This window comes from Rhizobium sp. Nf11,1, from assembly GCF_050587665.1.
Lineage (GTDB): Bacteria > Pseudomonadota > Alphaproteobacteria > Rhizobiales > Rhizobiaceae > Rhizobium.
Genome location: NZ_JBOBHU010000024.1, coordinates 1 through 89,646, shown reverse-complemented (window position 1 = coordinate 89,646; position 89,646 = coordinate 1). Strand labels below are relative to the sequence as shown.

Sequence of the window (89,646 nt, the reverse complement as noted above, 5' to 3'; positions counted from 1 at the left end):
CGGTTTGATGGCGGGCGCAGTCAAAGGGTAACCCATGGCTTTCCTGGAAATCTCCGGCCTCAGAAAGCGCTTCGGCGCCGTCGACATCCTCAAGGGGATCGATCTCGAACTCGAAAAGGGCGGCTTTCTCGTGCTGGTCGGCCCGTCCGGCTGCGGCAAGTCGACCCTGCTCAACACCATTGCCGGGCTGGAGACGATCACGTCGGGCGATATCCGCATCGACGGGCGCGCCGTCAACGGCCTGCATCCCTCCAAGCGCGACATCGCCATGGTGTTCCAGTCCTATGCGCTCTATCCGAACATGACGGTGGCGGGCAACATCGCCTTCGGCATGGAGATGCGCGGCGTGCCGCCGGAGGAGCGCAAGCAGGCGATCGACAAGGTCGCCAAGGTGCTGCAGATCGGCCATCTGCTCGACCGCAAGCCGAGCCAGCTGTCGGGTGGCCAGCGCCAGCGCGTCGCCATGGGCCGGGCGCTGGTGCGCGATCCCAAGCTCTTCCTGTTCGACGAGCCGCTCTCCAACCTCGACGCGAAACTGCGCGTCGACATGCGCATCGAGATCAAGCGGCTGCATCAGGCGACCGGCAAGACCATCGTCTATGTCACCCACGACCAGATCGAGGCGATGACGCTCGCCACCCGGATCGCCGTGATGAAGGACGGCATCGTCCAGCAGTTCGGCACGCCGGCGGAGATCTACAACAATCCCGCCAACATGTTCGTCGCCGACTTCATGGGCTCGCCGGCGATGAACCTGGTGAAGGCCTCGGTCGAGAACGGCGCCGGCGGCCTTGCCGTCTCGCTCGAGCGGCCGAACGCCGGCCCGCTCAGACTTCCCGTCACGACAACCGCCAACGGCCTTTCCTCCTATGCCGGCCGGCAGGTGATCTTCGGCATCCGCCCGGAGGCGCTGACCGATCCCGATGGCGCCGACCGCAATGCCCGCTCGCTCACCGAAGGCGACTGCCTGATCGAGGTTGTCGAACCGGCCGGCTCCGACACCTTCGCCGTCACCAAGCTCGGCGGCAAGGAAGTCGTCGCGCGCCTGCGCGCCGATGCCGGCATCGCGCCCGGCCAGCACACACGCCTCGCCTTCAATCTCGACAAGGCTGTCTTCTTCGATCCGGAAACGCAAGCGCGGATCGCGTGATGGCAAGGTGTTGACATGAGCGGTTCACCAGACATCGTCATCATCGGCTCGGGCGTCGGCGGCGCCACCGTCGCTGCCGGCCTGGCTGTATCAGGTGCGCAGATATTGGTCCTCGAAGCCGGCGATCATATTGCTGATCTTCCCGTCAATCGCGACCAGCGCGCCATCTTCCAGCGTGGCCATTTCCGGCCGAATGAGACGTGGTACGAAGCGAACGGCAGGGGCTTCAACCCCGGCAACTATTACAATGTCGGCGGCAACTCGAAATTCTACGGCGCCGTCCTCTCACGCTACCGCAAAGAGGATTTCGACGTCATCGAACATCGGGAAGGCGTGTCGCCGGCGTGGCCCTTTCCCTATGAAGAGCTGGAGCCCTGGTATTCGAAGGCGGAGCTGATGTATCAGGTTCGCGGCAGTCTTGGCGAAGATCCGACCGAACCGCATCACTCGGTTGCCTACGAATTCCCGCCCGTGCCCGATGAGGCGCCGGTCGCCGACGTCAGGGCACGCCTCAAGGCGAAAGGCCTGCATCCGTTTTCGCTGCCGCTCGGCCTGGATCTCGATGCCTGGCTCTCCAAGGCACGCACGCCCTGGGATGCGCATCCGAATTCGCAGGACGGCAAGATGGATGCCGAGACCGCAGCGCTCGCGGTGGCGCTGAAACACGACAACGTGCGCCTCGAGACCAATGCACGGGTGATACGGCTCGAGACGGGGGCGGGGAGCCGGATCGACCGGATCACCTATGTCAAGGACGGACAGACGCTGACCGTCTCGCCCAGGATCGTCATTCTTTCCGCCGGTGCGGTCCAGTCATCCGTGCTTTTGCTCCGTTCGAAGAACGACCGCTTCCCGAAGGGGCTCGCCAACTCTTCCGATCAGGTGGGCCGCAACTTCATGAACCACAACGCCTCGGCCGTGATAGCGCTCTCGCCGCGCTTCAGGAACACCGCCGTCTACCAGAAGACCTTCGCCTTCAACGACTTCTATCTCTCGGACGGGGAGGACGGACCGCCGCTCGGAAATGTGCAGTTGCTGGGCCGTATTTCCGAAAAGGTCCTCAAAGGCTCTCTGCCGCAGGCGCCGGAATGGCTTCTGCGTTTCATGACGGACCATGCCATCGACTTCTATGCGATGAGCGAGGACGTTCCGAATCCCGAAAGCCGCGTGATGGTCGACGGTGATCGGATCATTCTTAAATGGCAGAGGACCAACTGGGACGCGCATCTTGCGCTTGTCGCCAAGCTGAAGGCGATCCTGCGGTCGATCGGTTTTCCGATCGTGCTATCCAGACCCTTCGACAAACGCACGCCGTCCCATCAGTGCGGAACGATCCGCATCGGAAACGACCCGGCAACAGCACCACTGGATCCATACTGCCGGTCCTACGATCACGGCAATCTTTTCGTCGTCGACGCCGGTTTTCTCCCCACATCGGCTGCGGTCAATCCCGCGCTCACCGTCGCCAGTCAAGCGCTCAGAGTTGCCCATCACATCGCATCGACGGATTTGCAGACACAGGCAGATCCATTAATGCGCGCCGGCTTCAAATAGGACAGTAAAATGGGATTCGATTATATCATCACCGGTGCCGGTCCTGCGGGCTGCGTTCTTGCAAGCCGCCTCAGCGAAGATCCCGATGTCAAGGTACTGCTTCTGGAGGCGGGCGGAGGCGACTGGAATCCCCTTTTCCACATGCCCGCCGGTTTCGCCAAGATGACCAAGGGCGTCGCTAGTTGGGGATGGGAAACCGTTCCCCAAAAGCACATGAAGGACAGAGTGCTTCGCTATACCCAGGCAAAGATCATCGGCGGCGGCTCGTCGATCAATGCGCAGCTCTACACCCGCGGAAACGCGGCCGATTATGATCTCTGGGCCAGTGAAGACGGCTGCGAGGGCTGGGACTACCGTTCGATCCTGCCCTATTTCAAACGTGCTGAGGACAATCAACGTTTCGCAGACGACTACCACGCCTACGGCGGTCCGCTGGGTGTCTCCATGCCGGCTGCACCGTTGCCGATCTGCGACGCCTATATTCGCGCGGGTCAGGAGCTCGGCATACCCTATAATCACGACTTCAACGGCCGCCAGCAGGCCGGCGTCGGATTCTATCAGCTCACCCAGCGCAACCGCCGCCGGTCATCGGCATCGTTTGCCTATCTCTCGCCAATCAAAAACCGAAAGAATCTGATGATCCGGACGGGCGCGCGCGTCGTGCGCATCATCCTGGAGGCGGGCCGCGCCGTCGGCGTCGAAATCGCGACCGGACACGGTCTGGAGGTCGTGCGGGCTGAACGCGAAGTCCTCGTCTCGTCAGGCGCGATCGGATCGCCGAAGCTCCTGTTGCAGTCCGGGATAGGGCCGGCCGACCATTTGACCTCGGTCGGCGTCAGGCCCCTCCACGATCTGCCCGGCGTCGGCGGCAATCTTCAGGACCATCTCGATCTCTTCGTTATCGCCGAATGCACCGGCGATCACACCTATGACGGCGTCGCGAAGCTCCACCGGACACTGTGGGCCGGAATTCAATATGTTCTCTTCCGCACCGGTCCGGTCGCCTCGTCGCTCTTCGAGACTGGCGGCTTCTGGTATGCCGATCCCGACGCACGGTCTCCCGATATCCAGTTCCACCTCGGCCTCGGTTCTGGCATTGAAGCAGGCGTCGAGCGGCTCAAGAACGCCGGGGTCACGCTCAACTCGGCCTATCTGCATCCGCGCTCGCGAGGGACGGTGCGTCTCTCATCCGCCGATCCCGCTGCGGCTCCCTTGATCGATCCCAACTACTGGTCCGATTCTCACGACAGGAGGATGTCGCTGGAGGGGCTCAAGATCGCCCGCGAAATCATGCAGCAGGCGGCGCTGAAACCCTATGTTATGGCCGAAAGGCTTCCCGGGCCGAAGGTCGTGACCGACGAGCAGCTTTTCGACTATGGCTGCGCCAATGCCAAGACCGACCATCATCCGGTGGGCACCTGCAAGATGGGAACCGGGTCCGACGCGGTTGTCGGGCTCGATCTCAAGGTCCACGGCCTGGAAGGCCTCAGGGTCTGCGATTCCTCAGTCATGCCGCGCGTGCCGTCATGCAACACCAACGCGCCGACGATCATGGTCGGCGAAAAAGGATCGGACCTCATTCGGGGCCTGCCTGCGCTGCCGTCGGCGATCTTCGCCCATGAGCGCAATGATACGAGGCCGCGGGCCCGCGCCGAGATCCGCTAAGGAGTAACGACAATGTCTGAAGTGAAAGTTGCAGTGCTTGGCGCCTCGGGCTGGATGGGAAAGGTCCACACGATGGCCTATCAGACCTTTCAGCATTTCTTCGGCGTGTCGGACGGAACGGCGCGGATCGTGGCGCTTGTCGACAGCAACCCTGACGTAGCGCACGATATCGGCAACAGGGCGCCGGGGGCCAGGATCTACCAGGATTGGAAGCTGGCGGTCACCGATCCCGAAGTCGATCTGATCGATATCTGTCTGCCCGACCATCTTCACTATCCGGTGGCCAAGGCCGCGCTGCTGGCCGGCAAACATGTCTATTGCGAGAAGCCGCTGGCAAACACCGCCGATGAAGCGCGGGAGCTGGCCGAGATCGCTAAAGAGAAGGGGGTCATTACACGTGTCGGACACGCGTTTCCCCGAAACCCCGTTCATGATTTGGCGAAAGAGATTATCGAATCCGGTGAAATCGGCGAGATAAAGCTGTTTCGCGGCTGCCAGCATGTCGACATGTATGGGGATCCCACAGCGCCCTACATGTGGCGTGCCGATGGCAAGCTCGCGCCGACCGGGATCGTCGGCGACACCGGTTCGCACATCTTCAGTTTCATGGATTTCCTCGTTGGCCGCGTCAGCTCCCTGATCGCCGACAATCTCATCGTCACCACGCGCCGGCCGATCGTCGAGGGGCTTGCCTATGGGGAGCAGGTGAAACTGTCAGGCAACGAGGCCTGGGCCGATATCACCAATCCCGACGCGACGAACCTGCTGTGCCGGTTCGAAAACGGCGCCGCCGGCATCGTCGACTTCAGCCGCGTTGCCACCGGCCGCAAATTCATGCAGACCTATGAAATCTACGGAACGAAGGGCAGCATCGCCTATACCTATGACGAGATTAACCGGCTGCGTTTTTACTCCAACGACGACAGCACGGGACGCCGGGGATTTCGCGAGATCGACGTCGGTCCTGAGAACCCCACCTTCAGGGCCTTCCTTCCGCTGCCGAATTTCGGCATTGGCTATAATGAAAGCAAGATCATCGAGGTGGCGGAGGTGATCCGATCGATTGTCGCAAACAAACCGATGTGGCCGACATTCGATACCGGCCACCATATCTGCCAGATCGTCGACGCATGCATGGAGTCCTCCCGGCAGAGACGCTGGGTGCATATCCCGCTCAATTGATTGTGGCGAGCCGATGACAATAGACGTTCCGCAGGAAATTCTTGACGCACTGACCGACGTCGATATGCCGCGGCTTCCGCCGGAGGCTCCTGCTTCCGGAGTAGCCCGCCTCGCAGGCATCGACGTGCCGATCCACCGAGCCAGTTGCGTCGTCGTCGGATCCGGCGCTGCGGGTTTGCGTGCGGCGGTGGAAATGAAGCGGCGCGGCGTCGATGTCGTCATCATCAGTCAAAGTGCATGGGGCGGAACCTCGGCCTGCTCAGGCTCCGATAAGCAAACCCTTCACACCGCAAACACGGCCGATCAGGGCGATAATTACAGGGCGATGGCCCGCGCCATCGGCAGCGGCGGCGCCATGGACGAAGACACGGCCTATGTCGAGGCGGTGGGATCATCGCGGATGATGGCGTCGCTGCAGTTCTTGGGATTGCCGCTGCCCCAGGATCCGCTTGGCGGAACGCTGAGATATCAGACCGACCATGACGAGGTCGGCCGCGCCACCAGCTGCGGCCCGCGCACGTCGCGGCTAATGGTCAAGGTGCTGGCGGAGGAGGCGATCCGGCTCGGCGTGCCGTTCTACAACCAGACCACCGCGGTCAAAATCCTCACCGAGGGCTCGGGGGCTGATCGTCATGTCGCCGGCATGCTCGTCATGCGCGCCGGCGACCGTAGGCAGGAGAACCCGCTCGGCATCGCCTTGTTCGTGAGTGACGTGATTGTGCTCGCCGCCGGCGGCCCGGGCGAACTCTATCGCGACAGCGTTTATCCCAACGGCTGCTTCGGCTCCCTTGGATTGGCGCTGGAGGCAGGCGTCGAGCTCGTCAATTTGACCGAAAGCCAGTTCGGCATCGGGACGCGCAGGGAGGGCTTCCCGTGGAATCTGTCCGGCACGTACGTCCAGGCAATCCCACATATCTATTCGGTCGATGGCGAAGGCGCCGAACACCATTTCCTGGCGGAATATTATCGAAGCACCCGGGAGTTGGCGTCAAACATCTTCCGCAAGGGCTATCAATGGCCGTTCCACGCCACCCGGATGCTGGATTTCGGCTCGAGCCTGGTCGATCTCGCCATTTACCGTGAGACCGCAGCGGGTCGGCGCGTCTTTATGGACTTCAACCGCAATCCTCTGCCCGTCCCCGGCGACCTGCCATTCAGCCTGGAAAGGCTGGACGAGGATGTTCGGCTCTATCTCGGCAAGGCTGGCGCCGATCAGGAAATGCCGATCGATCGATTGAAGCATATGAACCCGCTCGCGATCGAACTCTATCGCCGCTACAAGATCGATATTGCCGAAGAGCCGCTGGAGTTCGCGGTCAACAACCAGCACATGAACGGCGGCATCATGGTCGATAGCTGGGGCCGCACCAATCTGGGTGGCTGCTACGCGGTCGGGGAGGCGGCGGGCACACATGGGGTAACAAGGCCCGGTGGAGCGGCGCTGAATGCCGGGCAGGTCTTCGGCACCCGGGTGGCCGAACACATCGGCGCCGGCGGCGGGGCGAAGCGGGCTGCCGCGGGACGTGTACCGGAGGCGGCGGAGGCGGGCATCGCCAATCTTCTTTCCGCGCTGCGGACCGAAAGCCCGCTCACCGTCAAAGCGGTCCGCTCGGCGGTGCAGGCACGCATGAGCGAGAAGGCGGGCATCATCTGCGATCAAAGGAGCGTCCACCAGGCCTTGGTCGAAGCGCGGAAGCTGAACGCCGAAATCCGCGCCAACGGCGTCGCCTACGGCCGCGCGGCCGAAGCGGTCCGAGGCGTGCAATGGCGGCACATGGCGCTCGCCTCGGAAGCGGTGCTGAGTGCGCTGGACTTCTTCATCGGCAAGGGCGGCGGCAGTCGGGGAGCACGCGCGATCTGCGATGCACAAGGCGAATTCCTTCCGCTGGCGAGCGTCGGTCCACTGGAGCACTATCGCTTTCGCAAGGAAAGCGAAGCGCATCGCAAGGAGCAGATCATCGTCCGGCTCGAAGGCGATGAGATCAGGCTTTCAACCCGTCCCAACCGCGAACTGGATGAAAGCGCCAGATCCTTTTTCGAGCGGGACTGGCCCGCCTGGCTGACGGGCCGCATCTACGACCTTGGCGCTGGCGTATGAGGCGACGCTGTAACCATATCAATCGGGATTTGCGACCGGCGGAGGAACCCGGATGCGCTCCGTATCGTCAGAGCCTTCTGTGACGGCTTCTTCGCTTTTGCGCACATGCCTCGGCGGATCTTTTCCTTCGACCGGTTTCGGCGACAACTGGTCGTCGGCCTGGATTTCGTCGGTATTGAGATAGTTCTTGCTTTCGCCCATGACGATCATTTCCGATTGGAGAATTGCGGGGCAGGAATGCGACCCTTCTGATCGGCGCGGCCTGTCTCAGGGTCGGAGCCGGGGACGCCGTCGCCCGCCTCGCGGCTGTTGCCCATGCTAACGGGAGGCTTGCGCTGGTCGTCGACATCTGCCTCGGGCAGCTCGTCGTCCTGAGTATCCTCATTCAACGACTTCGGCGGAAGCTTGGCGGAATCGGGAATGGATTTCGTGCGCATCGGACAATCTCCTTTGCAGGCAAACTCCGGCAGCCATCGCAGGTTCCCTGATATTCTGCGATCGCTTACACGGCTTCAGCTGCGGGAACATCGAGCTCTATCATGACGGGTGCGTGGTCGCTCGTATGCTCCCAGCCCCGCGGCTTGCGCCGGACGGTCGCCGATCGAAGCCACGGCGCCACCGTCGGGCTGAGCAGAAAGTGGTCGATCCGAAGCCCGGCGTCGCGCTCGAAACTGTTCCGCCAATATTTCCAGAAGGTGTAGATGCGCTCGTCCGGATGCAGATGCCTGATGGCATCCGTCCAGCCCTGGGAGACGAGCTGGGCATAGGCTTTGCGGACTTCGGGCCTGAATAGCGCATCGTCTCGCCAGCGCTCCGGCTTGTAGACGTCGATCTCCGTCGGCATGACGTTGAAATCGCCGGCAAGGATGGAAGGCACCTCGATTTCGAGCAGTTCGGCGGCATAGGCGTGCAGGCGACGGAACCAGCGAAGTTTGTATTCGAACTTGGCACTGGGAAAGGGATTGCCGTTCGGCAGATACAGGCATCCGATCAGCATGCCCTCGATGACGGCTTCGATATATCGGCTGTGGGTATCGTCAGGATCGCCCGGAAGACCGCGCCGGGTCAGTATCGGTATCTTGTCCTTTGCCAGTATGGCGACGCCGTTCCAGGATCGCTGCCCGTGCCAGACTGCGCCGTAGCCGGCCCGTTCGACCTCCTTTCGCGGAAAATTGGCGTCGTCGGTTTTCAGTTCCTGAAGGCAGGCGATATCGGGGGCATCCTCCTTCAGCCAGCGGAGCAGGTTGTTCAGTCGCCCGTTGATGCCGTTGACATTGTAGGTTGCAATTTTCATGGGCTCACGCCGCGACGGTGGCCAGATCCAGAAGCTGGCCGCAATCTACTGGTTCACTGGTCGGGCGTCACGGGCATAATTTTTCGCGGCATCCTTCAGAAACGCTCCTGAGTTTCCTCCTCCGGTAGTCCACGCCCGCAGTCGGCCCAGTCAAGCCGGCTCTCAACGCCGTAATGACCTGCCGGGCGTATCCTGTCGGGGTGATCGAGCGAACCGACTGTCACGCGGATCAGTTCGTCGCCGTCATACTGAAGAAAGAGCGGCGTTCCGCATGCGCCGCAAAAGCCACGTGTCGCGATGGGTGAGGATCGGTATACGGCAGGGGAAGCCTTTGTCCAGGCGAGATCTTGAACCTTGGCCTGGACAAGAACCGCGAAAGGTCCTCCGGTCGCCTTCTTGCACATGTCGCAATGGCAGTATCCCGAATGCGGCTGATCGCCGCTGAATGCATATCGGCAGGATCCGCACAGGCAGCCGCCGGTCCATTGGCTCGCCATTGTGGTCCTCTCAGCGCGTTGCGCCGAAGACGAAGGCGATGCCGGCGACGATCGCTGCAGCCGTCAGCGGCTGCCGGCGGATCCGATCCTCAATGTCCTGGACAAAGCTCTTCGCTTCGGCCTTTGCCAGGCGGGCTGTTCCGGAAGCCAGCTCGGAGGCGGATTCGGCCACCCGGCCGGCTTCTTTCTGAAGCGCGCGCAACTCTTCGCGATTTGCATCGAATCTGTCCGAGGCGCGGGCTGTTTGTCCGGTAGAGCGCAAGGCTTGATCGACCAGCGGGTACTCTTGGTCAACCGCGGTCGGATCAGGCTCCCGCTTCACGCGCTCAGCCGCCTCTACATCGCTGCGGCCGGCGGGAATGGAGGTATGAGTGGCGGAAACAGGATCAGAAGCAGGAAACGTGTCTTCGATCGCTTTGTCGAGTTCGCCCTTTCGGGATTGTTTGCGCTGCTCTGCCTGCTCTTTTCGCAAGGACTGGACGGCGGGTGATTCATTCGGGTTCGGCATCGCGGTTTCCTCCGTTGCATTTTGATAATCAAAAGCGACCACGACGAAAGAAGTTCCAGAAAAATGCGGCCGCGCCTCATCCAACATCACGATGGCGGCAAAGTCGACAATATACGCGCAGAGGCAGTATTTTTGATGGCAGCGCTCGTATTTTTGGGGGCGCATCCACTGTTTGCCGGACCAAAGTCCTGCCTTTTCTTAGTACCTAGGTCCGGTTGCATTTAGTCCTCAGAAAGGCGAAAATTCCCAGGCGTCCAAGGAGCGTAGGAACGGCGAAGAACGGATGAACAAGGCAATGGCATTGACTGTCTCGAAACGAGGTTTTTTGAGATTGGGCGGCTGCGCTGCCGTCGCCTTCGTGGTTGCCGCATCACCCGTGACGATTAACCTCGACGGCTCCCTTCGCGTTCTGAGGGCGAAACACGCAGAGGCAAAAGACGGCAATAATGGGAACGGCAATGGGGGCGGCAACGGTGGCGGCAACGGCAACGGTGGAGGAGGCGGCAACGGGGGAGGCAATGGCAACGGGGGCGGAAACGGCAATAGTGGCTCCGGCAACAGCTCAGGTGGAAGCTCCAGCAGCAGCGCCGGATCCTCTTCCTCCTCGGCTTCGACGTCGACAGGATCGAAGGCCAGAGCGACCGAAGGTACCGATGGGTCGATCAACGTTCGCCACGCGAACGGCATCACCGAAAGCCTGCGCAGTGGCCGCTATATCATGAAGGACTCGAAGGGCAGGACGATCATAAGCCGGCAGGCGACGGCTAGCGACGCAAGCCGGCTGAGCCGCTTCCTTCGCTAAGGCGCGGAAAACGCCACCGCAGAGATGCCAGGTCGACCCGGTGCTATCGTCGTTCACGCCACTGCAGGGCCGCTTCGGTCCTGTTCGAGGCGCCGAGCTTGCTCAGGATCTGGGTCATATGGTGCTTTACGGTCTTTTCCTGCAGGTTGAGGCGCAGGCCGATATGCTTGTTGGACAGACCTTGGGCGACGAGATCCATCACCTCGCGCTCCCTTGGCGTCAGACTGTTCTTGTCGGAGTTTCCGTTGTGTAGCGAATTTTCCATCGCCTTCGCCGACATCGTCGGCGAGACATATCGCGATCCGCTGAGGACGGTTTTAATCGCTTCGGCGAGACCGCGGGAACCGACACCTTTGAGAACGTAGCCCATCGCGCCCTGCTGCAGGGCTCCGAGCAGCGTGTCCACCTCCTCGGATACCGTCAACATCAGCACTTTCGTCGTCGGGCTCAGCGCCAGGACGTCGCCGATCGCAGCCAATCCCCCGCCGGGCATCGAGACATCGAGGAGCATGATGTCGGGACGGTTGTTTGAAGCGATCATGGCAGCGTCTTCGCTGTTGGCCCCTTCGCCAATGACCACGAAGTCGCTCATCTCCGACAAGCTGCGCGTTACGCCCTCGCGAAAAAGCGGGTGGTCGTCCACGACGCCGACGGTGATTGGTGTCATCTCTACTCTCCAGCTTCCATAGGCTCGAAGGTCATGGTCACGGTCGTTCCGCCTTCACCCGTCTTAATATCGAAAGATCCCCCCAGGCTGTCGATGCGTTCGCGCAGCCCAACCAGGCCGAGGCTTGTCGGCCTCACCTCCGTCGGGTCGAACCCATCGCCACGATCACTGACCTCCACACAAACATGACCATTGTGCGACACGGCTTTCACGCTCTGCTGAACGCCGCCGCCGTGGCGATAGGCGTTGTTCAAGGCTTCCTGAACGAAGCGATAGATACAGATCTTTACGGCAGCAGCGAGCTCGGGTCCATCCTCGTCGATGTTCGTTTCGACAACGGTTTCGGTCTTGTGCCGATGCGCTTCGACGACCCGCAGCACGATATCGGTGATGGAGGACTTTTCGATCTGCGGGAGCACCAGTCCACTGCAGATATTGCGGATTTCCGTCATGGCCTCGGCGAGGCTCGAGCGTATCCACGCAAGTTCTTTTTCGCGCGCTTCGGGCTCGGTGGACGCATTGATCAATAAATCGCTGTCCAGTCGCAGTGAAGCATAGGCAATGTGCTGTGCCGGACCGTCGTGAAGATCGGCGCCAATGCTGCGCAGATATGTTTCGTTCAGCGCCGCTACACGCTGCGAAGCGCGCTGCAGCCGCCGCTGGAGCCCGCGATTTTCAGCCAGCAGCGAAGACAATTCCTGGACCCGTTCCTTGAGATCCCTGCGCTGCGCTTCTATCGTGCGGCTTCCGCGAAAAACCAGGGCGGAGAGAACGAGGAAAAAGACGCCAGTGAGAGCGGCGACCGCCCCCCAGCTCTGCAGCCTCGCGTGAGCCAGGCTGTCGCCAAGGCCTTCCGCCGTCTCGTAGAATTCGAGCACAGCGACCGCCTGGCCGGACCACGGCTGGAGAACCGGATTGTAGATTTCCATCAGCGGCTTGCCGAGCGCGCGCTCGGCGCCGCTTTCCGGGTCATCGGCAATCTCGTAGCGCGCCACGAGCGAGCCGGCGAATGCCTTCTGCAGCTTGGCGTTCAGGGGAAATTTCTGACCCACCAGATCCTTGTCGTTCGAATAGAGGATGGTGCCGTCGTTTCGCCACAGCCTGAATGAGACAAGGCGCCTGCCAAGCGCCCCCTGGCCGAGCGTTTCGTCGAGAGCCTGGGCACTGCCTTCGTCCAGCAGCGATTCCGTTTGCATGTCGGGAAGCAGCGGCGCCACCACACTGTCGACGTAAAGAGCCGTCGCCGCGCCGGAATTATGAATGACGGCTTCCTCGATCAGATGAGTGACAAGGATGCCCACCAGAAACATGGCGGCGATCGAGACCAAGCCACCCGCGATGAAAAATTGCGAGGCGAGTGAGCGGGCATTCCAGCGGCGCAGCCAATTCATTTTGATACCGGTAAGAGACTTTCCCGACTAAACCTACAGCGTCTTTAGAGTTTTTCCAGACTGTATCAGGGCAGATTCCTGGTATCGAAGACCTCAGCGCCTCTGATGCTCTCGGTCAGTTGGAGGCTATCGCCTGACATGGCTGCGCCGAAGACATAGAGAAGGCCGGCCAGAACGATGACGAGGGCGATGACGGACACGTTCCAGGCATCATTCGTATGAGATCTGTTCCTTTGGGGCATATGCGGATCTCCTTCCGTATCGCTCAAACGACGCGGTCAGGCGACCGTTCCGCGTCGGGGACTTCGGTCGAAGGGGCTTGGGACCAAGGTCCGTCCCCGTGGACAACAGCGGATTCAGCCATATCTCAATTTCGATAGAGTTGGGCTTGGAGACTTGTGGTGACAGTTTCTGCGAACATCGAAGGCGCCGCATTTGCCGCGTCTCCCCCTCCGTTCGGGGCAGGCGTCGCCGACCTTTACCAAGCCCTTCTCGTGCCGATTCTCTTTGAGCCCTATGCGTTGGAAATGGCAATCGCAGTTGAACGGTCGAAGCCGGTCAGCGTGCTCGAAGTCGCGGCGGGGACCGGCGCCTTGACACGCGCTCTGCGGGCGAAGCTTGATCCGGCCGCAGAGATCGTTGCCGCCGATCTCAGCCAGGCGATGATCGACGTCGGCGCACCATCTGTGACGATGTCGCGAACGCATTGGATGCACGCGGATGCGCAAGATCTGCCGTTCGCCCCTTTGATGTTCGATCTCGTCGTTTGCCAGTTCGGCGTCATGTTCTTTCCGGATAAGCCGAAGGCCCACGGCGAGGCGAAAAGAGTGTTGCGGAGCGGAGGCCATTTCCTGTTCTCGACGTGGGATTCGCTTGCTGCCAACGATTTCGCAAGATGTGTGGACGAATGCCTGACAAGCCTCTTCCCGTCGGATCCTCCCGATTTCCTCAGGCGCTTGCCATATTCTTACTTCGATCCCACCCCGATCAAGGCTGAAGTATCATCGGCGGGATTCGAGGCGGTTTCCTGCGAGCGGCTCGAACTGACCTCCATCGCGGCCACAGCACAGGATGTCGCGACCGCTTTCTGCCGGGGCACGCCGCTCAGCGGAGAAATCGAATCGCGGGCGCCGGAGCGCATGTCGGAAATCGTTGATGAGGTGGCCGAGCGGGTGGCGTCCCGCTATGGCGCCCGTCCTTGCGGCAGCATGAGTGCCCTGGTCGTCTCCGGCCGCGCTCCTTAACCTCTTCGGTGTCCTCTCGCGCGTGATTGTCCGTGCCGGGGCTCGTGCGGACAATCATTGTCCTGGCGCCTGGATTGAACCTACGGTCGCGGATTAGGGGATGAGGCGGTAGTTGAGGTAGGGAGAGGCATCGCGCCCATGACGTGCTGTTCGATCTCGACACAGGTTTCGTCATATTCCCGCACCAGCTTCAAATTGAACCGTCGCCTTCGAAGCCGATCACGCGCTTCGACCGCCATCTGATAGGCCTCGAAAAGCTCGAGCTGCCACGGGTCGCGCGCCTGCATGATCAGCGTCCGCATTTGCGGCAGACGCATGGCCAGGCGCCTGCGTCCTGCTTCCCGGCGGTTGGATCGTGTCATCTCCTCGGTCTCCTGCCCAAGCCCGCGATGCGATGGCGTGCGGCTCGAGAATAGCGCGGCTGACGAATAATAAAATCCAGACCAAGGGCCGGGATGCCTCAGACCGAGGTCCGGGGCGTGGAACGACCTCGTCGCGAGCAAGTTGGTTTGGCAGCGGCAAGCAGGCCGCATTGAAAGGAAGGAGGAAAAGATGCTCTTCAAGCTTATTGCAGGCGCGGCAACTGCCATGACCCTGATGTCAGGTGTCGCATTCGCCCAGTCCTCGACCGTCAATGGTGCGGCTGGTGGCGCAATCACCGGAGCTATCGTTGGTGGTCCGGCCGGTGCTGCTATCGGCGGCGTTGCCGGTGCAGTCGTCGGCACGGCGATCGATCCGCCGCCGCAAAAGGTCGTCACTTATGTCCGCGAGGCGCCGGCACCCTCGGCACGAGTGGTCGTGAAGGAAAAGGTGGTCGTCGGCCAGCCCCTGCCGGAAACGGTCGTCGTGACCCCAGTTCCGGACGATCCGAAATATGCCTACGCGGTGGTCAATGACGAGCGTGTCATTGTCGAACCCTCGTCCCGCAAGGTGATTCAGGTGATCAAGTGACCTGATCGTTCACGTGGCTCTGCCGCGTCTTCCAAATCATCTTCAGATCAGCCGCACGATGGACGGCAGCGTCATCGTGCGGCCGCCAGGGTCGAGGAGAGGGAACATGATTTATCCCGAAAAAAAATCTGCTGGTTTCGCCGTGCCGCTGATCGCCATCCTCTTGGCGATCGTCGGCATTCTCGCGGTGCTGGTCGCCACCGGCGGTCACAGCAGCGCCGCGGCGCGCGTCTGGGTTCCCCAGGCACAAGAGCAGGAGGCGGGCTGATGAATGGCATTGCGACGGTCGCCTTCGGCATCGTCAGCTCGGTTGGCGCCTGCATGGCAGCGGCATCCGTTGCCTCGCATGTTGTGGCGGATTCCGAACCGCGCGCGTTCACGGACCTTGCGGCCCCCGATCTGTGGACGACGAGTCCGGTGAAGGTCGATCCCCATCGGCAGCATTATGAACGAATTCCACCTGTCTATTCCAGCTATGTCACCGAGGCTCCGACGACCACGGTGCCAAGGGTGGCTTCGCAACCCGCTCGTCCGTGGACAGAACCTCAGAAACCGCGGCCAGAACTCGCTGCCGAGCACCTTGCCTGGTGCGCGCAGCGCTACCGCTCCTTCGATCCTGCGACCAACAGCTATCGATCCTATAGCGGCAGGACCCGCGAATGCTCTTCGCCGTTCCAGCAGGATATCGCCGAGAGCCATGAAGGCGGCAGCCCGAAAGTCAATGCCCAGGCAGCAGCCCGATGCGCCGCCCGCTATAGATCGTACCGACCGGAAGACAATACATATCAGCCATGGGAAGGACCGCGCCGCAGTTGCGACATGTCGGATCTGGTCGCGACGAGCAATTGACCGTTGACGGGCGAGCCGTACGAAACTGAACCGAACTGGCTAGCCGGACTAAAGTCCGTGTTGTAATCGCAGCGGTTGTGATATCCGGTTGTATTTGAGGGGCGGAGAGCGGGGATGGCAACGACGCTGATAGCAGAAATCCACCTGGCGCAGACAAGGCTTCCGTTCTTGAGCAGGGCGGAACGCGGAGCCCTTATCGTTCGTATTCTTCGCGAGTTGAAGATACTCCGTCGCGAAGTTCTCGGAAATGTGCCGGCCGATCGCTGCGTTTGGATCGATAAACTGATTGCGTCAGTTTCTTCGACAGTATCGGAAATCGTTACGATGCCGGACGCCGAGTTCAACCGTGTCTTGAACGAGTTCGAAAAGCTCATGGCAACGCTGCATAACATTTCGCACCCGCAGAAGCCGTCGAAGACGGTTCACTAGCGTCGTTAAGGCGACGTACGGCTGCGCCGGAAACCGATCCCGACGCGGGAGCGTTCTCCTTCTATGATCGAAACAAAATCGCCCGCTGACCAGGACGAGAGATCGCCCCGTGACGATGAGCCGAAGCCAGGTGCAGAGGTCTCCTTCCCTTACGACAGGATGACTGTCGAGCAGTTTCGAAACCGCTTCCCTCGCGCCCGCTGGAACGACGTGCGAAAGGCCTGGTTCGTTCCCGGCCGAACGGCGTCCCGTCGCATCGGCCGATGGCTTGCCGAGCTGGAGGCCGAAGCCGACGCGCATGCGGATGCGAAGGGACGCGATGCCTTCGCCTTCGATCCCATCGACAGTCCATATCTGGAACTTGGTAAGGCCGGCTTTCGAATCCGAACGCCCTATTCAAAAACCGTCGTCGACGAACTTCGCGAGGTGCCGTTCTCGCGATGGGACGGCGATCTTCGAATATGGCACGTGCCCTTTCGATCCTATGAGGAGCTGAGACGCAGATGGCCTGAGATCGAAGCGGCGGCTCGCAGAAACGAACCGGAGGAGAGGCGACGGCGCGCCGACGAGCGGAAGGGAACCGAACAGGAGATGCGCAGCAGGCTTCGCGCAGCGGAACGCAAGCGCCGCCGTTACCCGCTTCCGACCGACGACCTGCCGCCGACAGGACGCCCGGTGGCCACCTCGTATGGGATCGTCGTCTTCACAGAAATCACCGGCGAACTGGTCGATCCGGCTCTCGTCGCGGATTTCTACCCCGGGGTCACCGAGGATCATCTCTGGGGGTACTGGCGGGCCCCGACATTCGACGAACTTGTCCGTACCTGGCCTGCGAAAACGCCTCCCCGCCGGGATGCCGAATGGTGGCAGCCGACGATCGAAGAACTGAGGCCCGCCCGGCGCACCGCAAGAGCACGCGAAGCCAGGAAGCAAGCGAAGGCGCCGTGACCGGAGCCTGCCACCGGTCCTGCGGACTTGTAGCAGATGCTGTGTCGGAGGATGTCCGGCTGGTGTGGGAACAAATTCCCACGTCGGCCATTTGTTGTCCATGAAAACAGCCCTGCCGATGTCGCTGCTCGCTCTGGCCCTTTCCGTTGGCGGCGCCTCCGCGCGGGAGCTTCTCCCCGAAACGATCAACGCCGCTTCCATTGCCGACATCGGGAAAGGAAAGCTGCAACCCGCAGATCCGGACCCGGCGATCATCCGCCTACAGGTCCTGCTCGACCGCGCGGGCTCGTCTCCCGGCGTGGTCGACGGTCTCTCCGGCGAGAATGTCGACAAGGCGGTGGCCGGCTTCGAGGCGATGAACAAGCTTCCCGTGGACGGCAGGCCGGATCCGGATGTCGCCTCCCGGTTGGAAGACAATTCCCCCGTCGTTGAGAGCTATGTCGTCTCGCCGGAGGACGCCACGGGGCTGGTCGACAGGATTCCTGAGGATTACGGCGAGAAGGCAAAGATGCAGAGCCTCGGCTATACCAGCGTTGCGGAGAAGCTGTCCGAGCGCTTCCACATGGATCTCGATCTCTTGAATGCACTTAACCCTGGCTCGCATTTTGCGCCCGGCGACAAGGTGTGGGTCGTTAATCCCGGCCCTCCCAGGCAAGGCAAAGTCAAGAGCATCGAGGCTGACAAGAAGACAGGGCAGGTGCTGGCCTATGGCGAGGATGGGTCCCTACTTGCCGTCTATCCCGCGACGATCGGCAGCGAGGACAATCCGGCGCCTTCAGGAAAACACAAGGTCAAGGGCGTCTCGAGAATGCCGGTTTACCGATACGATCCGAAGCGAAATTTCAAGCAGGGAAAGAACAACAAGGTTCTGACGATCCCGAAGGGGCCGAACGGTCCCGTCGGCAGCGTTTGGATCGATCTGACCGAGCCGACCTATGGCATACACGGCACACCGGAGCCGAAGCTCATCGACAAGGTCGGCTCGCATGGCTGCGTGCGGCTGACGAATTGGGACGCCGAAGAGCTGGCCGGCATGGTCAAGCCGGGCGTCCTGGTCGAATTCGTCAATCGCAGTCCCGCCGCTCCGAAGTGAAGCGCTGGATCTGCGACTACCTACACGCTACCGCAGCGTCGAGTTCACGAAGCCTTGGCTTCGAAAGCCGGGGCGAAATCCCCAAGTGATTTCGCTTTGAGGATCGCGCCGCCGATATCCTGCTCCACGATCGCCTCGAGATCGGCAAAGCTGTCGATGACATAGTAGATCGGCTGAAGGATATCGATGCGGTAGGGCGTCCTGAGCACGCTCATCAAATCGAACGGTCGGAATTCGCACGACGTGCCTTCCGTTGCCGCCTTCGCTTCGCTCGGAGAGGAGACGATGCCGGCGCCGAAGCAGCGGCGGCCTTGCGGCGTGTTGATCAGGCCGAATTCGACGGTGAACCAGAAAATCCGGAACAGATGCCATGAATAGCCCTTGCCGAGGCGCATGGCGGTTTCGCCGAAATGCCGGACGAAATTGGCATAGCTCTGATTGGTCAGCAATGGGCAATGGCCGAACACCTCGTGGAACAGGTCCGGTTCCTCGATATAATCGATATGCTCGCGGCGGCGCAGGAAGGTCGCCAGCGGGAACTTGCCCTGCGAGAGAAGCTCATAGAAGCGCGAAGGCGGAATAAGTGCCGGCACGCCTTCGACGCCGAAACCTGTGGTCTCGTTCAGGCGTCTGTTCACATCGAGGAGCTGAGGAACTTTTTCCGGCTTGAGCCCCAGCAGTTTGACGCCGTCCAGATATTCCTGGCAAGCCTTGTCGGCCAAGAGCTTCATCTGACGCCGGTAGAGTTCGCCCCAGATCTGATCTTCTTCGGGGGTATAGTCATAAAGGCCGTCCGGGCCGGGCAGTTTGGCGGTGTAGCTGCTTTCCTTGGTCATCGGCTGATCCTCCCGGGAATGGCGATGTCTCTGTCATTATGCTCCGTGTTTGACGGATTTTCTTTTCTTTCATGCCGGGTATCGGCATAGTGGTGGGAGATATTTCCGAGTACGATGGCTACAATGAAAGAATCTGGGAATTTCCGCCGCAAGCTTCTGCAACTGATCCAGGCCGACGGCACTCTGTCGCTGGCGGATCTGGCGGAAAAAGTCGGCATGTCGCAGAGCTCGGCCTGGAGGAAGATCCAGGAACTGGAAGCCGACGGCGTCATCCGCAAGCGCGTGACGTTGCTCGATCCCGGCAAACTCGATCTCAAGCTCTGCGTGATTGCGCACGTCACGCTGGAGGATCACCATGAGGAGGCGGTGGCTTCTTTCGCTTCAGTGGTGCTGGAGCGGCCGGAGATCATGGAGTGCTACGCCTTGTCCGGCGCCTTCGACTACATGCTGAAGATAAGGGCGAGGGACGTCGAAAGCTACGAAGCCTTCATGACCCGCTATCTCATGCGCAACCCGCATGTGCGCACCGTCGTATCAAGCTTCGTCCTGCGCGAGCTGAAATTCTCCACCGAACTGCCGCTCTAACGTTTATCGCGCGCTGTCGCCATGCCGGCTGCCCGGCATCATCACTGGATAGCCTTCGAACGTCTTCAGCGTGTCGAGCACGATCGAGGTTTTCACGTGCTGCACGGATTCGTGCGGCAGCAGAACGTCGTTGACGAATTTCGACAGATCGGCGAGCCCACGGGTCGCCACCTTGAGGTGATAGTCCATCTCGCCGGTCAGCGCATAGGCTTCGAGAACTTCGGGCAGACCGTTGATCAATTGCGAAAATCGGCGGGCATTGTCTCGGTTGTGGGTGGCAAGCGTGACGGAAATGACCACCAGCATATCGAGCCCCAGCTTCTCCCGATCGAGGTGGGCACGGTAGCTGCGAATATAGCCCTCGGCTTCCAATCTGGTACGCCGGCGCGAGCATTGCGACGGTGAAAGCGCGATGCGCTCACCAAGCTCGTTGTTCGTGAGCCTTCCATCCTTTTGAAGTTCCAGAAGGAGGCGTAGATCCAATTTGTCTAGGGGCTCATCCATTGCGCAAAATCTCCAGAATGCTCACAGATCGTGCATAATCTTTTCCTATAGCACCAAGAATGCAAGAACTTTTCGCCAGTTTTGAGCCATAGTTTGCATAGATTGCAATCTCCTCTGGAGGAAAAGAAAATGGGTCCGTTCCCGCATGATGCGCCTCCGTCGGAAATCACCGCCGACAATCCGGCCGGCACCGACGGCTTCGAATTCGTCGAATTCGCCCACCCCGAGCCTGAGAAGCTCAGCGAGCTCTTCACACGCATGGGCTATATCGCGGTCGCCAAGCACAAGACGAAAAACATTACCGTCTGGCGCCAAGGCGACATAAATTATGTATTGAATGCCGAGCCCGGTAGCCATGCCGCCGGTTTTGTCGCAAAGCATGGTCCCTGCGCCCCGTCGATGGCCTGGCGCGTGGTCGATGCCAAGCACGCCTTCGATCACGCCGTGTCGAAGGGCGCCGTTCCCTATGAAGGAAATGACAAGGTGCTCGACGTTCCGGCGATTGTCGGCATCGGCGGTTCGCTGCTCTATTTCGTCGAGACCTATGGGACAAAGGGATCGGCTTACGAGGCCGAGTTCGATTGGCTTGGCGAGCCCAATCCAAATCCCCCAGGGATCGGCTTTTATTATCTCGACCATCTCACCCACAACGTCTTCCGCGGCAACATGGACAAGTGGTGGGATTTCTACCGAGATCTGTTCAATTTCAAGCAGATCCACTTCTTCGACATCGACGGGCGGATCACCGGCCTCGTCAGCCGCGCCATCACCTCGCCCTGCGGCAAGATCCGCATACCGTTGAATGAATCGAAGGACGACACCAGCCAGATCGAGGAATATCTGAAGAAGTACCGGGGCGAGGGCATCCAGCACATCGCCGTTGGGACGGAGGATATTTACGAAGCGACCGACCGGCTTGCCGATAACGGGCTGCGCTTCATGCCAGGCCCCCCAGAGACCTATTACGACATGTCCTATGAACGCGTGCATGGCCATGACGAACCGATCGACCGCATGAAGAAGCACGGCATCCTGATCGACGGCGAAGGTGTGGTGAACGGCGGCATGACGAAAATCCTGCTGCAGATCTTCTCCAAGACGGTAATCGGTCCGATCTTCTTCGAATTCATTCAGCGCAAGGGCGATGAGGGCTTCGGCGAGGGCAACTTCCGTGCGCTGTTCGAGTCGATCGAGGCAGATCAGATCAAGCGTGGTGTCATCGGCACGGCAGCGGAGTAAACTCTACGACGTAGTAGAGTTTTCGGGGAGGAGTTGAGCATGGACCAGACATCGATCCAGGCTTCCGACGCGGAAGCGGCGAAGGCAAACAGACTGAAATATATGCCGGGCTTCGGCAACGACTTCGAGACGGAGTCGCTGCCCGGCGCCTTGCCGCAGGGCCAGAACAGCCCGCAGAAATGCAACTACGGCCTTTATGCCGAGCAGCTTTCCGGCTCGCCCTTCACTGCGCCGCGCGGTACGAATGAACGGTCCTGGCTGTACCGCATTCGCCCGAGCGTGCGCCACACCCGCCGCTTCTCGAACTCGTCCTATCCGCTCTGGAAAACCGCACCCTGCCTGGACGAGCATTCGCTCCCGCTCGGTCAGCTCCGCTGGGATCCGCTGCCTGCTCCCACCGAAACGCTGAATTTTCTGCAAGGGGTGCGGACGATGACGACGGCGGGCGATGCCACGACCCAGGTCGGCATGTCGGCGCATGCCTATGTCTTCAACGAAGACATGGTCGATGATTACTTCTTCAACGCCGACGGCGAACTGCTGATCGTGCCGCAGCTCGGCGCCATCAGAGTATTCACCGAAATGGGCATCATGGATGTCGAGCCGCTGGAAATTTGCCTCATCCCTCGCGGCATGATGTTCAAAATTCTGAAGAGCGGCGAGCAGGCGGTCTGGCGCGGCTATATCTGCGAGAACTATGGCGCGAAATTCACTTTGCCGGACCGCGGGCCGATCGGCGCCAATTGCCTGGCCAACCCGCGCGACTTCAAGACGCCTGTCGCTGCTTTCGAGGACAAGGAAGAGCCCTGCCGCGTGCATGTGAAATGGTGCGGCAAATTCTATGTTACCGAAATCGGCCACTCGCCGCTGGATGTGGTTGCCTGGCACGGCAACTACGCGCCCTACAAATACGATCTGCGAACATTTTCGCCGGTAGGCGCCATCAGTTTCGATCATCCCGATCCGTCGATCTTCTCGGTGCTGACCGCGCCCACCGAAGATGCCTGCACCGCGAATGTCGATTTCGTGATCTTTCCGCCGCGCTGGCTGGTCGCCGAGCACACCTTCCGCCCGCCATGGTACCACCGCAACATCATGAGCGAGTTCATGGGTCTGATCCATGGGCAGTATGACGCCAAGGAGGAGGGCTTCGTGCCGGGCGGGATCAGCCTGCACAATATGATGCTTCCTCACGGCCCGGACGCGCTCGCCTTCGAAAAGGCATCGAATACCGAGCTCAAGCCGATGAAGCTCGATCACACCATGGCCTTCATGTTCGAGACCCGTTATCCGCAGCAGCTGACGAAATATGCAGCCGAGCTCGAAACGCTGCAGGACGATTACCTCGAATGCTGGGATGGCCTCGAGCGCAAGTTCGACGGAACTCCGGGTATCAAGTGAAAGGATCGGTCAAGATCGGCGAAGCTCCCTCCGGCACGGAATTGAGACATGAAACTTGCGACCTTGAAGGACTTCACCAGGGACGGCCGCCTCGTCGTCGTGTCCCGCGATCTGACCCGCTGTACGGAGGTCGGCCACATCGCCCGCACACTGCAGGCGGCGCTCGACGACTGGGAGCATGTTGCTCCGAGGCTTCGGTTGGTTGCCGAAGGCATCGAGGCGGGGGCTCAGCCGACCATCCGCTTTCACGAACATGACGCCGCATCGCCTTTACCGCGCGCCTATCAATGGGCCGACGGCTCGGCCTACGTCAACCATGTGGAACTGGTGCGCAAGGCGCGCGGCGCCGAGATGCCGGCTAGCTTCTGGACCGATCCGCTGATGTATCAAGGTGGCTCGGACGGTTTCCTCGCGCCGCGAGACCCGATCCTGGCAGCAGACGAGGACTATGGGATCGACATGGAGGGCGAGGTCGCCGTCATCACCGGCGACGTCGCCATGGGTGCGAGCGCGGAAGCTGCCAGTGGCGCAATTCGTCTGGTGATGCTCGTCAACGACGTGTCGTTGCGCGGCCTGATCCCGGACGAGCTGGCGAAAGGTTTCGGCTTCTTCCAGTCCAAGCCGGCCTCGGCATTTTCGCCAGTCGCGGTGACGCCGGACGAGCTTGGGGACGCCTGGGATAGCCGCAAGCTGCACCTGCCGCTGCTCGTAAGCTTGAACGGCAGACCATTCGGCAAGGCAAATGCCGGCATCGATATGACATTCGATTTCGGCCAGCTGATCGCCCATGCCGCCAAAACCCGCCACCTCGCGGCCGGAACGATTGTCGGCTCCGGCACGGTCTCCAACAAGCTCGACGGCGGCCCCGGCAAGCCGGTGGGCGAGGGAGGAGATGGCTATTCCTGCATTGCCGAATTGAGAATGATCGAGGCGATCGAAAGCGGATCGCCGAAGACCCCCTTCATGAGGTTCGGCGACCAGGTCCGCATCGAGATGAAGGATCATGCCGGCCATTCGATTTTCGGTGCGATCGAGCAGACGGTCGGAAAATACGAGGGAGCTGACCGGGAATGAACGAGATCATTCTCTACGACTACTGGCGGTCGTCGGCGAGTTATCGGGTGCGGATCGCGCTCAATCTTCTGGGCCTCGACTACCAGACTGTACCGATCAACTTGCTCGACGGTGCGCACAGCATGCCGGACTATCTCGCGCTCAACCCGCAGGGGCTGGTGCCGACATTGATGATCGATGGCAAAACGCTGACGCAGTCGCTGGCCATCATCGAGTATCTGGCCGAGCTCCGGCCGGAATGCGGATTGCTGCCATCGGATGGGCTCGACCGCCACAGAGTGCGCGCCTTCGCATATGCGGTTGCCATGGACATCCATCCGATCTGTAATCTGCATGTTGTCTCGCATCTTCTGACGCTGACCGACAAGGCCGAGGCTCGCGAGGAATGGATGAACCATTTCATCGGCGATGGACTTCGCAAGCTGGAGACTATGCTCGGCGAATCCGATGGCGCGTTCAGCTTTGGCGGTAGGCCGTCGATGGCCGACCTATGCCTTGTTCCTCAGGTCTACAATGCCCGCCGCTGGGGCGTTGATATGACGGATTTCAGACGCATCAGCGACATCGACGCCAGATGCGCCGAACTCCCCGCCTTCCAGGCAGCGCATCCGGACCGCGTAAAACCGTAGGAACTACGCGTCCCGCCAAAAAGAGAATATCGCCGCCTGGCCCAACCGCTTGCCCGTCTCATCGATGAGCTGCCAGACAGTGAAATTTTCGACCCAGAAACGGCGCCCTGATTTCGCGACCCTGAGGCCGCGGCCATTATCGACGAAACCACTGCGCGTGACGGCATCCAGCAGCCGCTGGCGTTCGGCGCGATCAGGCTGCTCGGCTGATAGTCGCGACGGCAGCATGATGAATTCGTCCCAATTATATTCGAAGCAGTTCTGCGCAGTCCGGTTTGCGTAGATGAAGCGCGGGTCGGGCAGTGTATTGTGCGCGAGGACCACGAAAGGTGCATGGCTGTAAAGCCAGTCCGGCCCTTGCCCATCCTCGATAAGAGCGCGGCCGACGATGCGTTTGTAGCTGCCGGTCAAAAGCGCGAAGAAATTGGGATCATTCCTCAGGTCGAGGGCGTGATTGTCGTAGGGGGAAGTCACGAACGGCCTCACTGGTCAAATGTGTCGGTGCAGCCGACATAGCCGATATCAATTGCACGCGTCTATGATGCCTCCAGAACAGCGAAGGGCCGGCATTTACCTTGTCTCATCACTTCTGATTGTGACGCTTGCCAGAAGATTGCCCTTGTGCATTGATCTGACCTGCTGGGGTAGCTGTCAACATTCTCTGCGAAGCTATTGTTCTTCGGACCGTAATTGGCGTCGGCTGGTCGCGAATGAGGCGGGGTAGAGCAGGTCTTCATCATCCGGCTATTCAGACCTGCGAAAGCTATGCTGCGAATGACGACAGGAGAAAATACAGGTGCTTGGGGACCGGGATAGAATGCGGAAATCCGTCTCGTTGATATCGATGCTGCTGGCGTTCGTCGCCCTAGCCGGGGAGGGGCATGCGGCCATTTCCTACGAACGTCTGGAGACCGCGCCGGGAGAGCGCGTCCTGACGATAAAAGGCGTGTTCGAGAGTTCCGACGATGCGATGACGCTTGTCGACGAATATACGCAGTACCAGCCGAGCTATGTTACCTTTGACTCGCCAGGCGGAAACGTGGTCGCCGCGATCAGGTTCGGCCGGGCCCTCCGCCTCCTGAATGCAAAAACGATACAGATCAGAGCCGCCGAGTGCGCGTCGGCTTGCGCCTTCTCCTTCGTCGGCGGCGTTGAAAGATTTGCCGAGCCGGGCTCTATCGGCGTGCATCGGGTTTCCCTGTCCGACGATGTTGCCATCGACAACAAATTGGCCGTTTCGACTGTTCAAGCACTGACCGGCGAGATCATCGGCTATCTCACTGACATGGGGGTAAGCCCCAACCTGCTGCAGCTCAGTCTGTCGATCGACAGCACCGATATACGGTATCTCACCGCTGCGGAAATGCGGGACTGGAATATCAACACGCCCGAGGATATGCCTTCGGCACAGGAAAGCGCGCCGCCCTCGCCAGGCGCCGCACCGCAGGAGAGCGCAACACCCGCCGACATGCCGTCAGAGCCGAGTGATTCCGAGGAGGCGGGCGCACCGGAACCCGGCGACCTGACCACGGAGGCGGTTGATTTCGCAAACCGATACAATGACGAATGGTCGAAAGACAGCGCATCGGCGTTGGCCTTCATGAAGGGCGTCTATGCCGACGAGGTCTCCTTCTTCGGAAACTCGGTCGACAAAGACGCCGTCCTGAAGGAAAAGGCAGCCTTCGCCCAACGCTGGCCGGAGCGCATCTACCGCGTCAAGCCGGGCTCGGTGACTGCCAGCTGTGCCGGAAAATGCGAAATGTCGGGAATTGTCGAATGGTTTGCCGGAAATAGGGACACGGGTAAGACGTCCTCCGGGATGGCCGAATTCTCTTACGTGTGGAACACGGCCTCTCTGCAGATCGAGTCCGAGACCGGAAAGGTGCTCGCCACGGACAAGGGGGCCAAGGCGCCGGATCGGTTGATCCATCAGTGGACAGGACTGGACGACATCTGCCGCACGAGTGTCGATCGCACTGGACCCGAAACGCTGCGGGCATGCAAACGGCGCGACGAACTCGGTCCGCTGCTCAATCGCGCCGACTGGTGTTATGGCGAAAAGGACGAAGCCGAAATAAACTGGGAGTGGCACAAATGCGATGCCAATTCCCGGAGGTACGCAGAGTAGATATTGCCGGTCCGCAGGCAATGACCGCAAAGTTCGGCAGCTTGCCTGAAGGAAGAGATCGGTGAAAACTCATCTTCCTGAGTGAGGCCGAGCATGTCGGAAGACGAGCATGCCGCATCGAATGCCGTCTCTTCGGGATCCGACGATCCCGAGAAGCCGGCGGAGCGTTATAAACTCGGCCTCTGCCTTTCGGGCGGTGGCTATCGGGCCATGCTTTTCCATGCGGGATCGCTTGCGAGGCTCAACGAGGCTGGCCTTCTGGCGAAGCTCGATATGATCTCGTCGGTCTCGGGGGGATCCATCGCCTCCGGCCTGCTCGCCTATATCTGGCCGCGGCTGGTGTTCAAGAACGAGGTCGCCGTCAATTTCAAGACGGAATACCTGGATCGCATTCTCGCCCTCAGTCAGGTGTTCGCGGATGGGCCGAGCTTCCTGAAGGGCGTGTTCAATCCCTTCTCAAGCGCGGCCGAGGAAGCCGCCAAACTATACGAGCGGCATCTGTTCGATGGACGATCGCCAAGCCTGCGCGATCTTCCGAGATTGCCCTGGTTCGTATTTTGCGCCAGCAATCTCAGCACCGGTTCGCTCTTCCGGATGTCGAACCGCTATATCGCGGATTACAGGATCGGGGTGTCGTTTCGTCCGGCATTGTCGCTCGCAGCCGCGGTTGCCGCTTCGGCGGCATTCCCTCCCGTGTTGTCACCGCTGCGATTGGACCTGTCGCGGTTTCCCTGGAAAAGGGAAAAACTCGACGACACGGTTGGCGAACCAGTCGCTCCGGGCAGGGCGATATTGAGCGACGGCGGCGTCTACGACAATCACGGCATCGAGCCCGCGCTGAAACGCTGCGACTGCCTGCTCGTCAGCGATGCCGGCGCGCCTTGGCGCTCCTCGACCCGCGGATACTGGAATTATCTCTCCCAGCTGAAGCGCGTTCTCGATACGACGGACAATCAGGTGCGGTCGTTAAGGCGGCGAGACCTGATCGCCGGCTTCAAGGCTGCAAAACGGGCCGATACGCTTGGCCTCGACGATGTCGCGAAATCGGCGCTGCGCGCAAGAACCCATGGCGTTTATTGGTCGATCGACAGCAAGGACGCCGACCTCAAACCCTACGCCTCTTACTCGAGGCCTCCGGCATCGGTCGTTCCGTCCGAGATCGGCACCTACCTCCATTTCCTCGGCGCTGATGAGACGGAGCACCTGACGAATTGGGGGCACTATGTCTGCGATGCGATGCTCAACCGGTTCTATCAACCGCTGCTGGCGCCATCGTCGGGGCCGCCATTGGCGGCCGGTACGGTGAAGCCGTCTTGGGCGGCGAGGGCGAGCAAGCGCCTGTTCGACATTCTGCCGTTTTGACGAGAGCCGGAGGTGCCGGTTATAGAGCGCGCGAAGGAGCACCAACTCCAAGCTAGAGATTGAAATCAACCTCAGATAGCTATGTTGCGTCGGAACACACTAAAACAATTTCGGGCGTATCGAATGTTGCGCAACGTCATTTCACGCTTCTCAATGCTTGGACTATCCATTCTGGTCATTCCCGCCGAACTTGCTCTGGCCGACGACAATACAAGCGTCCAGACGATCGCGCGCAGCGATCTGGCCATGGCCAAGGTCTCAAAAGGGAGGTGGACGGCTTCTTCGAGAAACTGCGTAATCCACCGCCGGGAACCGAAAATATAGCATCAAGTTGGGTTTTACGGATAAGGCCGAGGGCGTGGCGCTGTCCACCGATCAGAGGGCGCCAAATGTGGAATTCATGTGGGTCTATCAGATCAAGGCATCAGGTGACCATTTCACCGCTTTACCTGGCGATACACCGGAGTCGGAGATCTTCGACTGGATGTCGAGAACGGGAAAGTGAAGGGAAACTATACCGCTTGCCCGCTGCTGTTGGCCGGCCCGAAAGAACAGTTGGAACAATATCGCGAAATCTACGGCATTGTCTGTGATTGGCCGAAAGGTCGCTCCTGTGCTCCCATCAAACATGGTCGCGGGTGGTTGTCTCGGTCGTGGCGTAGGCGGGCCCGATGGTGGGGCAGCAGCGAGGCAGCGGAAAGCCGCAGGTCGGCAGGCTCACGCTTCTACCGCCGCCGTTCACCCCGACTAGGTAGTTCTGTGATTGCATTGCGAACCCGGGAGAGCAAACATTTATGACTTCAGGGCTGCCCAATGGAGAAGTACGGCCAGGGACCGGGGATTCCGGGCAGATCGAGCTGTCCACGTAGATCAAAGGAGAGATTTGCACCGACAACGAGATCGCGCACGGTTCGGGAGGCGATGATATCGCCTGGTCCGGCGCAGTCGGCAAATCCTGCGGCAAGCCGCAGCACCGGACCCGCATAGAGGCCGCCTTGCCGTTCGCATTCGCCGACGTGAATGGCTGCGCGAACATCCAAGCCGATGTGATGCAGGCGGCCGCGAAGATCGAATGCACAGGTGATCGCCTGGCTGGGCTGCCGGAACGCGGCGACAAGTCCGGATTCCCGCAGGTCGATCGCCTCGCCGTCGGCGGCGCGAAGCTGTCGAACGGCGTCGTCCCGCCAATCTTTCACCCGACCGGAGGACGCGCCTTGAACATCCAAGTGCAAGACCGTCAGCAAGGCGCTTTCAGTCGGGGCAGGCCGGGCGGAGACCAGGAACCGCTGGATTTCGTCCATCAGCCGGTCGGAATCGGCGCCCCAGATAATATGGTCATCGCCGGGCAGCTCGACATATATCGCGCCGGGAATGCGGCTTGCCAGATAACGCCCTTCTTCGGGCTTGACCCAGCGGTCGCCGGTTCGGTGGGTAATCAGGGTCGGAACTCGGATCACGGGAAGGATATCGCGCGCGTCGATCTCGACGCTCCAGCGCCACAAGGAGATCGCATCGGTGGGGGATGCCGAATTGCGCAGGTACCCCGCAAACCATTCACGTTCGACCATATTGTCGATGAGGCTCGGGGCCGCCCGGCTGAGGTCCGCCGGGCGACCCCATTCCCGCTCAATGGCAAGCAGTTCCTCTTCGAGCTCCTCTCGGGTACGCCCCCAGGGATAATCCGGTGACCAGAGACCCCTCGCATAGGCTCCATGTAGAATGAGGGCAGCCGTGCGTTCGGGATAGCTCGCGGCGAACAGCATGCACATGAGGCCGCCTTCCGAGCTGCCGAACAGGGCCGTCTTTTGTGATCCAACCGCATCCAGCACGGCGCGAACATCCTCCATGCGCTGATCGAGTGTTGGAAAGCCAGTGCCACGATCCGATAGGCCCGTGCCACGTTTGTCTATGCGGATAAGGCGACAGAAGGAACCGAGACGGTGCAGAACGCTCGACAATTTCGACGATTCCCAGGCATAGTCGAGGTTGGAAACCCAGCCTTGAACATAGACGAGGTCGAAGGGCCCGTCGCCCGTCACCTGGTAAGCGATGTTGACCCCGTCCGATTTCACATAGCGGGTTTGAGGACGGGCTTCGAACGACGCTCCTTCCTCTGGTGATCGCTCGGCAGGCGGCGCCATGCGGCGCGCCAGCAAATCTTGGTAGAGAGCCCGCGTTTCGGGCTCGGGCTGCACGCCGAGCTGCTTGCGCAACGTATCGGCGCAATTCCGGTATTGTGCGAGGGCGAGATTGAATCGTCCCATCGCTGCATGGGCGCGCATCAGCGTACGATGCACATCTTCGCGTAACGGCTCCAGAGCGAGCAACCGCGTTGCGGCGGATATGGCGGCGCCCGGTTCGTTCCTCCCGATGTGGCGAGTAATGAGCTTTTCCAGGGCGGCAGTGGCGATGATCCGTAGCCGTTCCCTTTCGGTGCGAAGCCAGTCTTCGAACGGTTCTTCAGCAAGGTTGAAACCTTCGAGGAGCTCCCCGGGATAGAGAGCGATCGCCTGTTCGAGGTCGTCGGTCTGGGAGCCGGCTGCCATGGCCTCAAACCGCCTGACGTCGAGATCGGTGTCGTCGAGATCGAGCGCCACCCGGTCGCCTTCGATCCGGATCCATGCCCGTCCGGTCGCCTTCAGCGCTCGCCGCAGGACGGACAAGGTTTGCCGTAGGTTCGCGCGGGCCTGCTCTTCTCCGGTCCCGCCCCACAGCAAGGCCGCCAGTTTTTCGCGTGATTGGGACTGTCCGGTCTGAAGCGCCAGATAGGCCATCAAGGCCCGAGCCTTCCGCGTAAACGCTGGCGACCCCGCGGCAAGGCCCGGGCAGTCGAACCCACCCAACAGGGAGAGGAAAGGGCGCTTCATCGAATCCGCCATAGCCATCGCTTTTACGAATCCATCACATCCGGCCACACATCTCTTTGACGAGGGAGGAGGATCGTTGCGGACGGCGCCGCACATCGAAGTTGGAGGGTAGTGCAATGAGCTTCATCCGTAAAGGCGAAGAGGGCATGCCAACGGCAGTCGAGGGGCGGGTTCGCTGGCGCGCGCGACTGCATGATCTATGGGTTGCCGCCATCAATCCGGATGTCCCGTGGCACCGGTTGAACGAACATCTCCTGCGCGATATCGGCAAGAGCGCTGCCGATGCCGAGCGCGAGGCCTACATCAGGAGTTTTGGCTCGCTCCGCCGTTTTCGCTTTCCGGATCGCGAATAGCCGGTCCAAGTCTAACCGAGCGTCTGTCGACAAATCGAACGAATGAATATCGGAAGCGCTCCTGGAGGTTGCCGATCTTGTCCGGACTCTGTGAGTCCTTGACAATGGCTGAGATCACCTGATTCCCTGGGACCTAGACGATCAGATCGCGATCGTACCCGAGCCGTCCGGGCTTTTGACCTGCTGCCGACTGCACCCAGCCGTCATGCGCCTGTCTCTCGCCGCTCTCATCTTTGTTGAGGCGCCCCGCAGGGGCTCGAAGGAGGGGCGCGGGTAGAATCGGGACCGTGCACCATGTCCATCAAATTCAAACCGGAAAGTGGCCCTTCATCCCAAGGATCTAGGGGTTACGAACCGCTCGAGATAACCGGTGCCCGCCGCAATCTCGTCCCATCCGTCGAGATGGAGGTCAATGACGGCGAGTCCCGCCGTCGGGAACTTCTCCCCCATGCGTCGCAAGGCATCGACGTCGCCGTCCGCCACGATAAGCGAGGCCGCATTCTCCATGCCGGGATTGTGGCCGACGATGAGCAGCGTGCGAATGCCAGGTTCGACGGCTCGGATCACATCGAGGATGCGCTCCCCCGACACCTCGTAGATATCCGCCGCTTCGCGTTCGGGGATCTTTTTCGAAAGGGCCCCGCGGACAAGCTTCCAGGTTTCCTGCGCCCGGCGGGCCGGCGAGACGAGGGCTAAATCGGGGATCAGCTTTTCGCGCCTCATATAGGTGCCGATAACGGGTGCTGCCTTGCGCCCGCGATCCGCCAATGGCCGTTCATAGTCGGACACACCGTCGGGCCAGGCGGATTTGGCGTGGCGCAGAAGGATGAGGCGGTGTTTCGGCAGCATGGTTTCGGCGTCGCTTCGTTTCGTGGTGACTCCCGGAGCATGAAGGCCGCCTGCGATACAGCTCGCAAAATAAACGGATGTCACTGGCAGGTCCAGTTGTCTCGTCTTACGTTTACGAACTTGAGCATCCCGCGGATAGGGCGTTTCGCTGCTCTTGCGATTGTTTCTCTATTTGTTCCTCAGAGGATTCTCCGGGCACTTGTTCGTGCCCGGACGGCCTCCTGTATCGGGTTGGCCATTTCTTCTGTCGGAAATGGCCAACGCTTTTGACCAGACTTGAAGTCTATTCCTTAAAACACTGAAGAACCGCAATCCTGCTCAGCTGCACCCGCTCGTCGCACCGCATGTGTCGCACTTTTCGCAGGTGCCGTTCCGCACCATCGTGAAGTTCTGGCACTCCGAGCACATGTTGCCCGTGTAACCCTGCATGATCGAGCGCTGGCGGCGTTCGGCTTCCACCTTCTTGGCTTCGGTCTTGGCCGTTGCCGCGTCTGCTTGCGCCTTGTCGGAGAAGAGGGCGGTTGCGTCGCTGGCGATTTCCTCGAGTACCTCTTCGGCGATCTCTTCCGCCAATTCCTTGGCGCGCTCCTCGTAATCGCGCTTGAAGGCGACGATTTCGGAGGTGGAGACGGCGACCGTCGGCTCCAGCTTGCGGGCAGCGCTGCCGGCAAAGGCGGTTACCGTGCCGGTGGAAGCGGCGCGGGCCGGGGCTGCGGTGGCCGCACCCTTGGGTTCGCCGGCCTGTCGTTCACCGCCAGTGCCGGAGACCAGGGTCGGCTTATAGCCGCGGGTCCAGCCGGTGGAGAGCAGGTTGGTCTTGCCTTCCTGGATACCCTTGCCGAGCGCGGTATTCGAGAAGTCGGACGTGTCGACATGTGCGAGGTCGTGGCGGCCGAGATAGGAGACGGCCAGTTCGCGGAAGACGTAGTCGAGGATCGAGGTGGCGTTCTTGATGGCATCGTTACCGATGACCATGCCGGCCGGCTCGAACTTGGTGAAGGTGAAGGCCTCCACATATTCCTCGAGCGGCACGCCATATTGCAGGCCGAGCGAGATGGCGATGGCGAAATTGTTCATCATCGCACGGAAGGCAGCCCCTTCCTTGTGCATGTCGATGAAGATCTCGCCGAGGCGGCCGTCGCCGAATTCGCCGGTTCTGAGATAGACCTTGTGTCCGCCCACGGTGGCCTTCTGGGTGTAGCCCTGGCGGCGGTTCGGCAGCTTCTCGCGTTCGCGCGAAACACGCTCGATCACCCGTTCGATGATCTTCTCGGTGACGGTAACGGCCTGGGCGGCGACCGGCGCCTGCAGCAGTTCTTCCAGCGCTTCCTCGTCGTTCTCGTCTTCGATCAGCGAGGCGTTGAGCGGCTGCGACAGCTTCGAGCCGTCACGGTAGAGGGCGTTCGCTTTGAGGCCGAGCTTCCAGGAGAGCATATAGGCGTTCTTGCAATCCTCGACGGTTGCCTCGTTCGGCATGTTGATCGTCTTGGAAATCGCGCCCGAGATGAAGGGCTGGGCAGCCGCCATCATGCGGATATGGCTTTCCACCGATAGGTAACGCTTGCCGATCTTGCCGCAGGGATTGGCGCAATCGAAGACCGGCAGATGCTCGGCCTTGAGGAAGGGCGCGCCTTCCAGCGTCATCGCACCGCAGACATGGATGTTGGCGGCTTCGATGTCCTTCTTCGAGAAGCCCATATGGTCGAGCAGGTTGAAGCTCATGTCAGCGAGCTGCTCGTCGGAAACCTTCAGCGTGTCCTTCAGGAAGTCGGCGCCGAGCGTCCACTGATTGAAGACGAACTTGATGTCGAAGGCGCTCTTCAGCGCGGCGTTGACGGCTTCCACCTTCTCGTCGGTGAAGCCCTTGGCCTTCAGCGTCGACGGGTTGATCGCCGGCGCCTGGTTCAAGTTGCCGTGGCCGACCGCATAGGCCTCGATCTCGGCGATCTGGCTTTCCGAATAGCCGAGTGTGCGCAGCGCTTCCGGCACGGCGCGGTTGATGATCTTGAAGTAGCCGCCGCCGGCGAGCTTCTTGAACTTGACGAGGGCAAAGTCAGGCTCGATGCCCGTCGTGTCGCAATCCATGACAAGGCCGATCGTGCCCGTGGGGGCGATGACCGAAACCTGGGCATTGCGGTAGCCGTGCTTTTCGCCGAGCTCGAGCGCCTTGTCCCAGGCCGATTTGGCATGGGCGGCGAGATCCTGGTCGGGGTTTTCCGAATGGATCAGCGCGACCGGATCGATCGACAGCGCCTCATAGCCGGAGGTTTCGCCGTAAGCGGCGCGGCGATGGTTGCGGATGACCCTGAGCATGCTCTCGCGGTTCGGCGCGAAATTCGGGAACGGGCCGAGCTCGCCGGCCATTTCAGCCGAGGTCGCATAGCAGACGCCGGTCATGATCGCCGTCAGCGAACCGGCGATGGCACGGGCCTCAGCGGAGTCGTAGGGGATGCCCGACGACATCAGCAGGCCGCCGATATTGGCGTAGCCGAGGCCGAGCGTGCGGTATTCGTAGGAGAGTTCGGCAATGCGCTTCGACGGGAACTGCGCCATCATCACCGAGATTTCGAGCACGACGGTCCACAGGCGAACGGCATGCTCGTAGTCGCCGATATTGATGCGCTTGGTGGCCTTGTCCTTGAACTGCAAGAGGTTCAGCGAAGCGAGGTTGCAGGCCGTGTCGTCGAGGAACATGTATTCCGAGCACGGGTTCGAGCCGCGGATCGGGCCGCCGGCCGGCGAGGTGTGCCAGTCGTTCATCGTCGTGTTGAAATGGATGCCCGGATCGGCCGAAGCCCAGGCGGCATAGGAAATCGTTTCCCAGAGGTCGCGCGCCTTCAGCGTCTTCATGACCTTGCCGTCCTTGCGGGCGGTCAGCTTCCATTCGCCGTCATTCTCGACAGCGCGCAGGAAGTCGTCCTTGATCGAGACGGAGTTGTTGGAGTTCTGGCCCGATACCGTCAGATAGGCTTCCGAATCCCAGTCCGTGTCGTAGGTCTTGAATTCGAGATCCTTGTAGCCCTGGCGGGCGAACTGGATGACGCGCTGGACGTAGTTCTCCGGAACCTGATCCTTCTTGGCGGCGCGGATCTCGCGCTTCAGGGCAGGGTTCTTGGCCGGGTCGAAGCAATCGCCGTTGTCGCCTTCGCAATTGAAGCAGGCCTTCATAATCGCCTTCAGGTGCCTGGCGACGATCTTGGAGCCGGTGACGAGAGCCGCAACCTTCTGCTCTTCCTTGACCTTCCAGTTGATGTATTCCTCGATATCGGGATGGTCGATGTCGACGACCACCATCTTGGCGGCGCGGCGGGTCGTGCCGCCCGATTTGATGGCGCCGGCGGCGCGGTCGCCGATCTTCAGGAAGCTCATCAGGCCGGAGGAGCGGCCGCCGCCGGAAAGCTTTTCGCCTTCGCCGCGCAGCATGGAGAAGTTGGAGCCGGTGCCGGAGCCGTATTTGAACAGGCGCGCTTCACGCACCCAGAGGTCCATGATGCCGCCTTCGTTGACGAGATCGTCCTCGACCGACTGGATGAAGCAGGCATGCGGCTGCGGGTGTTCGTAGGCGGACTTGGACTTGGTCAGCTTGCCGGTGAAGGGGTCGACATAGAAATGGCCCTGGCCGGGGCCGTCGATGCCATAGGCCCAGTGCAGGCCGGTGTTGAACCACTGCGGCGAGTTCGGAGCGACCCGCTGGGTGGCGAGCATATAGGCAAGCTCGTCCTTGAAGGCGGCAGCATCTTCTTCCGAAGAGAAATAGCCGCCCTTCCAGCCCCAATAGGTCCAGGTGCCGGCGAGGCGATCGAAGACCTGGCGCGCATCGATTTCGGAGCCGGTCTGCTCCTCCTTGGGCAGGGTCTTCAGCGCCGCATCATCGGGAACGGAGCGCCACAGGAAGGAAGGAACGTCATTCTCCTCGACCTTCTTCAGCCGAGTGGGGACGCCGGCCTTGCGGAAATACTTCTGCGCCAGAACGTCGGTCGCGACTTGGGAGAACTGCGCAGGCACGTCGATATTCTCGAGGCGGAAGACGATTGACCCATCCGGGTTCTTGATCTCGCTCGTCGCCTTACGGAATTCGATATCCGCATAGGCGCCTTGGCCGGCCTTCGTGAAACGACGTTCGATGCGCATAGTCTTGACCTCGCGTTGGCGCCCGTCCCCAGGGCGCAAATTTCCTATCCGGCGGCACATTGTCGTCGTGCAGCCAGTCTCGTTTCCGTATCGTGACAGGGGTGTCATCCGGAGATGTCCTTCCTGTATCTTGTGGTGATGGTGGCTGCAAACACTAAATATAGTATTAACAGCTTATTATCGCCAGCCCCGATGTCACTTTTTTTGGAGGCAGAAAACCGCGCAGAAATCCTCTTTGGCTTAGGCCGGTTCCGGCACAACAGCCTGATTCTGCGTCTTGTTTTTCAAAGGGAACCGGGCTCGTACCTCCGGTCCTGTCGCCGCCGCAACATCAGGAACAGTAAAGTTTGAAACCGCTGATTCCGTCAAGGGCTGGTTTTTAATTGAATGGTAACCACAACATCTTGTGGACGCGCCTGTGGAGATTGGGGAAAGCCGGGGAGCGCTGGAAATACAATGACTTGCGGGCGTTGCCGGCTAAGGAAAATGTCGCAGCGGCAAAAAAGTGTCCTGCGGCAAATCTTGTGATGGCATTTCCGGCGCAAATGCGCTTGCCGATTCGCTGAGGAAATCAGCGCTGTCTAAAGTGCGCCGAGGATGGCGGCGCAATGCGGGTTTGCGGCGATCAGCGCGCGCCAGCGCCCTTGGCGATCGGTTCCTGGTAGGTGAAGCCCATGTCCCAGGGGAAATAGATCCAGGTGTCCTGGCTGACCTCGGTGATGAAGGTGTCGACGGTCGGCACCCCCTTCGGCTTGGCGTAGACGCAGGCGAAATGCGCCTTCGGCAGCATGGTGCGAACCTGCGCCGCGGTTTTGCCGGTATCCGTCAGATCGTCGACGACCAGCACGCCTTCACCGCCGTTTTCGGCAAGCTCGGGCGCAATTCCCTTGAGCAGCACCATGTCGCCCTGATTCACATAGTCATGATAGGAGGCGATGCAGACTGTCTCGATCAGCCGGATGTTCAGTTCCCGGGAGATGATCGCGGCCGGCACCAGGCCGCCGCGGGTGATGCAGACGATCGCCTTGAAGGCTTGATCGAGGCCGGCAAGCCGCCAGGCAAGGGCGCGCGCATCGCGGTGGAATTGATCCCAGGAAACGGGAAAGGCTTTATCGGGAAGGGACATCGGGCTGCTCCGCGGCATGAATAGAGACGAAACGCCGTTGACCGGCGACCGGACGGCTTCAGCGGCAAAACGCAAATCGCGCAGCCGGAACTGCGCGAGATCGCGAGCTGCTGCGCGAGGCGTGGCCGGGGCTCGAAGCCTTCATCAGTCGCAGCAATTAGCGGGATTTGCCGGTAAAACGCAAGAGGAGCCGCTCATCGCGACAACAGGGTCAGCGCCGTCATTGATTGCAGCAGGCTCTTCGTCGTGCCGCCGAAGATCGCCTGCCAAAGCCGGGAATGGGTATAGGCGCCCATGACGAGAAGATCGATGCTGCTGTCCGACAGCCGGTTTTCGATGACATGCGAGGTATTCCTGTCGACGCTGTGGCCCGTCGCAAGCGTCGTCTTCACGCCATGGCGTGCAAGTGCGGCGGCGATCTCGGCGCCTGATGTGAGCGGCGACTGCAGAGCGGTATCGGCCGGGTCGACCGAAAAAATCTCAACTTCCTCGGCCGCTTTCAGGAAGGGCAGCGCATCGAAGGTCGCGCGCGCCGCCTCCTTCGAGCCGTTCCAGGCGATCAGCACGCGCTTGATCGGCTTCGGCTGGCGGATGACGTAAGGGATCATCAGCACCGGCCGGCCGGCTTCGAAGAGGAAGCCGTCGACATCGACATGGCTGTCGGAGGGGATGGCCGGGTCGGCCTGCGATGCGATCAGAAGATCGGCGCTGCGGGCGCTTTCGATCAGCGGTGCGGAACCGTAGCCGGTGGAGGTGGCAAAGCTGCGCCATTCCGATGAGGCGTCGGCGGCCTGCGCTTTGGCGCGAAAGATGCGCTCGACGGCGACCGTTTCACCATGCGCCATATCCTGCAGCGCCTGGACGGCGACGGGATCGGGAATTTCCATAGGGGCCACCAGCGGCACGGCCGATATGGTTTCGGCATGCAGGCCGATCACGTGAGCACCGCCTTCGGCGGCAATGGCAAAGGCAAAATCGGCAACGGCGGCGCTATTGTCTGCCGTATCGAGAATGGCGAGAATGGTTTTGTAAGACATATCAATTCTCCTTGCGCTGAAATGACCTCCGCGAGGGACGGAATGCACCAGACCGTTCTCCCGTTCCTTGACGGGGATCAAGTCCGGCCTCTCATGCCTCGGCGGAATGGTTTTCTGCGATCTCCTTGTTCCGGCGAATGGCGTCGATCATCGCGTGGACTTCGGCGCCGGCCGCATCGATTGCCGCCTGCGCGCGGCCGCGTACGACGATCTCGGTCGAGAATTTCTGGCCGATATAACGCGGGTAGGAACCGATGCTGGTATCCGGATGCGCTTTCTGGATCGCGGCAAGGGGCGTGCCGATATCACCTTCGCCATAAGGGCAGGCGATGGCGAGCGAGAGAACCGGCGTGCCGGTCCGAAGCGTCGGCAGCACATTGTCGACCATCGCCTGGAAGACCTGCGGCACGCCGGCCATGACATAGACATTGCCGATGATGAACCCCGGCGCCGTCGACACCGGATTGGGGATATGGGCGGCGCCCCGCGGCATGCGCGCCATGCGCTGACGCGCCTCGGTGAATTCCATCTCGCGGCGACGGTACATATCGGCCAGCAGGGTCATCGCCGCTTCGTCATATTCGCAGGGCAGGCCGAAAGCCTTGGCGATCGCATCGGCGGTGATGTCGTCATGCGTCGGCCCGATGCCGCCCGAGGTGAAGACGTAATCATAGCGAGCGCGAAGCGCATTCAGTGCCTCGACGATCGCCTGCTCGTCGTCGGCGACGATTCGCACTTCCTTGAGATCTATGCCTGACAGGGTGAGCAGATCGGCGAGGTGGCCGATATTCTTGTCCTTGGTGCGGCCGGAAAGGAGTTCGTCGCCGATGGCGAGCATGGCGGCGGTAACGACGGTGTCATGGCTCATAGGATGTTCCGTGATGTGAGGCTGGTCAATAGGTAGCGCCCTCAGGCTGCTTTGCAAACACGCGCGCGTAATGCCGAAAAGTATGGGCGATTTTCGGACGATACCATGCTCTTTAGAACGAGCCGATGCGTCACTTTCGCGCCAAATCAGAACCGCAAGCGAATTTTCGTCTATGCACGTTGAACACTGGGTTCTCCCGCGCAGGGCTGCCTTCGGCCCTAGGCGCTGGTAGAAATCCGCCGGTTACGAAATTCCCCGCTGTTTCAAGGAAAATGGAAGATGGCGAAAGTTCTCGTTCTTTATTACTCGGCCTATGGCCATATCGAAACCATGGCCTATGCCGTTGCTGAAGGCGCGAGGTCGGCTGGTGCCGACGTCACCGTCAAGCGCGTCCCGGAACTGGTACCGGAAGAGGTCGCCAAGGCCTCTCACTACAAGATCGACCAGGCTGCGCCGATCGCCACCGTCGATGAACTGACGGATTATGACGCAATCATCGTTGGCGCCGGCACCCGCTTCGGCACGGTCGCCTCGCAGATGCGCAATTTCTGGGACCAGACGGGCGGCCTTTGGTTCACCGGCAAGCTCGTCGGCAAAATCGGTTCGGTCTTCACCTCTTCGGCGACCCAGCATGGCGGCCAGGAATCGACCATCCTCGGCTTCATCCCCACCTTCCTGCACCAGGGCATGGTCGTCGCCGGTCTGCCTTACGCCTTCCAGGGCCAGATGGGCACTGAGGAAGTCAAGGGCGGCTCGCCTTACGGCGCCTCCACCATCACCAACGGCGACGGTTCGCGCCAGCCTTCCGAGGTCGAACTCGAAGGCGCGAAATACCAGGGCGCCCATGTCGCCCGGCTCGCTGCCAAGCTCGCTTGATCTCGATGCGTAAATGATGAAGGCGCGATGGGCGTGAGCCCGCCGCGCCTTTTCAGTTTCTCGGGCCAGACGAAACGAGCGGCGCCGACAGTCACTTTCGCGTTAAAATACCTGCCCATTCATTCCGTGGCGCTGCCGGCAGAGCCAATATTATTTTTACGCCCCACGGCTCTTCCCATCGCCCATGACGCAAGATATTGAAAACGCAGCAAGCGGGCGTGGCGAAACTGGTAGACGCAAGGGACTTAAAATCCCTCGGCCTTAGGCTATACGGGTTCGATCCCCGTCGCCCGCACCAGCCTACGCTCTGTGAGCTTCGGCTCGGCGAGCCGAAGAGAGCAGCCAAGCGAAGTTTGTCGCCGAAGGCGGACCGGTTCGATAATGCCCCGGTTAGCTGCAACAATCGTTATAATCCTGTTGGAATATGCCTGTATCTTGCGCGTAAGAGCGCGTTATTGCTTGACAATGACATTTTCGGTGCAAGGATTGCGCCGCGGCGGTAGAGTAAGTGTTGTCTTGTGGGAGTAAGACGATGGTTTACGATTGGAGCGGGACCAGGGTTCGGCGCGTCCGGATCTTCAGGACGAGCGTCGCATTTGTTCTTGCAACTGTTGTGGCTGCGATACCGCTGTTTTTCTGGGCAACGGATTTGCCGGGTTTCTGATCCGCAATAGTCAGCGTTCTGTGAAAGGCAGGCTGTTTGGAGCTCTGCTCTCGCGCCATCTGTTGATCACCCAGCCGGCAGCGAGGCCGAGGGCAGCGCCCATGGCCTTGATGCCTGCGTCATGCAGGCGCGGATGGCGGGTCGGCGCGAAATACTGCAGATATTCGATGGCGACCGCCCCAATGATCAGCAGCACGGCCACCAGTTTCCACTGCTTCGGATAGGCGAGCGCAAAGGCAAGGCCGAGCAGAACATAGGCGGTGCCGCGGTCCGCATCGACCGTCGTCACCGTATCCGGTCTCAGCCCGATCGGCGAAACCGTGACAAACAGGATGAGGGCGAGCAGCAGCCAGGCGAGCGGTCTTGCGAATTTGAAGATCATCATCGCTCCATATAAGTGGCAGGCCTTTCCATTGACAGTTAAAATCAGTTCATCTGCCGCCGATTTTACAATTGGCTTAAGAAAGGCTCTATGGGCTGAGCCGGCCGGTCAGTGAGCCTTTCCTTTAGCCGCCGGCCTGTGCCATAGCGGCGGTGACCAATCATGAGAATGGACCACGCCCGTGACGAGACTTGACGTCGAAAGCGCCGAAGAGGCAATGCGCAGCCTCTTTCCGGCAACGCCGCTGCAGCTCAATGACCATCTCTCGGCCCGCTACGGTGCCGATATTTGGCTGAAGCGCGAGGATCTGTCGCCGGTGCGCTCCTATAAGATCCGCGGCGCCTTCAATTTTTTCCGCAAGGCGATCGGGCAGGGGGCGGCCGGCAAGACCTTCGTCTGTGCCTCGGCCGGCAACCACGCCCAAGGCTTTGCCTATGTCTGCCGTCATTTCGGCGTGCCGGGCGTCGTCTTCATGCCGGTGACGACGCCGCAGCAGAAAATCGACAAGACCCGCATGTTCGGCGCTGAATTCATCACTATCCGGCTGTTCGGCGACTTTTTCGATCAGTGCTATCAGGCGGCGCGCGAGCATGTCGAGGCGGTCGGCGGCGTCATGGTGCCGCCCTTCGACCATGCCGATATCATCGAGGGGCAGGCGACGGTCGCTGCCGAGATCATGCAGCAGCTGCCCGAGGGAACCGTGCCCGATATGGTGGTTCTGCCCGTCGGCGGCGGTGGACTGGCCGCCGGCATCACCGGTTATCTCGATGGCATCGTGCCGAAATCGGCCTTCGTCTTCGCCGAACCGGCCGGTGCGCCAAGCCTCAGGCGCAGCATCGAGGCAGGCAAGGTGACGACGCTTGCCAAGGTCGACAATTTCGTTGACGGCGCAGCGGTCGCCCGCATCGGCGACCTGAATTTCGCCGCCCTTCGCGATTTTCCGGCAAGCCAAGTGCAGCTGATGCCGGAAAACGCCATCTGCGTCACCATCCAGGAGATGCTGAACGTCGAGGGCGTCGTGCTGGAGCCGGCGGGCGCCCTGTCGCTGACGGCAATCGCCGCGATGGACGCCCAACCGATCCGCGGCAAGACCATCGTCGCCGTCGTCTCCGGCGGCAATTTCGATTTCGAGCGCCTGCCTGACGTAAAGGAAAGAGCCATGCGTTACGCAGGGCTGAAGAAATACTTTATCCTCAGGCTGGCCCAACGTCCGGGAGCGCTCCGGGATTTCCTCAATCTGCTCGGCCCCGACGACGATATCGCCCGCTTCGAATATCTGAAAAAATCGGCGCGCAACTTCGGCTCCATCCTGATCGGCATCGAAACTAAGGCGCCTGAGAATTTTGCCCGGCTGGTTGCAAATTTCGAAGCTTCCGGCATGGGTTACGAGGATATCACCGAAAACGAGATCCTCGCTAACCTGATCATTTGACTTGGCGATCGTAAGGCCATCGTGCTAGACACGCGCCATGGCTTCATTCATTTCAAATCTCTTTTCGATGTTCTCCGGCGGGGCCAAACCGGCGTCGCAGGCGGCCGGGCCGTCCAGCGAGCCGCAGCTTTATGGCGATTGCACGATCTATGCGGAGCCGCGCAAGGAAGGCGGCCAGTATCGTCTGGCCGGCCGCATCGAAAAAAAGGTCGGCGACGAGGTGCTGGTGCGCAATTTCATTCGCGCCGATATGTTTTCCTCCTCCGACGATGCGATCGAATGCACGGTGCGCAAGGCGCAGCAGATAATCGACCAGCATGGTTCGTCACTCTTTGGTGACGGCGAGAAGATCCGTCAGGTCTGAAATCGATCCCGATCAATCGGAATCGGCCGCAGCCCGAAATCCCGTTGCTTTTCAACGCCGTGACTTGCGCTCTCGAAGGAAGCAGGTTTGCATACGCAATCTTAAAGGATTGCGGTGAAAGCTATTGCCTGCAGGATTTGCAGGGCTGCCCTCGTGTTCCACTTTTTCAGACGCTCGATCATTGGATCCGCCGCCGTGCCGGCAGGGTGCCTGAGGCATCGGCCTGAAGCCGAGGTGTTGTCATGGAAGCGCTGAACCTCGCGGTCTTCGTCGTCGAAGCCATCGCCTATTTCGTGCTGATGGTGACGCTTCTGCATTTCCGCCATCGGCTTGGCCTCGGCGTCTTTCTGACGGCGCTCGGCGTCATGCATTTCATGGAGACTTATCTGGCGGCGGTCTTTTACGTCTCGCTGCCGTTCGGCGATGTGTCGCCGGGCTCATCCGTCTTCTTCTCCGGCAAGCTGATGATGATCCTGATGCTGTATCTGTGGGAGGATGCCGCGACGGTGCGCCAGCCGATCTACGGCTTGTTTCTCGGCAATCTGCTGACCGTCGGCATCGCCTGGGTGCTGCAGCTGCACCAGCCGCTGCAGCTGTCGTCGAACCACACGCCCGACGTCGATTTCCTGAAAGAGATGGGCTGGCTGATGATTTGGGGCACGGCGCTGCTCTATGTCGATTCGCTCGGCATCATCCTGCTCTATGAAAAGCTCGGCGATTTCTTCCGCAGGCGTGTCGTCCTGCGTTTCATGATCTCCGGCTTTGTGCTGCTGACTTTCGACCAGGTCGGCTTTTTTGCCGCACTGCACTATTTCCTCGATGTTCCAGTCGCCGTATTCTGGGGTGGCTGGAAGGCGAAGATGCTCTCCGTCGGCCTCTATGGGGCGATGTTTGCCGTCTATGAATATCGGATCCGCCGCCTTGGCGCTGACGCCGCCGCGCGCTCCATCAGCGACGTCTTCAGTGATCTCACCTTTCGCGAGCGCTATAATGACCTTCTGGAGCGCACCGGCCGCGATATGCTTACCGGCGTCTATGACCGCACACGCATGGAACTCGAAGCGCCGGTGATGCTGCGCGAGGCCTTGAGGCAGGGGCTGCTTGCCACCGTCCTCATTATCGACGCCGATCACTTCAAGGATGTCAACGATGGTCATGGCCATCTTCAGGGCGACGAGGTGCTGAGGGCGATAGCCGCCCGGCTCGGCACGACGCTGCGGTCCAGCGACCGCATCTTCCGCTTCGGCGGCGAGGAATTCGTCGCCGTCTGCCCCGGCACAAGCCATGAGGAAGGGTTGCTCCTTGCCGAACGCCTGCGCTGGACGATCGAGACCAGCGTCAAAACGCCGGATGACAAGCCGGTGACGGTCAGTATCGGCGTTGCGACAGCTGACGAGGACGGCATCAGCTTTACGACGGTGCTCACCGCGGCCGACGGCAGGCTCTATGCGGCGAAGAAAGGCGGCCGCAACTGCGTCGTCGGCCGTTCCGGTATGGTGCAACCGAGTTAGGTGGCTGATCGCGTTGATCACCACAGCGAGACGGCCGGTGTTTGGGATGTTGCGAAAATCGAAACATATTCCGTACATTGCATGATTTTTCAATATGTTAGTGATGAACTAAAAACGACTTGTTAGCATAGCGCAAACGTGATCTCCATTGCTGCAATAGTCGGATGAGCTTTTGCGACGGGCGGGAGACATGAGTGATTCAGTGGCAACGGAGAAGGTCGATGGCGGCGAGTTTGCCGTCCTGTGTATCGGAGGGCTTCTTCTTTCGATCGCCTATGGCGTGACCTTTCTCATCCCGGTGCTGGTGGGCGAGCGTGGCGGGAACGAGGCGCTTGCCGGCCTGATCATCTCGGCCGCGACGGTCAGCACTGTCATTCTCGTGATCCTGTCCGGCCATATCGCGGACGCCATCGGCGCGGCGCGGGCGGTGGCTGTTGCCGGGCTGTTTCTTGCAGCATCGGGATTGGGATTTGCCACCGTCCCCTCGGTTGGGCTCAGCCTGATGACCGTCGGCCTCATTCTCGGTATCGGCTGGGGCACGTTCTATACGCTTGGACCCATTCTAGTCGCCGCACTGGTGGAGCCCCAGAATCGGATCAGGTTCTTTGCCTTGCTTTCTGGGTCGATGATGTCGGGCATCGGCGCCGGACCGATCATCGGCCGCATTGCCACCGGCTGGTCTATGCCAATTGAGACGGCCTTCTCCTTTGCCTTTCTGTCCAGCCTCGCCGGCGGTGCGCTGTACTTTTGGCTCCATCTCCGGCTGACCAGTGCCGGCAAGATTTTGCCCCACGTCAACAAGATCTCGTTTGGCGCGGCGCGCCGGGTGATCGCTTCGCCGGCGATCTATTCCATCATCATGGTCGGCGTCGGTGGAGCGATTTTCGGGGGACTTTCCAGCTTCCAGACCAGCTATGCCAAGGCGCACGGCTTCGATTATTCCCTCTTCTTCTTCGGTTTTATGTCGTCCGCCATCCTGAGTCGGCTGTTCGTGGCGGCATATGTGGTCAGGAAGGATCCGCTCTATTCGCTTCTGGCCCTGACAAGCCTGACCCTGGCTTCCATCCTGCTGTTCCTGGTGATGACATCAACTCAGACAGTCTACCTCGGAGCCGCGGCGATCCTCGGACTGGGCTATGGGTTGACCTATTCCGTCATCAACGGCCTGGCTGCAAATGAGGCGCCCCAAGGCCTTATGCCGCAATCGCTTCTATTGTTCTCGCTGTCCTATTTCATAGGGGTCTTCGGCTTTCCGCTGATTGCCGGAAACCTGATCGTTTCCTCCGGGATTCAGGCCATGCTCTATGTCCTGCTCCTGCTTGCCATTCTCAATGTGGCAATCGTCCTGTTTCGTATCGCTCAACGCGCCCTGCGTAAGAGCTGAGACAAAGTAGCCGTAGCAGGCTGGCTGCGCAGGGACGGGGGCTGGGCAGGTTTTGCCAGCCCCTACTGCAGTCAGGCGGCGCGGAAGATCTTGGCACCTGAAGGCGCGCCCGTCATGCCGCCATCGACGGTGATTTCGATGCCGGTGACGTTGGCGGAATCATCCGAGGCGAGATAGAGCGCTGCCTTGGCGATTTCCTCGGCTTCGCTCATGCGGCCGAGCGGGCTCAGGCCGCCCATGCGAGCTTCGAGTGCCGACATCGCATCATCCGTTGGCGCCATTGGCGACCAGATCGGCGTCTTCGTGCCGCCTGGCGTCACCTGGTTGACGCGGATGCCGCGCGGCGCAAGTTCCGACGCCATATTGCGCGTCATGGCACGCACCGCCGCCTTGGTCGCTGCATAGGCAGACCAGCCGGGGCCGCCGAGCACGGCATGCACCGAGCCGTTGAGGATCACCGAGCCGCCGTCGCTGAGATGCGGCAGGGCCGATTGCACGGTGAAGAACACTGCCGTCAGATTGGTGCTGATGATCCGATTGAACTGCTCCGGCGACGTATCACCGAGTGGTGTTGCTCCGCCGATGCCGGCATTGGCGAAGACGATGTCGAACTTGCCGACCTTCGCGGCAGCTTCCGCAAAAGCCTTCCCGGTGGCGGCGGCATCGGTGACATCGACCCTCAGCGCCAGCCCACCGGCCCCAAGCGCCTTTTCGGCGGCGGCAAGTGTTTCCGGGTTGCGGCCGGTGATCACCACCTTGGCACCCTCGTCGATGAAGACTTTGGCGGTCGCAAGACCGATACCGCTGTTTCCGCCGGTGATCAGGGCGACCTTGTTTCTTAGACGCATGATTCATGCTCCTCTTGGAAATGGCAACGATCTGGATTATGATCGTTATCTAATAGGATTATGATTGTAATCCACAGGAGTCAAGAGGCAGTACGAGGAGAGTCCGATGGGCCGTTCGCAGCTGGAAAAACAGAAGACGCACGAGAAAATCGTCGAGACTGCGTCAAAGCGGTTGCGCGAAGAGGGGTTGGAAGGCATCGGCGTCGCCGACCTGATGAAGGAGGCCGGACTGACCGTCGGCGGCTTCTACAAGCACTTCGCCTCCCGTGACGATCTCGTTGCCGAGGCGATCGAATCCGCCTTCGATTCATGGGGGCGCAGGCTGGAAGCAGAGGGTGTGGACCCCGCGAAGATGACGGCTGCCGATGTCGCCGATCGCTATGTCAGCGCCTATCACCGCGACAATCCTGGCGAAGGCTGCCCTTTCGCCGCGCTGACCTCCGATATCGCGCGCAGCAGCGAGAAGGCGCGGCGCATTGCCACTGAGCGGCTCGAACGCAATTTCGAGGCTTTGGCCAGCAAGGCCACGGGAGCAAATGAAGGGGAAAGACGGCGAAAGGCCATCATGGCTTTCGCCATGATGGCAGGCGGCGTCGGCCTTGCCAGGGCTTCCTCGGATGAGGCTCTTTCGGGCGAAATCCTGCAGACGATCCGGGATTTCGTCGCCGATATCGGCAAATGACGAACGGCCGGCAGATGCCGGCCGTTCAATGGAGTTCGGAACCCGATCAGGCTGCGAGTGCGATTTCCTCGACGCGCGACTTGGCGGCGCCGATGGCCTTTTCAGCGGCTTCCGGGCCGAAAGCCAGACCTTCGACATAGATGGTCTCGATATCGGTGATGCCGAGGAAGCCGAGAACCGATTTCAGGTAAGGCACGGCGTGGTTGAGGGGAGCAGCCGGTCCCTGCGAGTAGACGCCGCCGGAAGCAAGCACCACATAAACCTTCTTGCCGGTTACGAGGCCGACCGGGCCGCTTTCCGTGTACTTGAAGGTCACGCCGGCGCGGGCGACATTGTCGATCCAGGTCTTCAGCGACGAATAGATGTTGAAGTTGATCAAGCCGGTGCTGATGACGATCGTGTCGGCGGCAAACAGTTCGGCGACCAGTTCGTCGGAGGTTTTGATGGCTGCGATCTCTTCGGCGGTGCGGGCTTCCGCCGGTTTGCGGATCGCGCCGGTGAACAGGTCATCGATATGCGGCAGCGGGGTGGCGGCAAGGTCGCGGCGGACGACGACGCTGCCCGGCTTCTGGTTTTTCAGCTTCTCGGCGAGATCGGCGGCGATCGGCGTCGAGAGCGATTCGGCACGCGGGCTGGACGTCAGAAGAAGAATGGACGACATGGATCATTTCCTTTCGAATTGAACGGAACGGCTCGTCGCTGGGAGGTGAGCCGCGGTGTCGAACAGGAAAATAAGTCTGGCCTGCTATCGAAAAAACGGAGATAATGTCGATCGAAACTATCGATGGAATGGATGGAAGATGCTTCCGAACCCCACCCTGGATCAATTGCAGGTGTTTTTGACCGTTGCCGAAACCGGCAGCTTCTCGGCCGCTTCGCGGGCATTGAACCGAGCGCAATCGGTGATCAGCTATACGATCGCAAACCTGGAGGCGCAGCTGGAAGTGGCGCTTTTCGAGCGTTCCGGCGCGCGCCAGCCGAAGCTGACCGAGGCGGGCAAGGCCATGCTCGAGGATGCGCGCCGCATTCTGGGGGACCTGCAGGTCATGCGGGCGCGCGTCAAAAGCCTGAGGGAAGGGCTTGAAGCGGAGGTTTCCGTGGCCATCAGCGTCATGGTGCCCTCGCGGGCCGTCGTGGACGTGCTGCGCGAATTCCGCGAGAGGTTTCCGACCGTTTCATTGAACCTCAATGTCGGCGAGCTCGGAATGGTCATGGATCTCGTATTGAGCGGCAAGACGACGATCGGCATTGGCGGCGCTGTCCTGAAGCAGGATGATTCGATCATCACGGAGCGAATTGGCCACTCCTTCATGCTGCCCGTCGCCGCACCCAACCACCCGCTTGCCCGCATCGACCGGCCGTTGACACTCGGCGACGTGCGCGAGGAAGTGCAGCTCGTCGTGACAGACGCTTCAGGCCGCACCAAAGGACGGGATTTCAATGTCTTGTCGTACAAGACGTGGCGGGTCAGCGATATCGCGACGAAACACCAGCTGATCAAGGCCGGACTAGGCTGGGGCGGACTTCCGGCATCCATAATGCATGACGACTTGCGCAGCGGCGCGCTCGTCCACCTCGATCTTGAGGCCTATGAACAGGGCGAGTACGCCATCTACTCGATGCGCCAGCTCGCCAACCCGCCCGGACCTGCCGCCAGCTGGATGATCGACGCGTTCCGTACGCGGCTTTCCGCCTGCCCGAACCAGGCCGATTTCCATGCCGAAATGGCGGAACTGCGTGACACCGTTCCGCCACTCGCGGCCGAATGACGAAGGCGCGGAGCCGCGCCTTCGCTGGGACCTACCTGCTTATAAAACGAGCCTGAACTTCGAGAAGCCATCCGCTCCTTCGCCGGCTTCCTCGATCTTGACGCTCTTGACTGCAGCGAGGAACTGCTTTGCCTTCGGGCCGCTGTCGAAGGTAACGGTCGTGCCCGGCAGCGGCTTGAAGGTCCAGTTCGCATCGGCCGACGGATTGATCGTGCCTTGGTCGTGGACATAACGGACGATGACGTCGCGATTGGTATCAGGCGCCTGGAAGATCACCTTATCCGCTGCAATCTCCGGGAAATTGCCGCCGCCGCCGGCGCGGTAATTGTTGGTAACGACGATGAACTTCTGAGCCGGATCGATCGGCTTGCCATCAAAGGTGAGATTCTGGATGCGGTTGGCATCCGGATTGATGGCCTTGCCGGAGGAATCATATTTCGGCGGCTGCGACAGGTCGATCTGATAGGTCACGCCGTCGATGACATCGAAATTATAGGATGGGAAGTCGTTGTTGAGCAGCGGCGCATCCTTCGATCCGGCTTCGATGTGATTGAACATGCCGGCCGACATTTCGAGCCAGTTCTTCACTTGCGCGCCGGTGATGGCGACAGCCTGCACCGTGTTCGGATAGAGGTAGAGGTCGGCGACGTTCTTGATGGCGATATCGCCGGCCGGAACGTCGGTATAATAATCCGCGCCGCCGCGACCGCCGGCCTTGAAGGGAGCCGCAGCCGAAAGCACCGGCAGATCCTTGAATTCGGTGTCGGCGAGCATCTGCTTGATGTACCAGGTCTGAGCCTGGCTGACGACCTGGACGGAAGGATCGTCGGCGACGAGCGCGAAATAGGAATAGAGCGGCGCGGAGGTCTTGCCGACGGGCGTGCGGACATAGGCGAGCGTCGCCTCATGCTCTGATTGGGCGGCCTCGACCACCTCTTTCTTGTCGGCGTAATCGGCGACTACTTTCTTTTTGTCGTCGCGATGATAGATCGGCCGGGCTTCCGAGGTGAAATCGACGATCTTCCAGCTGTTGCCGTCCTTTTCCAGGAGCAGGTCGATAAGGCCGAGATGCGAGCCCCAGAAGCCTGCCATCACGGCGGGCTTGCCATGCAGTGTGCCCTTGACCGGGTCGGCATTGGCGATGCCGTCCCAGCTCTTCGGGCCGGGGAAGACGAGATGCTGGTGGCCGGTGAAGATCGCGTCGATCCCCTCGACGGCGGCCAGATGCAGCGAGGCGTTTTCCATTTTTTCGGTCGGCGCGCTGCCGTCGATGCCGGAGTGGGAGAGGGCGATGACGATATCGGCGCCGGCTTCCTTCATCGCCGGGACCCAGGCCTTGGCGGCTTCGACGATGTCGCGCGTCTGCGCCTTGCCTTCGAGGTTCTTGATATCCCAGAGCATGATCTGCGGCGGCACGAAGCCGATGAAGCCGATCTTGACCGGGCTTTCCTTGCCGGCGCCGTCCTTGATCTGCTTTTCGACGATGACGTAAGGCTTGAAGAAGAGGTCGTCCTGCTTCGGGTCCGAGGCGAGCTGACCTTTGGTCAGGTTGGCGCAGACGAAGGGGAAGTTGGCGCCCGACAGCACCTTGAACATGAAGTCGAGGCCGTAGTTGAACTCGTGATTCCCGAGCGTGCCGACGGTGTAGCCGAGCGTGTTCATCGCCTTGATCACGGGATGGACGTCGCCGTCTTTCATGCCGTGCTGATAGGCCATGTAGTCGCCCATCGGATTGCCCTGCAGCACGTCGCCATTGTCGATCAGCAGCGAGTTGACGGCCTCTGCGCGGATATTGTCGATGATCGTCCCGGTGCGCGCCAGACCCATCGTGTCGTTCGGCTTGTCGGCATAATAATCATAGGGGAAGACGTTGACGTGAATGTCCGTCGTTTCCATCAGCCGGAGATGCGCCTGGTTGGCGCTGGCGCGCGCGCTGAAAGGGTGCAGCAGCACCAGGGCGGAGGTGGCGGCAAGGCCGCCAAGCAAGGAACGGCGGCTCATCAAGCCAAGGTCGAAAATGGAAGACATGGAAGCTCTCCTTCAAAGATCATGCATCGTCCGGCCCCTCAGAATTAGGACGATTTGGCGAGGAGTACACTGCGAAAATGACAGGACGGAAACAATCCGTGGTAAAGGCTTTACGGCGGCAATGTGCCTCGGCGCAAAAGCGGTGCGGCCTTACGATTTTAGCGTCGACGTCGCCAAATGAGGGGGGCGGTCGCCACTGGTCGCGGCTCTCAGCTGACGAACCGCCAGCACCGGCCGTATTTCCTTATGGAAAAAGCGGAAATAGGAGGAGACCTGTGCCCGCGCATTCGAATTCACATCGAACTGCACGCCGATGCGGCCATTGTGCTTCCAGCGGATGATGCCTTCGAGCAGTCCGAGATTTTCGGCTTCGATGCGCACCTTGCTGCCGGAAGCGGCATGGAGCGGCGTCTTCGTCTCCAGGGCAGCGCCGGTCACCGACAGGTTGAGAATGCGGACATCCACTTCGCTGTTCAGATATTTGACGCTGCCGAAGACACGGCAGTTTTGCCGGTCCGCCTTTCGCGCGGTTATTTTCAAGTTGCGGGTCATACTGTCTCCCTTGGATACAGTCGGAGAGCATAGCGCCCGAAAATTGAAATGGTTTTAGTGGCTTGGCTAAAATTGCAGTGAAACTGTCAGTTAGGATTACTGCATGTCGCGGAGATGCGTGCAGCGATTCTGGAAGCCAATCTGTGTAAAACGGGCTAACGCAGGTCGACACTCAATCAACTGCGACGCCGCTGGCTTTGGCAGCCCTGCGTCCCACAACATGTTCGCGCCAGACCGTGAAGATGCCGGCGGCGACCACGATCGCCGAGCCGACGATCGTGTTGAGGCTCAGCGTTTCGCCATAGATCGTCACGCCGATGATCGAAGCGTAGACAAGCGACAGATAGGTCAGCGGCTGGACGGCGGCGGCATCGAGACTATCGTAGGCGCGGATGAGGAAATAATGGCTGGAAATGCTGGTCATGCAGACGAGCGCCATCCAGCCCCAGTCGCCGGATGACATCCAGCTCCAGTAGAACGGCCCGATCAGCGTCATCGCAACGGCGCCGACGACACCGGTATAGAAGAAGCTGGTCGTCGAAGAATCGTCGCGGCTGACGAGCCGTGTGGCGATGACGTAAAAGGCGAAATTGAAGCAGGAGGCGACGGCGAGAAGCAGCTTTACGTCGAAGAAATCGCCTTCCGGCTTCAGGATCAGCAGCACTCCGAAAAGCCCGGCGCCGATTGCCGCCCATCGCCGCCATCCGACGCGCTCGCCGAGAATCGGCATTGCCAGCAGTGCGATCAGGATAGGCGTCGCGGAAAAGATCGCCTGCGAACGGGCAAGGCCGATCACGGCAAAACAGGTGATCGCCAGAACCACCTGAACGGCAAGCAGCAGGCCGCGCGCAACCTGAAGGGCGGGGCGTTTGGTGCGAGCCGTCGCCTTGAGACCGCCGTGCATCTTCGAAGCGAGAATGATTGTGAAAAGCCCGAAGGCCCAGTAGCGGATCATCGTCACGAAGATCGGCGGATAGGCGGATGCCAGGTGTTTGGAGATGGCGTCCTGCAGCGAAAAGATGGTCAGCGCCAGCAGGGCGAAAATGTAACCGTGGGTCTTCGATTTCATGACATGCCAATAGGCGGGAGACGCCCGCGACGCGCCGAAAGTCTGGTCAGGCATTCTGAAAATAAGCAAGGCCTCAAAGCCCCACATTCGGCCTGTCGATGATTTCTCTGAGCGCGAAACTCGAATTGATCTTGACCACATGGGGGAGGGCCGACAGCCAGTCGCGATGGATACGCTCATAGTCTTCGAGGTCGCGGGCGGCGACCCGGAGGATGTAGTCATATTCCCCCGACATCAGGTAGCAGACGAGCACGTTCGGGCAGAGCTTCACCGCCGACTCGAACTCCGCCAGCGTCTTGGCGAACTGGCCTGAGAGGGAAATATGCACGATGGCGATCATCTTGTACTCGAGCGCCTTGTGCGAAAGCCGCGCATGGTAGCCGTCGATGACGCCGCTCCTTTCAAGAATGTCGAGCCGGCGCGAACAGGCCGAAGGGGAAAGCCCGATCCTTTCGGCGAGCTCGGCATTGGTGATGCGGGCATTGGCCTGCAAAACCTTAAGAATCGCAAGATCGATGGTATCGAGATCGGCCATTCGAAGAACCTTCGAAGAGAGAGGGCAGAGACGCAATAATCACCGAAAAATCGCGTTTACGCAAACCGTCTTTGCAAGGACATTTCGCAGCCTTGGTGGTTGGATTGGTCGCAGAGGAGATCCGCGACCGCGGAGACCAAAGGAGAGGAACGCAAAATGCGTGTCGGTTGCCCGAAGGAAATCAAGAATCATGAATATCGCGTCGGGCTGACGCCTGCTTCGGTGCGCGAATATGTGGCGCACGGCCACGAGGTCTGGGTAGAGACCAAGGCGGGAGCCGGCATCGGCGCCGATGATGCCGCCTATGCCGCGGCTGGCGCGAAGATCGCCGCCTCCGCCAAGGATATTTTCGAAAAGTGCGACATGATCGTCAAAGTCAAGGAGCCGCAGCCTTCCGAATGGGCCCAGCTTCGCGATGGTCAGCTGCTCTACACCTATCTGCATCTAGCGCCCGATCCCGATCAGACCAAGGGTCTTCTCGCCTCCGGCGTCACCGCAATCGCCTATGAGACCGTGACCGACGAGCGCGGCGGCCTGCCGCTGCTGGCGCCGATGTCCGAGGTCGCCGGGCGCCTGTCCATTCAGGCCGGGGCGACAGCCCTGCAGAAGGCCAATGGCGGTCTCGGTGTCCTGCTCGGCGGCGTGCCCGGCGTGCTGCCGGCCAAGGTCGCCGTCATCGGCGGCGGCGTCGTCGGCCTGCATGCCGCCAGAATGGCCGCCGGACTCGGCGCCGATGTCAGTATTCTCGACAAATCCCTGCCGCGCCTGCGTCAGCTCGACGACATCTTCGCTGGCCGTGTCCACACCCGTTATTCCAGCATCCAGGCGCTGGAGGAGGAGGTCTTCTCGGCCGATCTCATCATCGGTGCCGTGTTGATCCCGGGTGCTGCCGCTCCGAAGCTCGTTACCCGCGAGATGCTGTCCGGCATGAAGAAGGGCGCCGTCATCGTCGACGTCGCCATCGACCAGGGCGGCTGCTTCGAAACCTCGCATGCGACGACGCATTCCGACCCGACTTATGAGGTCGAGGGCGTGGTGCATTATTGCGTCGCCAACATGCCCGGTGCAGTACCGGTCACGTCAGCGCATGCGCTGAACAACGCCACGCTGGTTCATGGGCTTGCGCTTGCCGACCGCGGCCTGCGCGCCATCGCCGAGGACAAGCACTTGAGGAACGGCCTCAACGTGCACAAGGGTCGTATCACCAACAAGCCGGTCGCCGAGGCGCTCGGTTATGAGGCCTTCGCACCGGAGAGCGTGCTCAACGTAGCGTAAGCTGCCTGACCCACGGTCAGGTGAGGGCGCCGGTCTCTGTCAGGGCCGGCGCCTTTGCCTTGTCGATCCGACACTGGAAGCAATTGTTGCGCGCCGAACGCACATGCACATAGGCGATGTCGGCTCGTGCCAGCAGCTTTTCGCCATAGGCCGCAATTTCGCTGACCAGGGTCACCGCGCCGGTACCGTACACGATGCGGTTGTTCTCATTGTAGCCGCGGACGATGAAGTCGCGGCTCGTCGTCAGCACCGGCGGCAGAATCTCTTCGGCGGCGTAACGCCGGCAGGGCTGTTTGTGGAGGAAAATGGGCCCGGTTTCGGCATAGGGCTGCAGCTTCGGGAAGGGCCGGTAGGCGAAAACCAGCATCTCCTCGCCCTCTTCGATATTCTGCAGGCAATGGCGGCAAGGATTGCCGTCACCGTCTGATATCATCGTCTCGGGCAGGTTGTCATAGGCGTCGCGGCCACCATTCCAGAGTGCTTCGGCATCAGCGGTCGGCATGGCGATAAAACGAATGGCGTTCATGGTAAATCTCCTCTGTGATTGCCACGAAATGCACCCGCGTCATCGCGGAAGCCACCCGTTTCTTGCGACGCTGCATGGTGAAAGCAGAATGCCTTGGTCGAAGTCGATCTTGCGCTGCTGGCGCAGCGCGCTGAAGCCAGCCGCGTCAGCCTTGGGACTGCACAGCTCGCTGCGCTCCTATGGCCGGCATGGGAGCTGCGGCAAGCGCCTTGGTCATCGAAAGAGCGGCGACGATAACGGGGACCACCGCCCAATAGGAAAAGCGGATACCGACATATTCGGCAATGAAACCAAGCAGGGGCGGGCCGGCAAAAAACACGAGGAAGGTCGTCTGCCCAAGTGCTGCGACGTTGACTGGAGCCGGTCGGTCCGCACGGCGGGCCGCAGCCGAGATGGCAAGCGGATAGACCGACGAGCAGCCGATACCGGTCAGGCCGAAGCCTATCAGCGCTATGACGGGGTGTGCTGCCGTCGCGACCAGTAGAAGCCCGGCGACGACGATTGCGAGAAGGACTATTGCGACCGGCTGTGGATTGAAACGGTCGATCACAGGATCCATTGCAAGCCGTCCGGTGGCGATGCAGAAGGAGAATATCGTCACGCTGAGGCCGCCGACGAACGGTTCGGCCGCAAAGACGTCACGCATATAGATTGCTGACCAATCGACGCTCGCGCCTTCAGCCAAGAGCGGTGCTGCGCCTATCAGGCAAAGGGGTAGCAGCCCGATAGTCGGAAAAGCGATGAGGGGGATTTCTCCGGAGTGCGCGTCCTGCCGCGGAGGTGCGGTCTCGATCTTCGAGAAGACGATCGAGCCTGAAATGAGGACGGTCAGGAAGACGAGGAAGATGTGCAGTTCGATGGTGATGCCGGCCTGTCGCATGCCGGCGGCGACAAGCGCTGTCATGCAAAAGCCGAGGCTCCACATGCCGTGCGCGCGGCTCATAATGCGATATCCAAGCAGGGCCTCGTGACGGTCGGTTTCGATGTTGGCGTTGATCTCGAATGCGCCGGTGAATAGACCGGCGATGAAGAAGAATGGCATCGCCGGGAGAGCTGAAGGCATCCAGGAGATTATCGATAGGAACACGGATGCACCGAACACCGTGACGAAAGCTGTGGTGCGCGCACCAAGCCTCTCAATGATCCTCACCGAAAATGTCAGCCCGCTGAGAACCCCCAAGGACATGATGGCGAGCAAAAGCCCGAGCTCGCCCTCGGTGAGGCCGAATTTGCGCTGAAGATCAGGCAGGCGCGAAAGAAAAGCCCCCACGGAAAGGGCGACGGCAAACTGGATGAAGAAAATACGGTGGTGCGGCTTCATCTCAGGACTTGCTCCAATGGGATATGGACTGAAGCCCAGCGAGCGCCAGCATAGTGAAGCTTTCCGGGTAAGATGGCTCGGTTCAGAAACCGGCGGTTTCCAGAGATTATCTACAACGCTGCTGACAACTAATGTCAGCATAAACTCCGTCAGCAACAGCCTCAGCTTTTCCGCGCAAGTTCCAGGAGTTCCTTGTCACTCAGCGGCCGCACAATGCCGGTGCCGGTCGAGACAGGGGAAAAGCCGTACATCTGATAGAGCTGCAGCGCGCGCGGATGGTCGAGATTGTTGGTGGTCGTGGTGACGCGCTTCGGATCGAGCGCCCAGATCGCATAGAGCGCCTGCAGCAGAAACCATTTGCCGATGCCGAGCCCGAGCGCATGTTCGATCAGGCCGAAATGGCTGAGTTCAATCGTCTCCTCGTCCGCGCAGAAATACTCGTAGAAGCCGGCCGGTGCGCCGTTCACGTAGAGGACGCTGATATTGTTGCGCTTGTCGTTCAGTGTTTCTGCCAGTTGCTCGTCGCTCATGCGCAGCCGGTCCACCCACTGCCAGCGCGCGCCCACCTGTCGATAGAGATAGCGGTAAAAGGGCAGCGGTATGCCTGGCGCACGCATGATCGCCGTCTGGATATTGACGGGCACCGGCATGCTGGCCTTGGGCGCCGCCGTCATTTCAAGACGGGTGATATGAGCTTTGAGCGAAGTGGGCGTCTTTCCCATGGCGGTCAGGCTTTGACCGGCGTCGGCGGACCGGTGACGACAGGCGTATCGTCACGGCTGCCCCATTCGCTCCATGAACCGTCATAAAGCTTGTTGTCGTGATGGCCGAGCGATTCCAGCGCCAGCGTGATGATCGCGGCCGTGATCCCTGAGCCGCAGGAGGTGACGACCGGCTTGGAGAGATCAATTCCGGCCTCTTCGATGGTCTGCCTGAGTTCGGGCAGCGATTTGAACCGGCCCTGGTTGGCGAAGACGCCGGAGGGCAGGCTTCGGGCGCCGGGCATATGGCCGGAGCGCATGCCGGCACGCGGCTCGGGTTCGGTAGCGGCGAAGCGGCCGGCGCTACGGGCGTCGGCAATCTGCATCGCGCCGCTCGAGACGATGTCGCGCATGGTGTCCAGCGTGACGACGCGGCTCTCATCGAAGTCAGGCGTAAACGTCGCCGGGGCATAGTTGGGGGCCGCTGTTTCGAGCGGACGGCCCTCAGCCTTCCAGCCGTCGAGACCTCCGTCCAGGACGAAGACGTTCTTTGCCCCCATCACCCGGAACAGCCACCAGACGCGGGGCGAGGCAAACACGCCGATACCGTCATAGACGACGATGCGATCATTCTCGCTGATGCCGAGCTTGCCGACTTCGGCGGCGAAATAATCGGGCGAGGGGATCGTGTGCGGCAGCGCCGTAGAGTGGTCGGCGATCTTGTCCTGATCGAAGCGGATGGCCCCGGGAATATGGCCGGCGGCATATTCGGCATCGGCGTCGCGTTTTTGCGCCGGCAGGTAGAAGGAGGCGTCCAGCACGCGCAGATCCGGCTTGCCGAGCTCGGCCTGCAGCCATTCGGCCGAGACAACGAAACGGCTCTTGCTCTCAGTCATTATGGTCTCCCCTTATCAGGCTTCTACGCCGGGCGTGCCGAAGCGGATGCGGAAGCGCCGGTTCTCCTTGCCCTTCTTTTCGATCTTGGCGATGTGGATCTGACCGATTTCCTGCGTCTCCGAGACATGTGTGCCGCCGCAGGGCTGGCTGTCAATCGAGGAGTTCTCGCCGATACAGACGAGGCTGACCCGACCAAGCCCCACCGGCGGGCGCACGTTCTTCGACTTGACGATGTCCGGATTGGCCGCCAGCTCGTCATCGGTGATCCATTGCAGATAGACCGGGTGGTTCTGGCCGACCAGTTCCATCAGCTTGGCCGTGACCTCGTCCTTGTCGATCGTCTCGCTCATGTCGAAGTCGACGCGGCTTTCTTCCTCGCCGACGGCGGCTCCGGTGATCGGATAGGAGCAGATGACCGACAGCAGGTGGCAGGCCGTGTGCATGCGCATCAGCCGGTAGCGGCGCGGCCAATCGACATGCAGCACCAGCGTCTCGCCGACCTCCGGCCGCGGCTCGTTTTCGAGCGGCACGTGGATGATGACATCCTTGCCGGCGCCGTGTTTTGTCTGGCCCAGTGCGATCTTGGTTCCGTCGGCGCGTTCAAGCTGGCCAGTGTCACCGGGCTGGCCACCCGATGTGGCATAAAAGCAGGTCTGGTTGAGCTCGATGCCCCCGTCGTCGTGAACGGCAGTGACGACCGCCTCGCATGTCGAGAGATAGAAGTCGTCGCGATAGAGGGCATTGACGGGCATGAGGTCTCACACGGGCTCGTAGGGAGCGTGTATGTCGGACGAACCAGTCATCCAGCCGGGAACGGGTAGTCCCTTCGATCGCAGAAAATCCGGATTGAAGAGCTTCGATTGGTAGCGGTTGCCGTAGTCGCAGAGGATTGTCACCACCGTGTGACCGGGCCCGAGATCGCGGGCGAGATTGACCGCGCCGGCAATGTTGATCGCTGTTGAGCCGCCGAGGCACAGCCCCTCGTTTTCCACGAGGTCGAAAAGATAGGGAAGTGCTTCGGCATCGGAGACGCGATAGGAGAAATCGGGTGTGAAGCCCTCGAGATTGGCCGTGATGCGGCCCTGGCCGATGCCCTCGGTGATCGAGGATCCCTCGGATTTCAGCGTGCCGTTCTGGTAGAATTCATAAAGAGCAGCGCCGTCGGGATCGGCGATGCCGATCTTGACGTCGGGATTAAAAGCCTTGAGGCCGGCGGCGACACCGGCAAGCGTGCCGCCGGAGCCGACGGAGCAGATGAAGCCGTCGACCTTGCCGTCGGTATCGTTCCAGATTTCCGGCGCCGTCGTTTCGATGTGCGCCTGGCGGTTGGCGACGTTGTCGAACTGGTTCGCCCAGATTGCCCCGTTCGGTTCGCTCTTCGCCATTTGTTCGGCAAGACGCCCGGACACCTTCACATAGTTGTTCGGGTTCTTGTAGGGAACGGCCGGCACTTCGACGAGTTCGGCGCCGAGCAATTTCAGCGCGTCCTTCTTTTCCTGGCTCTGGGTTTCCGGGATGACGATGACGGTGCGGTAGCCGAGCGCCTTGGCGACCAGCGTCAGCCCGATGCCGGTATTGCCGGCCGTGCCTTCGACGATGACGCCGCCGGGCCGAAGCAGCCCCTTCCGCTCCGCATCGCGGATGATGTAGAGCGCGGCACGGTCCTTGACCGACTGGCCGGGGTTGAGAAACTCCGCCTTGCCGAGAATGGTGCAGCCGGTTGCCGCGGAGGCGCCCTTGAGTTTGATCAGGGGCGTATTGCCGATGGCTTCGAGGACGGAGGGATGGAAGGTCATGGAATCTGCCTCTTTCGAACTCTTACTTTAGGAACGGTCTTTTCCCTTCACAAGGCTGTGTTGGCAAGAAATGCTATTCCATACCCCTGGTGGTCACGATAAAATTTCGCTTTCCTTATCCGAAATGGCCCGCGACGGCGATCCCACCTGCCATGGTGATCCGAAAACTGGCTTTCCCCGTATGGATGACGACAAAGCGACAACGGAACACGGGCGGCGGGCCTGGCCGAAACCGACATGATTCACGATCAGATCGACACGATCGACGCACTGAGGGCGCATTATGTCGCCGGTTCCTTGCCCGAGGGCTACGAGGCGCGCCGGCCGGTCGACCATCCGACTCCGTTTAAGCCAACCCGAATGATTCAATTTAATCCGGAAAAGCTCTAGACGGGTCTTTCAACGACGAGCGCAGCCATTTCGGCCCCGGCGACATCTCGATTGCCGACGAAACTGTCGATCACCGGCCGGTTTGCCGAAAAGGACAGGCCTTGCATTGCCTTCGCGCTGTCCGACGGACCGATCCGGCTGACCCGGTCCTTTCGTCAGATGATCGGCGACCTGATCGGCTGAAAGCAGCCACAATGGTGTGATAGAGCCGTAAATCCGGGAGGCGCAAAGAACTTCCGGGCCTGTTTTCGTGCTGGTCAGGCAGAGCCGGAGGAGCATGTCATGCGTGATTTCATCGCCCGTCCCGAACATGGAATCGTCTGGATCTCGGGCGCGAGCTCAGGTATCGGCCGGGCGCTTGCGCTGAAGCTTGCCGGCGAAGGATACAAGGTCGCCGTCACCGCCAGAAGCCACGAAAAGCTGGTCGAGCTGCAGGCCGAAGCCAGCGGCCTTTCCGGGAATATTATCGTCCTCGACGGTGATGTCACCGATGCCGAGGACATGGAACATGTCCTGGCCTCTATCGAATATGAGCACGGCACGCTCGCAATGGCGATCCTCAATGCCGGTATCTACCTGCCGGTCCACGCCGAGGATCTGAACCGCGCCGATTTCGAAAAGAGCTTTGCCGTCAATCTTTCCGGCGTCGTCAACTGTCTGTTGCCGGCGATCCGCCATATGAAGGCGAAAGGGCAGGGGCAGATCGCCATCGTCTCTTCCGTCACCGCCTATGGCGGCTTGCCGACGGGGGCTGCCTATGGCGCCACCAAGGCGGCGTTGATCAACATGGCCGAAAGCCTGAAATTCGATCTCGACAAGATGGGCATCCGCATTCAGCTCATCAGCCCGGGCTTCGTTGACATGCCGACGGTGGGCAAGAGCGCCTTTCCTATGCCGGCGGCGCGGGTGTCGTCCGAGGAGGCTGCCCGCCAGATTGCCGCCGGGCTGAAATCGCAGGCTTTCGAGATCGCTTTCCCCAGACGCTTCACCACGATGTTGAAGCTGGCGCGTCTGCTCCCCTATGGCGCTTATTTCCCACTGATGAACTATCTGACTGGCTGGCGGCAACGGCCGCCGCTGGATGGTCACCATCCGGTGATGCCGCACCCTGCGGAATGATCAACGGTGCGGGAAGACGGGTGGCCGGAACGCCCGGATCAAAAATTTTATGCGAAGGCAGTCTTTATCCGTCGCGACATGAAAAGGCCGGCATAAGCCGGCCTTTTCCGAGGTGGTGCGCTTTTGCACGACATGTTTCAAAGCGGCGACTGCCTGCTCAGTTGTCGTATTCGCGGCAGGCTTCGCTGATCGATGCGCCGCTCTCACCGCCGCGCGTATCGACACCGGTCCCCTGCTGCGGCATGCCGGCGCATTCCATCGCCTGCGGCGGTCGGATGCTCTGGGTCGTGGTCGGATCGACGGGGGCGACCTGGACAGGGTGCATGCCATTGTCGCTGTTGGTGTAATCGGACGAATAGTTACCCGAACCCGGATCGGTCGAGCCGCCATTCGTCGGTCCGATGGGATCCGGATTCGACTGGGCAAAGGCTGACGATGCCATGCCGATCGCGAGCAGCGAAGCGGCAATAAGGGATTTGGTCATGAGGATATCCTCCTTTGATTTTCATCATGGATGACCTTTGGGTAACCACTTGCAGGATTCATTGTTCCGATGTTTTTTGAAAAACCTGCACGCAGACCTTGTATGGTTGCGGCGAGGAACGCTGCCATGACCGGATTGGCTTGCGCACTCTCCTGTGACTTGATTCTCACTTCGGGCACTACGGCGTTCTAAAGCATGCGGCGTCGCTGTCCGCCCAGACTTGCAAAACGCGGCGATTTGCCGTTTCATCGGCGCCAGCGACGACCATCCGACACTTCTCCTTAATGAGATACGCCCTTGTACCCGCCGATGCCCCACGGCTTCGAGAAGCCTTATGCCGCCTTCCTCTTCGACATGGACGGCACCATCCTCAATTCGATCCTCGCGGCCGAGCGTGTTTGGAGCGACTGGGCAAGACGCCATGGGCTCGATGTCGCCGCCTTCTTGCCGAAGATGCACGGATCGCGTGGCATTGACACAATAACCCGGCTGAACCTGCCGGGGGTCGATCCCGAACACGAGGCAAGGCTGGTGACCGAGGCCGAAATTGCCGATGTCGGCGATGTCGTTGCTATTCCAGGCGCAGCCGCCTTCCTGGCTTCGCTGCCGCCGGATCGCTGGGCGATCGTCACCTCTTCGCCCTTGCGTCTTGCCCGCCGGCGGCTGGAAGCGGCTGGCCTGCCTCTGCCGAAATTCATGGTGACGGCGGAGGACGTGACGGTCGGAAAGCCCGATCCGCAATGTTATATTCTCGGCGCCGAACGCCTCGGCGTCAGCACGCGGGATTGTCTGGTGTTTGAGGATGTCGCAGCCGGCATCAAGGCCGGCGAGGCGGCGGGCGCCGATGTGATGGTCGTTACGGCAACCCATCACCAGAAGATGGAGACGCCGCATCCGACCATCTCTTCCTATGACGAGATCGCCGTCAACATCTCAGCCGACCATAAAATGCTTATCGTCCCGAGCGCAGCCTGACATCCGACCTCCAGCATTCGCGCTTGCGCATTCACTCCGCGGCTGCGGCGAGACAGCGATCGATGATCCTGCCGATTTCGCTGCGGCAGGAACCGCAATTGGTTCCGGCGCTCGTTTCCTTGCCTACCTCTTCAACGGTATGGCATCCGCCTCGCACCGCGGCAGCGATCTGGTTGACCCCGACACTGAAGCAGGAGCAGACGGTCGCACCGGGATCCGGTCTGCCGGCGCCGGGACGGCCTGCGACCAGCGCAAAGCGTTTCCTGAGGTCGCCATGCACGACGGAGAGTTGCGAGATTGCCCAGTTGCGAGCAACGGCAACCGGCTCGCGTGCGAGGAACAGAGCGGCAAGCAGGATCTCACCATCGAAGAAGGCGAGCCTCAGGTCGCCTGATTGCCGATCGGCGTACCCCAGCGGTTCGATTGCGGCCGGAATGGCGAAGACCTTCCGGCACCAGGCCGTCCAGTCTTCGACAGCCTCGGTGAAGGCCAGCTCAAGCCGCCAACCGCCTTCAGCTTTCGCCACCGCCCAATAGGCCGCGTCGGGTGTGTCCGGTTTGATGGCAGAGACCGCGAATCCGTAATGGGTGGCGCGGAAAGGCCGAACGGCAACGGCAACATTCTTCGACGCCGGCTGGCCGGAAAGAGGGTCGGTGATCGGCGCGACCACGGCGTCGATCCGGGCTTTTGCCGCGAACTGATCGTTCCAGTGCATGGGTGCGAAAATGCCGCCACGCGCTTGGCGGTCGGTCACCAGCGCCCGCACGATCGCTTTGCCCTGAGGGCTCTCGATCTCGACGAGGCCGGCGCTTGATATGCCGGTCTCGATCGCATCGCGCGGATGGATCTCGGCAAAGGGTTCGGCGATATGGGCGGAAAGCCGCGCGCTCTTCCCGGTTCGTGTCATCGTGTGCCACTGATCGCGGATGCGGCCGGTGTTCAGGGTGAAGGGGAAATCGGCATTGGTGCGGTCCGCCGCAGGCGGTTTCACCGCGACAAAGCGCGCCTTGCCATCGGGATGGAAAAAGCCGCCCTCGGCGAAGAAGCGGGTGACGCCAGGCTCTGTCCCCGCGGGCTGCGGCCATTGAAAGGGCGACAGTTCATCATAAGTACCACCGCTCGTGCCGGCGTGGGCGCCGATGTCGAAATCGCGGCTGCCGTCATTTTCGAAGGCGGAAAGCGCTGCATGTTCGGCAAAGATTGCATCCGGCGCCTCGAAATCGAAAGCGACGTCAAATCCCATGCGCCGTCCGACCTCCGCAAGCTGCCACCAATCAGCCCTGGCTTCGCCGGGGGGGGTGAGAAACGGCCGCTGCCTGGAAATGCGACGTTCGGAATTGGTAACGGTACCGTTCTTCTCGCCCCAGCCGAGCGAGGGCAAAAGCACATGGGCATGCCGGGTCGTATCCGTGTCTCTCAGAATGTCCGACACGACGACGAAGGGACAGGCGGCGATCGCGCTTTCGACGCTGTCGGCATCCGGCATCGACACAACAGGATTGGTGGCCATGACCCAGAGCGCCTTGATGCGTCCATCGGCCACCGCACGGAACATGTCGACCGCCTTCAAGCCGGGCTTTGCGGCGATGACGGGCGAATTCCAGAAGCGCTGCACGCGGTCGCGGTCATCCGCATTCTCTATCGCCATATGGGCGGCAAGCATATTGGCGAGGCCGCCGACCTCACGCCCGCCCATGGCGTTCGGCTGGCCAGTCAACGAGAACGGTCCCATGCCCGGCCGGCCGATGCGGCCGGTAGCGAGGTGACAGTTGAGGATGGCGTTGACCTTGTCGGTGCCGGAGGAGGATTGGTTGACGCCCTGGCTGTAGCAGGTGACGACCTTCTCGGTCGTCTCGAACAGGCGGAAGAACTCCCTCATCTGCATGGCCGGCAGACCGGTCTGTTCCAGGAGATCGTTGGTGTCAAGCGCGGCTGCGGCCGCAAAAGCGTCGCCGAAACCTTCCGTATGGGCGGCGATATAGTTCTGGTCGATCGCCGGGCTTGTCGCTAGATGCGCAAGCAGTCCCATGAACAGCGCGACGTCGCCGTCCGGGCGGATTGCCAGATGCAGGTCGGCGATATCGCATGTCATCGTCCGGCGCGGATCGATGACAACGATGCGCATGTTGGGTCGTGCCGCCTTTGTGGCGGCAAGCCGCTGGTAGATGACAGGGTGGCACCAGGCGAGGTTGGAGCCGGTCAGGAGCACCAGATCGGCAAGTTCGAGATCCTCATAGGTCCCGGGCACCGTATCGGCGCCGAAAGCACGGCGATGGCCGGCGACGGACGAGGACATGCAGAGCCTGGAATTGGTGTCGATATTGGCTGAGCCGATGAAGCCCTTCATCAGCTTGTTGGCGATGTAATAATCTTCGGTCAGCAGCTGACCCGAGACGTAGAAGGCAACCGAATCCGGCCCGTGTTCGGCGATGGTTTCGGAAAAACGCCTTGCGACGAGATCAAGCGCCTCGTCCCAGTCGCTCTTTTCGCCCGATATTTCAGGATGGAGAAGACGGCCGTCGAGATCGATCGTTTCGGCAAGCGCCGAACCCTTCGAGCAGAGACGGCCGAAATTCGACGGATGCTCGGGATCGCCCTTGATGCTGGCGGCGCCGGCCTCGTCGACCGTGGCAATGACGCCGCAGCCGACGCCGCAATAAGGACAGGTGGTCTTGACCTCTGTCGTCATTTATTCCGCCGCCATCATCAGACTTTCAAGCGCTATGAACAGAGCGCCGTCGTCGTTGCGGACCGGTATGGTCCGCACCGCGCCCTCATCGGCGCCGAGCGCCTTGCCGGTTTCGAGAGAGATCACCCAATTGTGCAGCGGGCAGGTGACGGCCTTGGCGTGCACGATCCCCTGCGACAGCGGCCCGCCCTTGTGCGGGCAGTGATCCTCGATGGCAAAAACCTCGTTTTCCGCCGTGCGGAAGACGGCGATCTTGCCCTGCGGTGTCTTCACGCAGCGCGCGCCACGCAGAGGGATATCGGAGATGTCACCGATCGGGTGCCAGTTTTCATTGGACCAGGTCATATCAATCTCCTTACTCGGCTGCCTGCGGATAACCGATCGTCGCCATCGGCTTGAATTCATGCTTGTCCTTGCCGGAGACACGCTCAGACCAGGGATCGACCTGGGCGAATTTCTGGGAGAAGACAAAGCGGTCGTAATAGGCTTTACGCTTTTCGGCATCACCCATGATCTGGCGGCGGATTTCCTCCAGGCCGATGCGCTTGGCCCATTTGTAGATGCGTTCGAGGTAGCGGGCCTGCTCGCGATACATCTGCGTCAGGGCCACGATATGCTCCAGCGCCTCGTCTTCGGTCTTTACAAGCCCGAGAACCTCGGTGCCCTTGATGTCGAGACCGGCCGCACCGGCGAAGTGGATCTCGAAACCGGAATCGACGCAGATTACGCCGATATCCTTGCAGGTTGCTTCCGCGCAGTTGCGCGGGCAGCCGGAGACGGCCATCTTCAGCTTGGCCGGTGTCCAGGAACCCCACATGAATTTCTCGATGCGAATGCCGAGGCCGGTGGAATCCTGGGTGCCGAAACGGCACCAGTCCGAGCCGACGCAGGTCTTCACCGTGCGCAGGCCCTTGGCATAGGCCTGGCCGGAGACGAAGCCGGCCTTCCCGAGATCGGCCCAGACGGCTGGAAGGTCTTCCTTCTCCACTCCAAGCAGGTCGATGCGCTGGCCGCCTGTGACCTTCACCATCGGGATGGCAAACTTGTCGACGACATCGGCGATGGCGCGAAGCTCGTTCGACGAGGTGACGCCGCCCCACATGCGCGGAACAACGGAATAGGTACCGTCCTTTTGAATGTTGGCGTGGACGCGCTCATTGATGAAGCGTGACTGGTAGTCGTCGGCATATTCGTCCGGCCAATCGCAGACGAGGTAATAGTTGAGTGCGGGGCGACATTTGGCGCAGCCGCAGGAGGTCTTCCATTCGAGCTCCTGCATGACGGCCGGGATGCTCTTCAGCCCTTTCGCCTTAATCAGCCGGCGAACATCGTCATGGCCGAGTTCCGTGCAGGTGCACATCGGCTGAACCGCAGCCGGGTTGTAACTGTCGCCGAGCGTCAGCGCCATCAGTTGCTCGACGAGACCGGTGCACGAGCCGCACGAGGCCGATGCCTTCGTATGGGCGCGCACGTCGTCAAGGGACGTCAGTCCCTTGCTCGTGATCGTCGAAGTGATCTTGCCCTTGCATACGCCGTTGCAGCCACAGATTTCCGCGTCATCCGGCAAGGCTGCAACGGCCGCCATAGGGTCCAGCGGTGACCCTCCCTGATAGGCCTGTCCGAAGATCAGCGTCTCGCGCATCTCCGAAATATCGGTCGCCTTCTTCTTCAGGTCGTTGAACCAGGCGCCGTCGGCGGTTTCGCCGTAAAGCACGGTGCCGATGATCTTGTTGTCCTTCAGGACCAGGCGCTTGTAGATGCCGGCGCTGGCATCGCGCAGCACGATCTCTTCGCGGTCGTCGCCGTCGGCGAAATCGCCGAGCGAATAAAGCTCGATTCCTGTGACCTTCAGTTTGGTCGGCGTATCAGCATGGACGAAGGCGGGTGAACGATCGCCGGAGAGATGCGCGGCGGCGATACGGGCCATCTCATAGAGCGGCGCGACAAGGCCGTAGACCATGCCGCCCACCTCGGCGCATTCACCGAGCGCCAGGATATCCCCGTCCGAGGTCTGCATGCCGGCATCGACGACGATGCCGCGATTGACCGCAAGACCGGCGTCCTTCGCCAGGCCGACATTCGGCCGGATGCCGACGGCCATCACAACAAGCGTTGCCGGGATGATGCGGCCGTCGTCCAGCTCGATGCCTTCGACCCTGCCGTTTCCGATGATCGCCTTGGTATTGGCCTTGCAGATGACCTTGATGCCGCGTTCCTCGACGGCCTTCTGCAGAAGATAGCCGGCGGCGGGATCGAGCTGACGCTCCATCAGCGTCGGCATGACGTGCAGTACGGTCACGTCCATGCCGCGCTGGGCAAGACCGGCCGCTGCTTCCAGGCCGAGCAGGCCGCCGCCGATGACGACGGCCTTTTCGCGCGACTGCGCGGCAAGCAGCATCGCCTGCACGTCATCGAGGTCGCGATAGGTGATGACGCCGGGCAGATCCTTGCCGGGAACCGGAATGATGAAGGGCACCGAACCGGTTGCGATCACCAGCTTGTCGTAGCTTTCGGTAACGCCGTGGTCTGACGTGACGGTCTTGGCGGCGCGATCGATGTTGACGATCCTGTGGCCCTTGTAGAGCGTGATGCCGTGCTTGATATACCAGCCGTCACCATGAATGATGATCTGCTCGTAGTCCTTTTCGCCGGAGAGAACCGGCGACAGCATGATGCGGTCGTAATTGACGCGCGGCTCGGCATTGAAGATCGTCACTTCATAGCGTCCGGGCGCCTGCTCGAAGAGATGCTCCAGCATGCGCCCGGGCGCCATGCCATTGCCGATGATAACGAGTTTTTCAGTCATATCTACAGTCCTTGGATCAGGTTGCAGCCACGGGCGCAGAGTGCCCCTGGCGCGACAATTGCTTGACGGACAGGTGCATCCAGATGAGCGAGATCGCCACGATCGCGAAAAGCAGCAGGAAACAGCTGGACCAAAGGCCGGTCATATCCTTGAGGAGGCCAAAGGCGATCGGCAGGATGAAGCCGCCGAGCCCGCCCATCATGCCGACGATGCCGCCAACGGCGCCGACGCTGTCGGGGTAGTAGGCCGGAATGTGCTTGTAGACGGCGGCCTTGCCGAGGCTCATGAAGAAGCCGAGCACGAAGATGACGACGATGAAGATGACCGGAGTGATCGCGGTGGCCGGCAGCGAAAGGATGAGGGTGGCCACAGCCGACACGGCAAACATCGCGTACATCACGCTGCGCGCGCCCTTCTTGTCCGAGAGCACGCCGCCGAAGGCCCGGAAGATGCTGCCCGGGATGGAGTATGCGGCCGCGATCATGCCGGCCGTTTCCAGGTTGAAGCCGTAGACGCCGACGAGGTAGCGCGGCAGCCACAAGGACAGGGCGACGAAGCCGCCGAAGGCGAAGAAATAGTAGAGCGAGAAGCGCCAGACCTGAACGTTCTGCAGCGGCGCGAATTCCTGGGCCAGGCTCTTGGAAGCGACGCCGCGCTCGCGGCGAAGGCGGAAGGCCGGATCATCTGTCGTGGTGAACCAGAAGACGATGGCCATCAGCGCCAGGCCGACGGCCCAGATCTCGGCAACCGCCTGCCAGCCCCATGCGATGAGCACGAAGGGGGCTGCAAATTTGGTGACGGCCGCGCCGACGTTACCGGCGCCGAAGATACCGAGCGCCGTTCCCTGTTTCTCCGCCGGGAAGAAAGGCGAGACATAGGCGACGCCGACTGCGAAGGAGCCGCCGGCAAGGCCGACACCGAGGCCGGCGATCAGCATCTGCGTATAAGTGTGGGCGTAGGAGAGAAGGAAGGTCGCCAATGCGGCGGCGAGCATCGTCAGCGTGTAGACGAGACGGCCGCCGTACCGTCCCGTCCAGATGCCGAGAACGATGCGCACGATCGAGCCGGTCAGAACGGGGGTGCCGATCAGCAACCCGAACTCAGCCTCGTTCAGGTTGAGCTCTTGCTTGATGCGAATGCCGATGATGGCGAAGATCGTCCAGACGGCAAAACAGAGGGTGAAGGCCACAGTGGAGATCCACAGTGCTTTGGCTGGTTCGCCGGCTGACATGGGCTGCACTTTCTCAATGGCAGACATAGCTTCTCCGTGGCCCGACAAGGTCGTGCCGATCCATTGCTGGGGGTTAAAACAAAAAGCCGCTGGTCAGGACGCGCTTGCACGAGGCGCGCAAATATCCTGATCAGCGGCTTTGCTGGTGGCGCCCGCCGTTGGACGCCCAATCATTGGCCTTCCGGCCTATCTATCTCGATGCAATCCCATCGCGGGTTGCTGAACATTTGATCGACTACCGTTTGCTTTGCTTGTCGCAACGTAGCCCGTGTCTTGATGAGCGCCTGCGTGTGCCCATTTCGCCCCGATCGCCGTTGATCCGCGCAATACAAGCAATGCAAACCGCGTGCCAATTTTCTACATGTTGCTCAAGCCTTTGAAATGAAAGCTTTTCGAGAGAGATTTTAGTCTTGCCTATTTTTCGAGCAGCGGCAGAGGTGCAAATCTTTTGTGCGTTGTGATAGGGCGGCCGCCGATCCGTGCTGGCGTTTTGTGCAGGCAGGCCTGGCATCAGGTTTCGTCGTTGCCGGTGAGGAAGGGCAGGGTGCTCCTGACGGCAAAGCCCGCGACATAATCCGGCAGCGCTGCGGGATCGAAGATCCGACCATCCATGAAGCGATCGTTATCTTCGCCGCCTTCGATGCGAATATCGGCATCAACAGGCGCGTTGTTGTCGCCTAGAGCTGCGCGATAGAGATCCGGGCGGTAGGCGGAGGTGGCGGCCCGTGCCCTGTTGAGGCTGGTCTCCGCCTGCCCCCAACGGATCATCTGACTGTAAATCCAGAGGGCATGGCTCGGCCTCGGATAGTTGGCGAAACCGGAGTGGAATTGAAAATATTCGGGGATGACGCGCCGGTTGCTATTGGCATCGAGGTTGAATTCGCCGGCGAGAACGCGGCGGATGATGTTTACCGGGGCGGCGATGTAACGGGGATCGGAAAGGGCGGCCGCCAACGCGTCGTGATTGTCCGGGCGGTCGCACCAGCGCGCTGCAGCGTCGAGCGCCACAATCAATCGGGAAACGGTTTCGGGACGGCTTTCGGCCCAATCCGGCCGCATGCCGATCACCTTTTCAGGAGCCGAGGGCCAAATATCCTGCTTGGCGGCGACTATACGGCCGAGCCCGCGCTCGGAGGCAACCATATTCCACGGGGCGCCTACACAGAACCCGTCGATCGCACCGGCCGCCAACGCGTCTGATGTCATGGGCGGCGGCACGACGACGAGCTTGACGTCCTTGTCGGGATCGATGCCGCCCGCCGCCAGCCAGTAACGGAATTCGTAATTGTGGGAAGAGAAAGGATAGGTAACGCCGAAGGTCGGCAGCGGCTCTTCGCGTGCCTTCATTGCCGCCAATGTCTTTGCCAGGGCGCGGGCATTGTCGAGCGCGCCTGCCGTTTCCGGCAAGCCGGCGTCCTCGCGCATCCTCTCGAAGAGCCGGGCCGATAGGGTGATGGCGTTGCCGCCGCGACCCAACGAAAAAGGCGTGATCGTCGGCGACGGATTGGAACCGAGGCCGAGCATCGAAGCGACCGGCATCGGCGAAAGCATATGGGCGATGTCGAACTGGCGAAACGCCAGCCGGTCGCGAACATTCGCCCAGGAAACGTCCTTGACGAGATCGAGGGTCAGGCCTTCTTTCTGTGCAAAACCGAATTCTGCCGCCGCAATCAGCACCGATGCGTCGACAAGCGGAATGAATCCCGCCCGCAGTACTTTCGCGCCTTCGTTGTTCACGCATGCGGGCGAGGGCAGCCCGCCGGAATTGGCGGTCTTTGTCATCATATCCACTCCGGTTTCCTCCGGAAATTCGCAATATCGGCCATTACATCAAAAGCCCTGCAGCGGTGACGACGCTCTGGGCGATCTCCGACATTTTCTTCTTTTCATTCATTGCTGTCTGGCGCAGCAGGGCGAAGGCCTCTTCCTCGGAGAGTCCGCGCATTTTCATGAGTATGCCCTTGGCGCGCTCGATGAGCTTGCGTTCCTCCAGTGCCGAGCGGGCATCGGCGAGCTCGCGCAGCAGCCGGCTGAAGGCATTGAAGCGGCTGACGGCCATATCGAGAATCGGTTTGACTCGCTCCTTCTTCAATCCGTCGACGATATAGGCCGAAACGCCGGCCTCGACGGCGGCCTCGATGGAGGCCGTATCGGAGCGATCGACGAACATGGCGATCGGGCGGCTGACCGTGCGCGTCAGCTGGAACAGATGTTCCATCATGTCGCGGTTGGGATTTTCGATATCGATGATGATCACGTCGGGCATCAGCGTTTCGATCGTTCGTGCGATGCCGTTGACCTCATGCACGACGGTGACGCGCGCATGCCCTGCCTCGCGCAGTCCTTCCTCAATGATGGAGGCGCGTATGGCATTTTCGTCGATCACCAGAATTGTCAGATCGCGATGCGTCATTCGCATAATTATGACGCGCTGCAGCAATTTTGGCAAGGCGTACGCCTGAAAAATGTGCATAAAATACTATGCATAAAAATTAATCAAAATGGCGCAGTTTCAGGCGCGCAGCGAGCCGATCTGGTCACCAAGCCCTCGGTGCTGGCCGCGAGATCGCTAACAGCTGCCTTTCCTTCATTATGTAAAAATAATGCCGCAGCAGCCCGGAAATCGAAAGGGCATACCTTTAGTTATCGTGGTATATGACCTAGTTAAATTTGGGGATAGGAGGTCTTTACTTCCTGTCGGCGCGATCTCGATCATCGCAATCTGCGACTGCTTCCGAAGGACGGCCGATGCCCCGCGATTTAAGATGAAAAACATTGAACAAAGGCTTGGAGGGCCGACCATGAGCTTACGCATCAACGACATCGCTCCCGACTTTACCGCCGATACGACGCAGGGACCGATCAGCTTCCATGATTGGATCGGCAACGGCTGGGCCGTGCTGTTCTCGCACCCGAAGAATTTCACGCCTGTCTGCACGACGGAGCTCGGCGCCATGGCCGGCCTCGCCGACGAATTTGCCAAACGCGGCGTCAAGATCATCGGCATTTCCGTCGACCCGGTCGAAAGCCATGCCAAGTGGAAGGGCGACATCAAGACCGCAACCGGCTTTGATGTCGATTACCCCTTGATCGGCGACAAGGACCTGAAGGTCGCCAAACTCTATGACATGCTGCCGGCCGGTGCCGGCGACAGCTCCGAAGGCCGCACGCCTGCCGACAATGCGACGGTGCGCTCGGTCTTCATCATCGGTCCGGACAAGAAGATCAAGCTGATCCTGACCTATCCGATGACGACGGGCCGCAATTTCAATGAGATCCTGCGCGCCATCGACTCGATCCAGCTGACGGCCAAGCACCAGGTGGCGACGCCGGCAAACTGGAATCAGGGCGAAGATGTCATCATCACCGCCGCCGTTTCCAATGACGATGCGATCGCGCGGTTCGGCTCCTTCGATACGGTTCTGCCCTATCTCAGGAAGACGAAGCAGCCGTCGGTCTGAAAACGGCTTTCAAGTTCGTTCCCGAAGCCGCCGCGGCCATTGCCCGGCGGCTTTTTTCATGCCCGCATTGCGAAATGGGAAGCTTCGCGCCATGATCGATGTTATCTAGCATGAGCGTCGCGATGGAAGTTAACCTGCTGAGATCCGATGATAGGGCGAAAGCGTCAGTCCGGCATTTTGAGGAGTTCGGCGAAGGCCCTGCTTTTGCTTTATTTTCTGTTTTCCGGCGTCGATACGCCGAAAGCTCAGCCGGAAGAGAGTGCTGCCGAGCCAGCCTGTCTCTATTCTGGACCCGCAGCTTCCGGTTCAGGCGAGCGGCTCTGCATCCGCAAGGACAGTTTCAATCGTGACCTCTGCATCGCGATCGAGCATTTCGCCGAGGCCAATCGGTTGCCGCCGGCTTATTTCGCCCGTCTCATCTGGCGGGAAAGCACCTTTCGCCCCGACGCAGTCAGCATCAAGGGCGCGCAGGGCATTGCGCAGTTCATGCCTGGAACGGCGAAACTTCGCGGCGTCGAAGACAGCTATCAGGCGCTGGAAGCCTTGAGGAAATCGGCGCAATATCTCGACGAATTGCGAAATCGTTTTGGCAATCTCGGCCTTGCCGCGGCCGCCTACAACGCCGGCGAAAACGGTCTTGCGACTTACCTTACAACAGGCAGGTTACCCTACGAGACGCGCGGCTACGTGATGGCGATCACCGCGCACACGATCGAGGAGTGGAAGGAAAATCCGCCTGAGAATGCGGCCGCCCCGCTCGACAAGGACAGGCCCTTCCTTGACGGCTGCGTGGCGCTGGCCGAAAGCCGGATATTGAAGGACACGCCTTGGCGTCAGGAGGGCATTTGGGCTCCCTGGGGCGTCCAGCTGGCGGCGAATGCCGATGCCGCCGTGGCGCGGCGCATGTTCCGCGACGCCGTGCTGAATCTGCCTGCGCCATTGAACGCGGAGCAGCCCCTGATCCTGCGTCAGCGCGATCGAAGCTTCGGTTTTCGACCGCGTTATGCCGCCCGCATCGCCCGGCAGACACGTATGGAGGCCAACGACGTCTGCAATCAGATCCGCAAGCACGGCGGCACCTGCCTCGTTTTCAGGAACCAATAGAAGGCCTGCTCCATTCGCAACGAAAAGTCTGCTTGCAGGATCGCCCGGCGGCGCAGCATAGTCGCAGCGGATCATGCCATCGGGAGGGAAGACAATGCGCGTTTTGGTCATTGGGGCAACGGGCCATGTCGGAACCTATCTCGTTCCTCGTCTGGTGGAGGCGGGTCACGACGTCGTCACCATCAGCCGCGGCGCGGCAAGGCCTTATACGGCAAACCGCGCTTGGGCCTCCGTCGATCAGCGACAGATGGACCGGGTAGAGATGGAGCGGACCGGCGAATTCGGCCCGGCCGTGCGGGCCTTGAACGCCGATATCGTCATCGATATGATCTGCTTCACGCTGGAAAGCGCCGAGCAGCTGGTGACGGCGCTGTCAGGGCATGTCGGCCATTTCCTACATACTGGCACGATCTGGACACATGGATATCCGGTGGCCGTGCCGACACGGGAGGAAGCGCCGAAGTCTCCGTTCGGTGACTATGGCATTCAAAAGGCGGCGATCGAAACCTATCTGCTGCAGCAGGCAAGACTTCGGGGTTTTCCGGCGACCATCATTCATCCCGGCCACATTGTCGGCCGCGGATGGGCGCCGCTCAATCCGGCCGGCAATTTCAATCTGCAGGTCTTTTCGACCCTTGCCCGCGGAGAGGCTCTGGCGCTGCCCAATTTCGGTCTGGAGACCGTTCATCATGTCCATGCCGACGACGTGGCGGCGATGTTCATGGACGCGATCGCCAATCGGAATGCATCGATCGGCGAAAGTTTCCATGCGGTATCGGAGCAGGCCGTGACGCTTCGCGGCTACGCCGAATTCATGTCGCGGTGGTTCGGGCAGGACCCGAAGCTCACCTTCGCACCATTCGACGCCTGGGCGGAGGGCCAGACGGCCGAGGACGCGGAGGCGACATGGGAGCACATCGCCCGCAGTCCGAACTGCTCGATTGCCAAAGCCCGGCGCCTGTTGGGCTACACCCCGAGATATACGTCTCTGCAGGCGGTGCAGGAATCGGTCGGCTGGCTGGTCGGGCAGGGACGGATCAAGACCTGATCGCCGGTTAGTCGTCTCTAACGGATGAGGATCGCCCTGAAATCGTTGACGTTGGTTCCGGTCGGACCGGTCTCGAAGAGATCGCCGATAGCCTTGAACGCCGAGTAGCTGTCATTGCCGTCGAGCAGTCGGCGCGGATCGAGCCCGGCGGCGCGCAGACGCTTCACCGTGCCGTCATCGGCAAAGGCGCCGGCATTGTCTTCCGAGCCGTCGATCCCGTCCGTGTCGGCAGCCAGCACAGCAATGCCGTCTTGCCCATCGATTGCAAGCGCCATGGCAAGGGTGAATTCGCCATTGCGCCCGCCCTTGCCGCCTTTGGCTTTCAGCGTCACCGTCGTCTCGCCGCCGGACAGGAGGACGACCGGCTTCGAGAATGGCCTGTTCCGCCCGAGGATCTCGCGGGCGATGGCCGCATGCACCAGCGCCACGTCACGCGATTCGCCTTCGATGGCATCCGAAAGGATTGCCGGCGTGATCCCTTGTGATTCCGCCTCGGCAGCGGCGGCCGCCAGCGAAACGCCGGCAGAGGCGATGATGTGATGCTCGTGCCGCAGGAATACCGGATCGTCCGGCCGCGGTGCATCTGCCTTTGGCGAGTTCAAATGGTCGAGCGCGGCCTGCGGCAGCTGCAATCCATACTGCCTGATGATCTCCAGCGCTTCTTGCCGTGTTGAACCGTCGGGCACCGTCGGCCCGGAGGCGACGTGGGACGGGTTATCGCCGGGAATATCCGAAACGATCAGGCTGACGACTCTCGCTTTCGTCGCTGCCGCCAGTCTTCCGCCCTTGATGGTGGAGAGATGCTTGCGCACCACATTCATCGCCGAGATCGGCGCGCCCGACGCAAGCAGCATTTCGTTGAGCGCAATTTCGTCTTCGAGCGTCAATCCTTCCGGCGGGGCGGGCAGCAGTGCCGAGCCGCCGCCGCAGATCAGCGCGATCACGAGATCGTCTTCCGTCAGCCGGTTCACCGTTTCCATCAACCGTCTGGCGGCAGCGAACCCAGCAGCGTCGGGCACCGGATGGGCTGCCTCGATGATCTCGATGAAGCGTGTTTCGCAGCCATAGCCGTATCGCGTGACCACCAACCCCTCGATCGGTCCGGCCCATGCGCTTTCGAGCGCCCGCGCCATCTGCGCCGCGCCCTTGCCGGCGCCAATCACGACGGTTCTTCCTTTCGGTTTCTCCGGCAGGTGCGATTTGATGCCGGTCAGCGGATCGGCCGCGCGAACTGCCGCGTCGAACAGGCTTTTCAGGAAATCGCGGGGGGCGGTTATCGTCATCGTTGGTCTCTGCTGCCTCAAGGTGTCGATTGTGACCGAGACTGTCGGCGTATCGGCGTGGCGGCGTCAAGGCCGAAGATGCGGTGATCTGACGGCAGTGACGCAGAGTCTCGGCATTGGAAGAGGCGAACGAATAGAAAGCATTAACCATCCTCCCGTAGACAACATATAGGATCAAAGGAAACCTGTATTCGATGGCCACTGAAACGACCTGCCGCCCTGCCGCCACCTCTCACGAAGGCAAGGTTATTGCCTTTCCCTCCGCAACCGGAACTGCCAATATCGAACGCTGCGCCCGGGAACTCGGCCGCCGGCATGGCGCGGACGCAGTCGAATTCTGGAAGGCCGAGTGCCGCAGGCTTGCCGATCAGCTTCTAGCCGCGGGAATGCCGGAGAGCCTTGTCGGTCAGCGGGTGATGGAGTTTCAACAAGATGTCCAGATCGAACTGGTCCTCAGCCACCAGAAGCAGGCCGTTGCCAAATCACAGAAACGCTGATTCATCGGGTTTGATCCGACGCGTCTGACCAGCAATCTCATGCATTGAGCATGCCGTCCGGATCGACCTCGACGGCATGAGGAACTTCCGCCCGGATGTGGAGTTGATGTTGTCGATTGACAGCATTGATGCTGCGGGAGCCTTCTCGAATGTCGAACAAATCCAACTTCTTCTCTTCCTTCGCAACCGCCGTCGCCGAGCTGTCGGGAAGGCCGTTCACCTTTATCGCAGCTCTGATGCTCGTCCTCGTCTGGGCAGTGTCCGGGCCATATTTCGATTATTCCGAAACGTGGCAGCTCGTGATCAACACGACGACCACCATCATCACCTTTCTGATGGTGTTTGTGTTGCAGAACAGCCAGAACCGTGACGGAAAGGCTTTGCAGGCCAAGCTTGACGAACTCATTCTGACGAGTCAGGCCGCCAATAAATTTGTCGGCATCGAAAAGCTCGACGAGGGCGAGCTCAGGGAAATGAGCAAGACGCTTGCAGAAAAGGCCGAAAGCGTCGAGGAGAAGGCGGATGAGAAATCGGACGAGAAATCCGGCGCAGAGGCAACGTCCGGTTAGAGGCGCCCATCTCCTCACACTCGCTTCGCCGAAATCTGGTCTTGATGTTGCTGCCGCATCTCTTCAATGGCGTCGGCATCTTTCTTCTCGGCTGCAATCCAATGGTTTCCTGCCTCGCTTGATCGGATTAGTTCGTCGAGCTTGGCATGGAGTGCCTTCATGTCCCGATTTTGGGAGTGCTGCAGCAGCAGCAAAATAAGGAATGTGACGAGCGTGCCCACCATGTTGGTCAGCAGAAACCACTGCCGGGGAAAGGAAAATCTTAAACCGACTGCCGTCCATAGAGTTATGAACCCAATCAGCGCGACAGGAACCACACGGTGCCCTGCCCATGAAACGGCGAGGTCGGAAATCAGTCGAAAGCGCCAGCGCATATGGCTCTCCACAGTCCCATAAAGGAAGATGGAGCAGATCGTAGCCGTTTCCATCACCAGGCGTGTCGCGATTATTCAGATGCGCTTTGGCGTTTCACGTCTTCATACGCTCCTCTACCGGCTTTAGCGTGACGTGCGTGCTTTTGGTCAGGCTGACTGCCGAGCCGAGGACTGGGGCGCGCCGTTGAGACCGCGCCCCCCTCAGTTAGAGGCGGGATGTGACGACGAGATCTTCCTCTGCGTCGCGTTGCGATCCTCCCAGAGCCGCAGCCGCAGCGGCTATGAAGGCGCCGACCAGAAGCGACAAGGATCCCAGCAATGCCGTGGTCGAGGCGGCTTTTCGTGCCTCGTCGGCAGCCTTCTGCGTGGCGGCCTTAGCGTCGTCGATACGCTTCAGCACAGCATCCACGCGGGCGCGTGCATCGGCTTCGGAGAGACCGGTCCGCGCAGAGACGATGGTGGCAAGATAGGCCTTGTCCTCATCTGGAACTTGCCCTTCGGCAGCGCCATTGAGGAGGATGCGGGAGACTTCCGACGTTGCCGCAGCATCGTTGGATGTCGCTGCCGCACGCGCCTGGTCAGGGCGTAGCAATGCGTCGGTAAAATAGGCGGTGGAAAGATCCAGCGGCGAGGTTGACGACGTTGCTGCTGCCGTACCGGCGGCCGCGGCGGTCGAGCCTACGGCTTGCGCGGCCGATCCTACCGCCTGTGCACCGGCACCGGCAAGCGATGTCAGCGACGACGCAAGGAATCCGGCGACGAAGATGGTTGCCAGAGCCCAGCTTAGAAAACCATGCGCGGTGTCGCGGAAGAAAACCTCGTCGGTGTGGACGGCGGCCCATTTTGTGCGCAAGCGGCCGGTTACATAGCCTCCGAGCGCGGAGGAGAGCCATTGCACGAGAACGAGCCAGATCGCCGCTGTGATGCCGAGCGTGCCGAGCGAACTGCTTTGTCCTGACCAGGGCGACACCATCGTCAACCCAAGCCCGGATCCCAGAAGAAGAAGGATGAGGGTTACTCCGATGGCGGCGGCCGCGCCACCGAAGATGGGTCCCCATGTCATGGCGGATTTGGAGGATTCGACCGGAGCAGCAACCTCTCCGGAACCTGTCATTGAAACCGACATGATCCGTTCCTATCGCATAAACAGAGCCAGAAGAATGATGATAGGCAGTGGAACGCCAAGCAGCCAAAGTAGAATACCGCGACCCATGAGAGACCTCCTGTCAAAGGCGACGTTACGTGGTTGATGCCACACAACTTTTAACGATGGCGTTTGTTCCCGCCGGTGGAAGCGGTGGGTTTGAAGCGCGCCGTTGCCTGTCTGTCGCGCGGCAGCATTTGAAGGAACAGCAGATTGCTGGAGCGGTCTTGCCGCATCCTTGGCATTGAAGGCGTTTGGCCAGACTGGCGAGAGACAGGTTCTGGCCGCAGCGCCGGGCAATATTCCGCCGCTCGATAAACATCTGGCGGCGACATGCGTGGCAACGGGCATACATGACGAACCACTCCGGCAACGTCGCCAATGTTGCCCTTTCGATTTCGACGGAGTGGCGATCAGGAGGCGCGAGGCCGATACCGCGACGATGTCTCATGGCCTTTCAACGGTCGTTGTCCGTTCACAGGCCATGCCGCGGCTCACGCCTTTATCTCTCAGGGCGAGCTGAAGTCTGAGATGACGGCAATCCAGCAGCAGCGTTGTAATGGCGGCACGGACGTCCCCTTGGTGAAAAGCGACAACTGCGTCGACTTCTCCTCTCAACGTTTCTTCTGCTAATTTTTCGGCTGCCTGCGGACGCACGACCTCGATCTCCTTCAGAGCTTCCAATCCGATTTTCATTTGCGCCCCACCGATGTTCCTATTATGTTCTCATCCGCCTTCGAGTCAAGAATGAAGGCGTTTCCGCCGTTCGTTCGGTCATCGGCCGAGGCGGTGAGCGACGCAGGGACGTTCCTGTACGTTTTCGAACTGAAACAATCTCCAGAGGCTTTTGTTTGCTGCCTATCGGCAATGAAGCAGCGAGGAGGATATCCAATGCTTCTGAGAATGATGGCAGTAGCAGCAATCTCGATTGGCCTGGCAACGTCGGCAATGGCGCAATCAGGTGGAGGCTCGGGATCGGGCAGCGGCGGCGGCGGAGGCTCAGGTTCCGGCAGCGGCACCATGTCTGGTTCGGACGCCAGCGGTTCCGGCAACACGAACTCCAGCGGTGCCGGCGCAAATACGACTGTCGGCGCCGGTGCGACCGGTGCGACCGGCTCCGGCGGCGATCCGAACGACTGTCAGCGCCAGCAGGCCGGCGGCACCGGCAACCCGGCTCCCACCTCCGGCAATAGCTCGACACAACCTGATGCGGCAAATGCATGCCGCTGAAAGCTCGAGCCGCTTCGTCAACTTGCCCCGGAAGTCAGTATCGCTTCCGGGGCGCCATATGCGTTGTGCTATCTTCTAATACCGCGAGGATGGCCGACAATATGAACGTATTGCACTCATAATTTTTAACGGCCCGCACGAATTTTCGCGGCTGAAGCTGACGTCCGTTGAGAGTCGCGCCTATATCTTCAGCCGCAGAGTGATTTCGGAGGAGTTCGGGAAATGCTCCCGTGGTTCTGGAAGAAGGGACTCTCGCTTACCGAGCGCAGCGGAAATGGGAGAAGTATTCATGAACAGATTTCGAGCATTCTTAGCGGCCGGAGCAATTGGCCTGTCGGTCATTGCCTCAGCTTGCTCGACGCCGCCAAATTCATATGGCTCGGCATCGGGATACCAGCCTGGCGATTCCATGAACCCGGCCTGCGCCGACGGCTTCCGGCCCGGCGACGGCCGTTCGTGCAGCTATTAGAGAGGGAGCCGCTTCAAATCCGATGTCTGGGGTCGGACGACCAGAATTTGCGAGACAAAGCGCTCGATCCGACATGCTGAACACCCAATCAGAGCCTCCAGCCGCTCGAGGCGGAGTCTTGCCACTCGCTGCCCGTACGAAGAATGTTGATTCTGTACTGGCTGGCCGCCTGCCGAAGCGGAACCCTTATCGCTCATCTCCGTTCCTCTTTCCTAACGACAGGAGGAATAAGCCATGGATTGGAACCGCGTCGAAGGTAATTGGAAGCAGATGAAAGGCAAGGTCAAGGAGCAGTGGGGCAAGCTGACCGACGACGATCTTGACGTCATCAACGGTAAGCGCGATCAGCTCGAAGGCAAGATCCAGGAGCGCTACGGCTACGAGAAAGACCGTACCCGGCGAGACATTGACGACTGGTATAATCGCCAGACCTGGTAAGTCGCATTATCGGAGCAAGGATCGGTAATTCGGCACGCCCAACTTAATGGGCGTGCCATTTTCACATCTTATACCTATGCCGGCGGCCAGGCAGCAGCGCCGGGCGCGCTCCCTCGATAACGGTCGCCGCCGGCTGACTGCCCGTGTGCGCTTGCTCTGAACACCAATGGCCGACTCGAACACCACCCGCGGCCAAACCAGCGATGCGTCTCTGGTGTTTTTGTGAGCGGGCCGTCGTTCATCGGAGGTTAATGCTTGTTAAACCAGAATCGCAGCTTGAAAGGATGCGCCGATGAAGATGCTTTTTTCCTCGCTTGCAGCCATTGTCTTGTCTGCATCTTTCGCCCTGCCGCTTAACGCCGCGCCGATTGTCGTGTCGAAAGCGGTAGCTATACACACGGCCGACGTCGAGCAGGTCAAACACCGTCACCACGGTAATGGACATGCGTATGGCCACTGGAAGAAACACCGGTACGCTTACCGCGACTGCCGGTATTACGGCTCGTGCTATCGTCCGCGTTATTACGGCTACCGCGACTACCACGGCTATCGCGACTATTACGGCTATCGCGACGATTACCCCTATCGCCGTCGGTCAGGTGTGACCGTGTATTTTGACTTTTAGTCGGCAGCACTAACTGCAACTGCCCTCGGCATGAAAACATGCAGTAGGGTAGCCTGCGCCGATACCTGTCTGGATCTGACCAGCTGCGGTGCGAGGAAATCACGTGTCGGACAGGGAAGGGAGCTATCAGCAGTAGCCACTGAACTGTCGCAAAAGAGAAGGATCGGGCGAATGACAGCGCCGACCCTTCTTTTGCATTAGCACGGCGCCAGTACATCCGTGGTTACCAGCAAAAGCTTCAGATAGACCGAATCCACGCGCCTTGGGAACTTTCGCAAGGTTCAGGCGGGTGCGGATTTAGGACTAGGCGAGAGGAGTGCCTTGCCGCCCACGGTCGGTGTGCCGCCAACGGCGGAATTAACGTTGGGATAAATCAGTAACAGAAAAATTATAGCCCAAGCGACGGCAACATATGACTTCAAAATTGGGGGAAAGCGGGGAAGTAAGTGCCTGCCTTCGGATTGCTCAACAAAACAGGCACTTATTTCTAGAATTGGCTCCCCGGGCCGGATTCGAACCGGCGACCTGTCGATTAACAGTCGAATGCTCTACCGCTGAGCTACCAGGGATCACTGCTTGGCGCGGTGTGAGTGGGCTAATACAAATGCTTGCCCGATTTGCCAAGCAGTTTTTTCAAAAAAATGAAATGAACTTGTATTTGGACAGTCTGCGCCCATCTCTGGGAAATGACAAATAGGAATGATCGCCAAGAGACAACGGGCAGCGAAAAGCGCAGAAGGCGGGCAGGGCGCTTCGGTATCGACCACGTAAACCACAGGCTTATGCTCGGCTCCTTCAGCATTGGCATGCCGCACTCACGCATCGGACGGATGGCAATCGGTGCGGCCCTCGTTTTCTGTGGATTGCTGGGCTTCCTGCCGGTCCTCGGTTTCTGGATGCTGCCGCTCGGCCTCCTGGTGCTTTCGCATGATCTTTCCATCGCCCGCCGGCTTCGGCGCCGGCTGGCAGTCTGGTGGCACAGGCGGCGAACGCCGGCCGGCTAACGGCGGTCGCGGGAGACGCCCTGCGGAACGTGGATCGTTTTCGGCATTGGTGATTTATGGAGCTGAAACGCACCACGATGATCCGGGTGAGGATATGAAGCCATTTTTTATTGCAGTTTTCTCGGTAGCGGCGATGGTCTCAGCCACATCAGCCGAGGCCCAGGCCGTCGACAGCCGGGGTTTTGACGCGAGCGGTATCTGCCGCCGCCCCGAAGGGTGCGTCATCGATCAAGGCGAAGGCTGGTATAACGGGCCTCGCAACTATCGCAATTTTAACGGCCGTAATGAGCGCGACGGCAGGAACGACCGCGGTCGGGACGATCGCCGCTACCGCTCCCAGAAGAGGACCTCGCTTGAAAGCGTCGGCATCATCATCGGCTGATCACACGGGCCCGCCGTCGAGTTCGAGCTGCATGGATCCAGATGATTGCGATTCTAGTTCGATCTCAGTTCGCTTTCCTCGAAAATCCCGCCATGGCCCTGATCGAGCTCGGTTGCCATCAACACACTGCAGGCGGCAAGAAGCAGAACGAGCTTCAGTCCGTGGACGACCATCGAGAAGGGTTGTCGACGGGCCGGTGAGACGCGCGATGGCGCGATATAATACCGGTAATAGAAGTGCGGATCGTTCGTTTCCAGAAGGTTCTGGTAGACATGTGGCGGAATGTTCGCATGTTTCACCGGCGCGGAACCGGCGAACTTTACGTGGAGATCCCGGGTCTCGGCATCATATGCCGCACGTCCCTGCCTTTCTTTGAGGGCAGCCCATTCCATCGCAGCTCCTATCCCTCCCACGGCGATAAGATGGCGGGCAGGCGCTCTAAGTCAAGTTGGGAATTTGTCCAAATGCCGCCGGTGGTTTTTCATGTCCCGAGTGGCAGGCAATTCACCAGGATCGGCCGGCGTTGAAATCTTCGCACTCTTCCTCTGTCATCTGGCGGTGAACAAACTTGCCGTCGACGACCTTGCGCATCACGTGGCCGGTGATCGGCATCTTCGTGTTGATGTCGATGACAGTTTCGGTAACGAGGGCATAGCCCCACTCGTCTTCCTTGCCTCCGTTCACATAGATCCTCGAGAGGCGCTTGAGCGTGGCAAGCAGTGAAAAAAAGATGTCTTTGGCAGTCCCGCCGAATGTCGCGTCGTGCATGATTTCTCCCCAGAAAATGGGGATCAACCAAATCGGTTCGCATTGCAATCGTAACTATTTGGGGTGATGCCGAAGGGCTGGACTTTTGTTGGTATGTAGTTAACCCACTATCATCATCCAAGCGTGGAGCGGGTCACGCAGGATTTTCCGCCAACGCTATCTGGAATGAAAAAAGGATCCCATTCAGAATGAAAGGTCTTGCGCTCATTCTAGAGCTGGTCTAAATCGCGGCCACCACACGATATTTTTCGATGTCGGTCACAGGTGAGGCCTCGTGGCGGAGTGGTGACGCAGAGGACTGCAAATCCTTGTACCCCGGTTCAATTCCGGGCGAGGCCTCCAATTTCTCCTCATCGCTGCTAAAGGGTTGTGAAACCTGGCTGATTTCGAGATGATCGCTCGGCCGCACCCCATTTTACGGTCAAGCGCACCCAACCCGCGTCCCCGCCTCGGATGGTCGCGGGCTCCATGCAAGCTGCGCCGGAGTGTGCTTCGGCGCTCGATCTCCTCAGGTCGTCTCACCGTCCAGCAGCCCGCAGCAAAAGATGCCGACCAGCGCTGCGACGATAAGAAAATCGAACAGCGTGAAATATTCGAAAATCGCAGACATTGGCCTGCTCCTCCTATTCACTCCGCTGCAAATTATAACATGAGGGGGAGGGCATATCACGCTTGCGTTGCAGCGCCCTGCCTCCTGTGGCGAGAAAGAGCCGCCTGGCGGATTCTTTTCGCCGACCGTTGCCAAGTCTTGAAAGCATCCGTGGCGGAGATTAAGAGACGAGGGACAGGAACCGCTTTCAAGAGCGAGAGGACATGATGGATTTCGAAGCAGCGCGCGCAAAGATGGTCGACACCCAAATCCGCACGACGGATGTTACCTCGCATTCCGTGCTGACGGCCTTTCTCACCGTGCCGCGCGAGGCTTTCGTGCCGGAGAAATCAAAGCTGCTGGCCTATATCGACAACGACGTCGAAATATCACCCGCCGCGCCGGGCAAGCCGGCCCGCTTCCTGATGGAGGCCTCGCCGCTTGCCAAGCTGCTGCAACTGGCCACCATCGGCAAAGACGATTTCGTGCTCGAGGTCGGGTGCGGCACGGGATATACAACGGCGCTGCTGTCGATCATCGCCGGCTCGGTCATTGCCCTTGAATGCGACGAGGCGCTGGCTGCCGAAGCGAAGGCAAACCTTGCCGGCTATGGCAAGATCGAGGTCGTGACCGGTCCCCTCGAAGAAGGCTATGCCGCCGGCGCTCCCTATGATCTGATCTTCGTCAACGGCGCGGTCGAGGAGGTTCCGGCCGCTCTTCTCGGGCAGTTGCGCGATGGCGGCCGTCTGGTCACGGTCGAAGGCTATGGCAATGCCGCTCGCGCCAAGGTCTTCGTCGCCGAGCGCGGCGCCATCTCGGAAAACGTCTTCTTCAACGCTTCAGTCAAGCCACTGCCGGGTTTTGCCAAGGCGCGCGAATTCGTTTTCTGACGTCGTTCTCCCTGGTGAATTCGAGCGACGGGCGCCATTGGCGCCCGTTTCTGTCAGTGCTGCCGGAAAGCCTTCACAAACATAATTTATCCTGGCGTTGTCGTCCCGGATGGCGGGCGGCAAACATTGGGTAACAAAACTGTGCATGGCCGCATTCATTTGATTCTCGATGATTTTTTTCGCGTCTGGGGTATTCTAAGGTCGTGGTGATTCGGATGAACGCTCCACACCGTCCGATCGTTGTGTTGGGATAACGGGGATAGATATGGCTCAGCCAAGTGTAGCGCGTGAACCGTCCATGGAAGAAATTCTGGCCTCCATCCGCCAGATCATCGAAAGCAATGAACCCGGCGCCGGCAAGGCGATTTCAGCTTCCGTGCCGCCGGTTTACGGCGCTGACGACGACGACAACGGCTCCGAAATCCATCTGACGGTGGATGACACCTATGCCGGCGTCGAGTTTCCCGAACCGGCCATGCGCTCGTCCGATCCGCGTTTCGTCGCCGCCAATTCGGCCGGCACCGCCCCTGAGACCGAAGCTCCGGCCCGCGCGCTGTCGCTTGCCGATGTCGCGGCCCGCGTGCGCGCCGCCTCCGAGCGCAGCGCCGTGCAGGCCGGTCAAGCCTTGCGCGAAATTCCGAGCGGCTTCCGCCAGCCGGAGCCGCAGCCGGCCGTCATGCCGGAGCCGCCGCGCGCTGCAAGTCCGCAGCCGCAGCCGGCACAGCCTGTTTTTACCACTGCCGCAGCACCCGTTTCCTCTGGTCCCGTCCGGCAGCCGCTTGAGCCGGCGCTTGCCGAAACACCGCGGGTCGCCGTCGCCGATCAAGCCGCTGCTGCCGCCGAAACTGCGCCACCGGCTTTGGAGCCCGCTCCTTCGTCGACCGAGCGTTTCCTGCCGAGCGTTGTCGAGGAGGCCCAGCCCGCCCTGCTTTCGGAAGATGCCGGTCTGCAGATCAGCCGCTCCTTCGAGGAGCTTGCCGCGGCGATCGACGGTGCCGAGCGCCGGTCGCTGGACGAGATTGCCGAGGACATGCTGCGCCCGATGCTGCGTGAATGGCTTGATGACAATCTGCCGACTCTGGTCGAACGGCTGGTGCGCGAGGAAATCGAGCGCGTGGCGCGCGGCCCGCGCCGCTGATCGGATTGATTTTTCCTGGAAAAGCCGCTCCGGTCTCCGGGGCGGCTTTTTTATTGACTTGGCCGTGGCCATCCTATTTACAACCCCCCATCCTCGAACCTCGAAATTGGTCAGAAAATGCTCGACAAGACCTATGATTCCGCCGCAGTCGAACCGAAAATCGCCGCGAAATGGGATGAGGCGGACGCCTTCCGCGCCGGCGCGAACGCCAAACCAGGGGCCGAGACCTTCACCATCGTGATCCCGCCGCCAAACGTCACCGGTTCGCTCCATATGGGGCACGCGCTGAACAATACGCTGCAGGACATCATGGTGCGCTTCGAGCGCATGCGCGGCAAGGACGTGCTCTGGCAGCCGGGCATGGATCACGCCGGCATCGCCACCCAGATGGTCGTCGAGCGCAAGCTGAAGGAGCAGCAGCTGCCGGGCCGCCGCGAGATGGGCCGCGAAGCCTTCATCGACAAGATCTGGGAATGGAAGGCGGAATCGGGCGGTCTGATCTTCAACCAGCTGAAGCGCCTCGGCGCGTCCTGCGACTGGTCACGCGAGCGCTTCACCATGGACGAAGGCCTGTCGCAAGCCGTTCTCGAGGTTTTCGTCACGCTCTATAAGGAAGGCCTGATTTACAAGGACAAGCGCCTCGTCAATTGGGACCCAAAACTCCTGACGGCGATTTCCGACATGGAGGTCGAACAACACGAGGTGAAGGGTCATCTGTGGCATCTGCGCTATCCGCTCGAGCCCGGCGTCACCTATCAATATCCGATCGCCTTCGACGAGGAAGGCAAGCCGACTGAGTTCGAGACGCGTGACTATATCGTTGTCGCCACGACGCGGCCGGAGACGATGCTCGGCGATACCGGCGTTGCCGTGAACCCCGAAGACGAGCGTTACAAGCCGATCATCGGCAAGCATGTGATCCTGCCGATCGTCGGCCGCAGGATACCGATCGTCGCCGATTCCTATGCTGATCCGACGGCCGGCACAGGTGCGGTGAAGATCACGCCTGCCCATGATTTCAACGACTTTGAAGTCGGCAAGCGCGCGAAACTGCGGGCGATCAACGTCATGAACGTCGATGGCACCATTGCCATCAAGGACAATGAGGATTTCCTTGAAGGTCTCGACAATCCGGCGGCGCTGCATGGCGCCTGGGACCGTCTGGAAGGGCAGGACCGCTTCTATGCACGCAAGGTCATCGTCGAGATCTTCGAAGAGGCCGGCCTTGTCGACAAGATCGAACCGCACAAACATATGGTCCCGCATGGCGACCGTGGCGGCGTGCCGATCGAGCCGCGGCTGACGGAACAATGGTTTGTCGACAACAAGACATTGGGGCAGCCTGCCCTGGAGTCCGTTCGCGAGGGAAGGACCAGATTTATTCCCAGGAACTGGGAAAACACCTACTTCAATTGGCTGGAGAACATCGAACCGTGGTGTATCTCCCGCCAGCTCTGGTGGGGCCATCAGATTCCGGCTTGGTACGGTCCCGACGGCCAAGTCTTCGTCGAAAAAACCGAGGAGGAGGCGCTGCAGGCGGCGATCCAGCATTACCTCTCGCATGAGGGGCCGATGAAGGCCTATGTCGAGGACCTGCTCGAAAACTTCAAGCCTGGCGAAATCCTGACGCGGGACGAGGACGTGCTCGACACATGGTTCTCTTCTGCGCTCTGGCCTTTCTCGACGCTCGGCTGGCCCGACGAGACGCCGGAACTTGCGCGTTACTACCCGACGAATGTCCTCGTCACCGGTTTCGATATCATCCCGTTTTGGGTCGTTCGCATGATGCAGATGGGCCTGCATTTCATGAAGAACGAGAATGGCGATTCCGTCGAACCCTTCCATACGATCTATATCCACGCACTGGTGCGCGATAAGAACGGGCAGAAGATGTCGAAGTCGAAGGGCAACGTCATCGACCCGCTGGAACTGATCGACGAATACGGCGCCGACGCGCTGCGCTTCACCCTGGCGATCATGGCCGCACAGGGCCGTGACGTGAAGCTCGATCCGGCCCGCATCGCCGGCTACCGCAATTTCGGCACCAAGCTCTGGAACGCCACGCGTTTTGCCGAGATGAACGGTGCTAAGAGCGATCCGCACTTCGTGCCGGAGGCCGCCGAGCTCACCATCAACCGCTGGATCCTGACGGAGCTTGCCCGTACGGAACGTGACGTAACGGAAGCGCTTGAAGCCTTCCGCTTCAACGATGCCGCCGGCGCGCTCTACCGTTTCGTCTGGAACGAAGTCTGCGACTGGTATCTCGAGCTTCTGAAGCCGGTCTTCAATGGCGATGACGGGGGCGCCAAGGCCGAAGCCCAGGCCTGCAGCGCCTATATTCTCGAAGAGATCTATAAGCTCTTGCATCCCTTCATGCCCTTCATGACCGAAGAGCTTTGGGCGCATACCGCAGGCGAAGGCAAGGAGCGCGACACGCTGGTGTGCCATGCCGAATGGCCGGCGCCGTCCTATGCGGATAACGCAGCCGCCGACGAGATCAATTGGCTGATCGACCTCGTCTCAGGCATCCGCTCCGTGCGCGCCGAAATGAATGTGCCACCGTCGGCGACCGCCCCGCTGGTCGTCGTTAAGGCCAACAATCTCACGCGCGAAAGGCTGTTCCGCCACGACGCCGCCATCAAGCGGCTTGCCCGCGTGGAAGCGATATCGCTTTCCGACGATGCGCCGAAGGGCGCGGCTCAGATCGTCGTCGCCGAAGCCACTGTCTGCCTTCCGCTCGGCAATCTGATCGATCTTTCCGCCGAAAAGGCCCGTCTGGAAAAGGCGATTGCCAAGATGGATGGCGAAATCGCTCGCATCAATGGCAAGCTTTCCAACGAGAAGTTCGTCGCCAATGCCAACCCCGAGGTGGTCGAGGCCGAGCGCGAGCGTCTCGATGAGTTGAAGGGACAGATCGCCAGCTTGAAAACCGCCCTTTTGAGGGTGACCGAAGCCGGATAAGTTTTGTCGCCGATTTTGGTAATTTATATCAAGGACGCGCCCCATCGGGCGCGTC

92 protein-coding genes and 3 tRNA genes are annotated in these 89,646 nt (G+C 60.5%); 49 read left to right on the top strand and 46 right to left on the bottom strand.

The window, feature by feature from the left end:
- Window positions 1-34 precede the first annotated feature (34 nt).
- The 5 genes from ACQ7C1_RS26740 to ACQ7C1_RS26720 are packed head-to-tail and all read left to right on the top strand — an operon-like array spanning window position 35 to window position 7,649.
- On the top strand, window positions 35-1,150 hold the full coding sequence (locus tag ACQ7C1_RS26740) for an ABC transporter ATP-binding protein (protein WP_430960439.1): 1,116 nt from the start codon (window positions 35-37) through the stop codon (window positions 1,148-1,150).
- A 15-nt stretch (window positions 1,151-1,165) separates the two neighbouring features.
- On the top strand, window positions 1,166-2,704 hold the full coding sequence (locus tag ACQ7C1_RS26735) for a GMC oxidoreductase (RefSeq protein ID WP_430960438.1): 1,539 nt from the start codon (window positions 1,166-1,168) through the stop codon (window positions 2,702-2,704).
- A gap of 9 nt (window positions 2,705-2,713) precedes the next feature.
- Complete coding sequence (locus ACQ7C1_RS26730) at window positions 2,714-4,369, top strand: GMC family oxidoreductase (RefSeq protein ID WP_430960437.1); 1,656 nt, start codon at window positions 2,714-2,716, stop codon at window positions 4,367-4,369.
- Window positions 4,370-4,381: 12 nt separating this feature from the next.
- Window positions 4,382-5,551, top strand: coding sequence for a Gfo/Idh/MocA family protein (locus ACQ7C1_RS26725; RefSeq protein ID WP_430960436.1), 1,170 nt, complete (start codon window positions 4,382-4,384; stop codon window positions 5,549-5,551).
- A gap of 13 nt (window positions 5,552-5,564) precedes the next feature.
- The gene (locus ACQ7C1_RS26720) at window positions 5,565-7,649 is read left to right on the top strand and encodes an FAD-binding protein (RefSeq protein WP_430960435.1); all 2,085 of its coding nucleotides are present in this window, start codon (window positions 5,565-5,567) and stop codon (window positions 7,647-7,649) included.
- Between the two features lie 18 nt (window positions 7,650-7,667).
- Here ACQ7C1_RS26720 and ACQ7C1_RS26715 read toward each other — a convergent pair whose 3' ends face one another.
- From ACQ7C1_RS26715 to ACQ7C1_RS26695, 5 genes are all read right to left on the bottom strand, one after another.
- Entirely contained in the window at window positions 7,668-7,850 is a 183-nt protein-coding gene (locus ACQ7C1_RS26715; protein WP_085777852.1) for a hypothetical protein, read from the bottom strand.
- Window positions 7,851-7,855: 5 nt separating this feature from the next.
- Window positions 7,856-8,086, bottom strand: coding sequence for a hypothetical protein (locus ACQ7C1_RS26710; protein WP_097598729.1), 231 nt, complete (start codon window positions 8,084-8,086; stop codon window positions 7,856-7,858).
- A gap of 65 nt (window positions 8,087-8,151) precedes the next feature.
- On the bottom strand, window positions 8,152-8,943 hold the full coding sequence (gene xth / locus ACQ7C1_RS26705) for an exodeoxyribonuclease III (protein ID WP_097598728.1): 792 nt from the start codon (window positions 8,941-8,943) through the stop codon (window positions 8,152-8,154).
- Window positions 8,944-9,038: 95 nt separating this feature from the next.
- Window positions 9,039-9,440, bottom strand: a complete 402-nt coding sequence (locus ACQ7C1_RS26700) for a GFA family protein (protein WP_430960434.1) — start codon at window positions 9,438-9,440, stop codon at window positions 9,039-9,041.
- Between the two features lie 10 nt (window positions 9,441-9,450).
- The gene (locus ACQ7C1_RS26695; protein ID WP_097598746.1) at window positions 9,451-9,948 is read right to left on the bottom strand and encodes a hypothetical protein; all 498 of its coding nucleotides are present in this window, start codon (window positions 9,946-9,948) and stop codon (window positions 9,451-9,453) included.
- 295 nt (window positions 9,949-10,243) lie between these two features.
- Here ACQ7C1_RS26695 and ACQ7C1_RS26690 point away from each other — a divergent pair, with 295 nt between their 5' ends.
- The gene (locus tag ACQ7C1_RS26690; protein WP_430960433.1) at window positions 10,244-10,750 is read left to right on the top strand and encodes a hypothetical protein; all 507 of its coding nucleotides are present in this window, start codon (window positions 10,244-10,246) and stop codon (window positions 10,748-10,750) included.
- A 43-nt stretch (window positions 10,751-10,793) separates the two neighbouring features.
- Here ACQ7C1_RS26690 and ACQ7C1_RS26685 read toward each other — a convergent pair whose 3' ends face one another.
- The 3 genes from ACQ7C1_RS26685 to ACQ7C1_RS26675 form a co-directional block, all read right to left on the bottom strand.
- Complete coding sequence (locus tag ACQ7C1_RS26685) at window positions 10,794-11,417, bottom strand: LuxR C-terminal-related transcriptional regulator (protein WP_085777855.1); 624 nt, start codon at window positions 11,415-11,417, stop codon at window positions 10,794-10,796.
- Between the two features lie 2 nt (window positions 11,418-11,419).
- The gene (locus ACQ7C1_RS26680; protein ID WP_430960432.1) at window positions 11,420-12,808 is read right to left on the bottom strand and encodes a sensor histidine kinase; all 1,389 of its coding nucleotides are present in this window, start codon (window positions 12,806-12,808) and stop codon (window positions 11,420-11,422) included.
- Between the two features lie 65 nt (window positions 12,809-12,873).
- Window positions 12,874-13,050 (bottom strand): hypothetical protein, encoded by a 177-nt coding sequence (locus tag ACQ7C1_RS26675; protein ID WP_430960431.1) that lies wholly within the window; start codon window positions 13,048-13,050, stop codon window positions 12,874-12,876.
- Between the two features lie 159 nt (window positions 13,051-13,209).
- Here ACQ7C1_RS26675 and ACQ7C1_RS26670 point away from each other — a divergent pair, with 159 nt between their 5' ends.
- Window positions 13,210-14,052, top strand: coding sequence for a class I SAM-dependent methyltransferase (locus tag ACQ7C1_RS26670; RefSeq protein WP_430960430.1), 843 nt, complete (start codon window positions 13,210-13,212; stop codon window positions 14,050-14,052).
- Window positions 14,053-14,132: 80 nt separating this feature from the next.
- Here the strand turns inward: ACQ7C1_RS26670 and ACQ7C1_RS26665 are convergent, their stop codons facing one another.
- Complete coding sequence (locus tag ACQ7C1_RS26665) at window positions 14,133-14,414, bottom strand: hypothetical protein (protein WP_097598724.1); 282 nt, start codon at window positions 14,412-14,414, stop codon at window positions 14,133-14,135.
- A 190-nt stretch (window positions 14,415-14,604) separates the two neighbouring features.
- On the opposite strand from ACQ7C1_RS26665, the gene ACQ7C1_RS26660 reads away from it, so the two are divergent.
- From ACQ7C1_RS26660 to ACQ7C1_RS26635, 6 genes are all read left to right on the top strand, one after another.
- A complete protein-coding gene (locus ACQ7C1_RS26660; RefSeq protein ID WP_085777859.1) occupies window positions 14,605-15,003 on the top strand; it encodes a DUF1236 domain-containing protein in 399 nt (132 codons plus the stop codon).
- Between the two features lie 106 nt (window positions 15,004-15,109).
- A complete protein-coding gene (locus ACQ7C1_RS26655) occupies window positions 15,110-15,271 on the top strand; it encodes a hypothetical protein (protein WP_221128004.1) in 162 nt (53 codons plus the stop codon).
- Window positions 15,271-15,852 carry a BA14K family protein gene (locus ACQ7C1_RS26650; protein ID WP_430960429.1) on the top strand — a complete coding sequence of 194 codons (582 nt, stop codon included), beginning with the start codon at window positions 15,271-15,273 and terminating at the stop codon, window positions 15,850-15,852. Before ACQ7C1_RS26655 ends, ACQ7C1_RS26650 begins: the two co-directional genes overlap by 1 nt.
- Before the next feature lie 114 nt (window positions 15,853-15,966).
- Window positions 15,967-16,281, top strand: a complete 315-nt coding sequence (locus ACQ7C1_RS26645) for a hypothetical protein (RefSeq protein ID WP_085777861.1) — start codon at window positions 15,967-15,969, stop codon at window positions 16,279-16,281.
- A gap of 63 nt (window positions 16,282-16,344) precedes the next feature.
- Window positions 16,345-17,229 carry a hypothetical protein gene (locus ACQ7C1_RS26640; protein WP_430960428.1) on the top strand — a complete coding sequence of 295 codons (885 nt, stop codon included), beginning with the start codon at window positions 16,345-16,347 and terminating at the stop codon, window positions 17,227-17,229.
- Window positions 17,230-17,329: 100 nt separating this feature from the next.
- Window positions 17,330-18,322 carry a L,D-transpeptidase family protein gene (locus ACQ7C1_RS26635; protein ID WP_221128001.1) on the top strand — a complete coding sequence of 331 codons (993 nt, stop codon included), beginning with the start codon at window positions 17,330-17,332 and terminating at the stop codon, window positions 18,320-18,322.
- Window positions 18,323-18,366: 44 nt separating this feature from the next.
- Here ACQ7C1_RS26635 and ACQ7C1_RS26630 read toward each other — a convergent pair whose 3' ends face one another.
- Window positions 18,367-19,158 (bottom strand): phenylalanine 4-monooxygenase, encoded by a 792-nt coding sequence (locus tag ACQ7C1_RS26630; RefSeq protein WP_183700813.1) that lies wholly within the window; start codon window positions 19,156-19,158, stop codon window positions 18,367-18,369.
- Between the two features lie 123 nt (window positions 19,159-19,281).
- Between ACQ7C1_RS26630 and ACQ7C1_RS26625 the strand changes: the two genes are divergently transcribed.
- Window positions 19,282-19,743 (top strand): Lrp/AsnC family transcriptional regulator, encoded by a 462-nt coding sequence (locus tag ACQ7C1_RS26625; protein WP_430960427.1) that lies wholly within the window; start codon window positions 19,282-19,284, stop codon window positions 19,741-19,743.
- A gap of 3 nt (window positions 19,744-19,746) precedes the next feature.
- Here the strand turns inward: ACQ7C1_RS26625 and ACQ7C1_RS26620 are convergent, their stop codons facing one another.
- Window positions 19,747-20,247 carry an Lrp/AsnC family transcriptional regulator gene (locus tag ACQ7C1_RS26620; RefSeq protein WP_064801992.1) on the bottom strand — a complete coding sequence of 167 codons (501 nt, stop codon included), beginning with the start codon at window positions 20,245-20,247 and terminating at the stop codon, window positions 19,747-19,749.
- Between the two features lie 129 nt (window positions 20,248-20,376).
- Between ACQ7C1_RS26620 and hppD the strand changes: the two genes are divergently transcribed.
- From hppD to maiA, 4 genes are read left to right on the top strand one after another with little or no spacing between them, the layout of a single operon-like run.
- On the top strand, window positions 20,377-21,486 hold the full coding sequence (hppD, locus tag ACQ7C1_RS26615) for a 4-hydroxyphenylpyruvate dioxygenase (protein WP_430960426.1): 1,110 nt from the start codon (window positions 20,377-20,379) through the stop codon (window positions 21,484-21,486).
- A gap of 39 nt (window positions 21,487-21,525) precedes the next feature.
- The gene (gene hmgA, locus ACQ7C1_RS26610; protein WP_430960425.1) at window positions 21,526-22,887 is read left to right on the top strand and encodes a homogentisate 1,2-dioxygenase; all 1,362 of its coding nucleotides are present in this window, start codon (window positions 21,526-21,528) and stop codon (window positions 22,885-22,887) included.
- 48 nt (window positions 22,888-22,935) lie between these two features.
- On the top strand, window positions 22,936-23,961 hold the full coding sequence (locus ACQ7C1_RS26605; protein WP_430960424.1) for a fumarylacetoacetate hydrolase family protein: 1,026 nt from the start codon (window positions 22,936-22,938) through the stop codon (window positions 23,959-23,961).
- Window positions 23,958-24,590, top strand: a complete 633-nt coding sequence (gene maiA / locus ACQ7C1_RS26600; protein WP_430960423.1) for a maleylacetoacetate isomerase — start codon at window positions 23,958-23,960, stop codon at window positions 24,588-24,590. The genes ACQ7C1_RS26605 and maiA overlap by 4 nt, the downstream gene beginning before the upstream one ends.
- A gap of 3 nt (window positions 24,591-24,593) precedes the next feature.
- Here the strand turns inward: maiA and ACQ7C1_RS26595 are convergent, their stop codons facing one another.
- A complete protein-coding gene (locus tag ACQ7C1_RS26595; RefSeq protein WP_097598714.1) occupies window positions 24,594-25,064 on the bottom strand; it encodes an MEKHLA domain-containing protein in 471 nt (156 codons plus the stop codon).
- 343 nt (window positions 25,065-25,407) lie between these two features.
- On the opposite strand from ACQ7C1_RS26595, the gene ACQ7C1_RS26590 reads away from it, so the two are divergent.
- Window positions 25,408-26,718, top strand: a complete 1,311-nt coding sequence (locus ACQ7C1_RS26590) for a hypothetical protein (RefSeq protein ID WP_430960422.1) — start codon at window positions 25,408-25,410, stop codon at window positions 26,716-26,718.
- Window positions 26,719-26,811: 93 nt separating this feature from the next.
- Window positions 26,812-28,080 (top strand): patatin-like phospholipase family protein, encoded by a 1,269-nt coding sequence (locus ACQ7C1_RS26585; protein ID WP_430960421.1) that lies wholly within the window; start codon window positions 26,812-26,814, stop codon window positions 28,078-28,080.
- Window positions 28,081-28,880: 800 nt separating this feature from the next.
- Here the strand turns inward: ACQ7C1_RS26585 and ACQ7C1_RS26580 are convergent.
- Complete coding sequence (locus tag ACQ7C1_RS26580) at window positions 28,881-30,854, bottom strand: alpha/beta fold hydrolase (RefSeq protein WP_430960442.1); 1,974 nt, start codon at window positions 30,852-30,854, stop codon at window positions 28,881-28,883.
- A gap of 209 nt (window positions 30,855-31,063) precedes the next feature.
- Between ACQ7C1_RS26580 and ACQ7C1_RS26575 the strand changes: the two genes are divergently transcribed.
- Window positions 31,064-31,300, top strand: coding sequence for a hypothetical protein (locus tag ACQ7C1_RS26575; RefSeq protein WP_430960420.1), 237 nt, complete (start codon window positions 31,064-31,066; stop codon window positions 31,298-31,300).
- 327 nt (window positions 31,301-31,627) lie between these two features.
- Here ACQ7C1_RS26575 and ACQ7C1_RS26570 read toward each other — a convergent pair whose 3' ends face one another.
- The 5 genes from ACQ7C1_RS26570 to ACQ7C1_RS26550 all read right to left on the bottom strand — a co-directional run bounded on the left by ACQ7C1_RS26570 (window position 31,628) and on the right by ACQ7C1_RS26550 (window position 39,311).
- Complete coding sequence (locus ACQ7C1_RS26570; RefSeq protein WP_430960441.1) at window positions 31,628-32,149, bottom strand: SixA phosphatase family protein; 522 nt, start codon at window positions 32,147-32,149, stop codon at window positions 31,628-31,630.
- Between the two features lie 318 nt (window positions 32,150-32,467).
- On the bottom strand, window positions 32,468-36,280 hold the full coding sequence (locus ACQ7C1_RS26565) for a vitamin B12-dependent ribonucleotide reductase (protein ID WP_430960419.1): 3,813 nt from the start codon (window positions 36,278-36,280) through the stop codon (window positions 32,468-32,470).
- Window positions 36,281-36,905: 625 nt separating this feature from the next.
- Window positions 36,906-37,406, bottom strand: coding sequence for a xanthine phosphoribosyltransferase (gpt, locus tag ACQ7C1_RS26560; protein ID WP_183700832.1), 501 nt, complete (start codon window positions 37,404-37,406; stop codon window positions 36,906-36,908).
- 194 nt (window positions 37,407-37,600) lie between these two features.
- The gene (locus ACQ7C1_RS26555; RefSeq protein ID WP_430960418.1) at window positions 37,601-38,443 is read right to left on the bottom strand and encodes a universal stress protein; all 843 of its coding nucleotides are present in this window, start codon (window positions 38,441-38,443) and stop codon (window positions 37,601-37,603) included.
- A gap of 91 nt (window positions 38,444-38,534) precedes the next feature.
- On the bottom strand, window positions 38,535-39,311 hold the full coding sequence (locus ACQ7C1_RS26550; protein ID WP_085777877.1) for a competence/damage-inducible protein A: 777 nt from the start codon (window positions 39,309-39,311) through the stop codon (window positions 38,535-38,537).
- A gap of 279 nt (window positions 39,312-39,590) precedes the next feature.
- Here ACQ7C1_RS26550 and wrbA point away from each other — a divergent pair, with 279 nt between their 5' ends.
- Together wrbA and ACQ7C1_RS26540 are read left to right on the top strand one after the other, a co-directional pair.
- Complete coding sequence (wrbA, locus tag ACQ7C1_RS26545; RefSeq protein ID WP_430960417.1) at window positions 39,591-40,187, top strand: NAD(P)H:quinone oxidoreductase type IV; 597 nt, start codon at window positions 39,591-39,593, stop codon at window positions 40,185-40,187.
- Between the two features lie 212 nt (window positions 40,188-40,399).
- A tRNA-Leu gene (locus ACQ7C1_RS26540) sits at window positions 40,400-40,485 on the top strand.
- Window positions 40,486-40,861: 376 nt separating this feature from the next.
- On the opposite strand, the gene ACQ7C1_RS26535 is transcribed toward ACQ7C1_RS26540, so the two are convergent.
- Window positions 40,862-41,236, bottom strand: a complete 375-nt coding sequence (locus ACQ7C1_RS26535; RefSeq protein WP_085777879.1) for a VanZ family protein — start codon at window positions 41,234-41,236, stop codon at window positions 40,862-40,864.
- A 178-nt stretch (window positions 41,237-41,414) separates the two neighbouring features.
- Between ACQ7C1_RS26535 and ilvA the strand changes: the two genes are divergently transcribed.
- The 4 genes from ilvA to ACQ7C1_RS26515 all read left to right on the top strand — a co-directional run bounded on the left by ilvA (window position 41,415) and on the right by ACQ7C1_RS26515 (window position 45,924).
- Window positions 41,415-42,665: a threonine ammonia-lyase gene (gene ilvA / locus ACQ7C1_RS26530; RefSeq protein WP_430960416.1), complete on the top strand. Its 1,251-nt coding sequence runs from the start codon at window positions 41,415-41,417 to the stop codon at window positions 42,663-42,665.
- Between the two features lie 37 nt (window positions 42,666-42,702).
- Window positions 42,703-43,029 (top strand): HlyU family transcriptional regulator, encoded by a 327-nt coding sequence (locus ACQ7C1_RS26525; RefSeq protein ID WP_430960415.1) that lies wholly within the window; start codon window positions 42,703-42,705, stop codon window positions 43,027-43,029.
- A gap of 242 nt (window positions 43,030-43,271) precedes the next feature.
- Window positions 43,272-44,540 (top strand): diguanylate cyclase, encoded by a 1,269-nt coding sequence (locus ACQ7C1_RS26520; RefSeq protein ID WP_430960414.1) that lies wholly within the window; start codon window positions 43,272-43,274, stop codon window positions 44,538-44,540.
- 190 nt (window positions 44,541-44,730) lie between these two features.
- Window positions 44,731-45,924, top strand: a complete 1,194-nt coding sequence (locus tag ACQ7C1_RS26515) for an MFS transporter (protein WP_430960413.1) — start codon at window positions 44,731-44,733, stop codon at window positions 45,922-45,924.
- A 71-nt stretch (window positions 45,925-45,995) separates the two neighbouring features.
- Here the strand turns inward: ACQ7C1_RS26515 and ACQ7C1_RS26510 are convergent, their stop codons facing one another.
- Window positions 45,996-46,772, bottom strand: a complete 777-nt coding sequence (locus ACQ7C1_RS26510; protein ID WP_430960412.1) for an SDR family NAD(P)-dependent oxidoreductase — start codon at window positions 46,770-46,772, stop codon at window positions 45,996-45,998.
- Window positions 46,773-46,878: 106 nt separating this feature from the next.
- Between ACQ7C1_RS26510 and ACQ7C1_RS26505 the strand changes: the two genes are divergently transcribed.
- Window positions 46,879-47,454 (top strand): TetR/AcrR family transcriptional regulator, encoded by a 576-nt coding sequence (locus ACQ7C1_RS26505; protein WP_430960411.1) that lies wholly within the window; start codon window positions 46,879-46,881, stop codon window positions 47,452-47,454.
- Window positions 47,455-47,500: 46 nt separating this feature from the next.
- On the opposite strand, the gene ACQ7C1_RS26500 is transcribed toward ACQ7C1_RS26505, so the two are convergent.
- Entirely contained in the window at window positions 47,501-48,115 is a 615-nt protein-coding gene (locus ACQ7C1_RS26500; RefSeq protein ID WP_064802027.1) for an FMN-dependent NADH-azoreductase, read from the bottom strand.
- Window positions 48,116-48,254: 139 nt separating this feature from the next.
- Here ACQ7C1_RS26500 and ACQ7C1_RS26495 point away from each other — a divergent pair, with 139 nt between their 5' ends.
- Window positions 48,255-49,223, top strand: a complete 969-nt coding sequence (locus ACQ7C1_RS26495; RefSeq protein WP_430960410.1) for a LysR family transcriptional regulator — start codon at window positions 48,255-48,257, stop codon at window positions 49,221-49,223.
- 39 nt (window positions 49,224-49,262) lie between these two features.
- Here ACQ7C1_RS26495 and ACQ7C1_RS26490 read toward each other — a convergent pair whose 3' ends face one another.
- From ACQ7C1_RS26490 to ACQ7C1_RS26475, 4 genes are all read right to left on the bottom strand, one after another.
- A complete protein-coding gene (locus ACQ7C1_RS26490; protein WP_430960409.1) occupies window positions 49,263-51,251 on the bottom strand; it encodes a bifunctional 2',3'-cyclic-nucleotide 2'-phosphodiesterase/3'-nucleotidase in 1,989 nt (662 codons plus the stop codon).
- 150 nt (window positions 51,252-51,401) lie between these two features.
- Complete coding sequence (locus ACQ7C1_RS26485) at window positions 51,402-51,803, bottom strand: PilZ domain-containing protein (RefSeq protein ID WP_430960408.1); 402 nt, start codon at window positions 51,801-51,803, stop codon at window positions 51,402-51,404.
- Between the two features lie 172 nt (window positions 51,804-51,975).
- The gene (locus ACQ7C1_RS26480; RefSeq protein WP_183700858.1) at window positions 51,976-52,872 is read right to left on the bottom strand and encodes a DMT family transporter; all 897 of its coding nucleotides are present in this window, start codon (window positions 52,870-52,872) and stop codon (window positions 51,976-51,978) included.
- Window positions 52,873-52,945: 73 nt separating this feature from the next.
- Window positions 52,946-53,407, bottom strand: a complete 462-nt coding sequence (locus ACQ7C1_RS26475; protein ID WP_430960407.1) for an Lrp/AsnC family transcriptional regulator — start codon at window positions 53,405-53,407, stop codon at window positions 52,946-52,948.
- 156 nt (window positions 53,408-53,563) lie between these two features.
- Here ACQ7C1_RS26475 and ald point away from each other — a divergent pair, with 156 nt between their 5' ends.
- Entirely contained in the window at window positions 53,564-54,682 is a 1,119-nt protein-coding gene (gene ald, locus ACQ7C1_RS26470; protein WP_097598695.1) for an alanine dehydrogenase, read from the top strand.
- Between the two features lie 16 nt (window positions 54,683-54,698).
- Here the strand turns inward: ald and ACQ7C1_RS26465 are convergent, their stop codons facing one another.
- From ACQ7C1_RS26465 to ACQ7C1_RS26440, 6 genes are all read right to left on the bottom strand, one after another.
- Window positions 54,699-55,208, bottom strand: coding sequence for a DUF1203 domain-containing protein (locus ACQ7C1_RS26465; RefSeq protein ID WP_430960406.1), 510 nt, complete (start codon window positions 55,206-55,208; stop codon window positions 54,699-54,701).
- A gap of 145 nt (window positions 55,209-55,353) precedes the next feature.
- Entirely contained in the window at window positions 55,354-56,529 is a 1,176-nt protein-coding gene (locus ACQ7C1_RS26460) for an MFS transporter (protein ID WP_430960405.1), read from the bottom strand.
- Window positions 56,530-56,690: 161 nt separating this feature from the next.
- Window positions 56,691-57,251 carry a GNAT family N-acetyltransferase gene (locus tag ACQ7C1_RS26455; protein ID WP_085777890.1) on the bottom strand — a complete coding sequence of 187 codons (561 nt, stop codon included), beginning with the start codon at window positions 57,249-57,251 and terminating at the stop codon, window positions 56,691-56,693.
- Between the two features lie 5 nt (window positions 57,252-57,256).
- Window positions 57,257-58,126 (bottom strand): 3-mercaptopyruvate sulfurtransferase, encoded by an 870-nt coding sequence (gene sseA, locus ACQ7C1_RS26450; RefSeq protein ID WP_430960404.1) that lies wholly within the window; start codon window positions 58,124-58,126, stop codon window positions 57,257-57,259.
- Window positions 58,127-58,141: 15 nt separating this feature from the next.
- Entirely contained in the window at window positions 58,142-58,879 is a 738-nt protein-coding gene (locus tag ACQ7C1_RS26445; RefSeq protein WP_085777892.1) for an alanyl-tRNA editing protein, read from the bottom strand.
- A 6-nt stretch (window positions 58,880-58,885) separates the two neighbouring features.
- Window positions 58,886-59,923: a cysteine synthase A gene (locus ACQ7C1_RS26440; protein ID WP_430960403.1), complete on the bottom strand. Its 1,038-nt coding sequence runs from the start codon at window positions 59,921-59,923 to the stop codon at window positions 58,886-58,888.
- Window positions 59,924-60,160: 237 nt separating this feature from the next.
- On the opposite strand from ACQ7C1_RS26440, the gene ACQ7C1_RS26435 reads away from it, so the two are divergent.
- The 3 genes from ACQ7C1_RS26435 to ACQ7C1_RS26425 all read left to right on the top strand — a co-directional run bounded on the left by ACQ7C1_RS26435 (window position 60,161) and on the right by ACQ7C1_RS26425 (window position 61,432).
- Window positions 60,161-60,313 (top strand): hypothetical protein, encoded by a 153-nt coding sequence (locus ACQ7C1_RS26435; protein WP_430960402.1) that lies wholly within the window; start codon window positions 60,161-60,163, stop codon window positions 60,311-60,313.
- A gap of 51 nt (window positions 60,314-60,364) precedes the next feature.
- Complete coding sequence (locus tag ACQ7C1_RS26430; protein ID WP_430960401.1) at window positions 60,365-60,496, top strand: hypothetical protein; 132 nt, start codon at window positions 60,365-60,367, stop codon at window positions 60,494-60,496.
- Window positions 60,497-60,595: 99 nt separating this feature from the next.
- Window positions 60,596-61,432, top strand: a complete 837-nt coding sequence (locus ACQ7C1_RS26425; RefSeq protein ID WP_430960400.1) for an SDR family NAD(P)-dependent oxidoreductase — start codon at window positions 60,596-60,598, stop codon at window positions 61,430-61,432.
- 157 nt (window positions 61,433-61,589) lie between these two features.
- Here ACQ7C1_RS26425 and ACQ7C1_RS26420 read toward each other — a convergent pair whose 3' ends face one another.
- On the bottom strand, window positions 61,590-61,916 hold the full coding sequence (locus tag ACQ7C1_RS26420) for a hypothetical protein (RefSeq protein WP_097598688.1): 327 nt from the start codon (window positions 61,914-61,916) through the stop codon (window positions 61,590-61,592).
- 309 nt (window positions 61,917-62,225) lie between these two features.
- On the opposite strand from ACQ7C1_RS26420, the gene ACQ7C1_RS26415 reads away from it, so the two are divergent.
- A complete protein-coding gene (locus ACQ7C1_RS26415; RefSeq protein ID WP_430960440.1) occupies window positions 62,226-62,891 on the top strand; it encodes an HAD family hydrolase in 666 nt (221 codons plus the stop codon).
- A gap of 31 nt (window positions 62,892-62,922) precedes the next feature.
- Here ACQ7C1_RS26415 and ACQ7C1_RS26410 read toward each other — a convergent pair whose 3' ends face one another.
- From ACQ7C1_RS26410 to ACQ7C1_RS26385, 6 genes are all read right to left on the bottom strand, one after another.
- Window positions 62,923-65,580, bottom strand: coding sequence for a molybdopterin-dependent oxidoreductase (locus ACQ7C1_RS26410; RefSeq protein WP_430960399.1), 2,658 nt, complete (start codon window positions 65,578-65,580; stop codon window positions 62,923-62,925).
- A complete protein-coding gene (gene nirD, locus ACQ7C1_RS26405; RefSeq protein WP_097598685.1) occupies window positions 65,581-65,925 on the bottom strand; it encodes a nitrite reductase small subunit NirD in 345 nt (114 codons plus the stop codon).
- Window positions 65,926-65,935: 10 nt separating this feature from the next.
- A complete protein-coding gene (nirB, locus tag ACQ7C1_RS26400; protein ID WP_430960398.1) occupies window positions 65,936-68,386 on the bottom strand; it encodes a nitrite reductase large subunit NirB in 2,451 nt (816 codons plus the stop codon).
- Window positions 68,387-68,402: 16 nt separating this feature from the next.
- Window positions 68,403-69,644: an MFS transporter gene (locus ACQ7C1_RS26395; RefSeq protein WP_430960397.1), complete on the bottom strand. Its 1,242-nt coding sequence runs from the start codon at window positions 69,642-69,644 to the stop codon at window positions 68,403-68,405.
- 483 nt (window positions 69,645-70,127) lie between these two features.
- Entirely contained in the window at window positions 70,128-71,408 is a 1,281-nt protein-coding gene (locus tag ACQ7C1_RS26390) for a CmpA/NrtA family ABC transporter substrate-binding protein (RefSeq protein ID WP_430960396.1), read from the bottom strand.
- Window positions 71,409-71,442: 34 nt separating this feature from the next.
- Entirely contained in the window at window positions 71,443-72,030 is a 588-nt protein-coding gene (locus tag ACQ7C1_RS26385) for an ANTAR domain-containing response regulator (RefSeq protein WP_430960395.1), read from the bottom strand.
- 388 nt (window positions 72,031-72,418) lie between these two features.
- On the opposite strand from ACQ7C1_RS26385, the gene ACQ7C1_RS26380 reads away from it, so the two are divergent.
- The 3 genes from ACQ7C1_RS26380 to ACQ7C1_RS26370 all read left to right on the top strand — a co-directional run bounded on the left by ACQ7C1_RS26380 (window position 72,419) and on the right by ACQ7C1_RS26370 (window position 75,230).
- Complete coding sequence (locus tag ACQ7C1_RS26380; RefSeq protein ID WP_085777906.1) at window positions 72,419-73,078, top strand: peroxiredoxin; 660 nt, start codon at window positions 72,419-72,421, stop codon at window positions 73,076-73,078.
- Between the two features lie 147 nt (window positions 73,079-73,225).
- Window positions 73,226-74,182 (top strand): lytic transglycosylase domain-containing protein, encoded by a 957-nt coding sequence (locus ACQ7C1_RS26375; protein WP_430960394.1) that lies wholly within the window; start codon window positions 73,226-73,228, stop codon window positions 74,180-74,182.
- A gap of 94 nt (window positions 74,183-74,276) precedes the next feature.
- Complete coding sequence (locus tag ACQ7C1_RS26370) at window positions 74,277-75,230, top strand: NAD-dependent epimerase/dehydratase family protein (protein WP_430960393.1); 954 nt, start codon at window positions 74,277-74,279, stop codon at window positions 75,228-75,230.
- A 17-nt stretch (window positions 75,231-75,247) separates the two neighbouring features.
- Here ACQ7C1_RS26370 and ACQ7C1_RS26365 read toward each other — a convergent pair whose 3' ends face one another.
- On the bottom strand, window positions 75,248-76,513 hold the full coding sequence (locus ACQ7C1_RS26365; RefSeq protein WP_430960392.1) for a glycerate kinase type-2 family protein: 1,266 nt from the start codon (window positions 76,511-76,513) through the stop codon (window positions 75,248-75,250).
- A 194-nt stretch (window positions 76,514-76,707) separates the two neighbouring features.
- On the opposite strand from ACQ7C1_RS26365, the gene ACQ7C1_RS26360 reads away from it, so the two are divergent.
- A complete protein-coding gene (locus ACQ7C1_RS26360; RefSeq protein ID WP_183700885.1) occupies window positions 76,708-77,010 on the top strand; it encodes a DUF6074 family protein in 303 nt (100 codons plus the stop codon).
- 37 nt (window positions 77,011-77,047) lie between these two features.
- Here ACQ7C1_RS26360 and ACQ7C1_RS26355 read toward each other — a convergent pair whose 3' ends face one another.
- A complete protein-coding gene (locus ACQ7C1_RS26355; protein ID WP_259668362.1) occupies window positions 77,048-77,176 on the bottom strand; it encodes a hypothetical protein in 129 nt (42 codons plus the stop codon).
- On the opposite strand from ACQ7C1_RS26355, the gene ACQ7C1_RS26350 reads away from it, so the two are divergent.
- Window positions 77,160-77,579 (top strand): low affinity iron permease family protein, encoded by a 420-nt coding sequence (locus ACQ7C1_RS26350; protein WP_085777911.1) that lies wholly within the window; start codon window positions 77,160-77,162, stop codon window positions 77,577-77,579. The genes ACQ7C1_RS26355 and ACQ7C1_RS26350 overlap by 17 nt on opposite strands.
- A gap of 14 nt (window positions 77,580-77,593) precedes the next feature.
- Here the strand turns inward: ACQ7C1_RS26350 and ACQ7C1_RS26345 are convergent, their stop codons facing one another.
- From ACQ7C1_RS26345 to ACQ7C1_RS26335, 3 genes are all read right to left on the bottom strand, one after another.
- Window positions 77,594-77,953, bottom strand: coding sequence for a low affinity iron permease family protein (locus tag ACQ7C1_RS26345; RefSeq protein ID WP_085777912.1), 360 nt, complete (start codon window positions 77,951-77,953; stop codon window positions 77,594-77,596).
- Between the two features lie 205 nt (window positions 77,954-78,158).
- Window positions 78,159-79,079, bottom strand: coding sequence for a hypothetical protein (locus ACQ7C1_RS26340; RefSeq protein WP_085777913.1), 921 nt, complete (start codon window positions 79,077-79,079; stop codon window positions 78,159-78,161).
- Window positions 79,080-79,544: 465 nt separating this feature from the next.
- On the bottom strand, window positions 79,545-79,793 hold the full coding sequence (locus tag ACQ7C1_RS26335) for a hypothetical protein (RefSeq protein WP_430960391.1): 249 nt from the start codon (window positions 79,791-79,793) through the stop codon (window positions 79,545-79,547).
- Between the two features lie 195 nt (window positions 79,794-79,988).
- On the opposite strand from ACQ7C1_RS26335, the gene ACQ7C1_RS26330 reads away from it, so the two are divergent.
- The 4 genes from ACQ7C1_RS26330 to ACQ7C1_RS26315 all read left to right on the top strand — a co-directional run bounded on the left by ACQ7C1_RS26330 (window position 79,989) and on the right by ACQ7C1_RS26315 (window position 81,859).
- Window positions 79,989-80,327 carry an oxidoreductase gene (locus ACQ7C1_RS26330; protein ID WP_430960390.1) on the top strand — a complete coding sequence of 113 codons (339 nt, stop codon included), beginning with the start codon at window positions 79,989-79,991 and terminating at the stop codon, window positions 80,325-80,327.
- A gap of 289 nt (window positions 80,328-80,616) precedes the next feature.
- Window positions 80,617-80,796, top strand: coding sequence for a hypothetical protein (locus ACQ7C1_RS26325; protein WP_085777915.1), 180 nt, complete (start codon window positions 80,617-80,619; stop codon window positions 80,794-80,796).
- Window positions 80,797-81,030: 234 nt separating this feature from the next.
- On the top strand, window positions 81,031-81,234 hold the full coding sequence (locus ACQ7C1_RS26320) for a CsbD family protein (RefSeq protein WP_009986102.1): 204 nt from the start codon (window positions 81,031-81,033) through the stop codon (window positions 81,232-81,234).
- A 292-nt stretch (window positions 81,235-81,526) separates the two neighbouring features.
- Window positions 81,527-81,859, top strand: coding sequence for a hypothetical protein (locus ACQ7C1_RS26315; protein WP_085777916.1), 333 nt, complete (start codon window positions 81,527-81,529; stop codon window positions 81,857-81,859).
- A gap of 494 nt (window positions 81,860-82,353) precedes the next feature.
- On the opposite strand, the gene ACQ7C1_RS26310 is transcribed toward ACQ7C1_RS26315, so the two are convergent.
- Window positions 82,354-82,428 (bottom strand) — tRNA-Asn (locus tag ACQ7C1_RS26310).
- A gap of 117 nt (window positions 82,429-82,545) precedes the next feature.
- Here ACQ7C1_RS26310 and ACQ7C1_RS26305 point away from each other — a divergent pair.
- Together ACQ7C1_RS26305 and ACQ7C1_RS26300 are read left to right on the top strand one after the other, a co-directional pair.
- Window positions 82,546-82,863: a hypothetical protein gene (locus tag ACQ7C1_RS26305; RefSeq protein WP_085777917.1), complete on the top strand. Its 318-nt coding sequence runs from the start codon at window positions 82,546-82,548 to the stop codon at window positions 82,861-82,863.
- A gap of 94 nt (window positions 82,864-82,957) precedes the next feature.
- A complete protein-coding gene (locus ACQ7C1_RS26300) occupies window positions 82,958-83,245 on the top strand; it encodes a hypothetical protein (RefSeq protein ID WP_430960389.1) in 288 nt (95 codons plus the stop codon).
- A gap of 53 nt (window positions 83,246-83,298) precedes the next feature.
- On the opposite strand, the gene ACQ7C1_RS26295 is transcribed toward ACQ7C1_RS26300, so the two are convergent.
- Together ACQ7C1_RS26295 and ACQ7C1_RS26290 are read right to left on the bottom strand one after the other, a co-directional pair.
- Window positions 83,299-83,637, bottom strand: a complete 339-nt coding sequence (locus ACQ7C1_RS26295; protein ID WP_430960388.1) for a KTSC domain-containing protein — start codon at window positions 83,635-83,637, stop codon at window positions 83,299-83,301.
- Between the two features lie 112 nt (window positions 83,638-83,749).
- The gene (locus ACQ7C1_RS26290; protein WP_430960387.1) at window positions 83,750-84,013 is read right to left on the bottom strand and encodes a hypothetical protein; all 264 of its coding nucleotides are present in this window, start codon (window positions 84,011-84,013) and stop codon (window positions 83,750-83,752) included.
- 268 nt (window positions 84,014-84,281) lie between these two features.
- Between ACQ7C1_RS26290 and ACQ7C1_RS26285 the strand changes: the two genes are divergently transcribed.
- The 4 genes from ACQ7C1_RS26285 to ACQ7C1_RS26270 all read left to right on the top strand — a co-directional run bounded on the left by ACQ7C1_RS26285 (window position 84,282) and on the right by ACQ7C1_RS26270 (window position 89,591).
- Window positions 84,282-84,355: transfer RNA gene (locus ACQ7C1_RS26285), tRNA-Cys, on the top strand.
- A 471-nt stretch (window positions 84,356-84,826) separates the two neighbouring features.
- Complete coding sequence (locus ACQ7C1_RS26280; RefSeq protein ID WP_183700899.1) at window positions 84,827-85,492, top strand: protein-L-isoaspartate O-methyltransferase family protein; 666 nt, start codon at window positions 84,827-84,829, stop codon at window positions 85,490-85,492.
- A gap of 265 nt (window positions 85,493-85,757) precedes the next feature.
- Entirely contained in the window at window positions 85,758-86,630 is an 873-nt protein-coding gene (locus ACQ7C1_RS26275; RefSeq protein ID WP_221113250.1) for a DUF2497 domain-containing protein, read from the top strand.
- Window positions 86,631-86,747: 117 nt separating this feature from the next.
- Complete coding sequence (locus tag ACQ7C1_RS26270; RefSeq protein ID WP_430960386.1) at window positions 86,748-89,591, top strand: valine--tRNA ligase; 2,844 nt, start codon at window positions 86,748-86,750, stop codon at window positions 89,589-89,591.
- Window positions 89,592-89,646 lie beyond the last annotated feature (55 nt).

What these genes read in the sequence shown, in the direction of transcription:
- ACQ7C1_RS26740 (WP_430960439.1), top strand. Translation starts at nt 35, where the DNA reads ATGGCTTTCCTGGAAATCTCCGGCCTCAGAAAGCGCTTCGGCGCCGTC.
- ACQ7C1_RS26735 (WP_430960438.1), top strand. Translation starts at nt 1,166, where the DNA reads ATGAGCGGTTCACCAGACATCGTCATCATCGGCTCGGGCGTCGGCGGC.
- ACQ7C1_RS26730 (WP_430960437.1), top strand. Translation starts at nt 2,714, where the DNA reads ATGGGATTCGATTATATCATCACCGGTGCCGGTCCTGCGGGCTGCGTT.
- ACQ7C1_RS26725 (WP_430960436.1), top strand. Translation starts at nt 4,382, where the DNA reads ATGTCTGAAGTGAAAGTTGCAGTGCTTGGCGCCTCGGGCTGGATGGGA.
- ACQ7C1_RS26720 (WP_430960435.1), top strand. Translation starts at nt 5,565, where the DNA reads ATGACAATAGACGTTCCGCAGGAAATTCTTGACGCACTGACCGACGTC.
- ACQ7C1_RS26715 (WP_085777852.1), bottom strand. Translation starts at nt 7,850, where the DNA reads ATGGGCGAAAGCAAGAACTATCTCAATACCGACGAAATCCAGGCCGAC.
- ACQ7C1_RS26710 (WP_097598729.1), bottom strand. Translation starts at nt 8,086, where the DNA reads ATGCGCACGAAATCCATTCCCGATTCCGCCAAGCTTCCGCCGAAGTCG.
- xth (WP_097598728.1), bottom strand. Translation starts at nt 8,943, where the DNA reads ATGAAAATTGCAACCTACAATGTCAACGGCATCAACGGGCGACTGAAC.
- ACQ7C1_RS26700 (WP_430960434.1), bottom strand. Translation starts at nt 9,440, where the DNA reads ATGGCGAGCCAATGGACCGGCGGCTGCCTGTGCGGATCCTGCCGATAT.
- ACQ7C1_RS26695 (WP_097598746.1), bottom strand. Translation starts at nt 9,948, where the DNA reads ATGCCGAACCCGAATGAATCACCCGCCGTCCAGTCCTTGCGAAAAGAG.
- ACQ7C1_RS26690 (WP_430960433.1), top strand. Translation starts at nt 10,244, where the DNA reads ATGGCATTGACTGTCTCGAAACGAGGTTTTTTGAGATTGGGCGGCTGC.
- ACQ7C1_RS26685 (WP_085777855.1), bottom strand. Translation starts at nt 11,417, where the DNA reads ATGACACCAATCACCGTCGGCGTCGTGGACGACCACCCGCTTTTTCGC.
- ACQ7C1_RS26680 (WP_430960432.1), bottom strand. Translation starts at nt 12,808, where the DNA reads ATGAATTGGCTGCGCCGCTGGAATGCCCGCTCACTCGCCTCGCAATTT.
- ACQ7C1_RS26675 (WP_430960431.1), bottom strand. Translation starts at nt 13,050, where the DNA reads ATGCCCCAAAGGAACAGATCTCATACGAATGATGCCTGGAACGTGTCC.
- ACQ7C1_RS26665 (WP_097598724.1), bottom strand. Translation starts at nt 14,414, where the DNA reads ATGACACGATCCAACCGCCGGGAAGCAGGACGCAGGCGCCTGGCCATG.
- ACQ7C1_RS26660 (WP_085777859.1), top strand. Translation starts at nt 14,605, where the DNA reads ATGCTCTTCAAGCTTATTGCAGGCGCGGCAACTGCCATGACCCTGATG.
- ACQ7C1_RS26655 (WP_221128004.1), top strand. Translation starts at nt 15,110, where the DNA reads ATGATTTATCCCGAAAAAAAATCTGCTGGTTTCGCCGTGCCGCTGATC.
- ACQ7C1_RS26650 (WP_430960429.1), top strand. Translation starts at nt 15,271, where the DNA reads ATGAATGGCATTGCGACGGTCGCCTTCGGCATCGTCAGCTCGGTTGGC.
- ACQ7C1_RS26645 (WP_085777861.1), top strand. Translation starts at nt 15,967, where the DNA reads ATGGCAACGACGCTGATAGCAGAAATCCACCTGGCGCAGACAAGGCTT.
- ACQ7C1_RS26640 (WP_430960428.1), top strand. Translation starts at nt 16,345, where the DNA reads ATGATCGAAACAAAATCGCCCGCTGACCAGGACGAGAGATCGCCCCGT.
- ACQ7C1_RS26635 (WP_221128001.1), top strand. Translation starts at nt 17,330, where the DNA reads ATGAAAACAGCCCTGCCGATGTCGCTGCTCGCTCTGGCCCTTTCCGTT.
- ACQ7C1_RS26630 (WP_183700813.1), bottom strand. Translation starts at nt 19,158, where the DNA reads ATGACCAAGGAAAGCAGCTACACCGCCAAACTGCCCGGCCCGGACGGC.
- ACQ7C1_RS26625 (WP_430960427.1), top strand. Translation starts at nt 19,282, where the DNA reads ATGAAAGAATCTGGGAATTTCCGCCGCAAGCTTCTGCAACTGATCCAG.
- ACQ7C1_RS26620 (WP_064801992.1), bottom strand. Translation starts at nt 20,247, where the DNA reads ATGGATGAGCCCCTAGACAAATTGGATCTACGCCTCCTTCTGGAACTT.
- hppD (WP_430960426.1), top strand. Translation starts at nt 20,377, where the DNA reads ATGGGTCCGTTCCCGCATGATGCGCCTCCGTCGGAAATCACCGCCGAC.
- hmgA (WP_430960425.1), top strand. Translation starts at nt 21,526, where the DNA reads ATGGACCAGACATCGATCCAGGCTTCCGACGCGGAAGCGGCGAAGGCA.
- ACQ7C1_RS26605 (WP_430960424.1), top strand. Translation starts at nt 22,936, where the DNA reads ATGAAACTTGCGACCTTGAAGGACTTCACCAGGGACGGCCGCCTCGTC.
- maiA (WP_430960423.1), top strand. Translation starts at nt 23,958, where the DNA reads ATGAACGAGATCATTCTCTACGACTACTGGCGGTCGTCGGCGAGTTAT.
- ACQ7C1_RS26590 (WP_430960422.1), top strand. Translation starts at nt 25,408, where the DNA reads ATGCGGAAATCCGTCTCGTTGATATCGATGCTGCTGGCGTTCGTCGCC.
- ACQ7C1_RS26585 (WP_430960421.1), top strand. Translation starts at nt 26,812, where the DNA reads ATGTCGGAAGACGAGCATGCCGCATCGAATGCCGTCTCTTCGGGATCC.
- ACQ7C1_RS26580 (WP_430960442.1), bottom strand. Translation starts at nt 30,854, where the DNA reads ATGGCCTATCTGGCGCTTCAGACCGGACAGTCCCAATCACGCGAAAAA.
- ACQ7C1_RS26575 (WP_430960420.1), top strand. Translation starts at nt 31,064, where the DNA reads ATGAGCTTCATCCGTAAAGGCGAAGAGGGCATGCCAACGGCAGTCGAG.
- ACQ7C1_RS26570 (WP_430960441.1), bottom strand. Translation starts at nt 32,149, where the DNA reads ATGCTGCCGAAACACCGCCTCATCCTTCTGCGCCACGCCAAATCCGCC.
- ACQ7C1_RS26565 (WP_430960419.1), bottom strand. Translation starts at nt 36,280, where the DNA reads ATGCGCATCGAACGTCGTTTCACGAAGGCCGGCCAAGGCGCCTATGCG.
- gpt (WP_183700832.1), bottom strand. Translation starts at nt 37,406, where the DNA reads ATGTCCCTTCCCGATAAAGCCTTTCCCGTTTCCTGGGATCAATTCCAC.
- ACQ7C1_RS26555 (WP_430960418.1), bottom strand. Translation starts at nt 38,443, where the DNA reads ATGTCTTACAAAACCATTCTCGCCATTCTCGATACGGCAGACAATAGC.
- ACQ7C1_RS26550 (WP_085777877.1), bottom strand. Translation starts at nt 39,311, where the DNA reads ATGAGCCATGACACCGTCGTTACCGCCGCCATGCTCGCCATCGGCGAC.
- wrbA (WP_430960417.1), top strand. Translation starts at nt 39,591, where the DNA reads ATGGCGAAAGTTCTCGTTCTTTATTACTCGGCCTATGGCCATATCGAA.
- ACQ7C1_RS26535 (WP_085777879.1), bottom strand. Translation starts at nt 41,236, where the DNA reads ATGATGATCTTCAAATTCGCAAGACCGCTCGCCTGGCTGCTGCTCGCC.
- ACQ7C1_RS26525 (WP_430960415.1), top strand. Translation starts at nt 42,703, where the DNA reads ATGGCTTCATTCATTTCAAATCTCTTTTCGATGTTCTCCGGCGGGGCC.
- ACQ7C1_RS26520 (WP_430960414.1), top strand. Translation starts at nt 43,272, where the DNA reads ATGGAAGCGCTGAACCTCGCGGTCTTCGTCGTCGAAGCCATCGCCTAT.
- ACQ7C1_RS26515 (WP_430960413.1), top strand. Translation starts at nt 44,731, where the DNA reads ATGAGTGATTCAGTGGCAACGGAGAAGGTCGATGGCGGCGAGTTTGCC.
- ACQ7C1_RS26510 (WP_430960412.1), bottom strand. Translation starts at nt 46,772, where the DNA reads ATGCGTCTAAGAAACAAGGTCGCCCTGATCACCGGCGGAAACAGCGGT.
- ACQ7C1_RS26505 (WP_430960411.1), top strand. Translation starts at nt 46,879, where the DNA reads ATGGGCCGTTCGCAGCTGGAAAAACAGAAGACGCACGAGAAAATCGTC.
- ACQ7C1_RS26500 (WP_064802027.1), bottom strand. Translation starts at nt 48,115, where the DNA reads ATGTCGTCCATTCTTCTTCTGACGTCCAGCCCGCGTGCCGAATCGCTC.
- ACQ7C1_RS26495 (WP_430960410.1), top strand. Translation starts at nt 48,255, where the DNA reads ATGCTTCCGAACCCCACCCTGGATCAATTGCAGGTGTTTTTGACCGTT.
- ACQ7C1_RS26490 (WP_430960409.1), bottom strand. Translation starts at nt 51,251, where the DNA reads ATGTCTTCCATTTTCGACCTTGGCTTGATGAGCCGCCGTTCCTTGCTT.
- ACQ7C1_RS26485 (WP_430960408.1), bottom strand. Translation starts at nt 51,803, where the DNA reads ATGACCCGCAACTTGAAAATAACCGCGCGAAAGGCGGACCGGCAAAAC.
- ACQ7C1_RS26480 (WP_183700858.1), bottom strand. Translation starts at nt 52,872, where the DNA reads ATGAAATCGAAGACCCACGGTTACATTTTCGCCCTGCTGGCGCTGACC.
- ACQ7C1_RS26475 (WP_430960407.1), bottom strand. Translation starts at nt 53,407, where the DNA reads ATGGCCGATCTCGATACCATCGATCTTGCGATTCTTAAGGTTTTGCAG.
- ald (WP_097598695.1), top strand. Translation starts at nt 53,564, where the DNA reads ATGCGTGTCGGTTGCCCGAAGGAAATCAAGAATCATGAATATCGCGTC.
- ACQ7C1_RS26465 (WP_430960406.1), bottom strand. Translation starts at nt 55,208, where the DNA reads ATGAACGCCATTCGTTTTATCGCCATGCCGACCGCTGATGCCGAAGCA.
- ACQ7C1_RS26460 (WP_430960405.1), bottom strand. Translation starts at nt 56,529, where the DNA reads ATGAAGCCGCACCACCGTATTTTCTTCATCCAGTTTGCCGTCGCCCTT.
- ACQ7C1_RS26455 (WP_085777890.1), bottom strand. Translation starts at nt 57,251, where the DNA reads ATGGGAAAGACGCCCACTTCGCTCAAAGCTCATATCACCCGTCTTGAA.
- sseA (WP_430960404.1), bottom strand. Translation starts at nt 58,126, where the DNA reads ATGACTGAGAGCAAGAGCCGTTTCGTTGTCTCGGCCGAATGGCTGCAG.
- ACQ7C1_RS26445 (WP_085777892.1), bottom strand. Translation starts at nt 58,879, where the DNA reads ATGCCCGTCAATGCCCTCTATCGCGACGACTTCTATCTCTCGACATGC.
- ACQ7C1_RS26440 (WP_430960403.1), bottom strand. Translation starts at nt 59,923, where the DNA reads ATGACCTTCCATCCCTCCGTCCTCGAAGCCATCGGCAATACGCCCCTG.
- ACQ7C1_RS26435 (WP_430960402.1), top strand. Translation starts at nt 60,161, where the DNA reads ATGATTCACGATCAGATCGACACGATCGACGCACTGAGGGCGCATTAT.
- ACQ7C1_RS26425 (WP_430960400.1), top strand. Translation starts at nt 60,596, where the DNA reads ATGCGTGATTTCATCGCCCGTCCCGAACATGGAATCGTCTGGATCTCG.
- ACQ7C1_RS26420 (WP_097598688.1), bottom strand. Translation starts at nt 61,916, where the DNA reads ATGACCAAATCCCTTATTGCCGCTTCGCTGCTCGCGATCGGCATGGCA.
- ACQ7C1_RS26415 (WP_430960440.1), top strand. Translation starts at nt 62,226, where the DNA reads ATGCCCCACGGCTTCGAGAAGCCTTATGCCGCCTTCCTCTTCGACATG.
- ACQ7C1_RS26410 (WP_430960399.1), bottom strand. Translation starts at nt 65,580, where the DNA reads ATGACGACAGAGGTCAAGACCACCTGTCCTTATTGCGGCGTCGGCTGC.
- nirD (WP_097598685.1), bottom strand. Translation starts at nt 65,925, where the DNA reads ATGACCTGGTCCAATGAAAACTGGCACCCGATCGGTGACATCTCCGAT.
- nirB (WP_430960398.1), bottom strand. Translation starts at nt 68,386, where the DNA reads ATGACTGAAAAACTCGTTATCATCGGCAATGGCATGGCGCCCGGGCGC.
- ACQ7C1_RS26395 (WP_430960397.1), bottom strand. Translation starts at nt 69,644, where the DNA reads ATGTCTGCCATTGAGAAAGTGCAGCCCATGTCAGCCGGCGAACCAGCC.
- ACQ7C1_RS26385 (WP_430960395.1), bottom strand. Translation starts at nt 72,030, where the DNA reads ATGACGCATCGCGATCTGACAATTCTGGTGATCGACGAAAATGCCATA.
- ACQ7C1_RS26380 (WP_085777906.1), top strand. Translation starts at nt 72,419, where the DNA reads ATGAGCTTACGCATCAACGACATCGCTCCCGACTTTACCGCCGATACG.
- ACQ7C1_RS26375 (WP_430960394.1), top strand. Translation starts at nt 73,226, where the DNA reads ATGATAGGGCGAAAGCGTCAGTCCGGCATTTTGAGGAGTTCGGCGAAG.
- ACQ7C1_RS26370 (WP_430960393.1), top strand. Translation starts at nt 74,277, where the DNA reads ATGCGCGTTTTGGTCATTGGGGCAACGGGCCATGTCGGAACCTATCTC.
- ACQ7C1_RS26365 (WP_430960392.1), bottom strand. Translation starts at nt 76,513, where the DNA reads ATGACGATAACCGCCCCCCGCGATTTCCTGAAAAGCCTGTTCGACGCG.
- ACQ7C1_RS26360 (WP_183700885.1), top strand. Translation starts at nt 76,708, where the DNA reads ATGGCCACTGAAACGACCTGCCGCCCTGCCGCCACCTCTCACGAAGGC.
- ACQ7C1_RS26350 (WP_085777911.1), top strand. Translation starts at nt 77,160, where the DNA reads ATGTCGAACAAATCCAACTTCTTCTCTTCCTTCGCAACCGCCGTCGCC.
- ACQ7C1_RS26345 (WP_085777912.1), bottom strand. Translation starts at nt 77,953, where the DNA reads ATGCGCTGGCGCTTTCGACTGATTTCCGACCTCGCCGTTTCATGGGCA.
- ACQ7C1_RS26340 (WP_085777913.1), bottom strand. Translation starts at nt 79,079, where the DNA reads ATGTCGGTTTCAATGACAGGTTCCGGAGAGGTTGCTGCTCCGGTCGAA.
- ACQ7C1_RS26335 (WP_430960391.1), bottom strand. Translation starts at nt 79,793, where the DNA reads ATGAAAATCGGATTGGAAGCTCTGAAGGAGATCGAGGTCGTGCGTCCG.
- ACQ7C1_RS26330 (WP_430960390.1), top strand. Translation starts at nt 79,989, where the DNA reads ATGCTTCTGAGAATGATGGCAGTAGCAGCAATCTCGATTGGCCTGGCA.
- ACQ7C1_RS26325 (WP_085777915.1), top strand. Translation starts at nt 80,617, where the DNA reads ATGAACAGATTTCGAGCATTCTTAGCGGCCGGAGCAATTGGCCTGTCG.
- ACQ7C1_RS26320 (WP_009986102.1), top strand. Translation starts at nt 81,031, where the DNA reads ATGGATTGGAACCGCGTCGAAGGTAATTGGAAGCAGATGAAAGGCAAG.
- ACQ7C1_RS26315 (WP_085777916.1), top strand. Translation starts at nt 81,527, where the DNA reads ATGAAGATGCTTTTTTCCTCGCTTGCAGCCATTGTCTTGTCTGCATCT.
- ACQ7C1_RS26305 (WP_085777917.1), top strand. Translation starts at nt 82,546, where the DNA reads ATGACAAATAGGAATGATCGCCAAGAGACAACGGGCAGCGAAAAGCGC.
- ACQ7C1_RS26300 (WP_430960389.1), top strand. Translation starts at nt 82,958, where the DNA reads ATGAAGCCATTTTTTATTGCAGTTTTCTCGGTAGCGGCGATGGTCTCA.
- ACQ7C1_RS26295 (WP_430960388.1), bottom strand. Translation starts at nt 83,637, where the DNA reads ATGGAATGGGCTGCCCTCAAAGAAAGGCAGGGACGTGCGGCATATGAT.
- ACQ7C1_RS26290 (WP_430960387.1), bottom strand. Translation starts at nt 84,013, where the DNA reads ATGCACGACGCGACATTCGGCGGGACTGCCAAAGACATCTTTTTTTCA.
- ACQ7C1_RS26280 (WP_183700899.1), top strand. Translation starts at nt 84,827, where the DNA reads ATGATGGATTTCGAAGCAGCGCGCGCAAAGATGGTCGACACCCAAATC.
- ACQ7C1_RS26275 (WP_221113250.1), top strand. Translation starts at nt 85,758, where the DNA reads ATGGCTCAGCCAAGTGTAGCGCGTGAACCGTCCATGGAAGAAATTCTG.
- ACQ7C1_RS26270 (WP_430960386.1), top strand. Translation starts at nt 86,748, where the DNA reads ATGCTCGACAAGACCTATGATTCCGCCGCAGTCGAACCGAAAATCGCC.